We start from the raw sequence: 88,584 nt of genomic DNA, 5'->3' as shown, positions 1-88,584 counted from the left end.
AAAGAGATTTATGAAAGCAGCCCGGAGAACCTCTCCTACAAAAACGGGCTGGCAATTTCCTATTCTAAATTGGGCGGCATTTACGAAGCCACGGGCGATTGGAAGAACGCGCTCGTCAATTATCAAGAACAATTACGCATTTTTAAAGAGATTTATGAAAGCAGCCCGGAGAACCTCTCCTACAAAAACGGGCTGGCAATTTCCTATTCTAAATTGGGCGGCATTTACGAAGCCACGGGCGATTGGAAGAACGCGCTCGTCAATTATCAAGAACAATTACGCATTTTTAAAGAGATTTATGAAAGCAGCCCGGAGAACCTCTCCTACAAAAACGGGCTGGCAATTTCGCTTGCTCGTTCGGGTACTTTTTATTTGAAACAAAACCAAATCGGGGAAGCCCTTACTCACTTTTTGGAGAGCCGTACGCTCTTTGCCGAGCTTTGGCAAGCTACTCAGGGGCAAATCGTAGCTTTTACTTTTTATTTTGCTATGAATACCCACGATGTAACAAGGATTGTCAAATACCTGCTCCAAGAAAATCAATACCCTGCCGAGCAAGCCCCCGCCATCAAAGAGAGCATCAAAGCCATGCGCCAAGAGGGCTACGCCGCCCTGCGGCCTCTCGCCGAGGCAGGTGTACTACAAGAGAATCAAAAATGGTTGGTAGTGGAGTTAAGAGATGAGAACTGGTATCACTTTTAATACTTATCGAAATGAAGTTTCGCACCTTTATTGAGGCATTGGAGTATTACGATACCCAAGCCATTCGCTTCAAAAATCATTTTATTCTTCGCAATTGGCTGGCAGGAATTGGCTGTGGCTTAATAGCAGTCATTCTCTTTTCCACGTTGGTAGCCTTTCATGCGTACCTTCCTCCTCTGTGGGCGGGGGTAGTGCTTCCCACGGCAGAGGTACTGCTCGTCGCGGGTTCTTTTGTTTTATTGGGCTATTCGGCATCACGGGCCAAACTACGTTTTCTCCAGCACCGTCACTGGGCGGAGTACCTTCGAGTGCGTACGTTGTTTACCGAAAATGGCCTGCCGCTCATTACCACACCGCTCAATTATAAAGAAGGAATGAGGGCCACCGATAAAATCCACTTTAAAATCCCGAGCGAACTACGTGAATTAGAAAAAAGCTACGTACCTGTTCCTACCCATGTCTATAACCTTTTCGAAATCAAACAGTCACTCATTACTTTTATCAACAGCCAGCAAAAGTACCATACCGAGATTCGGATTGAAGGGTACGAAGAAAAAGAACACCGTTTGGAGTTTTGGCTAAAGGTGATTTTGTACGTTTTTGGAGGAGTGGTAGTGGCCAAATATGCCTTTGAATGGATGGAATACACCCATTCGCCTTTTATTCACGAGCACCTGTACTTGCTCAAAGCTACCAAGTTTTTGGTGATTTTTTTGCCACCCCTGTATGCTGCCTTAGAAGGAATATACTACTTCAGCGAATGGAAACGGAATATCCGTATTTCGCAGAAAGTCCATGAACGGTACGAAAACGTTCGGGTCAAAATTGAAGAAAGTCAAGACCCCGCCCAACTTCAAGAAGCGGCCAAAAGTCTGTATCGTCTTTTTATGGGAGAGCACATTGATTGGTTAAATTGGTATCAAAACAAAAAAGTAGAGGCCAAGGTGTAGAGAAATAAGGCCTGTTATAATCAAATTAACCCTGATGGGCCGTGTATTGGGTTAATCAGGGTTAATTTGAATTAATTCAAGTTTTGGTGAGTGATTTATCAATCCTCAAAGGGTTCACCGAGGTGTTCAATAATCACACTAACTTGTTTGGGAGTTAATACTCGTGCATTCACCTGAATATCAAGTTCGGGTATTTTGGATAGCCATTTTTTGAGGGTTTCTAGGCTGACACCGTATCGTTTGGCTAGTTCAATTCGGGTGGCAGGTTTGTGCTTTTTTGTTTCCATTTGACTGTGCTTTGAAACGTTAGAAACGAGAATATCTATCAGTAAGTCTTTCTCGCTTCTAGTGTTGTTAAAAGGTGAATTTCATTGAAAAATAATTTCATTAACGTGCATCTGTCGTTTCCAAACAATAGAGGAGTTGAGTTTATAATCAACATGTTTGGAGTCCTCAATGCATTGGTTTAACATGAGTACGTTAGGGGATGTGAAGTCTGAACGGTTCATTTGTGTCGCTGTTTAGAGGAGTGGCAAATGTCATCACGTTCGATTTCGGAGCGAGTTTTTTGTCGTTTGGAAGCAATCCAATCATCCAGTTCTTCTTTTAAGAAAACCAGTCGTTTTCCCAGTTTTTGGTGGGGAATTTCACGAGCGGAGGTCATTTGGTAGAGGGTGGCTTTTGGGAGCCTCAGATAAGCGGCTGCCTCATCAATAGTGAGAGGTTTGGAGGGCGACGTTGTAGGAAGTTGTTGTTCCACAAGCGCTTCTCTGACTGACTTTACAATCAGTTCTGTGAGTTCTTGAGCTGTTAATAAAACAAAGTGAGCTATCATTATAACGTTCAATTAGGGGGTTAAGTTAAATGGCATTTTCCCAATCGAGCGTCACAAAGTTTTTAGGGTTTTTTGGGGTTATTTGTCGATTTGTAGGGCTACTTTTTAAATTTGTAGCCTTTTTTTGTGTGTAAATTCTTGAAAATCAAAAAGTTAATTTATTGATTAAATTTTGGACTACCTCTTTGTCTGATTCAGAAAATTTGTCATCGAGCATTGCAGTTTTTATATTTTGCCTATTGTAACCAGTGAGTACTTGTATTGCTTTATAGATATTTTCTTTCGACTGATAACTTTCGTCTTTAAAAATTACCTTATGCTCTCTAAGTAAGCTGAATAGTAAAGCTGTTTGGTTTATGGTTAGACTTGTGATACCATCGTTTTTATCTCTAGGCTTTAATTTGGGCAATCCTATTTCTAATTTTTTACTGAAGGAGTCATTTTCAGCAGATACTTTTGTTATCGTCTTATCTGGAAGGGGCTTTCTGTCCTGAGTTAGCCAACTTTCGACAGATTCAATGATAAGTGGTTTCAAAAATACAGGTTTGTATTTTCTTATTAATTGTTCCAGATACGCTTTGAATTGTGTAAAATCTCCCCCAAAATTTCTATCAAGTTGAAAATCTAAAAATGAAAACACTTGCATCAAATCCGTAAGATTAAGCCGAAGAGCGAAATAGAGATCGAAACTGTCAAACCCGAAGATTTCCTCGTCTTTGTTTACTACACAAGATTCACTAAAATGAGTTATGTACGGTTTCCGATCTAATTTTCCTCCCTCATACCAATATCTAAAAAATGCCATAGCTGCTAAATCAGCAGTATTTTCTTTATCTAATTGTTCAATTATCGAAGCATTTTCCTCTGAAAAAGCAATTGTTACAATTTCCTTTTGAATTAAGAGCGTCATTAGGGAGCCTTTAAAAAGAGTTAAAACGTCTTGTGGGTATTCATTTTTAAAATATGATAGTTGACTGTTAATGAATCCTGAATCTATTTCGTTTGGCTGGTAATATGTGTTAGGTTTGTTGGGTTTCATTTTTGAGCAAATTAGATTTAGTTTTTTGATTAATAGTTATTTGATACGCTTCTAGGAGCAATGTATTCGTTGAATTATAAAAGAATGTCGTAGTAAGTTAATCGACTGAATTATTGATTTTGTTCGTTCCATACTTCGTCTGCCCATTCGTAGAGGGTTTGAAACGTTCCCAATAGTTTCCAATAGCTTCCTCCTGCGGTTGCAGTTGGACTTTGATTTTCAGGATGTAGGGCTGTGAGTATAATTTGAGTTAGATTTGATATAGAGTACTCATTCCCGTCGTGTAGCCACTTGACTGCATTTGCCTTTCCCTGCTTGCCTGTAATTTCTGCTTGAAAATAGGAGTCAAGTTCATTGTACTTTGCTTTTACATAATCAGGTAAGTAGCCTGCCATTATCAAACGGTCGTTGGCTTTCAGCTTACCGCTGTCAAGCAAAATTTTTATGGTAGTAGGCCGTTTGGTACGGGCCGAACTATCTTGTTTGGCTTCCTCTTTGCGTTGCACCTCGATTTAGTACTGTTTGGCTTCGGGGACGGGAATAATAACGCTAGGTACGACTACAATTTTATCACCAACTCGGTGGGGCCTAATTCTAACGCAGGTAATGTCTAAGCTACATTTGTTAAGCCATAAAACTGTCGTTGTAAGTTCTGAAGAAAAGTTTTCAGAGCACAGAATAATACGTGGTCGGTTAGAAAGTTCACTAAAGTCGTCCTTTTCCACAAATTCTTTTAATTCTTCAAGAGCTCGATCAGAATTATAGTCATATTCTTGATAATACTTTCGCCGATAGTCCACTACATAATGGATTAGGTTTTCAAGAGTCATTGAAGATACCATTGCAGCATATCGGAGGGCTTGGAGGTCGGCATAGCCCGCAAATTCGTCTCTCTTTAGTTCGACAACTACCAAATTTCCTTTTTTATCCAGTGCCAAGACATCTAGTCGGTCTGATGACTCTTTAAACCTATCAAATTCAATAGTTACTATAAATAATTCTTCTCCTAGTATGCGTGGTTCTTTTCGTATCCACTCTTGAATATGTTTACGTTCCCAAATGTTAAAGTCTGCAAATGATTCAGAGTAGGTACTGACAAAGTGCTCTGGATTAGCTTGATCAATGATAAGAAGGGGCGATAAATTACGTGACATACAAATTAGGCTATGAGAAAACCCTAAAAAATGGTTTAGTGGAGATGACGTTGTTGAGGAGGGTTATGTGATAAAAAACGAGGTTAATTTCAATTAACACCTAACAACTCGTATTAACCCTGCTTAATCCACAGTGGAGCGATTGGGGTTAATTAGTTTTGAAGCAAATCTAAATAAAAATAAAATGATATTTCATCAAAATCAAGGTAGAGCTTTACAGTTGGAAGGACTTGAAAACGCTCGAAACAAAGTGACAGTAGGTTTTAAGTGTGAACCTTTAACCAAAATTGAACTTGCTCAGGAGGCGCATCAATGTGGTCTAACACTTAGTGAGTATGTCGAAACCCTCATCTCATTGCGACATACTCAGGAGGTTGAAGACAGTAGCCAGTTAAAAAATGCCAATGAAAACATTCAATTGCTTGAGAAGGAGGTGTTTTCATTGGAAACGGACTTGGACATGCACAAAACCCAACTGAGTTTTTACGAAGAAGACCCAATTATGCTTCAACTTTTTGAAAGCTATGCAGGGCAAATTTTTAATTATCGTACTCCTGAGGGTGCTTTAAAAACACTGCGCATTGAGCAGGTAATGGACATTTTTACAATTTTAATTAACAGCTTTATTCCTCAAAGACAATGATTCCTCAAACTTCATTTCCGCAGATTCAGCAAGAATATAGTTTTTTGCTGAGCGCCAAGCCTTTTCAAGCACCGGCTCCTTCAAAGCCTTCAGACTCCAATTGGTCAACTTGGTTTTTTATTCTCTTAACACTGTTCGGATTAGTAGGAGTAGTGTATTGGTGGCAAAAAAAGAAGGCAGATTGGCTACTAGATTAACAAAAAAGCACGGACAGCGTAATGTCCGTGCTTTTTTGCATAGGTATTTGCCTAATTTGTCCCAATTAACAATTTTACCTAGCCCAGTCCCAAATTTTCTCAGACAATAGTCAACTTTCCCTAGATGCGTTGGCCAATTAAAATGAAGCAGTTGGTTGATTTTGGTTATTTATTACCCAGGCATCAGTTTAAACCAGAAGAAAAATGTTTAAACTATATTTAAACCAATAAAAAAGCACTTACGTTTTTTAATCGTAAGTGCTTGATTTTCAGTTGTCGGGATAGCGGGATTTGAACCCACGACCCCTTGCCCCCCAGACAAGTACGCTACCGGACTGCGCCATATCCCGAAACTTTACCGTTAGCTTCCGCTAAAAGTGGCAGCAAAAGTATTTTATTTTTTGATAAGTGTCAACTCTTACTGAAATTATTCCCTTAAAAATTGACTTTCTTCCTCTAAAAAACGCTGAAACCGCTCCCGAATTTGACGATAAGCTGCGATTAACACCCACGCTTCCTCCGTCACTGTCGTCCCGCCACCCTTCTCCCCGCCTGTTTGGGTAACTACCAATGGTTTTTGGGCTTGCGCATTTAAAGAATTGACCATCTCCCACGCTTTTTTATACGACATCCCCATTTGCTTGGCAGCTTGGTTGATAGAACCCGTCTCGGCAATGCGCTCCAACAACTCTACCCTACCTGGCCCTAAAAATCGCTGCTCATCACTTTCTATCCAAAGACTTCCTGATACCCTAAATGGGATTTCCTTTAAAAGATGCTTCACGTTCTACTTTTTTTCTTGACCCAAATCTACTGATTGTCAGTGATTAAAAAATTATTTCCAAAAAAATAATAATCTAACTGTTGACAGTGTCAAAAATCGGCGTACCTTTGCACCACGTTTCACAAACGCAGCGAACAATGAGACCAGTCGGCCCGTTCGTCTAGCGGTTAGGACACGACCCTTTCACGGTTGAAACAGGGGTTCGATTCCCCTACGGGTCACAATCGCAGCGCGAAACGTAACGCCTCAAAACTACAAGTTTTGGGGCGTTTTTGTTTTCGAGTACTTTCAAAAAAATAAAAATATTTTTGGTGCAAATGTTTTTTGTGTAAAATATAATCGTACCTTTGCACCACGTTTCACAAACGCAGCGAACAATGAGACCAGTCGGCCCGTTCGTCTAGCGGTTAGGACACGACCCTTTCACGGTTGAAACAGGGGTTCGATTCCCCTACGGGTCACAATCGCAGCGCGAAACGTAACGCCTCAAAACCACAAGTTTTGGGGCGTTTTTGTTTTTTGGCCTTCCCAAACGCACCCGCTATTTGGCCGTGACCAATTCAAGCATCGTGTAGGATTTAAGACCCATGCGTTGGGCGTCTTGCAAAAACTCTTCTAACAATTGTACAGAAAAAGCGTAGGGTTCTTCCGAAGGCGTAAACAGTGGACGATGCCCCAACAACATGAGCACAGAATGGGTGTTTTTAGCCCGAATCAGGCCATCTTTCAATTGTGAACGAGTCAGGTGGGTGTATTGATCAATCAGCAACGCGTGAACCTTTTGTGAGCCATCAAACTGATAATAAATATCGTCGATGGCAAAAATTGGCTGACGAATCGTGATAAAAGGCAAATGTCGCTCGGTCATCGAAACATCGCGTAAGAGTTTAAAATAATCACGCAAGAGTCGTCGGTCGGTCCACCACGTTTGTTGCCCCCCCACGTGCGCAAACGTAACGGGCCGAAAACCTGCTTTGCGCATTCCATTTAATTCGCCTTCTATTTCAAATTTGTAAAAATCATCCAAAGCTCCTCCCCCTCTAATCCAATCCAATACTCGGATATGGGCTGCACCATGCGCTCCAATTTCGTGTCCGTCGCTCTCTAATTCGTGCAATAGACGAACGTCGTTGGGGCTCAAACTGTCAAACTGAGTCACGTAAAACGTCGCCTTAGCACCGTATTTTTTTAGCAATGGCCGAAGTCGCGTCCATTCTTCTACATAACGGTCGTCAAATGTCAACGCAAATCCTGCGGCATGTGACTGTTTTGGTGCCTGATTGCAGCCCAGCAACAAGACAAACACCCCTGCCAGAAGCAAAAAAATAAGTTTTTTCATCCCCAAAATTTTCAACTTTTACTATCCCCAAAACTCCATTGTTTTTTGTTACAACGGGTACTTGGTTTTCTATGAATGTCTTTGTATTATCGTCGCGGCAAATGTAGTGCCCTAAAACCAAACCACCTACTTACTCATGTTTGTTTTGACCCAACAACCCTCCGTAGCCAACCATTTTTTAGCCGAACTTCGTGACGTTGACGTTCAACAAGACCGCATGAAGTTTCGACGCAATCTTGAGCGAATGGGGGAACTTTTGGCGTATGAAATCTCTAAATCGTTGCCATACCGTCAAGCTCAAGTGACTACGCCCCTCGGTATCGCTCAAACTAGGCTGTTGCGACAAGCGCCCGTTTTGGCCACTATTTTACGGGCAAGTCTGCCGTTTCACCAAGGCTTTCTCAATATTTTTGATCAAGCCGACAATGCGTTCATTGGCGCGTACCGAGGCCACCACATTGGGGAAGAGGATTTTCAAGTAGAAATGGACTACATTACCGCCCCTGATTTACAAGACCGTACGCTCATTCTGATGGATCCCATGCTGGCCACAGGTCGGTCGATTGAAAAGGTATATCATGCGCTCCTTCGGTTTGGGATTCCTGCCCAAACGCACATTGCCGCCGTCATTGCCAGTCCCGAAGGGGTAAAATACCTGCAAAGCCGCATGCCAGAATGTCGTCTTTGGATTGGTGCTATCGACGAAAAACTTGACCCTCATTATTACATCGTGCCAGGTTTGGGTGATGCTGGCGACTTGTCCTTTGGCGCGAAAGTTTAAAAAAACAAATGAGCAAGGGGCAAATACGCAAAGGGCAAGTTTACACTGAGAGCTCATCCCAAAAATAAACATTCATTCCAACAATCAGCTACCTAATGTCCAGCATCAAAAACGATACTCCAACCTCAGTACGGGAAGGCGAGCAGCTTGACTTATCCCACCTCAATGCCTATTTTGGGGCGCAAGTACCCGCAATCGGGACGGTTACGGAAGTAAGTCAGTTTCCTGGAGGCTATTCCAACTTGACCTATTTCCTAAAAACCGATACAGGGAAAGAATTCGTGCTGCGACGCCCACCATTTGGGGCTAAAAATATCAAAGGAGGGCATGACATGGGGCGGGAGTTTCGGGTGTTATCAATGCTGCACGCGGCAGGGTACACCAAAATCCCTACGCCTATTGTTTTTTGTGACGATGAAAGTGTCCTCGATTGCCCATTTTACGTCATGGAGCGCGTTCAAGGTGTAATTTTAAGGGCGCATTCTGCCCCCAAATTGGGTTTGAGCGAAGCAACCATGCGGCAACTTTCGGAGGCATTGGTGGACAATTTGGTGGTTTTACACGGCTTAGACATTCAGCAAACGGGCTTGATTCAACTTGGAAAACCTGAAGGATACGTACAGCGCCAAGTAGAAGGCTGGTATCGTCGGTATCAAAACGCCCAAACCGACGAGGTGCCTGCTTTTGAGCAAGTGTATCAGTGGTTGGTAGAAAACCTTCCCGCTGAAAATCCCCCTACCCTTATTCACAACGATTATAAGTACGATAACGTCGTGCTAAATGCCCAGAATTTAAACGAAATTTTGGCGGTATTGGATTGGGAAATGACCACCGTCGGCGACCCACTCATGGACGTAGGCACCTCGCTTTCTTACTGGGCACAGGCGACCGATGGCCCTTTTGAGAAAAGTTTTAACCTAACGTGGCTTCCTGGTAACCTAACGCGCCAAGAATTTGCCGACCGCTACGCCGAAAAAAGCGGCCGCGATTTGTCGAATATTTTGTATTACTATGTGTTTGGCTTGTTCAAAAATACCGTTGTCATTCAGCAGATTTATGCCCGCTGGAAACAAGGATTTAGCAAAGACGAACGCTTTGGAGCCTTATTGATGGGCGTTCATGCGTTGACCAATTCCGCCTCAAAAGCCATTGAAAAAGATAAAATCTAAGTCGTTTTTTGCGTCTAGCAACTAGGCGCTGGGATCACAGCAAAAAAGTTGACTTTTTCAAATAGTTCTGATTGGGAGAAAAAACAAACAGGCAAGCCCCGTTTTTGAGCGTTTCGATGATGTCTTTATGAACGCCATACGGCACGGCTGGGCAGCCAAAACTACGCCCTAAACGACCAATTTTACGAATAAAATCCTCACTTACGTAATCGGCGCCGTGCATAACCACCGCACGGTCGAGGGCGTTGGTGTTAAAGCCATTTTCAAGCCCTTTGAGTTTCAGCGATAAGCCGTGTTTGCCTTGGTATGTCCCCAAGGTTTGGTAAAAACCTAAACTCGATTGGAGTGATGAGACTTCATTAGAAAATTTTTGAGCAAACAAATCTCCCGAATTGCGCCCATGTGCCACGTAAGTACGAAAAAGAAGCTTACGTTTGAGCAAATCAATGACGTACAAACGCTTATTCACCGAAGGTTGGCTCAAATCCACAATGGCCAGAATGGCTTTGGCGGGGTTGACTTTCTGAACTCCGCGAATGGCATAGTCAAAAACACTGTGGCTAAGTCCTGCTTCGTCCAAGCTGAGTTCTTGGTAAATGGTTACCAACGAACTGTAGGTGGTTAAGCGAGGTTTGGCGGCGACTGTAAGGGAAGAAAGTACGAATAAAAAACCAAATAGGCGGGCATGTAATGACTTCATAAACTCCATTTTCGAGATTCACATTTCTATTTCACAAAAAAGCTAACGCCTAAATTAAAAAAAATGTTGCACTTTTTACGATTCTTTTTCCGATAAACTGATTATAATCAGGATAGTAGAACAGGCTGCTCCCCAACAATTGCCTTTGTTTATTTGAATATTTTTCGAATAAAACTTCCTAAAAAGCTTCCAGTGAACGCAGGGAAAAATTGCAATAAAGCGGTAAATTGGGTCGCTTCGGCATCATGTGGAGTCATGATTTTGAACGTATTGAACGCAAAATAAAACACCGCAATTAAGACCGTTTGTTCAATGGCCAAAAGCCAGCCTTTCTTGGGCTGAAGCCAGCCTAGCCCCAAGGCCGAAAGCATTCCCACCAGAAAAGGCGTGTGAATCGTTGGGCCAATAAAACAAAATACCGTGACAAGCAAGCTCGTTCCAACGGCAATAAGTGCGTCACGAACCAGTGTTTTTGTCCAAAAAGGAGCCATGATTTTTTAATTAAAATTTCTGCAAAATTAACTCAAAACATCCCATTTATCAGGCTTTGGTTTTACCTATCTTCGCAACTTTAAACCTCAAACCTATCTTCAATGAAAAAAATCGCCATTGCTTGTGTCTTACTTAGTAGTCTAATTGCCTGTTCTCCCGACCCAAATCAATCAACAACTGCTGAGTTTCCCATTATTGGGACTTGGAAACTTTTGTCGGGTACGACCATCAAAGGCAATGACACGACTCGTACCGATTATACCAAAGGACAAGAAATGATTAAAATCATTAGTCCAACGCACTTTGCTTTTTTGCGCCACGACCTCCAACACGGCAAAGACTCTACCGCCGACTACAGCGCAGGGGGTGGCCGCGTGACCATTGGCGAAAAAAACTACACCGAATACTTGGATTACTTCAACGTACGGGAGTGGGAAGGTGGGAAATTTGACTTTGAATACGACATTTCGGGAGATACGTTGACGATTACGGGCATCGAAAAAGTAGAAAAACTGGGTGTCAATCACCTCAATATCGAAACCTACATTCGTCAAAAATAAACAACCCTTTACGCTTTGCCATGAGCTTTTTTAAAGACCTATTTCTTAAAACACGTCATTTTGCTTTGTACGGTTTCCTCATGGCTATTTTGGTATTTACCCTGAAATGGCTACAATGGAAGTTTTTAATCATGGACAATTCCATTGACATTTACGTAGGACTCATTGCGGTCTTTTTCTTATTACTTGGTGTGTGGGTGGCCAAACAACTTATCAAACCCAGCGTTGAAACCGTCGTTATCGAAAAAGAAGTGGTCGTTGCAAGTCAATCAGCCATCAATGAAAATGAACTGCAAAAACTTAATTTAAGTACGCGCGAATACGAAGTTTTGCAGCTTTTGACGCAAGGATACAGCAACGCCGAAATCGCCGAACGGTTGTTTTTGTCGCTGAGTACCATCAAAACGCACGTGTCCAATTTATTTGTAAAAATGGACGTCAAAAGCCGAACGCAGGCCATTGAAAAAGCCAAGCGACTGAATATCATCGCCTAACATCCGCTCCTACTTTAGTCTGAATTTGGCCTAAAAACGCATTTTGGTACTTTAGTATGAGTCCTGAGCCACGTACTCAACCTAGTTTTGCCGAAAATAAAACCCTCAAAAACAATGAAACGCTACATTCTCATTTTCGGACTTGTACTGGGCACGATTCTATGTGCCAACATGGTTTACATGGTCAACTTGTGTTACACTAACCCCGATTTCAGCGGCAACGAGCTCATGGGGTATGCGGCCATGGTGCTTATTTTTTCGCTTATCTTTTTTGGCGTTCGCAACTACCGCAACAAAGAGCTGGGCGGACATATCTCGTTTGGTCAAGCGTTTAAAACGGGGGCTTTTATCGCCCTCATTGGCTCAACGATGTATGTCTTTGTTTGGCTTTTTTACTACTATTTGTTTGTGCCTGATTACCTCGACATCTACATCAAGCACGTGCTCAAAGAAGTTGCCCAAACCGACACGGCGGCGTTGGCAGCCAAAACCAAAGAAATGGAGGAATTTAAAGAAATGTACAAAAGTCCATTGTACGTCACCCTAATCACTTATACCGAGGTATTACCCGTGGGGCTGATTGTGGCACTGGTAAGTGCGCTTATCTTGAAGCGAAAAAACAAGGCAGAAGTGTATTTGTAGTACTTATCCTCCAATCAACCTCCCGAAAGTTAAAAACTTTCGGGAGGTTAGTTCAAAACTTTCGGGAGGTTATGACATTTATTGAGCATTAAAAACCGCATCCATGCGTTCGCTGATAACCTGCAAACGCTTACGGTCACCGCCAGGAACTTCGGCCGAGCCCCAGCCCGAATAGCCTACTTTTGCCAAGGCTTTATTGACTACGGGCCAATTGCAATCGCCATCCATCAACTCCACGTCAAACCCTTTCCAAAGGCCCTCGTCTTGTTGTTTTTTGCGGCTAAATTCTTTGATATCGACTTTCATAATGCGCTTTCCGAGCGTCTCAATCCAATGCTCAGGCCAACCGTAGCGAAGAATATTGCCCACGTCGAAATACCAGCCTACCAGTGGGTGGTTGATTTCATCGACAAAACGAGCTGCTTCTACGGGACTAATGAGAAAATTGTTCCAAACGTTTTCGAGCGCAATTTTTATTCCCGTTTTTTCTGCTTCAGGAATTAACTTGATAATTTCCTTTTGAGCACGTTGGTACGCATCTTGGTAGCTTGTACCCGCATTGACCACGCCTGGCACCAACAATACCGTCGTTCCGCCGTAGAGCTTACAGTCGTTCAACGATTTAATCATTGATTTCGAGCAGGTTTCTCTCACCTTAGGGTCTGCGTCCGAAAGTGGCGATTTCCAGTGTACCGAGTTGACCACCCCAGGAAGCAACAACCCCGTTTTGTCACGGGCTTCTAAGACTTCTTTCGGATCTAACTCATTGGGAGAATCAAGCTCCACGCCGTCAAATCCTAGGTCTTTGAGCAACTTAAACTTGTCAAGTACCGAAAGTTTTTCGGTTACCATGCCGTATTTAAGGCTCTTTTTTACCAACGGGCGCGCTACGGGCTTTGCCGCAAGGGCAGCACGATCTACCCCCACCACCGCAGCCGTAGCTGCGATGGTGGAGTTTTTTAAAAAATCTCTTCTTTGCATGAGGTGATTAGAAGAATGGCGTAAAACCTGGGCGAGCTACTTCTACCTTTGGTGCAGGCATATCCCAGCTTGTAATGTCTGGTGCCAATACTTCGTTCGACTTAATCGCTTCGTCCCACGTAATTTTCTTCCCTGTGTAAGCCGCCATACGTCCCATAATGGCAAGCATGGTACTGTTGGCCATCCACTCACCGTTGTTGATGGGCTTGCTGTTACGAATCGACGCAAACAGTTCGTTGTGTTCTGTTTGGTACATATCGTTTTGAGCGCCAGAATATTCCCAAGGATTCGCGCCTTCAATTTTGTGCGTTGGGCGTGAGCAGTTGGCCATTGCACGTCCTTTCGTACCAAAGGTTTCTACCAAATAGCTACGCTCGCAGTTTTCTTGCTGACGCGAGAAGTGGAACCCTTTCGCCCCGTTTGGATAATCGTACGTAATGGCAAAGTGGTCATAAATGTGTCCGTACAACGGATCAACGCGCACTTGGCGGCCACCTGTACCTACCGCACTGACGGGCAGAACATCGCCCATTGCCCACGACATCATGTCGATGCTATGCACGGCTTGCTCTACGATGTGGTCACCTGCTAACCAAGTGTAATACATCCAGTTGCGCAATTGAAACTGCAAATCGTTCCAGCCTTCTTGACGCGGGAATGACCACGCACCTCCTGTGTTGTAGGTGTTATAAATAGACATTACTTCGCCAATTGCCCCTTCGTTGATTTTACCAAATACAGCGCGTTTTGGCTCGTGGAAACGCCAGCAGAAACCCGACACCAAAGAGACATTTTTCTCTTTGGCTAATTTTGCCAATTCCAATACTTTACGAATACCAGGGGCATCAACCGCTACTGGTTTTTCGCAAAAAATATGTTTTCCCGCCTTGATAGCAGCTTCCAAGTGAAGCGGACGGAAATGCGGTGGCGTCGCCAAAAGAACGACATCCACACCCGAGTCGATTACTTTTTGGTACGCATCAAAACCTACAAATTTACGACCTTCGTCCACCTGAACTTTGTCGCCGTGTACTTTACGAAGACCTTCGAGGCAGGTATTAAAACGCTCTGGGAAAATTTCGCCAAGGGCGTAAAGAACAACGTTTGGATCGGCTTTCAAAGCTTGCATGGCAGCTCCCGAGCCACGTCCACCACAACCAATAAGACCTACTTTAAGTGTTTCCGAATTCATACCAGCAAACGCTTTGTTCGGAATAATGATGGATGGAAATGCAGTTCCTGCTAAAGCAGCACCTGCCAATTTTAGCACTTCACGGCGAGTGGTGTTCATGAGAATTGAAAGGATTTAGAAATGAATGAGCTAACTAACTGAACGCTCGATTTTCAACAAAAATACGATTTTATCGAAAACCTCGCACCCAAATTTTAACTCAAATTTGATACTATTTTTTTAAAATATATAGCACAAATAATAATTTTTTTTAAAAACAAGCCTAGACTTCCTCCAAACGGTAAAAACGAGCGGCATTCTGACCCAAAACTTTGGCTTGGTCATTTTCTGAGAAACCTACCCGTTTCATGTACTCTTGGACGACGCCAAGCACCTGTTCGTACTCCGCAGCTACCAAGCAAACGGGCCAATCGGAGCCAAACATCAATCGTTCAACGCCAAAAGCTTCAAAAACCACGTCTAAGTAGGGAAAAAAGTCTTCAGTTTTCCAATTTTTCCAATCGCCTTCCGTCACCATTCCCGACACTTTGCACTGTACGTGGGGGAACGCCGCCAATTGCCGCATGTAGTTCGACCACGTATTGATTTTTTGATCTTTGATGTAAGGTTTGGCAATATGGTCCACCACAAACTGCACCTCAGGCACCTCGCGCACCAACTGCAACGCGGCTTTTAATTGGGTCGGATAAATGAGGATGTCATAGGTATAGTCAAATGCGCTCAACTGCCGTATTCCTTTGATGACTTCGGGACGCGCCAAAAAATCGTCCGGCTCGCCTTGCGCCACGTGCCGAAATCCTTTCAATAATTCATATTGGGAATAATAATCGAGTCGGTCGTAAAGGTCATTGGCCTGCAAATCGACCCACCCCACTACTCCTTTTACGAATGAGGAATATTTTTCAGCCAAAGCCAACAAAAACAAGGTTTCGGCGTCCGATTGGTCGGCCTGAACGGCCACACAGCCCGAGACACCATTCGCCTCAAACACTGGTTTCAAGTCTTCGGGAAGGAAATTCTGACGGATGCGCGTCATTTCGTCGTTAATCCACGCGTCGCGTTCGGCATCGTATATCCAAAAATGTTGGTGCGAATCAATAATCATTATGAGTCAAGTTTGCTAAGGTTACTTAAATTCAAGATGCATCTCCGATGCGAAAATGCAATTTTTCTTTTTATTTCAAAATTTCCATTGATGTCAGTTCAGGCCCGCCCCCTCGATTGCCCGAACCTGCCGCTACATATACCTTTTTCTTATAAATCGTCGCGCCTGTTCCGTGACGCCCTTTATTGAGGTTGGGTAATTTCTCCCACTTCATCGTTTTGGTATTCAGTGCCTCAACTTCCGCGTGGGCCTCCACTTGAGCGGGGCTTTCTCCCCCCATAATCAACAATTTATACCCAAAAGGCACCGCCATATTTCCCGCCCGCTGCGTTGGCAAATTTAGGTCAGCGGGTAAGGTCGTCCACGTATTTGTTTTAAAATCAAAGACATCGACGGCGGGTTCGGTAAGGTTGAGCACCTGATTAATGCGCGCCGTCGAGCGGCGGCCACCCGCCACGTAGAGTTTATCGTTAATGACGGCCACCGAAACGTGGTCACGCACGTGTGGCGCGTCGGGAAGTTTACGCCACGTATTGGTTTTAGGGTCAAATTCATCGAGCCAGCCCACGTGCCCGTCGTAATGCCCATCCTGAATGCCACTCACCAAATAGAGCTTGTTGTTGTAATTTACGGCCCCCGTCGCACCACGAAGCCTATCCGTAGGAATGGCAGGCCCTTCGCGCCACTCGTTTTTGGCAGGATTAAAAATATAGATGGAAGTCAACGGTTTTTCGTGCGGGTACTGTCCCATAAATGCCCCCATGACGTAGGCTTCGTTATTGTATTCAATCGCCTGAAAATGGTTCATTTCCACGGGTGGTGCTGCGAGTTGTTTCCATGTATTGGTCTTGGGGTCAAATTCATCGACGGGGCGTGTGCCACGTCCACCAATCAGGTACAATTTATCCCCGACTTTGGTAAACGCATTTTCGTGACGAGCCGTACAGCTATTGGCGGTCTGAGCAATTTCCCAGCTAGTCGTGGCTTGGGCCGATGCAAGGTGTGCAAAGCCCATCATTAAGCCCAAAAGGCTCATTTTAAGGTGAGTTGAGTTCATGTTTGGTAATACACGTTTAGGGTATAAATCTGGCATAAGGCATTTTTTACTCGCTGCAACAGCAATTGATTTTGGGAAAAATGTAAATTGCCAAACCAACTAACATCCCCCATTTCTCCGTTCAAACCATGAAAACGTTTTCTCAACTATTATTACTAGGGTTACTTCTACAAGCCTGCTTTGCCGATCACCGAGTGGATGTGGGCCTACCCAAAGAATACGAAGCCTGCTGCGGCCTTCAACCCGTTGATTTTAAACACAGCAACGGGTCTATATACATGCCCAATGTGTTTACTCCAAATGGCGATGGCATCAATGATTTGTTTTATCCTTTCATTAGCGACGAAATCCTAGAAGTACAAGGGTTTACCATTTTGAGTGCCAGTGGTGATACGGTCATTTTTTCACGCCCCACAGTACTTTACGACCGCTTGAATGAGTTTGCTTGGAACGGTCTGCGAAGAGATGGAACGCTTTACCGAGGCCGTTTCAAATACGGGATGCGGGCGATAAGTAAGGATTTTAAGTTGCGATTATTAGAAGGAGAAGCCTGTAGTGTACTTTGCGAGCCTGGCACAAAGGAATTGAAAGTCAAAAAGGGGTGCTTTTATCCGATCCAAGCGGGAGGGAATGGCAAAGCTGGAAAAGTGGACAGTACACTTACAAATAAAGAAACCGATTGTCTGAAATAGTGCAGCCTCAACCCTTCCAAGTTTCTACTTCGGCGATAACAAAAACTTGGAAGGGCTCGTTCGGGTTGTGAGCAACCCGCTACACGGCAGCCCTTCCAAGTTTCTACTTCGGCGATAACAAAAACTTAGAAGGGTTTGTGCGGGTTATGAGCAATCCGCTACACGGCAGTCCTTCCAAGTTTCGACTTCGGCGATAACAAAAACTTGGAAGAGCTTGTTCGGGTTGTGAGCAACCCGCTACACGGCAGACTGTAGATTATTTACTCCACTTTTATAATAGTTGCTTGTCGTCCAATCATAAACCATTGATTATTCGCATATTTCCAAATATTGGTAAAGCGGCGGGTTACAGTTTTGCCTGCATGTTGCTGTATTCCCTGCGGTTTGGTAATTTCCTCTCCCATGACCATCGCAATGTTATCGTTAAAAGTGACTTTTTCGATGGTTCGCACAAAAGAAGCATACGCCAAATTTCCCGTACGAAGCTGCATTTTCGAACCTTCTACTGTTCCGACACGATTTGCAGGCGTATTGACAACCATTTCGTTCGACCAAATTTTGCCAAACAACGTCGCCGAATCTCCACGCATCGTAGCCTCTCGTTCGAGGTTTTCAAGACGGCGAAGTTCTGCTTCGCGTGGGTCGGTTTGGGCAAATGAAGTGATGAATGATGTGAGAGAAGTGAGGAGAATAAGAAATGTTTTTGTCATGACAATTTTAGTTTAATACAAAGTTTCTACCCACCACTTGGCAAACCCCTGCCATATAGCCGAATGACTACCTATACCCGCCGCATTCATGCAAAAGGCAACGAACACATAGAAACCCATCGGAAAGGCTGATTTTTTGTTTTTGATGTCCATTATTAGCCAAACAATAGGCACAATAATAGTACATATCAGCATTATAATGCCACCCACTGGGCCTGGTAAGTTCAGAAAAGCGAACAAAAACCGACCTAATCCTGGCCCCAATATAGCTAAACCTGTACTTGCCATAAAACGCATGTGAAAACCCACATTTTTCTTATAAACCATGGCAAATGCAAAGGCCAATCCCAGAAAAAATATATCAATAGTTCCCCCTAAGGGCATCTGAGCCAGAGCATCGGCTTGTGGCATTTTTTTAATATTTCGGAAGTACGCTTCCTTTGCCACGAAAAATAAAGAGGCTAAAAACAAAGGAAAAACGATATACGAAAGCTTGCCAATGAGCTTATGCAGTTCATATTTATTGGCACGTATGAGATAGGCTTGTGCGATAAGCATCAATATCCAAGCCATCGCCAACATCCCATGTATATGATACACCGCAGCAAAACCCTCAAATGTTGGAAAGTGAACGAGATAGGTCTTGTAAAAACCCAGATTGGTAATAATAAATAGGGCTACAAAAAAGTAAAGTAGGCGATTTTGGAGTGCTTTTTCCATTGCATTTATTTCGTTAAACGATTTTACAACTTATCAGGACTAATCGGCTGTGGAACAACGTTTTCAATCGGCTTACAGCTTTTTAAATAGGCAAAAATCGCTATCAAATCCTCTTTTTTACCATGAACATAGTTTTGCCAAGGCATCGGCGGCAACAATGGACGAGCCGAGCGAATACCTTTGCTTTTGCCCTCAGTCATGGCAATGATAAATTGCTCTTCCGTCCAAGAGCCGATACCCGTAGCATGAGGGGTAAGATTGGCCGAGAAGGTGGCTCCCCAAGGCCCAACAGCAATGGTGTTCATGGGATGAAAAAGTACCCAATCTTGGGTTTTTACGACTTTACCGATTGGGATTTGGGCGGGGTGTCCGCTTAATCCCAGATCAGGGTCAGGGATTGGCCCTTGAGCAGTCATTTTTTTGGGTGCGTGGCAGTCAGCACATCCCATCATTTCGACCAAGTACTTGCCCTTTTCGATTTGAGCTTGGGTATTTAGCTTCCCTGTCACACCGTCGGGACGAGCCGTAGATACGGCTAGCGGACTGACAGACATTAAAACTGCCGTACCGAAAACTGCAAGAGCTAGGACTGAAATTTGTTTTTTCATGATACAGTATTGGTTTAAAAAAGATTGAACGATTAAGCAGGTAAACGCCTAAAATTTTATGCGCTAATTACTCGACCCGATTTGTTTATCCACCGCCGCGCGGGCACTTCTACCAACCGATAAGTGAGATACGATACCACCAGCGTAATGCCAATAAATACCAAACATATCAGCCAGCCCGTGAGCATATCTGGTTTGGACGGCGGGCCTGTTGTTGGATTAGGCGCGGCGGTCAGTGTCATGATGGCCTGAATGGTGTACAAGAGAGGTTGATGCACCAAATAAATCGAAAACGACCAATCACCTAAACGTTGTAAGGCATTTGTTCCCAAAAAAGCATTCAAATTTGGGCTTCCATACGCAGCCGACAAAATCATCAGCGGAAAAAACGAAACCGTAAAAACATCTGGAACCGCAAAGTGCATACAGAGTCCCAAACCTAACGTGAGCAATAGAAATGAGTAGCCGTTGGCAAGCCAACTTTTCCCCCAATTGTCCTGATAACCAGCATACATCATCATACCCAACACAAAGCCAAACAAACAGCGCAAAAAGCCGAATTGGTAGGATACATTGATACTCAACAGCGCGGGATCAACCCGTACAAAGGGAATAGAAGCAGGCTCTGTAACCAACGGAACAATCCAGAACGTTATGGCTAAATAGCCAGCAAAACAGGCCAGCACGACTATTATTCTACCCAATGCCCCTAATTTTAAAAATGGTTTTACCAAAAAAGGAAACAGCATGTACATCCACCATTCGGTACTGATTGACCACGAGGCGTTGTTCCACGTAAACCAATCGTTCACATTCATGCTGTGGAGCAGCAACAGATGACTCGGAATGGTCGAAAAATCGTTGCTGACAGTATCCATCGGATTGGCGGGGGCGTTGTTGACCAACATAATGATTTTAAGGCCAATACAATAGAGCAACGTAACAAAATGTAACGGATACACCCGCGCAAAACGCGCAATGGTAAAGCGTTTGAAATCACTACCCAACACCGAATCGGTAAACCATTTACCATATACGTGCATCATGATAAATCCACTTAATACAAAGAAAAAATCTACCATCAGGTACAGGCGGGTGAAAAGCAAAGAGTCTTTGAATTTAAGCAGCATATCACCTCCCATACCGACCATCAAATCAACGTGAAAAATAACCGTAAGCAAAGCTGCAATACCACGCAGCGGTGTCAGATTAGAAAGATAAGTAGTAGTTGTTTTCATAATTTTTATAGACCTCGTTTTTCGTTTTCAACTATCGACTAAAACCTTACTGGCCAATAGATAAGGCAAACGTAGGCGAAAATGTCTTTTTGTGACAAAAAATGGGGTAATTGGGAAGGCTTTGGGGTGAATAACAAAGCCATGTGAGTAGAAATACGTGTCTGTTTAGGACGCTAGTACCACTTGTTTAGCGTATCCTCTGGAAACGGGCAAGGGTTCGGCGACTTGCCAAAGGTGCAGTTTATACCCCTGCGCATTACCCGAAACTTTATAGACTCTTTGGAGATTGACCATGTAAGATCGGTGACATCGCCGAATGTAGGTAAATTGAATTTGAGATTCTACTTTGCTAAGACTACTTCTCAAAAGCTCCTTTTTCAGTTTGCCGTCGCTTTCTTGATACACCACTGTTACATAGTTATCGTCGGCTTCGATGTAACACAAATTTTGGGGAGTTAAAACAATTTTATCCTTCCCATTTTCGGCCAATAAGGTTAGAACAGAATGCGTAATTACTGTTTGATTGTTTACTGTTTGCTTCTCTTCAACAAGCGCAGTTTCCATCACTTTTGCTGGGCGACTGTATTGACGGTTGAGTCTATAATATCGAAACCACACAAAAGTAACTGCTGGAAAAAAACTGATAATGGCCGTAAATAAAAGCATCATTCCAAATCCCTTCGCAGTGGCAGGAATTTTATCGGAGTGCTGAAGAACCACGTTGGCAAAATTGCAGATGGCAATTAATAAAATAAGCCCCATCACAAATAGGATTTCGCTCCCTACAGTCCATCCTTTTTCATGGTACACTTTTGAAAAAATACGTCCCAAGATTTCGATCATAAAGATGACGCAGAAAGGAGGCCCCGCAGCAAATCCCGAAATAAGGCTTAGTTTGTAAAAAGGATCGGTGATGGTGTATAACGTAAAAGGCTCAAAGATGTATAAGAACAAAAACGGGAATACGCTCGAACCCACTACCAACGGCCAATTATGCCAGCCAATAGTGTAAGCCATGTAAGGTTGACCGAGCCAATTTTTGATTTTTTGAAGCACTTTTAAGGGTAAGTGAGTTAGGTTCTCTTACGCTCAAAAGTATTATTTGATATGTGAAACTACAAACTCTCTGTACCTGAATTGATTAAACGGTAAAATCAACCGCATTTTCAATGTTTTTAACGAAAAATAGTAGCGCCCTACAAAAGTTCGCTACTATTGTATTTCATGCTTACCTATCAGTTTTAGTGGGTTAAAATACCTTCCAAGTTTTGACTAACTTGGAAGGTATTTTTGCGGGTTGTGAGCAACCCGCTGCACGGCAGACCTTCCAAGTTTCCACTTCGGCGATGACAAAAACTTGGAAGGTATTTTTGCGGGTTGTGAGCAACCCTCTGCATGGTAGTCCTTCTAAGTTTCAACTTCGGCGATAACCAACTTGGAAGAGCTTTTTACAAAATTTGGTTAAACTCCAGGCGCTCTCCCTCGGGGCCTGTGATGTTAAAATATTTACAGCCTCTCTGCCAAAAAGCAAGAAAAACGGGCGATTCTTCGATGATGTTAAAGCCTTCTTTTTTCAAAAGCTCAAATGTTGCCTCAATGTCTTCCACGTCAAACGCTACGTGGTCGATGTGACCGTCTTTGCGGGAGCGAATCTCATTTAAGGCGGGGTCGGGCATTTGATAAATCTCAATGATGATGTCACCTTGCTTCATCATGGCCACTTTCCCTTGACCTCCTTCGTGCTGAAACGTAGAAGACATCACATTAGTAAAACCTAAGCGATTATAAAATGCCTCTGAGCGCACCAAGTCTGCTACGGGTATTCCTACATGCTGAATTCGGGTTAAATTAAGATTCATGAGTGCTAGTCAGTTAGAAGTAAAAACGAAAGGGCTGTTTGCTCACACCTTCAAACAGCCCATCGTTTATCGTTCATCATAGGTTTATTGTGTAACAAAGGTAATGGCTCTTTACACCACAATTTTATTCTTCTCAGTTTAATTTTATTAAATTTATAACAAAAAATTGAAATATATTTGGAACAATTTAGCACAAAATTTCCAAAATGAACATCAATAAAAACCTCTGCGAAAAACTGTATTTGGAAGTAAAAGCCAAGCTTCAAAACGAGTTTATACAGCGAGGTATGACCTACCGTGGTTCTGAAACTTCCATTTGGAAATTGGTCAACCCAAGCACCGACAAGACTTATTTTCAAACGATTTTGGAAGAACATACGCAGTTATTGTTTTCTACCACTTTCAATACCATGTATCTGTGGCGAAAAAGAAACGAGGTACAAAGTCGCGAAGTGGTTAATTTTCAGGAGGATTACTTAGAGTTGTTTACCAAATTTCTGGGGTATCCCAACCCACAATCGTACATAAGCGAGTTTTCACTGACGTTGCACAACTATTTTGGTATTAAAAACGAAGGAAAAATTGTGGTTGTTCAACCCATTTTTGACGCCAATAAAGACGTACCACCGCCCGATATGCAAGGAAAATTTCCGCGTGCCAACGAGCAAACCGTCGATTCGCGGGACACGGAATGTTTGTTGGAGCTAATTCAATTGTTTCACAGCTATCATCAAATCCTTCCACAACGCGTCTATGACCAAGAATTAATTACCCACAAAGGAGACAAATACGAGTTTAACGAAACGATTTTAAACCTAAATAAAACAAATTGTATCTTTTCGATTGGCTTCTATTCCAATTACTTTTTCCGCTGGGTATTGGCAAATTACGCCTATCCTTACCTCGAATTTGATGATAAAAACATTCGCTTTCGGATAAAGTATTTTCATCCTATTTTAGAACAGACCGTTTGGAGTGATTTTTACCAAGGAAGCGACAATTTTGATGTAGGTTTTATTTGCAAACTCCCCATTCAGTTTGGAACGAGCACCGTACCTTGTTATTTCTTCTGTGGGCTCGAAAATAAAGCAACCCTCGCCATGACCATGTACCTGTGCCAAAGTTGGAAAAACCTCTCACAAAAACACGATACTGAGCGCGACTTACCAATTGGAGATGCACCGTTTGTGATGGTGATGCGCGTCAATCGGAGTAATTTGAAGGAAATTTATTGCGAAAAAGTAGTGGTATTGGACTTTGAATAAAAGTTATTCGTAATAATATACCCGAAGATAGGCCATGTCTCGCAAAAAATCGAGTTTTTCTACCTCTACCCGAATGATTCGCAAGCCCGTTCGCTCTTGCAAATCTTCAATCAGCGCTTGTCGGTGACACTTGGCCGTCAACGAGATTTTATCGTACATAATCTCTTTCATCGATTGGCGACGGTACAAGAAATTGCTTTCAAGAATAAACGTCAACAACAACAACAGCGTCGTTATGATGGCCGTAATACCTGCTGAATTGGTCGAAATGCCGTGAATTAGCCCTAAGGCAATGACCAAAAACAGGTACGTCATATTCCGAGTCGAAATACCCTCCGTTCGATACCTTAGCATCGAAAACACCGCAAACAACCCAAAAGCCGCCCCCATCGACACCTCTACCTTGTTCAGTAAGTACGTAACCGAAAAGATAATAAGGTTAAAAATGAGAAAAGTAAAGACAAACTCAGTGTTGCGATAGATTGGAAAATAAATCAAACGTAGCAAAATGGCCATGCTCATCAAATCAAGGCCAAGTTGAAAAAACAGTTCGTATGGTAAATCGTTCGACATAATGAGTTAGGTATCCGTGGTGTTTCAATATTCGTTTAATCGATGGATTTTTGAGTACATAGGTTTGAAAAGATTTGCTTTTATGCCAGGTTCAACGCTCATCAAACCCAAGCAATACTTGCTCAATCCCCCCTCCCGAATGCCCATATCTCTCATCAACAGGGTAAATGGACTTTGAAAATACGTACGCTGCTTCGCTTCTGCCACCACAATATGTGGGTAAATTCCTGATTGGTCTTGCCAACGAAACCACATATTGAGGTCAAACGTGACGCGCTCAGGGCAGGTTTTATTCACCAGCGTAAATCGGTGATAATACACCCAAACCGTTGGTTCTAGGGTCATTGCTGAAAATTCGCCCGCTACATTATCCAAAAAATCTGTACTGGTTGGGCACAAATCCAGCGACAACTCTTCGATGGCAATCCGTTTTTTTATGGTTCGTCGCTTATTGTCCTTTAATTTTACTTCCAAAAACTGTGCGTCGGTGTCCACATATCGCCTAGCTCGCACTTTGTATCGATTGAGCTTGCCGTGCAAATGCTGGTGGTAGAACAAGCGTTCGGGTGTGTCAAAATAAAGGGTATCGTAACGAAAAACCGTTTTGGAACTCATCCGCAAAACGTGGTAATAGGGTTGCAATTGTGCTAGTACATCGCCCAAATCATCTTTACGAAACATGTATTTAAAGTCGATACGGTTCATCAAACGCGTTGATTCCATATCGTTGAGCGAAATCTTAGAAAATGAATCAAGAAAACGTTCAATCATACATTTAGTAGTAAATCAATCGGGTTGTGAGCAAACCTCTACACAATAGCCTAGTACATTATAAAACCAAAAAGGGTACAATCAAAGACCGTACCCTTTTTGGTTTTTTCACTATATATTTTTCAAGAAAATTGCGTTTCCGCTAAGATTCAAGCGATTAGTTAATCACTTCTTCCTCTTTTTTCTTCACCGTAATCACGAGATTATCGCTTCCATCTTCATGGTCAGCCAATAACGTGTCTCCTTCGCGAAGATCGCCCTTGAGAATTTCTTCCGCAACGGGGTCTTCAAGGTATTTTTGGATGGCACGATTGAGCGGACGCGCACCGTACTGTTGGTCATATCCTTTTTCTGACAAAAAGTCTTTCGCTTTCTCAGTCAACTCAACTTTATATCCCAAAGTAGTGATACGATTGAAAAGTTTACCCAACGAGATGTCGATGATGCGGTGAATGTCTTCGCGTTGAAGCGTATTAAACACAATCACATCGTCCAAACGGTTCAAAAACTCGGGAGAAAATGCTTTTCTCAAAGCATTCTGAATCGTGGTTTTCATCATATCGTCTTGGTTTTCGGTTTTTGCTTTGGTAGCAAACCCAATACCCGAGCCGAAGTCTTTCAAATCACGTACCCCAATGTTTGACGTCATAATAATAATCGTGTTGCGGAAATCCACACGACGACCCAAACCATCCGTCAAAATACCATCGTCGAGCACTTGGAGTAAGAGGTTAAACACATCAGGGTGTGCTTTCTCAATTTCGTCCAACAATACGACGCTGTAAGGCTTACGGCGAATTTTCTCCGTCAACTGTCCACCTTCTTCGTACCCAACGTAGCCTGGAGGCGCTCCGATAAGGCGAGACACGCTGAATTTCTCCATGTATTCGCTCATATCAATGCGCACCAACGAATCGTCTTTATCGAAAAGGTAAGTCGAAAGTACTTTGGCCAATTCCGTTTTTCCTACCCCTGTTGGGCCTAAGAAAATAAACGAACCAATTGGCTTTTTAGGGTCTTTCAAACCAACACGGGTACGCTGAATGGCTTTGGTCAATTTTTCGATGGGACTATTTTGACCAATCACTTTCGCTTTGAGTTCGTCGGCCATTCCCAACAACTTCTGACCTTCGTTTTGAGCCACGCGGTTTACTGGAATTCCCGTCATCATCGCTACTACTTCCGCCACGTTATCGTCCGTTACGGTATAGCGACGCTTTTTGGTTTCCTCTTCCCACGCAATCTTCGCACGATCGAGTTGGTCAAGAAGCTTCTTCTCGCGGTCGCGGAGTTGCGCAGCTTCTTCGTACTTCTGGCTTTTCACGACGAGGTTTTTCTGTTTCTTCACCTCCTCGATTTGTTGTTCCAACACCACAATGTCTTCTGGTACGGTGATGTTGCTGATGTGTACGCGCGCACCTACCTCGTCCAATACGTCGATGGCTTTATCGGGCAAGAAACGGTCGGTAATGTAACGTTCCGACAATTTCACCGCTTGCGCTATGGCCTCGTCGGTATAGTTTACGTGGTGGTGATCTTCGTACTTATCTTTGATATTATTGAGGATTTCAATCGTTTCCTCTACGCTTGGCGCGTCCACCATTACAATTTGAAAACGACGGGCCAAGGCTCCATCTTTCTCAATGTACTGACGGTATTCGTCGAGCGTGGTGGCACCAATACATTGGATGTCGCCCCGAGCTAACGCTGGCTTGAACATATTGGAAGCATCTAATGAACCCGATGCACCCCCTGCGCCTACAATGGTATGCAACTCGTCGATGAACAAAATTACTTCGGGCGATTTTTCTAATTCGTTCATCACGGCTTTCATACGCTCTTCAAATTGGCCACGGTATTTGGTACCTGCCACGAGCGAAGCAAGGTCAAGCGTCACAACGCGTTTGCCAAACAGCACACGCGATACTTTCTTTTGTACAATTCTAAGTGCCAAACCTTCGGCAATCGCCGTTTTACCAACGCCAGGTTCTCCAATGAGAACTGGGTTGTTTTTCTTACGGCGGCTAAGTACTTGGGCTACACGTTCGATTTCTTTTTCACGACCTACAATCGGGTCTAACTTACCCAATTCGGCCATCTTCGTAAGGTCACGGCCGAAATTGTCTAATACTGGTGTACGCGACTTTTCGGCACTTTTGGGGTCTTTTCCTTGCTGCGAACCGCCGCTGAACATGCTCCGTTCATCGTCGTCCTCAGTATCGGGACCCGCGTGGGGTTTGGTGCCTGATGATTGATACTCTAACATTTCCTTAACGATTTCGTAGTTAACATTAAACTTGGCTAAAATCTGCGAGGCCAAATTATCTGGGTCACGCAGAATGGACAGGAGTAGGTGCTCCGTGCCAATGAGTGGGCTTTTAAAAATTTTTGCTTCTAAGTAGGTTATTTTCAACACCTTCTCCGACTGGCGGGTCAAAGGAATGTTGGCCAAGTTTTTGATATTGTTGGTCGCGGTTCCTTTGGTAACTTGCTCAATTGTCACGCGCAATTCGTCCAACGAAACGCCCAGTTTTTTTAACAGGGCCAATGCCACGCCCTCACCCTCTCTGATCATCCCCAAAACGAGATGCTCTGTACCGATATAATCATGTCCCAAACGGAGGGCTTCCTCACGGCTGAATCCGATGACTTCTTTTACGCGATTTGAAAATTTTGCTTCCATTCGTTGGAGTTAAGCTGTTGTGAAACGTAAGGTAGGTTAGTTTTTTTAGAAAAAAAAACGTAATCGACGACGTAATTCATTAAATTTCCCTTTTTTTCTTTTGTTTCCTCCTTTTTTTAACAGAAAATAGGTGTCCAAATTATATACAAAAATAGTGTGTTTTTCATTCCACCATTACCGACTGTTTCAGCAAACGCGTTGCATCTGCTCCTTGGCACATCAGCAAGTCAAGAATACTCAAATTAGGAACAAACTCAGTTCCGAAATTTTGTTGATAAACAACGGGTTTACTGAAAATGTTGTGCCCCGATGGATTTTTGGGGGAAATCTGTGACAGTGCGTCAAAATGCCCCTCGGGAAGACTCGTTTCAAACACCTCTGTCAGCCGTATTGTCGGTTTTTGCCGTAGTAATTTCAGACAGATTGTCAGCAACTCCCAATTAAGGTCAAACAAAAAATTAGGCTTTTTGAGATACACTCGTTCAAAATCACTTCCAAAATATTCAAAATAGGGTGCTTTCCCATAGGCCGCCACAATGGCCCCCCAATGCCGCCGTACCCAACCTTGCGAATAATCAATTTTCACTTCACGAATCGGCATTTTGGGCGCTGAATGAATCACGGGAACAATGAGCGTATCAACACCGTTAGCGGCCAAAATGTGACACCGATTTCGGTAAGTTTGTTTCACAAAATGCTCCTGAGCTTCCAACGACACTTCACCGTATTTCAATAAACAGGCAAAATAATCGAGACTCGGTAAATATTGTAACTCTATTCGTACTGACAATGCTTTTACTTAAATAAATGTGATTATGTAAGTAAAGCAATTTGAATAATATTATCAAAAAAATCACAAAAAAATTTACAAAAAGCCCTTAAACGGGCACAGTAAGTAAGGAAAGTACAAATTTTCTGTATTTGATTACGTAGTAAAGCTTTTTACATTTGTGCTAATCAAACAAGTTTCCACCTTATATTATTGGCCATGAGATTTTTGAGTTGGATGGGGTATTTACCTCTGTCGGTGCTGTATCTATTGTCAGATTTTGTGTATTTTCTGCTTTATTATGTTGTCGGTTACCGCAAAAAACTCGTTTTCAAGCATCTTCAACACGCATTTCCTGAAAAATCGTCGCAGGAAATCAAGCAAATTGCCCGAAAATTTTACCAACATTTAGCCGATATTTTCGTAGAAACGCTCAAACTTCCTCACCTTTCCGCAACTGAAATCCAACAGCGAGTAGAAGTTCAAAACATTGAGCTATTACAGGGTTTTATTGCTAACAATCAGCCTTTTTTATCGTTTGGAGCGCACACGGCCAACTGGGAATGGGTTCCCGCAAGTTTGACAACGCGCGGAATTCCTGTAGATGCCGTTTATAAAACGTTGACCAATGAAAAATCTGATAAATTTATGCAGTCTTTACGCGCCTCGTTTGGAGTTCATCTGATTCCGATGCCACGGTTGATGCGCGAAATTGTTACCAGAAAACACCTACCAAGGCTCATTGGGCTTGTAGCGGACCAATCGCCCCATTCTCCTGAACACGCGCATTGGTTTTCGTTTTTGCATCAAGATACCGCTTTTTTCCCTGGAACAGAAAAAATCGCACGGGCAACCGAAATGCCCATCGTTTTTGCGGATATTTATCGAAAACGACGCGGTTATTACACTGTTTCTTTTCAGCTCATCGGCCTGCCGCCCTATCAGTCGCTTTCGGAAGGAAGTATTACGGAAATGTATAAAAATAGATTAGAAGAAAGTATCAAAAAACATCCTGCGGATTGGCTCTGGTCACACAATCGCTGGAAGCACAAACGAAAATAAAAACCCTTCCAAGTTTACAAATTCGTTACAAGTTAACCGTTAATTGTTATCCGTTCAAAATTAGCGAATTACATTAAAAATACCCTAACACTTTTGGACTGTAACTTAAAATCGAAACTTGGAAGGGATTCCGTGAAGAGGGTTGCTCACAACCCGTACAAAAAAACCTTTCAAGTTTGCTTATTCGTTGAAATCGAAACTTGGAAGGGCTTCCGTGAAAAGGGTTGCTTACAACCCATAAAAAACCCTTCCAAGTTTTTTATTCGCAAAAATCGAAACTTGGAAGGGCTACCGTGAAGTGGGTTGCTTACAACCCGTAAAAAAACCTTCCAAGTTTACGTATTCGCAAAAATCGAAACTTGGAAGGGGTATGAATTAAAGCATACCAAAGTTGTTCAAATAATCCGTTACCGAGTTACGAATCACTTGATGCGCTTCTTCCCGACCATATACATTGGCGATTTCGCAAGTCATTGGTTCGCCTGGCAAGTTTTTGTAAGTCAAGAAGTAGTGTTGAAGACGGTTAACTACGCTACGAGGAAGCTCGCTAATGTCGCGGTATTTGCTGTAGAGCAAATCATCTTTCAACACCGCAATGATTTTATCATCAGCTTCACCTTTGTCAATCAAACGCAAGCCACCAATAGGAATCGCTTGGCAAATGATGTCACCGTGAGGGATGTTGCTTTCGCTCAACACACAAATATCCAACGGGTCGCCATCGCCTTCTTTGATGTCATTACGTCCCGACTGCTGACGGGCATATTCAGCAATGGTATCGCCGCAGTAGGTTTTTGGAACAAAACCATAGAGGGCAGGAACAATGTTAGAATATTTTTGCGGGCGGTCAATTTTCAGATAACCCGTTGTTTTGTCGATTTCGTACTTAACCGTATCCGTAGGTACAATTTCAATAAAGGCCGTTAAAGTTTCTGGGGCATTTTCACCGATGGGAATACCATGCCAAGGGTGAGACTTATAAACGCTTTTCAAGTTTATTATTATTTTTGGTTAGTGACGATTCTCTCATTATCAATAGCAAATGTAATCAACCCTTGGCAATGGTTTTGAGTTTTTAATAAAAATGTAGATTTTGCAACATAGAATCACCGAAAAACCACTTTTCATCAAACCTACGAACCAATCCAATGTCTGAAATCAAAGTACCAACCATGGCCGAAATGGCTGCAAGTGGAGAAACCCCCGAAGTACTTTTCTGGGTAGGCTGTGCGGGGTCATTTGATGACCGCTATAAAAAAGTGACGGTCGCATTTGTCAAAATTTTAAATGCCGTTGGGGTAAAATTTGCCGTTTTGGGCACTGAAGAAGGCTGCACAGGCGACCCTGCACGACGGGCTGGCAACGAGTTCACCTTTCAGATGCAAGCCATGGCCAATATTCAAGTACTCGATATGTACGGCGTAAAAAAAATAGTGACGGCTTGTCCACACTGTTTCAATACCCTCAAAAACGAATACCCTGCCCTCGGCGGAACGTACGAAGTTATTCACCATTCGGAGTTTTTGCAACAGCTTATCAACGCGGGCAAAATAAAAATTGAAGGTGGAGGAACATTTAAAGGAAAAAAAATCACATTCCACGACTCCTGTTATTTGGGCCGTGCCAACGACATTTACGAAGCTCCACGGGCGGTTATTGAAGCATTGGATGCCGATTTGGTGGAAATGAAACGTGCAAAAGTAAAGGGACTTTGTTGCGGAGCAGGCGGTGCTCAAATGTTTAAAGAACCCGAAAAAGGTAAAAAAGACATCAACATCGAGCGCATCGAAGAAGCCCTTGCCACGGGTGCCGAAACCATCGCCGTGGGTTGCCCCTTCTGCATGGTAATGATGACCGACGGCGTCAAAAACAAAGAAAAAGAAGAGTCAGTGAAGGTTTTTGATTTGGCAGAATTGGTAGCGCAATCGATGTAATCCCCATAAAAACGGAACTCAAAAAACCACAAAAAACGTTATTTTGAGTGTCGAAGAAAACTCACACATAAACGCTAATTGTCATGTACATACCATTTCACGATATTGCTTTTGAAGCCCGCGTCTGGATTTACCAGGCCAATCGAAACCTGACTGACGATGAAGTAGGAACCCTTACCGAAACCCTCAAAGCCGCGTTGGAAGGTTGGGAAGCCCACGGCGAAGCCCTTACGGCTTCAGGAAAAATATTCCACCATCGGTTTGTGGTGATTGCGGTGGATGAAAGTGAAACTTTACCGAGTGGTTGCTCTATCGACAAGTCAACGCGCTGGCTGCAAGAAATTGGGCCTCGTTTGAATGTCGATTTTTTTGACCGCTCTTTGGCTTACCTTGATGCGCAAGGGAATATCCAAACCGTTCCTGTCTCCGCCATCAAAAATGCCGTTTTAAACGAAGAAATCGAACCCAATACAACTGTGTTTGACAATACCGTAGCGACCAAAGCCCAATGGATGAGCCGCTGGAAAACCCGCGCCGACCATACGTGGCTCAAACGCTATTTTAAGGAACAAACGGCGTAAAAATAGTGCTTACTCACACTCTTAAATCCCCTTCTGCCAAAGGGGATTTTTTTGTTATCTACATTTTGCAATTTTTATCTAAAAGCATCAAAATATTTGCCAAACAGAACGATTTAACGGCGTGAAATAACCAATCATTAACAACTTTTTAAGGTTTTTTTGCTTATTTTGAAGGTTCATAAAATTTCAAAATTCGTATGATTACTCTCATTATTGCCGTATTTATCATTGGCTACATTTTCATCACCATTGAGCATAGTATTCACATCAATAAAACCGCAACCGCCCTGCTTATTGGTGTTATTTGTTGGTCTTTGTATGCATTTGGCTCGGTTGATTCACACCAGGTTGGAGAAGAGTTATCACACCATTTAGCAAGCATCGCCGAGATTGCTTTTTTCCTACTTGGTGCCATGACTATTGTTGAACTCATTGATGCCCATCAAGGCTTTGGAGTCATCACAGAACGCATTCATACCAAAGACACCCGAACCCTCCTTTGGATTATCAGCATTCTTACTTTTTTTCTATCGGCCGTACTCGACAACCTCACTACGGCTATTGTAATGGTATCATTGTTGCGAAAAATCATTCGTGATACCGATATGCGCCGCTTTTTTGCGGGAATTGTCATCATCGCTGCCAACGCAGGCGGTGCATGGTCCCCCTTGGGCGACGTGACAACAACCATGCTTTGGATTGGCGGACAAGTATCTGCCGTCAATATCATGAAAATGTTGATTCTTCCGAGCTTGGTTTCTTTGATTGTACCGCTGGTTTATCTTTCGTTTCGCCTTAAAGGTTCACTTGAGCCACCTAAACCCCGTAAAAAAGACATCGACGATACGATTACTACTTTTGAGCGAAACACTATGTTTTTTACGGGTATAGGTATGTTGCTTTTTGTACCCATTTTTAAAACGGTGACCCATTTGCCCCCTTACATGGGCGTTTTACTGGCGCTCGGAACGGTATGGGTTGTTTCCGAAGTACTTCACTCAAAAAAAGACGAAGAAGACCGCAAACCTTTTACGGCGGCCCATGCGTTGAGCAAAATTGATACCAGTAGTATTTTGTTTTTCATGGGAATTTTGTTGGCTATAGGCGTCCTTGAAGCAACGCACACGCTTTCTGGTTTAGCTGCTTGGATGAACGATACCATCGGGAATTTGGACGCCATCGTATTTATTATCGGGATTGCCTCCGCTGTCATCGACAATGTACCATTAGTAGCAGCTTCTATGGGCATGTACGATTTGGCTACTTACCCTCAAGACCATCGAATTTGGGAGTTTTTGGCCTACTGTGCTGGTACAGGTGGGAGTATGTTAATTATTGGTTCAGCAGCTGGGGTAGCAGTAATGGGCATGGAAAATATCAGTTTCTTCTGGTATCTCAAACGCATCAGTCTTTTAGCACTTCTTGGCTACGTTGCGGGAGCACTGGTCTTTATTATGATGTAATTCATTGATTTTAAAATCAAAAACGGCCACAAGGAACAAGTCCAAGTGGCCGTTTTTGTATAAACTACCTTCCAATTATTTTGTGGTGTAATTTGGAGCTTCTTTCGCAATGTGAATATCGTGAGGGTGGCTTTCCTTCATCCCCGCCGCACTGATACGAACAAATTTCGCTTTTTGCAGGGTTTGAATATCGGCTGCACCGCAATAGCCCATTCCAGCTTTCAAACCACCTACCAATTGGTAAATGATTTCGGCTACTTTTCCTTTGTACGGAACGCGGCCGACGATTCCTTCGGGCACAAGTTTCTTGATGTCGTCTTCCGCATCCTGGAAATAACGGTCTTTCGAGCCATCTTCCATTGCTTCCACCGAACCCATTCCACGGTATGATTTAAAGCGACGTCCTTCGTAAAGAATTTCTTCCCCTGGTGCTTCTTCCGTTCCCGCTAGCAACGAGCCAATCATGACGGTGTTTGCACCCGCAGCAATTGCTTTTACAATATCACCCGAATAGCGAATACCACCGTCGGCTATCACTGGAACTCCTGTGCCTTCAATGGCTTTGGCTGCTTCGTAAACCGCCGTCAACTGTGGCATCCCGATTCCCGCAATGATACGCGTCGTACAGATACTTCCAGGACCAACGCCTACTTTTACCCCATCAGCACCCGCTGCAGCCAATGCCTGAGCAGCTTCGCCAGTCGCAATATTTCCAACCAATACATCCAAATTAGGAAATTGGCTTTTCACGCCTTTCAACGCTTCAATGACACCCAATGAATGACCGTGAGCAGTGTCGATACTTACCACGTCCACTCCTGCTTTAAGAAGTGCTTCAACGCGACGAATCAAATCGGGCGTCACACCTACTGCCGCTCCAACGCGCAGGCGTCCAAGGCTATCTTTGCAGGCATTTGGGCGGTCTTTACGTTTAATGATGTCACGATACGTAACCAAACCTACCAATTTGTGATGTTTGTCAACGATAGGCAATTTTTCAATCTTAAACTCCTGCAAAATACTTTCAGCTTCTTCGAGCGTGATACCTTCTCTTGCCGTGATAAGATTGTCTTTGGTCATCACTCCTACTACACCTCTTGTCAAGTCCTTTTGGAAACGCAAATCGCGGTTGGTGATGATACCAATCAATTTACTGTCTTTATCAACCACAGGAATCCCTCCGATTTTGAACTCAGACATAATGCGATGTGCGTCACGCAAGGTAGCATCTTCGTTCAATGTAATAGGGTCAACAATCATCCCACTTTCGGAGCGTTTTACTTTACGTACTTGCGCAGCTTGGGCTTCAACAGTCATGTTTTTATGGATAATCCCGATTCCTCCCTCTTGCGCCATGGCGATGGCCAATTGGTACTCAGTAACGGTATCCATAGCAGCAGATAACAGTGGAACGTTCAATCGAATATTTCGAGTGAGTTGTGTTTGCGTGGTTGTGTCACGCGGGAGCACTTCGGAGTAAGCAGGGACGAGCAAAACGTCGTCGTACGTGAGGGCCTCGTAGAGGAACTTGGATGTGTCTGAGAGCATAGCAAATAAACGATTCCTTATTTGCCGCGTAAAATTAGTAGAAATTTCGGTGAATTGAAAATCTATCCCAAAATTAACAGAAAAATAATGCGACTGGAAAATGTGTTTTACTCCTCGGCGGGCACTGTTTAGCTCAATTACACGTACGTAATTCTGCCACAAAAGTCGTGGTAGCAGCCGTCGTGGTAGCAGCCGTTGAAAAACCTGGATTTAAGGTAATCGATTGTGTTGTGTGGTACCTCGTAGTCCCTTCAAGAAGCAGGGCAGCGCTTTCAATTTTCTTGGTTGCGACGTACGTATCTGCTGCCAAATTTCCAGTGGCATGGGTCAAATTTTCTTGGCATACGGGCGGAGTAGGGACTTGCACTCCCTCACGGTTTTTCACTACAATAGCGCCTAAATCATTAGGAAGGCACTTTATTTTATCTGTATCAATGGTAAGGCTAAACAAATTTTCGACGTGGATAGTTGGCAAACAAGTCAATTGATTAGAAGAAAGATTCAGCAATATTCCTCCCCTAGGGAAATTGCTTAAAAAAGAGATTTGGTTATTACTACAGTCCAATTCTCTTATGGTATCGGGCAACCGAGGCAATGATTTCAATTGGTTATTAATACAATGTAATGTAAATAATTGAGATAGTTTAGGCAACTGTTTCAATTGGTTGTCATTGCAATATAAAAACCTTAAAGAAATCAAATTATCCATTTGGGGCAAGTGCGTAATTTGATTTCTACTACACTCAAGGATATGTAAATTAAAAGGAAGCGCTTCGGGCAATGCCTTCAACTTGTTACTACCACATATTAAACGCATTAATGAAGTAGGCAAAGGTGGTATAGTTTCTAATTCATTTCCTGCACAAAAAAGTAGTTGTAGCGATTCAGGAAGCTTTGGGAGTTGCGTAATTTTATTGCTGTTACAAAATAGCCATTCTAATGTAGTTGGCAATTCAGGCAGGCTAGTTAATTGATTTGCGTTGCAAATCAATTGTTCCAATCCAGCAAACCCCTCTAACCCAGCCAAACTGCGAATATTTTTCTCTGAAACATTTAAAATTTTCAAATTTGCCGCAGCTGGCAAAAGTTTATTTGTGCTGTCAATACAATCAGGGCAAACAATACGTATTGCTTGGGCGAAATTGGAGTCTGGGACTATTTGTGCTTCGCTTTTTGAAACAGGTACAAATAGTCCCAGAAAAAGGAGGAATACAAAATGTAATCTCATAACGTTCAATTTGTTACATCATTCCCCAAAGTTTAGATTTCTCTACTTACACGTGCGCACCTCTACCAAAAATGTAGTCGCATTCGAAGCCACAAAACCTGGTTTTAACGTGATGGATTGGGTAGCAAAATAATTTGTTTTACCCGACGAGAGTGTAGCTGTACTTTCTATTTTTTCTTTTGCTACATACGAGTTTGCCGCTACTGATCCAGTTGGATGATTAATGTTAGTTGGGCAAACAGGCGGAGTTGGAATTGGAATACTTGAAGCATTAAATACAATAATACTGGCAGGTATGTTTGGTAAACAAGTAATCTTATCCGCATCTATGTATAAATACATTGAGCCATTTTTCAACTCTGGAAGGCAGGTAAGTAAGTTGTTCTGAATATTCAAAAAGTACAAGCTTTCGGGCAAAGCTGGCAAACTTAACAAACGATTATTTTTAATATAAACGACTGACAATAAGGCAGGAAAAGGCGGCAAGCTGAAAATTTGATTATTTTCTGCGACCAAAGTATTTAGGCTTGTCGGCAATGTTGGAAGCGTCGTAAGTGCGTTAAATCCGCAATCAATCTCTTTTAAGCCCGCAGGCAACGCAGGCAGTGCAGTGAGTTGATTTTTTGCACAGTTCAGCACCTGCGTTAAACTAGCAGGCAATTGGGGTAAAGATGTTAATAGGTTTTCGGCACAATAAAATGTAGTCAAGACCGATGGCAAGGTCGGAATAGCGGTCAGTTTGTTGGTTGAACAACTCAAGTATTCGAGTGTCGATGGCAAGCTTGGCAGTGATGTAAGCTCATTGCCTGTGCAACTCAAGTAACGCAAACTTGTAGGAAGCGTTGGAAGCGATGTTAATTTGTTGCGATTCCCGTCCAAATAAATCATGGAAGAAGGCAACGCAGGTAAAACGGCGACCTCGTTGTTATTAAATGCCAATTGAGTCAGCGACCCAGGAAACGATGGAAGTGCTGTTAATTTATTAAACTTACAACTCAGCATGACTAACCCCGAAGGTAAAGTCGGCAAGCTCGTCAAGTTATTCAAATCACAATAGAGTGAAATTAATGTAGAAGGAAGCGGCGGCAAGGTAGTTAAGCTATTCGTAATACAAATCAAGGTTTCTAACGAAGTAAAGCCCTGAATTCCTTCTAAGTTTTTGATGCCTTTGCTGGATACATCCAGCCCTTTCATGTCTGCTGCGGGTGGCAACAATTTATTATCGCTGCCAATACACGTTGGACAAGCACTACGTATGGCATTTGCGAAATTGGTATCTGGAACTGCAATTTGTGCGTATGCACAAGCACCCACCATCCAAAACAGAAGAAAAAGTTTACCAAAAGTTGGCCGAATTAATTTTTCTGAAAATGTACAAAGCTGTTTCATAATTGTAAATAGAGTATCTAAGCCCCTCAAAATGCGATTGCATTGGCTAAGTTAACAGAAACCACGAAGAAAGCCTTCGTTTTTTTTCATTTTTAATTACACTTTCGGATTTCAGCTTAGCAAAACGCCTTATTCTTCATCTGAAAATCAGGACATAACGCCATAAAAAAGTCTCTTTGTTTTCTTACAGGAGTTTCGGGTTTTAACATTTTTGCCAACCAAAGCAAAAATCCCCGTACTTTTGCGGCTCTAAAATACAGATAAGCCGTCAAGATTGCAAGAAAATGACTAAGAATTTCATCGAAGAATTGCGTTGGCGTGGTATGCTCCACGACATGATGCCTGGCACAGAAGAACAACTCCAAAAAGAAATTACCTCTGCCTATATTGGTTTTGACCCCACAGCGTCCTCTTTGCACATCGGAAATTTGGCAACCATTATGCTCCTAAAACACTTCCAGTTGTGCGGACATAAGCCATTTGCTCTGGTGGGAGGTGCTACCGGAATGGTGGGCGACCCTTCAGGAAAAGCCGCCGAACGCGCTTTCTTGTCAGAAGAAACGCTTCGCTACAACGAGTCTTGTATCAAAAAACAACTTGAAAAGTTTTTGGATTTTGACTGCGGCGATAATTCAGCCCAAATTGTAAACAACTACGACTGGTTCAAAAACATTGGTTTCCTTGAGTTTTTACGGGAAGCAGGGAAATATATTACAGTCAATTATATGTCGGCGAAAGACTCCGTAAAAAAACGCCTCGAAACAGGCATTTCTTTCACCGAATTTAGCTACCAGCTACTCCAAGGGTTTGACTTTTATTGGCTCTTTAAACACCACGATGTTCGTTTGCAAATGGGTGGTTCGGACCAATGGGGAAATATTACGACGGGTACAGAATTGATTCGTCGAAAAGAAAATAACAACGACGAAACCGCCGAATACCGTGCTTTTGCTCTGACAACTCCTTTGGTGACAAAATCGGACGGAACAAAATTTGGAAAAAGTGAAAGTGGAAACGTTTGGCTGGATTCTTCCAAAACTTCTCCTTTCCAGTTTTATCAGTTTTGGCTTAACTGCGCCGATGCCGACTGCTCGCGCTTGCTCCGCGTATTTACGCTTTACACAAAGGATGAAATAGAGGCTTTTGAAGCCGAACACGCCCAAGCTCCTCACCTACGCGTTATGCAGAAAGCTTTGGCAAAGGATGTGACCATTCGAGTTCACTCATTATCAGAATATGAGATGGCAGTAGCTGCCTCTGAAGTTCTTTTTGGAAAAGGAACCCTTGAAACACTTCAAAACATGGATATGCTGACATTTGAAGCGGTATTTGATGGAGTGCCGCAAAGTGTCATCAGCGCAACCGCATTGGCTGAGTGTACCAACGTCACTGATTTATTATCGGTAGTAACCAACAACGAAATTTACGCATCGAAGGGTGAGGCACGACGGGCTATCCAAGGAAACGCCGTAAGCATCAACAAAACCAAAGTCGCTGACCCCAATGCGCAACCTGCATTTGAGTTGTTACAAAATAAATTTTTGTTGGTTTCTAAAGGCAAAAAAAATCACTTAATCGTGGTCGAATAAGCGCCTTTTTATCACCATTTTTTACCTCCCTACAAAGCCAAACATCCAAAAAGATGTTTGGCTTTGTCACTTTTTGGCATTTTTTACGTCCAATAAATTACCAAATATTCAGTAAAATATATACCAAAACATAATATGTTCATTATCAACAACTTACGCCATTCGTATCTTCTCCCAAAAGACATAATTTTCTTCCCAAAAAAAAGCTAAATCAAAAAATACTTTTAAAAAATTAACCAAAAAAAAGAAGTTAAATGTAGTTTTGGCACGACTGTTGATAGAGGCTATTTCTGTAAACAGACGATAATCCAAAAAACATCGCATGGAACAAGCTTTATAACCCCACTCTATCATGCAGAAGTTAAGCCTAAACCAAACATTACAACAAAAGCTCTCGCCGCAGCAGATACAATTTATCAAGCTGCTCCAAATTCCGACGGCAGAATTAGAGAGCCGAATTGAGGAGGAGTTGGAGATTAATCCAGCATTGGAAGAGGGGTTAGAACAGGAAATGAACGAGAAAGATGACATCTATGATGATTCATCTGATAGTGAATACGATGACGAATATTCGACCCGTGATGACATTAGTCTTGACGACTACCTCAACCATGACGAATATGGCGGTTATAAAATGTATAGCGATGGAAACTTCCCAGAGGATGATCGGGAGGTACCAATTGCTACCATCAATACGTTACAAGATGCACTACAGCAACAGTTTGGGTATTTGAAACTCAACGAACGCCAGTCGGTCATCGGCTTACAATTGTTGGGAAGCATCGAAAACGACGGCTATATCCGCCGTTCTATGCAAGCTGTTGTCAATGATTTGGCCCTTTCGCAAGGGTTTTATACCTCGGTGGAGGAAGTGGAGGTTGTGTTGAAAAAAATCCAAACATTTGACCCTCCAGGCATTGGTTCCCGCAATTTGCAAGAATGTTTGTTGCTCCAGCTTGATCGTAAAAATGCTTCGGACATCTATGTCAACTATGCCATCAAAATCATTGAGGATTATTTTGATGAATTTTCAAAAAAGCATTTTGAGAAAATTCAAAAACGCCTCGGCATCAATGACGACCAAATGAAGTGCGTCATTTCGCTCATCACAAAACTAAACCCAAAACCTGGCTCAGTAGAAGGCGAAGACGGATTAGCACAATATCTTTTGCCCGATTTTTGGATTCACAACAACAACGGCAAGCTTGAAGTACACCTCAACTCAAAAAATGCACCAGAACTGCGCATAAGTCGGTCTTTTGCCGAAATGCTGGATACCTACGACAAAAGCGACAAATCCAATCGACATATCAAAGAGACGGTCACTTTTGTGAAGCAAAAACTCGATGCCGCAAAGTGGTTTATTGATGCCATCAAACAGCGCCAAAATACGCTTCAACGTACAATGAATGCCATTTTACAGTACCAATATGAGTTCTTTTTGGATGGCGACGAAACCCGCTTAAAACCGATGATTTTGAAGGACATCGCGCTACGTATCGAAATGGACGTTTCGACGGTTTCACGCGTGGCCAACAGTAAGGCTGTCCAAACAGAATTTGGGGTATATCCGTTGAAATATTTCTTCTCAGAAGGAATTTCGACTGAGTACGGCGAAGACGCAAGTAGCCGTGAAGTGAAGTCTATTCTGAAAGATTTGATTGACCACGAACCAAAAGGCAATCCGCTTTCGGACGATAAGTTAGAGAAACTCCTTAACGATAAAGGCTATAACATTGCCCGTCGAACGGTGGCCAAATACCGCGAACAGCTCAACATACCTGTTGCACGATTACGCAAACAATTATAGTGACATCGTCTGTTATTCGTTACCTTTGTGATAATCAAAATAAAGGTCGGCAATAAACAGATACATTCGCTTTGAATACGCCACTTGCTAAGTCTCTTTCGGTTCTGCTTCATCCACTTCTGATGCCCACGTTATTGTTGGGCATGTTGTTTTTTACCACACCAGCCGTTGTTGGCGTCGATATGTTCTCCCCGCCCATCCGCCTTACCCTTTTGGGGTTTGTGGGCATGACTACTTTTGTGATTCCTGCCTTAGGAATTTACTATTTATACCGAGCAGGTTATATTCAAAGTCTCCACTTAGATAATCTTGCCGACCGACGCCTTCCGTATTTTATTACAGTGTTGCTTTACGGCTTTGCTACGTATTTTTTTCGGTATCAACTCGCCCAATTGTCAGAGTTAGCCCCCCAAATTAGCATCGTTCTTGCCAGTGTAACGGTTTCTATCGCTTTGGTCGCCATTATAAGTTTAAACTGGAAAATTAGCGCGCACGGCACTGGCTTTGGAGGGTTGTTGGGTGCTACTTTTGGTATAGTTATCAAATTCGGAGAACACATCCTCCTCTATCCTCTTTTAGGGTTAATCGTACTAGGAGGACTTTTAATGAGTGCACGCCTTCACCTCAATGCCCACACACCTGCTCAAATTAGCGCGGGCGTTTTGCTGGGTTTGGTGGTAAGTTTAGCAACTGTTTGGTGGTTTGTCTGAGATTATTACATTTACGTATTTTCTGCTTCATCCTAAACCCAAAAACCATGTTTGAGTATTTAACCTACGAAGTAAACGATGGCGTTGCCCGCATTACGCTCAATCGCCCTCAAGTTTACAATGCTTTAAGTGCAGGCTTGTTAAAAGAAATGACACGCGCCATTGAAACTACAGCCGCCGACGAAACAGTACGTGTGGTGGTCATAACAGGCGCTGGCGATAAAGCATTTTGTTCGGGTGCCGACCTCAAAGAAGGAATGGGGGGCGCCAATAGCCTTGGGGATTCGTTACGACAAAACTACAACCCGCTTATTTTAGCCATACGGTCATTGCCCAAACCCATCATTTGTCGGCTCAATGGCGTAGCGGCGGGGGCTGGCTGTTCGCTTGCTCTGGCCTGTGACCTTGTCATAGCCACCGAAGAAGCATATTTAAGTCAAATTTTTGTCAATATCGGCCTCATGCCCGACGCTGGCTCTACCTTCTTTTTACCTCGATTGGTCGGAATGCAAAAGGCCTTTGAAATAGCCAGTACTGGTCGAAAAGTATCTGCCATAGAAGCCGCTCAGATTGGACTGATTCACAAAGCTGTACCTGCCAGCGAGCTAGATGTAGAACTTGCCGACATTGTTTCTTATTACCAAAATGCTCCTACAAGATCCATTGGGGCGATGAAACAAGTGATGAACCAGGCCATGTATTCTACCCTCGACCAAATGCTTGAGCTTGAAGCGACCCACCAAGACCAACTTGGCCGCACGCATGACGCAGCGGAAGGAATTATGGCTTTTTTGCAAAAACGCAAGGCCGCGTATCGTGGAAAATAACTTCCTCAATATAGAATCAATATGCTTATCCGAATCGTACGAATGACGTTTCAGCCTGAAAAAGTGGCTGATTTTTTAGACGTTTTTGAGCAATCAAAAGAAAAAATCAGAGCCCGTCAAGGCTGCCATCGACTAGAGCTTTTACGCGACTTAAACCACTCCAATGTTTATCTAACATACAGTTATTGGGACGACGAAGCTGCCCTAAATGCGTACCGAGATTCTGAATTATTCAAAACAACATGGGCTAAAACCAAGGTCCTTTTTGCGGACAAGCCCACGGCCTATTCCGTCGAACGATTGCAGGAATTAGCATAAAAAAAGGAGCTGCTAGGCAGCTCCTTTTTTTATTATTCTCCATTTTTAATCAATCTTCAAGACTTTCAATGTCTGACTTTTTGTAGCTCCTACTACCTTTAAGAAATACATACCAGCCCCCTGTGCTGTTACATCCAACGTTTCTTTGTGTTGGTTTGTTTCAGCAACAATCTTTTTTGATTGCATCAAACGGCCTGAAATATCCATAAACTGAAGGTCAAACGTTTGACCTTTGCTGTCATTAATTTGCACCTGTAGAACATTCTTCACTGGGTTAGGCATCACTTCGGCCAATGTACCATTATCGGATGTTATTACCCCTTGTCGCGCGGCTCCTTTGCCAGGCCCTTCTTCCGAAACCACTCTGAACCAATATTCTTGGTAAGCTAATACGTTTCCTACAGGTAGGCGTTTTGAAGGATAAATACTACCCTCCCCTTTTGCATCCCAATAACGCACACTTAGCTTGTACAAGCCCTTCGGAAGCCCTTCATCATATTTGTTGCCTCCGCTTCCATTTTCTTCATAAAAACCATACGCTGGGTGATTTTGAGCATATAATTCTGTCCAGCCCCCGCGATTAGCATACATAAAATAAGGCGCGTTGTTTTCGTGGGTATTAAAAGAGCGCGGTACTCCAGTTTCTGGTGTCAACAACATATCAAATGTCAACGACCCGCTTGTCCCCAATGCACATACTTCGGCATTGATTGTCCAAAAACGGGGGGCCATTTTATTAACCCGCTCAGTGAAGTAAACCGTGGGGTTCGTTTGCAAACTTTTGTCTAGCGATGGCCCCGCATCAGGTGTAAGAAATTGACCCGCCCATGCTAATTTATTATCTTCCTTGGTTGCTGATTGACTTTGTCCAACGTTAATAATGGTAATATCAAACGCTTTCCAAAGCACTTCTTTAGGCGTACTTGAAGCCGTTTCACAACCATTAGGGAAAATACATTTTACCCAATATGACTGACTAATCACGTTATTAAAGGCCACTTTAAAGCTACTTTCCTTAACACCCGTGTTCCAAAATGCCACCGAAGGAGCAGGACAATTAGAGGAAACCGTTACTTCTGTTCCAGCACATACGATATCTGAACTGACAGTTACTGCTGGAGCGGTGGTTGTAGAGAAATAAGTAAAAGTGACCGTATTACTTGCCATACTTAGGCAACCTGTTGCCGATAGACAGCGCGCAAAATAGGAAGTAGTAGCAGTTGGGGTTTGTGCGGGTAATGAGCTAATGGCCTGTTGGGTAGTAGCATCATACCATATTGTTTGAAGCGCTCCGCAAGAAGTAACTCCTGTCATTGCCGTTGGTGTTCCACAGCCGTTCATTGGGCTAATACTCACCGTAGGAGCCGCCAAAGCAGGCGTCAGACGCAAACTCATCGCCGCCGATTCAGACTCAATACAAGAAATTGTCCCGTCCGATTTACGGCAACGAACACGGTAATTGTGTACTGCGCCATCTGCCATTTGTGTAGGCACAACCGACGAATAATCACCTCCATCAACAGAATATAAAACAATTTCTCCCGCCCCACAAGTTGCGTTAAAAGTGAGGGTATTTCCTTCAATATCACACACATTTTTTGATTCACCCGCCGCAATGGTTGTTCCGTCCGCCACCATCGAAACATTTTGAGGTACGGCAGCACGATACTGCACTGCCACATTGATTATACCTGAAAAAGTTGATGAACAAGCTACGTCGCACGAAGCTTGATAACGATACGCAACGGCATCCGATGGTTGAGTTGCAGGTGGGGTTAAACTCCAGCTGCCCCAAGCACCATTTCCTACCTGAGTACGCCACATCAATGTGCCCGTTACGCAAGAATTAGCCACCGAGAATAACAAATTATTAACTGGATTTGCATCAGCATCGCAAAGAACAGTTGTTGACCCTTCGATAAATGTTTGGGTATTCAACAACAGGTTAATGGTAGGCTTGCCATTAATGGTCACTACCGCGTCTCCCGTCTGGTTTTGTCCGCAGTTTGCGTCACTCACACTGACCAAAGTATAAGTATAAACGCCCGCAGTGGTGGTGGGCACAGTCACCGTAGCCGTATTTCCTCCACTCGTAGTTACTTCTTGGGTTAAACCACCATTAATTGTGTATTTAAACGTATAATTCCCTGACCCATTGGCGCCTGTAAAAGTAATAACGGGTGCAGTTGCATCTTTACAGAGGGTTGTTGCTCCCGAAATTGTCGCCGTTGGGATGGAGTACGCCACTAAAACGGCCGAGCCCGTCATCGTCGAAGAACAGTTCGTCGTTGCGTTTACAGCCTCTACAGTGTAAGTACCAGCTTGAAGGATATTTCCAAATGAAAGCGGATTCCCTGTTCCTGCTACCGTAGAAATTAAATTTACGCCTTCCATGAGTTTGTAATTCACCCCTGTTGCCGAACCACTTAAAGTAATTTCTAAACCTAGTCCGTTGGGGCAAAAACTACCACTACCTGCTACCGTAAATAAACTTGGATTAGCTGGGGCCGTCAATGTAGCCGAAAACGATATATTTTCTGGAACGCAACTACCACTCAACGTAAGGGCGTAGGTGCCTGCTCCCAAACCTGTCAAGGACAACTTGCCCGTAGCATCGCTGGAGGCTGTTACATTGACCGTTGGGCCGCTGGTCGAAGTTACCGTATAACTTGTAGAGGCGTGCAAGCCTGTAATATCAACGATTCCATTGGTGGGCACACAGGTTGTGAGGTTGGTCGCAGCCGTAGCAAAGACAGGAGTTCCTGAACCGATTGTAAAAGTGCCACCGTTGAAATTTTGAACAATTCCAGCATTGGAACTAATGGCACTGTTCCCGCTCGCATTTTCAATTATTTGCCCTGAATTGGAAAACGTTCCTGCGTTGGCAATCACACTATTAGACACTAATTTTAACAAAGCACCGCAACCATTGTTGTCGAAAGTAGCTCCAGAAGCATTGTTAACGCCCGTTCCTGCCACACTAGCCAACGCTTCTATGACAACTTTCGCTTTATTCGTAAAGGTTCCTGCGAGGTTGTTTAAGGCGTTCCCTGTTGCACGATCGATACTGATTACTCCACCAGTGTTATTATTAAAAGTAGCCGTATTGGCCAAACCTGTTGCGCCGACGTCATCAGCACTACCAATCGTAATTTTAGCGGCGTTTGTAAACGTCCCCAATAAGTTTGAAAGGCCAACAAGGGTCGTTTTATCCACTTTTATTTCACCCGCTGTGTTGTTAAAAGTAGATGAGTTTACAATACCCGTTGGCGAACCGCTGTTTGTTCCACCGATTGTAATGCTTCCTTCATTGGTAAAAGTACCACCAGGAAGGTTAGAAATACTTGTAAGGGACGCGCGGTCAATCAAAATGGAAGCGGTGGGTTTATTATTAAACGTAGCGGTGTTTGACAAAGCAGTTATACCACTTCCATTATTTGCCCCTAGTTTTATGGTGCCTTCATTTGTGAAGGTATTTGTTGTATTGCTAATACTATTAGTCGTAGCACGGTCTATTTCTAAGACTCCCTTATTAGTAAATGTAGCAGTGTTAAGGACAGATACCAATCCGCCAATGTTAATTGACCCTATCTTGATAGTACCCTCATTAGTCAGCGTCGAGCCGTTGCTGATACTATTTGTTACCGCTCGGTCGATGGTAATCGTTCCCGTTGATTTGTTATTAAAAGTATTACTTCCACCAATCAAAATCCCAGTTAATCCAATATTTCCAGTACTTCCTATTGCTATTTTCCCTTCATTATTGACTGTACTCCCACTTTCAGTTGTAAATCCACTCACCGTCGAGTTATCAATTTTTAATTCTCCCGTTGTTGGCTTATTGTTAAAAGTTCCAACATTCCTAAAACCTCGTCCAACTCCCAAACTAGGTGATATTGTTATTATGCCAGCGTTGTCAATTGTCCCCAAATTGTGAATCGAAGCTGAAATAATCCCAATCAACTTAAAATTACTGGTCGTAAGCGTTCCAGTAGATGCAATCGTTAAGGTAGCTCCGCTTTGTACCTCGACTGTTCCCGCAATAGCAGTACCGTTTACTTTAGGTTGGTTTGAAGGAGCAGCAGGAATAACAACATTACTGGATAACGATGGTATTGTGCCACCACTCCAGTTAGCGGGCGTCCCCCAATCAGTGCTTACAGAACCATTCCAAGTTTTTTGCCCAAAAGCAATTCCACTTAATAGACAAAACAACAAGCATATAAGCATCTCCTTTTGGGGAGTCATCGTTAAAAGAGCGACCCGACAGACGTCTCGGAAAGTAGAAAAATTGTCCATACTTTTTCTTGTTAAAGTTAATGGGAAGAGGTTGAAAAAATTGATTTATAGAATGTGTAAATGGCACTGCGAAAGCACAAAAAGAGAGGCATTGTGTACTTTAGATACCAAAGATACACAATGCCCCTCTTTTACTTATGCCAAAAAAATGTAAATTTATTTAGCGGTAATGGTATATGTTTATAAACGTATAACAAACTCATCGGCATCCAAATGCGCGGGAAAACGCGTTCGGAAAGCAGTCAATGATTCTTTTTGTAATGTATAAATAATAATGCGTTCCTCCCCTGATGTCCGCTCCAATACCTCCCCTTTAAAATCAACTACGGCGGAGTCGCCTGTGTGTGGAATGCCATTCCCGTCATTGCCAATGCGGTTGACCCCAACAACATAACTCAGGTTCTCAATGGCTCTGGCTTGAAGTAGCGTATTCCAAACATGGCTACGAACGGCAGGCCAGTTGGCGACGTACAGCAGCAAGTCGTATTGAAGGGCTACATTGCGCGACCACACGGGAAAACGTAAATCGTAACAAATCAGCGGGCAAATTCTCCAACCCTTCCATTCTTTGATAATACGCTTACTACCAGCCTCGTACGACTCATGCTCCCGCGCCATTCGGAACAAATGTCGTTTGTCATAATAGTCGTATGCACCGTTTGGCTCTACCCAAAGCAGTCGATTAAAATAGTTTGTTCCTTCTTTGGCGACAAAACTTCCCGTCACTACTGCGCCCGTTTGCGCGGCCATTTGCTGCATCCACTTGGTGGTAGTCAGGTTCATGGGCTCTGCCACCGAAGCAGGATTCATCGTAAAACCCGTTGTAAACATTTCGGGTAATACGATGATATCTACTGGTTCAGCGATGGTGGCTATTTTTTCTTCCATTGAAGCCAAGTTGGCCGTTGCATTTTCCCAATATAAATCGGTTTGAATCAGCGCTACTCTTAAATCCATCTCATTGTATTTTTAGACCTTCCAAGTTTTAAAACCTTGGAAGGTCTCTTTTCTCTTATTTCAATTCACTCGCTTTGATTTCGCGTTGCCACTGTTGGCTTCCTTTGGCATCGTAAATTGTTACTTTTAGTACACGATCCTTTTCTGGCCCTGTGATTTCAAACATACCAAAATTACGCTTATTCTCTACATTGGTACCTGCCACGTACGTTTCGGTTGTTTTTTCAGCATCGGCTGGTTTTCCCGCCCCCGATGTCAGCGGAGATACTGTAAAATCGTACAATGGATAGGTACCAAAACGATTTAAACGGTGAAGCACTGTGTGGTGGCGGTCGCCAGTTAAAAACAATACGCCTGGAATATTAGCCTCAGCTATTTTTTGAAGCAACAACGCCCGCTCTTCGCCATACGTTGCATAATTTTCAAACAAAGCGGCCGTATTGAGGATTTGTCCACCTGCAACGATAAACTTGAACGTCGCTTTACTTCCTACCAAGGCATCAATCAACCAACGGAGTTGCGCTTCCCCAAAATACGTTCGGTCGTCTTTTCGGTTATTGGGTGAACGAAACCAGCGGTCGTCCAACATAAAAAACTGGGCATCTCCCCACTCAAAAGTACTGGTACAAGCTCCTTCAAAAACGTAATTGGGATTTCCCCAAAACAAACGAAACGCCTCTGAAGTCATGTTTTTAAGAGCAAAACTACGGTCTGAGTCGTTTGGCCCAAAATCGTGGTCATCCCAAATGGCGTAGTTGTGGGTAGAGGCTAACAAAGGCTGCAACTGCGACAACGAACGCGTGTGGGTATTGCGGTACAACACACCCGTGCGGGTGTTCCAATCGGGTTCGCGTAGGTACGTATTGTCGCCACCCCATACCATAAAGTCGGGTTTTTGTTGGTATATAGCAGTGTAAATGTCATAATCACCACCATAAGCCGAAGGACGGTCGTAGGGGGCGTCATTGACATAAGCGCAACTTCCAAAGGCAAATTTAAAAGCTGGTGGGTCGGTGCGCCATTGCCACAACGTTTGGCTTTGAAACGAAAGTGGATAGCTAAAACTCATTTTTTTACCATCAACCCACAGTTCATAATCGTACTTTTTACTAGGCTGAACTTGGTCGGCGATTAGTTTCGCGACAAACGCTTTGTCTTTTTGGGTTAACAATTCGTCCGTACTCATTTTTTGGGTAGGATTGCCCTGTTCCCAATACATAAATTTTACTTTGGCTGCTTGTTTGGTCTGAACCCAAAGCAAAACTTCACGCATTTCGGAATAACCCACCATGGGACCCGATTGAACTTGCGCAAGGGAACGAAGCGCAATAAAAAGACAGATTAGGAGTGATGAAGATTTTTTTATCATGATTAGGCGTATTTTTGGTGCAAGTTAATACAAACACCTGTTGGTCGCCGCTTACTGAGTTTAACATTTTATGAAAGATTTGTTTTTTGACAAAGCAACTGGCATCCACTATCTTTGCGGCTCGAAATTTCAGCCCATGCAGATTATCAACCACCAATACCAGATTCAAAACGTAGCTGTTCTTGACATTGCACAGCAATTTGGCACACCACTATACGTGTATGACGCCAACAAAATCGTTGAAAAAATCGACGAGCTTAAAAGTGCTTTCCCAAACGTCAAGCTTAAAATTAAGTTTGCGTGTAAAGCACTCACCAACGTTTCGATTCTGAAACTTATGCGCCAAAACGGGGTTGAAATCGACGTCGTTTCTCCCCAAGAGCTTCAACTAGCCCTTCATGCGGGTTTTGAAGGCACCCAAGTCACGTTTACGCCCAGCGGTGTTTCGTTTGACGAAATCGAGGCGGCCGTCGAAACAGGCGCTATCATTAACCTCGACAACTTGAATGTGCTCGAAAAATTTGGCCAACGCTACGGCAATCGTGTGCCTTGCATGATTCGTATCAAACCGAACGTCGCCGCAGGAGGAAACGCCAAAATAATGACCGCCCACGAAGGCTCTAAATTTGGAATTGATATTCGTCAACGCGATGAAATTTTAGCAATCGTCGAAAAATACAATATCAACGTTGTTGGACTTCATCAACACACAGGCTCGGACATTAAAGAAGCCGAAGCCTTTGTGAAAGCTGCCGATGTGATTTTTGACTTTGCTCATTCTTTCCCAAATCTTCAAATCATAGATTTAGGCGGTGGTTTTAAAGTAGCCTACAAAGAAGGCGATTACACGACTAATATGCCCGAATTAGGCGCAAAACTGAGCGAAGCCTTCTTAAAACTGAGCGAAACGCTGGGTAGAGAGCTACAACTTTGGTTTGAACCTGGGAAGTTTTTGGTAAGTGAAGCTGGCGTGCTTTTGGTACATGCCAACATGGTAAAACAAGCACCTGGACGTACTTTCGTAGGGGTAAATTCGGGGTTAAATCACCTTATTCGTCCAATGATGTACGATGCTTATCACCACATTGTCAACGTATCAAACCCTGAAACGGAAAGCAAAGGCACGTATGATGTCGTAGGATACATTTGTGAAACAGATACCTTTGCCAAAGACCGAGAACTAAACGAAGTCCGCGAAGGGGATATTCTGGCACTGCTCAATGCAGGCGCATACGGGTTTACCATGAGTAGCCAGTACAATAGCCGCTATCGCCCTGCGGAAGTACTCGTCTATAACGGGCAAGCCCATGTAATTCGTGAACGCGAAACGATGGACGACATTCTGAGAAACCAAGTATTACTTGAGTTGTAAGAGATTGCCCAATAATGCTAATCTAAATTCTAATCAATAAAATAAAGTTACCCAATGGGACGCGCGTTTGAATACCGTAAAGCTAGTAAGCTAAAGCGTTGGGGGATGATGTCTAAGACGTTTACCCGCATCGGAAAAGATATTGTAATGGCCGTAAAAGCAGGTGGATCTGACCCTCAAAACAACTCACGTTTGCGGGCAATCATCCAAAACGCTAAGGCGGCAAATATGCCTAAAGATAACGTAGAAAGAGCCATCAAACGGGCTACTTCTAAAGACCAAGAAGACTATAAAGAGGTAGTTTTGGAAGGAAAAGGCCCACACGGAATTGCGATTTTGATTGAAGCCACCACCGACAACAACAACCGAACTGTTGCCAACGTACGTAGCTATTTCAACAAACTTGGCGGTTCTTTGGGGATTTCGGGAATGCTTGATTTCTTATTTGACCGCAAATGCGTGTTCAAAATCGCCAATACGGGTGCTGACTTGGAAGAATTGGAGTTTGAATTGATTGATTTTGGCGCCGAAGAACTTTTCATCGACGAAGAAACCAACGAAATCAACATCTATGGCGAATTTACGGCCTTTGGTGCCCTTCAAAAATACTTGGAAGAAAAAGGCTACGAACTGAAAGGGGCAGAATTTACGCGTATTCCGACGGAGATGAAAGAGCTTACCGAAGAACAAGCAGCTGAGGTTGAAAAGCTTATTATGAAGATTGAGGAAGACGACGACGTTCAGAACGTCTATACCAATATGAAGTAAAATGCTGTCGAGTTCGGAATGAGTGAATGACAACCTGACCATTCGCTCATTCCGAACTCTAAACAATTATTTACAATTCAACTCATACAAATACACCGTTTCTCGAAGTGTATTGTCGCTTGATTTAAACTTCATTACTACCTGCGTCGGAACCCGTTTGGTATTGTACTGATACGAAACTTCCACACTCTGCCCCCCCGTCACGTACGTCAACGGGTTTCTTCGGCTGTGAGGACGCCCATTGAGCAGATTAACTACCTGCATTCCTTCCGCAAACGAATAAATATTTACCTTGTCGTCGTACGAACCGTACTCGGCCACCAAGCTATCTGTTTGGCTCAATGGCTTACGAATAAACCACTTTTTGACGTTAGCCGCCGTATCGTATTCCCACTTTGATGTAAGACCTGTTCTTGACTTTATTTCCGAAATTCGGTTGTTTGTTCCGTAGGTAATTTTCAACGAATCTTCCAGCTTAGGCCCTGAGTTATAGACCCTAAACGGTCGAATCGTTTTCAATTTTGAATCGCGGTCGTAGTCCAATTCATAAATAAAGCTATTGTCTTTGACAGCCAAATTTGTCTCCCGAATACGAACTAGTCGGGTTTTAGAAGTGTATTCAAAAGTATATCTTTTGATAATTCTATTGTTTGGTTCAATCCCCGCATACTCAACCATTCGCTCTAAGCGGCGGGTTGAGTCGAATTCGTACGTACGCAGTAAAATTCCATTCACTTTTTCGTTGAGTAAAATACACGAAGATAAGGCAGTAGAGTCAATGGGTTCTACGTCGTCTCCTCCTCTTGGACGGCACGCGTCAATCAGAGCGACACCTCCTAGTAAAATCACTAGAACCGCCCAGTAATATCTTGATTTATCTAACATATCTATAGGTTGGTTATGACCAAGTCAAAACTATCTTAAATCTCCATCAAAAAAAATGCCAAGTCTTACCTTTATTTCCTATTGGGGCTTTTTAGGTAAAATACCCTCAAAAACCCATCAAGCAAGATGTTTCTAATGAAGTTCACCTCGCTCCACAAAAAAAATGCCTAAAATAGTAATTCCTAGATTTATTTTAACAAATGGGTCTGTTACGCTGCACAAACGAAAAAAGGGATGACCGACGGCCATCCCTCCCACATTGCACAAGTAATATTTTATTCTCCCTGGCGACGAATGCGGCTTGCTCCCGACGCCGACGACTGAAGGTTTGGAATCGACCCTAAGTTTGCCTTACTAACACCCGACGCTTCCACGTTGGCATTTTGAATCTGCATTTGTTCGGTATCAAGCATACAAGCACCCGACAAATCAGCCTCAAGGGTATTGGCTCTACCGTGGAGTTCTACCTTAGATGCTCCCGAAACATCTAGCTTCAGTTCTTTTACATTGACATTAATCAAGGTTTTTGACGCACCCGAAATCTCAACTTTCAAATCGTTACTGTTGGTAAATCCTGTTATTTTGGTCAAGGTTGCCCCAGACAAATCCACCGATTCAAGTTTAGGCATCGTGATGGTAATACCCACCCGCTTATTATTTGCAAACAGTTTAGCTTTTTTACGATTTTCGATTTTCAAAACCCCGTCATTTACTTTGGCTTCAACCTCATCCAAATCTTCCTCACGGCCATCGGCAGTTACTTTAAACTCAGTTCCTTGTTCTATCTTAACTACAAATGCCCCACCAACTCTCACTTTGTCAAAACCACTGAGGTCAAATTGTTTTACTATTTCTCCCCTAGCCTCAAACGATTTATCAAACGCATCGTTCAATCCAGATTCGATTCCCCCGCTGATTTCATCAATGTGGCTATCATTATCACCGTAGCTTCCATCGTGTTCTTCCTTTAAAATGGGGCGGTCGAGACAAACCAAGCCAGAGTCAGATTTAATAGTCCACTTCAACGTTTTGAATATTTCATTATTTACCTCCAAATCGTATTCATATTGGCTACGCTGACGAACTCCCCAAAAGTGGTTATAGAAATCGCGTGTCATCTTAAACGCCTTATTGTAAGGCAAATAGAATTGCATTCTCACATTTTGTCCTCTAAAGCGCGGCGCTTTGTCTGACAACATAAAGTCTTCATCAAACACAATCGAAGAGTCGCTTTGTTTTACGTTGTAAAGGATATTGGAGGCATTAAACTCCGCATCTTGACGCGAACGTCCTTGCGAACGAAATTCAAGCTCTAGCTTTGCCTCTGTTCCATCGTAGCCATCCAAATCTAGGTGGGTATTGTTGTAATTATCGCTGTCGCCGTTGTCATTCAACTCCAATAAAATAGGGTTAGCAGGAAGTTTGTAGGTTTGCACCTTTTCTACGCTACCATTCCGACGAAAGTTTGAGCCATATCGTACGCCATAAACGGTACTTCCGATGATTCCCACCAAAAACAGGCCGAGCAATGTTTGCCAAATAGAAGCCGTAAATTTGTTTTCTTTGGTCAACAACGACACTCCCAACCACGCAATAATTGCAAAAGGAGCGCCAATCGCCATGAACAAGAACACGTAAGCAACGGGGGTTACTTCACCAAAAAAGAAGTTGAGCGGCATAAAATCGCTATCAATCGACCCAAAATCCCACGTTCCTAAGCCCAGCACAGCAAACAACGCAGTGATAAGACCAATCAGCGCACTTGCGCCCACCATTACTAAAATTAACCCTGCAAAAATGCGCATTACCACTACCAAAAATCGCATCATGGGCGTCAATCCACTAAAAATGGCCGCAATGGCGCGAAAAGGCAAAAGCAACAGTTTTGTTAAAATACTTTCTTCTTTTTGTTGTTCAGGCTGAAGGGCTTTTTTGACGTTTGTTTCAATGTTTTCGAGCGTAATAGGCTGGCCCGTCATTTCCATTTTTTCGGTCAACGTATTGGCTCTCGGGGTAATGAGCCATAAAACGATGTACAACAACAACCCCGAGCCAAACAATAAGATACTCAACACCCACGCAAACCGAACCACACCCAAGTCCACCCCAAAATAAGCGGCTACCCCAGAGGCTACCCCTCCTACTACTTTTTTATCGGGGTCGCGGTAAAATTTCTTCAAATTTACGTCTTCCTCCAGCGTTGTTGACCCTGGAAAAGCCACCCAACACGCGATATAAACAATAAAAATAAATCCGCTGATCGGGCCAAATATCTCTGCTACTTCGTCTCCAATCATGCCACCTCCAGCGGGAAGCCCCAAAAAGAAGAACAAAAAGATTAAACGAATCAAAAGGGGATCGGTATTGAAATAGTGGGCAATGCCTGCACAAACGCCACCGAGCAATTTACGTTTGGTGTCTCTTACGAGTTTTTTGGGTGCATATGGCGCCGACGGAGCTTCGGTGGTAGTTTTTTCGCGTTTTGGTTCACCCGCAGTTTCCACCGTTTCTTTTATATCCGCCAAGTCTTCCTCCTCTTCGATAGCCTCAAAATCGGCAACGGTACCCATGCTTTTGATAAGCTGCTCCACGTCGTCGAGGGCAATTACTTGCTGTTCGGCTGATTTTTGTTTGGTTAAAAACTTTTCGGCAATGCGGCCTTCGATGTCAGAAATGATTTCTTTGCTGTCTTCGTACGACGAAAAATACTTCTGAATGGAGTTTAGGTAATTTTTTAATTTATCGTATCCGTCCTCTTCAATATAAAAAATCAGACCGGCGATATTGATGCTGATAGTCTTTTTCATGGCAAATCTAGTTAGTAGATGACTCTTTGTTTTCGTTCTCTAAATGCTGCGTTTTCTGCACAATCGTATTGACCGAGTCCGAAAGCTCGTTCCACGTTTGCTGCATTTCGTCCAAAAACTTTTTCCCCGTTTCGGTCAGTACGTAGTATTTACGTGGCGGCCCCGACTGCGACTCTACCCATTTGTAGTCGAGCAAACCCGAATTTTTGAGGCGAGTCAATAACGGGTAAAGCGTTCCCTCAACGACCATAATTTTGGCGGAGGTGAGTTCATCAAGCATATCCGAGGCATACACCTCGCCGCGAGAAATGATGTGCATAATGCAAAACTCTAGAATCCCTTTTCGCATTTGCACTTGAGCGTTCTCAATATTCATGCTACTGTCATGTTTTGGAATTTTTTGATTAAACGTCATGGCTGAATTTGTTAGAATGATGAGTTAAGAGTGATAAGTGATGAGTAGTTTGCCTCAGCTTATCACTCATCGTTTATCACTTATCACTCAGCACTTCCTTTTTTGTTTTCAATTGGCTGTTAATTGGTAATCCATGGTACAAAGCTAATATAAGGTACTTTGCGATGCAAGGTACTTGGCTAAAATATTTTCAAAACTCACTGAAACGGTAAAATTCAAGGATAAACGGCAAAATAATGTACTATCTTTGTTTCTCATCATCACAAAAACCATTTCCATGTATTCCTTCAACATCAAAGAGGTCGTTTCAGTCACGCTGATTCTATTCTCTGTCATTGACATTTTGGGGGCAATTCCCATTATCATCGACCTCCGAAAGAAGGCAGGCAGCATCAATGCCCGCCGAGCTACCCTGGTTTCGGGCGGTTTGATGATTGCTTTTCTGTACGTTGGGAAAGAAATTTTGAAGCTTTTTGGCGTTGATGTCGCCTCCTTTGCCGTTGCAGGTGCCCTGATTTTATTCTTGATTGGTCTTGAAATGATTCTTGGACGAAACATCTTCAAACACGATGCCGTTCATACCAATGCCACCTCTATCGTTCCTATTGCTTTTCCTATGATTGCGGGGGCAGGTACCATGACAACCATTCTCTCGCTCAAAGCCGCTTACCAAGAGATAAATATCATTGTTGGTATCCTCATTAACCTTGTTTTTATTTACCTGGTACTGCGTTCATCGGCATGGATTGAGCGACAATTGGGTGTAGCGGGCACTGACGTATTGCGCAAGATATTTGGGTTAATTCTCATCGCCATTTCCATCAAATTATTTAGAAGTACACTATAGTGCTGTAGTGCTTGAGATTTCTCAACAGTGCCTGAGGTTTCTCAAAACCTCAAAAAGGGTTGCTCACAACCCAATGAATCGCGCAACAACCTCTGGTTTTGAGAAACCAGTGGCACAAACAAGTGCTTGAGGTTTCTCAAAACCTCAAAAAGGGTTGCTCACAACCCAGTGAAGCGCGCAATGTCCTCTGGTTTTGAGAAACCAGAGGCACACAGGGAGGCACTCAAAAGTGCTTGAGGTTTCTCAAAACCTCAAAAAGGGTTGCTCACAACCCAATGAATCGCGCAATGTCCTCTGGTTTTGAGAAACCAGTGGCACTCACAAGTGCTTGAGGTTTCTCAAAACCTCAAAAAAGGGTTGCTCACAACCCCGTGAAGCGCGCAACAACCTCTGGTTTTGAGAAACCAGTGGCACTCAAATGCTCACAACCCCGTTAATGATACAGTTTCTTAACAAAATAAATGATATGTGGATAGAACAAAACAACAAGCTAGTTCGTGAATACGAATTTGAAGACTTCAAGGAAGCCTTTGCATTTATGACCAAGGTAGCCGAAGTAGCCGAAGCCATGAACCATCACCCATGGTGGTCCAATGTCTGGAACAAAGTAACGATTGAACTTACTACCCACGACGCGGGCAATACAGTCACTGAAAAAGACGAAGCATTCGCAGAAGCCATCGAAGCTATTTTTGACGAAATGTAGTACAAAAAAAGCCCTCTCCGCAAAGCAGAGAGGGCTTCTGTCACTCTAAGCAGATAAAAAAATACCTTAATTGAGTAACTTTAATTTCAAGTCATTCAGTTGTTTACGAATCGAGGCATCTACCTGGCGATCGCCTACACGAAGGATATACCCTCCGATTAACTTATCATCCACTTTCTCCTCCAGCTCTACTGTTTTACCAGTAGCTTCTGCCACAATCGTAATGAACTGCTTACGCAACGCATCCGTCAATGCAGTAGAAGAAGTGATGTAGGCTTTCACAATGCCTTTACGCTCATCGTACAATTTGATGAATGCGTCGGCAATGCTGTGCATGATACCTTCACGGTTTTTGTGAGTGATGATATTGAAGATACCAAAAGAAACTGGATCTACTTTATCTTGAAACACTCCTTTAAGTATAGCGAGTTTTTTATCATGGCGAACGACGGGGCTTTTCAACGCCAACATCAACCCACGATTATCGTCGGAAACGGTTTTAAAAAGAACCATGTCTTTATAAACAGTTTCCACTACATTTTTTTCTTCTGCTAAATCAATCAATGACTTAGCGTATCGTAAAGCTACGGTAGATTCAGACATTTGTTTCGGCGCTTAGTTAAGTCTAGCTTCTTTTGCCAAATCAGCCACAAGTTGTTCTTGTGCCGACTTATCGCTCAATTCTTTGCGAAGTACCTTTTCTGCTATTTCAAGCGAAATGGTAACAACTTCTTTTTTCATTTGGGCAACAAGGGCAGCACGTTCGTTGCTGATGGTTTCGCGGGCATCTTCGATGATACGCTTACCTTCTACTGTTGCTTTGTCTTTAGATTCTGCAATGATACGATCCGCAGATTCTTTTGCTGCTTTCAAGATGCTATCGCGTTCTGCGCGGGCTTCTGCCAACAATTGTTGGTTGTCAGCTTGCAATTTTGCCATATCGGCGCGCGTCTTTTCAGCCAAGTCCAAAGCACTTTGGATCTGGTGTTCGCGCTCGCTCAAGCTTGACAAAATTGGCTTCCAAGCAAGTTTAGCCAACAAGAACAACAAAATTCCGAAGAATACTAATTGCCAAAATATGAGGCCGAGTTGGGGGGTTACTAATTCCATGATATTGAAATAGCTTATGAGTTTCTATTTACTAATCATTCTCCAGAAGCTTGCCTACTGCTTGCAACTGGAGAATGGTCTATCTTTAAGCAGTTACTAACGGATGCTGGTACCTAATGTACACAACGGTCAAGAAACCACTTTTTGGTAGGACGATGAATTACTTCAACAAAACTACCAACAAGGCGATAACGGCACCGAAGAGGGCAACGGCTTCAACGAAGGCCGCAACGATCAACATAGCACCTTGAATCTTTCCAGAAGCTTCTGGCTGACGAGCGATACCTTCCATAGCTGAGCTACCGATACGACCGATACCCAAACCTGCACCGATAGCAGCAAGACCAGCACCGATAGCGGCACCCATGTAACCAAGTGATGCGCTGCTCTGAGCGGCTTCTTGAAGCAAAATGTTAAGCAACATGATTGTAATTGATTATATATGAAAAAATAAAGTTTACAAAAATTAGTGGTGATGCTCTTCTACGGCTGCACCGATGTACGAAGCTGTAAGTACCGTAAAAATGTACGCTTGCAAAGCCGCTACCAACAACTCAATAAGGTTGATAAAGGTAGAGAAGATGGCAACCGCTGGGCTTACTGCAAGACTTTCAAAAATGAAAATCATGCTCAAAAAGCTCAATAAGATAATGTGACCCGCCGTGATGTTGGCAAAAAGACGAACCATCAATGAGAATGGTTTCATGAACAAACCAACAATTTCTACGGGAGTAAGGATAATCAACATCCATTTTGGAACGCCTGGCATCGCAAAAATGTGCGTCCAATACGTGCTTTTACCATTGAAGTTAACAACGATGAACGTAATCACCGCAAGGGTCATCGTCACGGCAATGTTACCTGTCAAGTTGGCGCCACCTGGAAGTAAACCCAACAAGTTGTTGATCCAAATAAAGAAGAACAAGGTCAACAAATAAGGGGTAAAACGACGGTAGTGTTTTTCACCGATGTTGCTTTTCGCCACTTCGTCACGAATAAAAATGATGATGGGCTCAAGAACCGACTGCAAACCTTTTGGCGATTTTCCTGTACGCTCCTTGTACGACTTGGCAACTGTCAGGAAAATAGTCAACAACAAAACAAAGCTGAGAATCAACGATGCTACGTTTTTCGTGATTGAGAAATCTTTCACGTGTGAGCCGTCCAATGCCGTGATGTGTTCGTGCTCTAGTTTATATCCTTCGTACGTACCGTCTTCGCTGTGGTAGAAGTGGCTTGAAGAGAAAACTTTGAATCCTTTGCTTTCGTCATAAATAATGACTGGAAGCGGAATCGAAATGTGCGTGTGACCGATGGTTGCAAAATGCCACTCGTGGCCATCTGCCACGTGGTGCATAATCATTTCACCTGCGTTAAATTTCTCTTTCTCACCGTGTTTGTGAGGTTCTTCGGCCATTACTTGCGGCGAGACAATGGCCGCTAAAAATAAGAAAAGTACAAATAGACGGATTGAAATATGTTTCATTATTGCTCTACGGTTTCAAATCGCGGCGCAAGTTACGATACATTCCGACAACTTCAAAGCAAGTATAAAATAAATATAATGCAAAAAAGGTAATGATGAACGAAACTACCTCATTTACTTGCAAATAGACGAATACGGCAACAAATACCATACACAAAATCAGCTTTATCACTGCCGATGCCAAATAAAACTGCACAAATTTGTCGTTATCGTCCTGAAAACCAAAGGATAATATCCTGTGCTGAAGGATAGATAACGTAAAAAAGAAGGCTAAAATAAACCATTTTTCTTTTGGCAAAATGGCACCAAAGCCAAAGTATTCGGCTGTAAAAAATACAATTCCAATAATTGCAGAAAATAATATTGTCCGAAGCATAATTTCTTATTCGCTTTTTACTTGCACAATCATAAGGTATAAAGAAGCCCCTACTGACCCCAACGAAAGCACCAGCGTGAAAAGTGGAAACTTGTAGGCCAACCATTCGTCGAGCTTCAATCCAGCATACACCCCCAAGCCTATTGTGCCCAACATTTGGAACGCAATGCCCGAATATTTGGCATAGTTAGAGGTAAATCGTTTCTCCTGCTTAGGGTCGGTAGGGGTGCTCATTCGTTTGTTTGTTAAAAGCGTTAGTTGAGAGAAACCTTGTCAAATTCATGAATTTTTTGAACATCCACCCTAACAATCCCGTCCACTTTGGTGCCGTCAAACATGGGTCTAAATTTAGCCCCCCACGTAATCTCTTCGTATCGGTACGAGTAGCGGGCATGAACCGGCTGCAAAAATGTTTCTTCCGTAGCGCGAATATACACCAGTATCTCCGTATCTGAATCTCTCAACCCTTCTTCGGTGACGCCGTACAAAGGACTTTCTTCCGTCAAAGGATGAACGAGCGTCCAGTGCATGGGGAAAAAATTCACTTGGTTTCGCTCCAGTTTCAACGGATAATACTTACGCGTTCGCTGCCCCGACGGTAGGGTTTCTAAACGCGATAACGACACCGACACGTTCACGTCCACCAACTCGTTGGGACTCTCGTTGATCATCCGAAACATCCACGCGTTGATGTCGAGATAAGGTGCAAAAATAGCATTTTGGCTAAACAGTATCTTAGGAACAGGGCGAGAAAAACGGCTATAAACCAAACCCGTCGCAATGGCAAAACCCAACACCCCCACCAACGACTCGACCGACGACAAAGCGCTTGCCATCAATCCCGCAGGCGATACGTGCCCATATCCTACTGTCGTGAGCGTTTGGGCGCTAAAAAAGAAGGCTCCCCAAAATTTATCCACCACGCCCGTCCCGTGAATACCTTGCAAATTTTCGACCCCAATGACCAAGTAAAGAAGCGAGAATAGGCAGTTAACCACAAAGTAGATGAGAAAAACAACCACAAAAAAACGTGGCCAAGACAACAGCGTCAGGCGGTGAAAAATATCAGCCCACGCCCAGAAAGACACGTTGACCCGTTTGGCATTAAAACTACCATCAGGATTGACCAGTCTTCCCTGTAAACCAGTGAGCTGCGTTCCAAAACCAAGTTCTACTCGCTGTTCTTCGCGTTCCAAAAGCGCACTTTTTTTAATTGAATTGATAAGTCTATTTGTTTTCATTGTTTGTTCGTACATTAAGGATGGTTTAGAGAGGATTGAATACATAAATCCGAAATCCTTCACTTTTGTTCCACGACAGTCGTTTACCTTTGCCGAAAAAACGAACTTGTGAAGAAAGTCTCCATTCTCATTGCAGCACGCAACGAAGCAACCAATATCCTCGAATGCTTGCAGTCGGTTGAAGCACTGACCTACCCCAAATCGCACCTGCAAGTGCTCGTGGGCGACGATGCCTCGACCGACGAAACGGCAGACATTGTTCGCAACTTTATTCACAACAAGCCTCATTTTAAATTAGTTAGCATCACCCATACCCTTCCAAATTTAAAAGGAAAAACCAACGTATTGGCCCAGCTCGCGCACCATGCCACGGGCGAGCACCTATTTTTTACCGATGCCGACATCGAAGTACCTACCGATTGGATCCAAGAAATGCTGCGGCATTTTAAACCCAACGTGGGGGTAGTAACGGGCATCACCACCATGCAAATACCTCCATTCCCTCATTGGGGATTAGGAGTCTTTCAGGGCATGGAATGGCTTTTTTACCTCTCGCTCATGCGGCTTTTTGGCCTATTTGGCATCCCCGTCACGGCCATGGGCAACAACATGGCCACCACCCGCCAAGCCTACGACGCCGTGGGTGGCTACGAAGGCATCCCGTTTTCAATCACCGAAGATTACGCACTTTTCAGGGCTATTTTGGAAAAAGGCTTTCGGTTTGAGCAACTTTTCGACCGCCGCGTGTTGACGATTTCAAAGCCTGTTCCGACCTTTCAAGAATTACTAATCCAACGCAAACGCTGGATGTACGGAGCCATGTCGCTGCCGTGGGGACAGCGGATTGGGGTCTATCTCAACGGCCTGCTGATTCCAATTTTGCTCGTTTTAGCCCTCTTTTTCCCAAAAACGGCCCTCTTTTTAACCTTTGCCAGCTACGTTTTTACCACCGCTTGGCTTGTGGGTAGCCTCAGTTGGTTGCAGCTCAACACGCTGATGCTGGGAGCGCCGTTTTTCTGGTTTTATCACCTCGGAATGAACTTTACCATGCTGATTAACTTTTATACAACCAAAAACACCCAGTGGAAAGGAAGAAACTATTTTTGAATGACGAGTGACGAATGTAGAATGTCGAGTTTTAGTGAGGAGGGTTGCTCACAACCCGACATTCCGTGGGGAGGGTTGCTTACAACCCGACATGGATTAGAAACACTCGACATTCTGCATTCTACCCTCGACATTCCATTCGACACTCTACCCTCGACACTAAAAAAATTACTACTTATAAAATGATAGAAACCCACGCACATATTTACGACGAAGTATTCAACGACGACCGCGAAGCCATGCTCGAACGAGCGTTTCAAGCAGGTATTCAGCAAATATGGATGCCTAACTGCGACCACACGACCATCGACGGCATGATGGCCTTGGCCGAACAATACCCCAACGTGTGTTTGCCCATGATGGGCCTACACCCCACCTACGTCAAAGAAGATTTTCAGCAAGAATTATACATCGTTGAAGAGTGGCTTAACAAAGCGCAGGCAAGCCCCTCCGCTCAAAAATTCGTCGCCATTGGCGAAATAGGCATGGATTTGTACTGGGACAAAACCTTTGTCGAACAGCAAAAAGAAGCCTTTTTGGTACAGTGCGGCCTCGCCCTCAAACACAACCTCTGGATTGACATCCACAGCCGAAACGCCTTTTGGGAAGTGGTGGAGTTGATAGAACAAGTGGCCAATCCGCAGCTCAAAGGCATTTTCCACTGCTTTACGGGTACGTTGGAAGAAGCCCAAAAAGCCATCGAACTCGGCTTTAAACTGGGCGTGGGAGGCGTAGCGACTTTCAAAAACGGCGGCCTCGACAAAGTCCTCCCTTACATCGACTTAAAGCACATCGTCTTGGAAACCGACTGCCCGTACCTAGCGCCCGTCCCCTACCGAGGCAAGCGCAACGAAGTCGCCTACATCCCGCTCATTGCGCAGCGTGTTGCGGATTTGATGCAGGTAAGCGTGGAAACCATTGCCCAACAAACCACCGAAAATGCGCTAAATTTGCGCTAAATGCACCCCACCCTAAATCCCTCCCCAGTGAGGGAGGGACTTTTTTTCCTTGCAGTGCAAGGGGATTTCATTCGTCATTCATCAACTCGTCATTCGCTATCATGTTTTCTTACAAAACCGTCACCATCAATCCAGTATTGCCCAATCGCCCTCGGGCTTCGGTCTTGGTTATTTATACGGGGGGAACCCTCGGAATGGTCTATGAAAAAGGACAGCTTGTCCCGTTCGATTTTGAGCAGATTTTGGACCGACTCCCCGAAATCAAACGCCTCGATTTTGAGATCACCTTTACCAGCTTGGAGCAAATCATGGACTCCTCCAACATGCGCCCCGACGTGTGGGTAGAGCTGGGGCAGTTGATTCGGCGCAACTACGATTTTTACGACAGTTTTGTGATTTTGCACGGTACCGACACCATGGCCTACACCGCCTCGGCGCTGAGTTTTATGCTCCAACACCTCCAAAAACCCGTGATTTTGACGGGGGCCCAACTGCCCATCGGGGTAGCCCGCACCGACGCCCGCGAAAACATCATTACGGCCTTGGAGATTGCGGCGGCGCAGCACAACGGCCAACCGATGGTCCCCGAAGTGTGCATTTATTTTCAGAATGTGCTGCTCCGTGGCAACCGCGCCAAAAAGAAAGAAACTTCGCAATTCAACGCCTTTCGTTCCGACAACTACCCGCCGTTGGCCGAAGTGGGCGTGACGATTGAGTACCACCTCCCCTACATTGCCACACCCGCCTTGGGGGGTATTTTTGAACTCTGCCCCACGCTCGACGAAAACGTGGCGATTCTCAAGCTATTCCCTGGCATTACGCCCAACGTAGTACGCTCGATTTTGGAGATTAACCACCTAAAAGGCGTTGTTTTGGAGACTTTTGGCGCAGGAAACGCCCCTACGCTGCCGTGGTTTTTGCAAGAACTCAAAGACGCCACCGACCGAGGCGTGGTGATTATGAACGTATCGCAGTGCGACGGCGGGCGCGTGATGCAAGGACGCTACCAAACCAGTACGTGGTTTGACAAGATTGGGGTAATCAGCGGCGCTGACATCACCACCGAAGCCGCCATCACCAAAATGATGTGGGTTTTTGGCCAAGAAACTGACCCCGACCGCATCAAAACCCTCCTCGCCCAGCCGCTTGTGGGGGAAATGACGGTTTGGTAGGGGGGAGTTAATATAACCTCTACCCCACGCCTCGCATGACCATTTAATAAGTTTTTGGTGAAACAAAACGAAAGACATTGTTTTGTTTACTTGGGATGGGTACTTTTAGGCGGAATAGAGTCGTGAACAGCACTAAAAGCAGTGCAATGAACGCTTGTGAGTAAACAGATTCAATTTGATAAGTATCTTGTTTTTAAGTAATTTTATATTGTGGAAGCATTGTACACAGACGACCAAATCTTTATTCCGATAATCTCGGACTATGGACGGTTCGCCGTTGCGATTTAAGGCTACTTTTGGCAATGAAGCAAATACCCTGTTTTTGCGTAAGGCTTTGCAAGCACTTATCAAATCAGAAACCCCTATCAAAGAGGTGAAATTTGATAAAAACACTTTTGAGGGCATTACTAGGGATGGCAGAAGTGGTATCTTTGATTTAGCTTGTACGGATGACAATGACAACCATTTCATCGTTGAAATGCAGTACGGGGATGCTCCCTACTTTGTACAACGCATGAACGGGGTCGCCCGAGCGATTTTACGCCTTGCATAAATTCAATGCAATGGTAAAACGTGGCAAATTTGACTATGGAACACTGACCAAAATTTATTGTGTAGCTATTTTAGTGAATAACATTTTACCTTACGACGATTTTCATACGCTAGCGAACCTACGAAATGAAAAAGCCGAAATATTTGACGACCAAATGACATTTGTTACAGTAGAATTAGACAAATTTATGCTACAAGAAGCTGACTGTCAGACCAATTTAGAAAAACTGATCTATACAATGAGAACGATACACACAGTAACTCAACCAACACAGTTTCCCAAATTTTGGGATGAAGAGTGGCTTAAAGTTGCCATTGACGAATTAGACAGCCGCAAAATGACACCCGATGAAAAAGCATCCTTTGAAATGCTTGTTGCAAGAAATGCCGAAGCTGTAAAAGCTGAGACGCAAAAACTAAACTTAGAAAAAGCCAAGTTTGTGAAATATCTGTTAAACGAAGGGAACAAAACTTTAGAACAAGTAGCAGATATTGTAGGCAGTTCAGTTGATTTTGTTAAGTCCGTACAACGACAACTGTTTGATAAATAGGTAGATTTGCTTTCTCTTACTCCAGCCACCTACCCTCTACTACTCCACTCACTCTGCTTGAAAAATTTTTTAGGAATTAGACGATTAGTTTTTAGAGCGGTTACCCTTTAGTAATTATTTACAAACCAACATAAACATCCGCCAAAGAGGGGTGCAAGAGTGGTTGAAGTAATTGCCAACGTTTTATGAAATTTTTCACCTACCAGTACCTCGCCCTATTTTACCCTCGCATTACCGTTTAATAAGTTTTTGGTGAAACAAAACGATAGGCATTGTTTTGTTTTTTCGGTACGGGTATTTTTGAGCGGAAGAAGGTAGTGGATGATACAAAAAATAGGGCACCTTAAATACAATATTTTCTTTTTATAGGACAAATAAACACAGGAAATACTACAAAATTTTCGCATATTCGGGAGTTAGCAGCAATACAAGGCACGACACAAAGTAAGATGAAAGGACCAGAATTTTTAAAGTACATAAACCCTGTTTTGACAACCTTGCAATCGAATGGCGGTGCTGGTGAAGTTACAGATGTTATTGAGCAAGTGATTGACAAACTTGGAATAACTGAATCTGAATTAGAAGAGACAATTTCTAATGGACAATCTAGAGTGAGAAACCAAATACAGTGGGCAAGATTTTATCTTTTCAAGGCTGGACTTATTGACAATGCTCAACGCGGCATTTGGCGATTGACAAATGAGGGTCTTGATAAAAAGTTATCTGATGATGATGTTTACAAACTCTTCAAAGGAGTTCAAGACAGTGTAAAAAAGGAGACACCCTCACAACCTAAAAAAATCGAACCCAGGTTTGAAAATACTCCGACAGAAGACGAAGAACATTCAGTTGGCTTAATCAATATTATTCAAAATCTTCCTGCTGCGGGATTTGAAAAGCTATGTAAACGCCTTTTGACAGAAATTGGTATTAATGAAATTACTATTACAGGTGGTTCAGGTGACCAAGGCATTGACGGAAAAGGAATTGTAAAATTGAATGACGTTGTGAGTTTGAATATAGTTTTTCAATGTAAACGTTATAAAGAAACTGTTTCACCACATCACGTTCGAGACTTTAGAGGTGCGATGCAAGGACGTGGTGAAAAGGGTTTAATCATTACTACTGGACGATTTACAAAAGAAGCGAAAAACGAAGCAAATAGAGATGGTGTGACACCTATTGAATTAATTGACGGCGACAGACTCGTAGAATTATTCGAAAAATATCGGCTCGGATTAAAACCTGTTACAGTTTTTGAAATTGAACAAGAATTTTTCAGAACCTTTAACTGACAAGTAATGCCGCTAACATTGCATTAGCAATATGGCGATGCGACGAATATATTTTCAGCTTTTCATTCGCTATTTAGCTTCGGTATAGGCAGATAAATAACGCCGAGCAGAAGAATAGACAATGAGCTTTTGTATCTTTAATCAGCAGCAGCACCGAGCAGTCGAAACATAGAATCCCGCCACATAGCCAATACTTCAACGTTGTAGGTAAGCCTAATGAGTACTGTACTCAGAATCGAAATACAAAAACTTCATAAAAAATGAATGGAATAATATTAGACAAAATGCAAGAAAACGGAGGGACTTGCTATTTGACAAAAATCACTCTATCCGACTTTGTCACCTCACTTCCTTTAGGTTACCAGGACTATGAAGTTCAAAGGGAAATTGTTACTAACACATATCTAGACAATTTAATTGACACAGTACTTCAACAAAAACACATCCCCCCCATTGTATTAGTAATCGATGCTGGAAAATTCACAATACAGAATGAAAAGATAACTATAACTGAATTTAAAATTCTTGACGGCCTTCAAAGAACATATCGCTTAAAGCTTATTTGGGATTCCATTCAATTTTTCAATGCTCAAGTTTTATTATCGGACGAAATACTTGGATTAAAAAGAATACAACTATCAAGACGGTATTCTGAAGCACTTGAAAAAATAAATTCAAACTCAAAACTTTTAGAAGCGATTATAAAGTTTTACAATGAAAAGTCAAAACCAGAACAAAATGCAGTTGTTGAGAACTGTTTTAATAACTATCAGTGGTTTGAAATATGGTCTGGCCTAACACCGCAGCAGGAAGTAAATAAGATGCTAGTTTTAAATGCTGGCCATAAACCAGTAAAGACACAGCACCAACTTGAACTTTTGTTTTTAAACCTAATTCCAATTATCAAAAAATCAGGTCTTGACTCATTTGTCTTGATAAGAGAAAAAGATTCAAATTCAACAGTATTTAGCAAGAATAGAGAAAAAGGACAGTTTCATTTCTCTCATCTTATAACCTCAATCCTTTCTTTAAATGAGGGCAAACCAATAACTGCGAATGTCAACTTAGTTCATAAAACCCAATCGTCAGATTTTGATATTGAGCAATTTGACAACTACTTCAACTATGATTTCTTACACAAGTTCATAGATACACTTTTAAAATTAGACACCGCTATTAAGAACCAATTTGGTGAACTAGGTACAAAATGGATGGGGCGTGAGGTTTCATTGGTCGGCATGTTTGCTGCCCTAGGCAAATTCGGAAGTCAAGAATCTCAATCTGCATTGACTATGTTAGAAAAGTTGAACGACACAATTGTGAAAAACCCCGCCTCACTTAACTTAACGGAATATGAAGTAGTTCGCAATAGCCTTGACCTTAGTAAAATAAATATTGGAACCGTAAACAAGAATGCTATTTATAATGGCATATATGCACTGCTTCAAAATACTGAGCAAATAATCATATGGTCTAACCACTTTAAAGGGCAAACCGTATGAGAAAGATTGATATAATTTACCCTAACCTAATTGCTCTCTTAAATAATCTCACAATTGATGGTGCTTCTTTTGCCGCGTTTCATGATGGTTTGGACGAAGAAGGGCAAAATAAATTGATAGATATTTCCGAAAAAATAGCTACGGAGAAAAGAGAAATTACTAAAACTCAATTGAGAAGAGAGTTCTATCCCGATTTTACCAATTTACTAAATTTCATAACTGAATATAATGACAACTTCAACGCTTTCCCAAATTTCAGGAAAAATGAATTGGTTGCCATTATTAGCATTATTCAAAAGTTAACCTCTGAATTCGGGGGAGCGGATACTTTAAATTTAGAAGAAGAAGTGGCAATCGAGGACTTTGATATTGTTGAAATGAATGAAGCTATTGTTCAAGATAACTTTTTGCATTTTGATACAACTGACATAACGCATTCATTATTTCTTTTTAATATTAATAAATCCACAGAGTTTAAAAATTATATCGATTCAATAAACAGTGGCGTCCATATTTTGTATTATCTATTATCAAAAATAGGTGTTCACGCTAACCTCTTGACTGCCGACAAATATGTTTTGGTTAAGTCAACATTTTCAGCAAAACCTAAAATCGTATGGGCAACATTGTGTCTACATATCGTAAAGACTGGTGGAATTATTCATAGTTCTTATGAATATCTCTTACCCCCTGCAATACCAACTTCTTTTTTGGTCTCGCTAGGGAAGAACTATCAACAATTTTCAGATTCAATAGGCATTATAAGCGAGTACAATTATCAAAAAGATATTTTGGATAAATACCTTAGGGTTTACCATGTATTCGAAAATTTCATGTATAAGTCGCCCTTAGTTAAGCTTGAAAGAGATTCTTCTGGAGAAGTGTTTTCTATTCGAGATTTTAAGAGAATGTACGATAGGATTAATGATTCCGAAATTAATATGCTAAAAAAGCTTTTTGAAAGTATTTTAGCTTTAGAGCATACCCCTGGACAAACTTTCAATACAAAAATATTGAATAGTTGGTCTGGATTAATTCCCGGTTCATTTGTAGATGCAGTAAAAATTAACTTTCTGATTGATGTCTTAAATATCAAGACAGGAAAAGGCAACACAATAGTACATGGGGATATAACTGCGGATACACTTCCTCATTTTTTTGCCAAGCTCGTTTATGCCTTCAGAAATTCAATGGTACATAATAGAGAAACTGAATTTCATTTGACCCATCAAACGTTGCTGAATCATCCTGTTATTGAAAATACAGCATTGATAGTTTTAGAGAGCTTTCTTTTACCTATTTTAGAAGAAGTAGTGTTTTACTTAATTATCAATGAGAATACAATTGTTTGGTATGACAACTCAATTTTGAAACTTTGGGAAAAAGACTAAAGGCCTACCTATAATAACTAAGCATTCGTAGTGACTGAAAGCCACACCATAAAACTCTCGAAAGCGTCCAGTCTTGAACGAAATTCGGGCGGCTAGCCTAGCGGTTGTATGGAATTTCCTTTGAACGTGCTTGAGCTGCGGCCAAGTATCGAAACACTACGCACAAAACACTATCCCTTTAAAATCAAGCACTTATCCAATGATTCGATGGATGAGCGTATTTTCTTGTAGCTCATCAGAGTACTTTTTTGTCATGCTCAATTTTACTATGAAAGTGAAGTGCTAATTCAACATTTTAGAAGCAAAAAATTGTTTTGCGGTGTAAAATCCTTATTTTCACCGCATATTTTGCGGCGGTAATTATGTACATACACGAAAGAGAAAATTGGACAAACTTTGTTTGGGATAACGACAAGTTATCGCCTGTCTTGGCCTCTGTAAGGCATTTACAAGGACGTTTATTGGGTCGTATGGAAAGTTTAGGATTCGATTTTATAGAACGTGCCACTTTAGAATCGCTTATTTTAGAGGTTGTAGATACATCAAGAATTGAAGGTGAATTTATAAATCCTGAACTTGTTCGCTCGTCTATTGCCCGAAAATTAGGCATTGAAAATGCTGATTTTGTACAGACACCCCGAAACATTGAAGGGATTGTTGATGTTATTTTGGATGCTACCCAAAATTTCGACAAACCACTCACAGAAATACGCCTTTTAGGTTGGCATCACTCACTTTTTCAAACAGGTTTTAGCGGTTACCAGCAAATTGATGTTGCCAAATATCGTTCAGGGGGTATGAAGGTTGTTTCGGGCATTTTTGGCAGAGAAAAAATACATTTTGAAGCACCATCAGCCGACAGAGTTCCACACGAAATGGAACAATTTTTAAATTGGTTGAATAGTGAAAAGAGGTTGGATTTGGTTCTGAAATCTATCATTGCTCACTTTTGGTTTGTCACCATTCACCCTTTTGATGACGGCAACGGACGGATAGCGAGGGCCATTTTAGATATGTGGTTAGCAAAAAGCGATAATAGTAAAATTCGTTTTTACAGCTTATCAAACCAAATTTTCAAAGAACATAAACACTATAACAACATTATTGAAAAAGCACAAAAAGGAACATCAGACATCACACTATATTTAGAATGGTTTCTCGGCTGTTTTGAAAGGGCGTTAATGGCAAGTGAGCAAAATTTGGAAATCATTTTGGACAAAGCACACTTTTGGGACAAACACAAGTCAACAAATATTAACGACAGACAACGACTTGTAATCAATTATCTGTATGACAATTACGGCAAAGAAGTGGGATTTTTACGAACATCCACTTACGCCAAACTTACCAAATGCTCCTCAGACACAGCTTTACGTGATTTGCAAGATTTGGTCGCAAAAGAAATGTTGAAAGCAGAAGACAGTGGAAAGAAAACAAATTACATTATTATAAGTCCAAAAAACATAAGAATACCGAAAATAGCGGACGAGAAAACATCTGTATCTTCGTAGAAAGAAATAGCCATCCCCGTTCCCACCTCGACGGCAAATTCTTTGTAGTTATATGTTTTTTTATTCAAAAAGCTTTTCTATATTAGCACTGTAAAAAAACTCAACACAACAACGTTAGAAAAAACTCGTACTACTCGCTTAGGCTTACATACGCCTGTGCACATTCCCCGCCCTTACGGGCATTTCCCCTAATTTATTTCAACAACGTTTTATGAAAAAGAACCCAAACAAACTTTTTAGCCAGTCCTTAATAGTCCATAGTCGATAGTCTATGGTCGATAGTCCGTGGTTTATGGTCTATCGACTAAAATCCATAGTGCATAGTCCACAGTTGACAGTCAATAAACCGTGGACTATGGTCTATCAACCGTGGACTAAAACTTATGGTCTATCGACTATGGACTCCCCCCGTCATTCGTAATTCCCATAACCAATAACCAAAAAAACATGTCTTATTTACATTTCCCTAGAATTGTATTCTCTGGAGACTTTTCCTCGGATGTTTCCACCGTCAACAACGACACGCAGCACTACAACAACGCTACGTTTGAGTCGAGCTTTCAGATTCCTGGGCAAGGAGCGACCAACGGCTGGTGGAACCCCGAAGGCGGTGCTACCTTTGGCTTTCAAAATTGCACGATTCAGCAAGCCACCAACGAAAACGGAACGACCATTACCGACCCTGCCTTGGATGGCATCATTGGACAGCTAGTGACGGGTGCCGAAGGGCGAAACTCGGGCAAAATGGTGGACTTAGACCCCGACCAACAAATGGTGTCGGAGCTTTGGGGCGTGACTTTCCGAATCCTTTCGGCCCACAATGAGTTGTTGCTCGAAGGAAGAATCAAACCCACGGGTTTTCGAGATTTGCAACGCCGCCAAACCAACGGCGGACAGCCCAACGGTCAACCCATGGGTGCTTCGTGGACGTCGGTGCTGGAAGATGTCAAGTACGGGAAATTGGCCGAAAAATCACCCATTTTGATGGCGTTGAAGGCCAAAACCCAACAAAACAAAATCAGCATCAACCTCAACGGCTTTGGCTACTACTACGCCCACGCCGACGGACGCTTTTCTCTCGGAAAAATTCTGGGCTGCATCGGCCCGTGGTTTGAAAATGAGCCTGATTTGTTTGCCCCCGCGCGGAGATTGTACGGGGTTTATCAACGAGGCCAAGTCTTTGGCGGTTCTAATTTTATATTCGATGCTGCCAACGCCCGCTTGTCGATTGACTTGGGCGGTTCGTTTCCCATTGCCGATTCCATCGGAACCATCAATACGACCAATGATTTCTACTTGGCGGTCAGCAAGCAACCACTTACCAACCCGCCCGCCATCAGAAACGTACTCATCGACAGCAGTCAGCTTGAAATCATTGGCAAAGTCCCGTACCAACAAGGTTCCACTTGGCTCAATAGCACCTGCGGCATTGTCGATTTCAATCTGCTGTCGGCAGACGTAGTGAATGACCTGAAAAACAACCAGTTGGTTCTCGTAGCAGCGGGCAGCAGTTCTACCCAATACCTGCTGATTGCCCGCGAGGCCATTGACGGCATCGTGTGCCGCGCCGACAATTTTGTGCAGCGCATCGACACCAACCAAAAAGTGACGGTCAACCTCTACGCGTATCAGTACGGGCAGCCGCTACCGCAAACCGAATTAACGATTACGATGGAGCCGCCCACGCCCGATACGCCCAAAGACAAAAATTCGCCCCCGATTTCTATTACTTACGGCAACAACAAACCTCAGGACGGGTTGAGTTTTGCGCCTTCATGCCAAACCAACGCCCAAGGCATGGCCCAAATCGAAATCACGGGCAACAGCATCCATTCGCCACGGGTGTATATCGACGGGCAAATCTACCTATTGGACTACACCTTGGCCAATCAGCAACCCGACAGCGCCATTCCTGGAGCCGCGCCCATGTCTATTTCAATCCATTTACGGGACGATTTCCCCATCCCCGAAACCCCTACGTGGAGCGACATTTCGGACATGATGACGCAGTTTGCCAACCTATACCCCATCATGAGCAAGTACTTCATCAATTTTGCTGATCCACAAGCCATGATTGCCAAAAAGGACATCTTGAAATTTGCCTTTACCCGCGACATCCACGACCCCATCTACATGCCTGCCACGCGGGACTTATCCGAAACCAAGCGACTCACGATTTTGAAGTGGTTGGACAACCCCATCGTTGATGACCCCGCCACCGCTGCCGCCAAAGGAATAAAACTGAAAAGCGTTGACGCCAACGCCGAGCTCGACACAGCAGCGCCTTCTGAGCAGCAACAAAAGTTGGTCGAGGCCACCAAAGCCAAAAATGGCTCTTTGATTAATTTCCCAGCGTTAACCAATTTGTTTGAATTCTAAACCTGAATAATCATCATGCTCAAGATAAGTCCAAAATTTGTAAGTGCGGTTCAAAATGCCAAAAGCTTAGCGGAGCTTTTTCCGATGCTGCAAAATGCCATTGAGTTGGAACATTCCACCATTCCTCCGTACCTAACCGCGTTGTTTTCGTTCAAGGCCAATACCGAGTCTGACATCCGAAAGGTCATCCACTCGATTGTGATTGAAGAGATGTTGCACATGACCATTGCGGCCAACATCCTCAATGCCGTGGGCGGATGCCCCGCCATCTCACGCCCCGATTTTGTCCCCAATTACCCCACGCATTTACCCATGGGCATTGGCGGTTCGCTCATTGTGGGCATCGAAAAATACTCCCTCGACGTGGTTCACAACGTTTTTATGGAAATTGAAGAGCCCGAAAACCCCATCGAGTTTAAAACCATGGCGCTGGCAGCAACCGAGGCTACGTACAAAACCATCGGCGATTTTTATCGGGCATTGCAGGCCAAAATAGCCGAACTCGCCCCCGACGAATTGCCTGGCAATCCCGCCAAACAGGTAACTTCCAGCTTTTTCTCTTCCGACCTCCTCTACCCCATCCTGACCAAAACGGACGCCATCAATGCCATCAACGTCATCGTAGAACAAGGCGAAGGAAGCGAAGTGTCGCCGTTGGGCACCGACGACGAACTCGCCCACTATTATAAGTTTGAGGAATTGTACAAGGGCAGAGAACTCGTCAGAGACCCCAATGCTCCCAACGGCTATTCGTTTACGGGTCCCGTTATCCCGTTCGACCCCTCTAACGTGCTTCCGTTGTACCCCAACACCAAAGCGGAGATGTTGCCCGAAGGCTCCGAAGAACGTCGGTTGTTGGACTCGTTTAATCAAACGTACAGTAACCTACTTTTTGGGCTGCACCAAACTTTCAACGGCCATCCCGACAACCTCAATAACACCATCGGACTGATGTTTGATTTGAGGCTTGCTTGCCAAAAACTCGCCGAAATGCCTTTCCCAGGGCAGGATGGCTACACCATTGGGCCATCGTATGAATTTGTGCAACCCACTACCCAATTATGACCTTTCATTTACAACAATTAGTCACCAAACTATCGGTCAGCGACGTGCTGCGCTCACAGGCATTTTACGAAAATGTGCTGGGCTTTACCGTGGATGAACGCTATACCATCAGCGACGGAGGCACCTATGGCACGAACTCCTACCTCGAAATGAATGCGCCCTGCGCACAGGGCGGGACTTTCACCATTGGGCTGTACAAAGACATTGACGCGCCTTATCCATCCATGCCCGCCAACGGCACCGTGCCCAGTTTTATCGTGGACGATATAAAGGCGGCCTTGCAAGATTTGCTCCAACAAGGGGTGGTAGTGATGCCAATGGGCGGTGGCGAAGGCGATGACAAATACATCATTTCCAACACCTCCGACGAGGGCTACGTTGACCTTTTCTTTTTCTTCTGCGACCCTGATAACAACTCCTTTGTCATTAGGCAGAACATGGGGAAAGGGTAGCTGAGTGTTCGGAGATAAAGGAACATCCCGCCCCAACTTGCTGGTTGGGACGGGATGAAAAAGGACTGCGCATTTTGGGTTTATTCGTCGCTACTTCGCAATCGACAAACACCTCACTATAAGAGCATTACAAATGCTTTTTTGGTATTTATAGTGCGTTTTCTATTTTAATAGGTTAAACGCATTAAAAAAAACAGCCTCGGAGAGGCAAAACCTTTGTAGAAAAATAATAAACCCCTCCCGAAATAGCCGACGCTTAGTGAAAGAGGTCACCGAACGTCGGCCGCACCGACGGGGCTTTAGGGGAGGATAATTATTTATTTCTACGAAGATTTGGTTCCTCTGGAGCAAGAAGCGGCCAGCTTGGCAGTGAGTGACCCCAACCTCCGATACCGCGTGCATCCTACACGTGGCCTTTATAAGCCTTTCGACTGTCAGCCTGGGCTCGAAGCCTTGGGATAGTAAGCACGAGTGGAACACTCGCGCTATCAGAAAGTTGGTTATCTTTGCTTACTAATTATAGATAAAGCGATGAAAGCAAAATATGTAAACCCTTTTACTGACTTTGGATTTAAGAAAATCTTCGGAGAAGAGGCAAGTAAACCATTATTGATTGACTTTTTGAACGCTCTTTTGCCTCAAACCAGCAAAATCGTTGACCTGAACTTTAAAAATACAGAACATTTAGGACAAACCGACGCTGACCGTAAAGCTATTTATGACATCTATTGTGAAAACGAAAAGGGCGAAAAATTCATTGTAGAACTACAAAAAGCAAAACAAAATTATTTTAAGGAAAGGACTATCTATTATTCGACTTTCCCTATTCGGGAACAAGCCGAAAAAGGTGACTGGAATTACAACTTGAAAGCTGTTTATTGTATTGGTATTCTTGATTTTACGTTTGACGACTACGAAAATGAGCCCGAAAGAAGTGGAGTAGTTCATACCATCAAATTGAAAAACCAAAACGGTAAAATTTTTTATAATAAGCTAACCTATATCTACCTTGAAATGCCCAACTTCAAACAAACGGAAGATGAGTTAAACACCCGTTTGGACAAATGGTTGTATTTCATCAAGCATTTAGAGGATTTTCAAACCATTCCAACAATTTTTAAAGACGAAGTATTTATCCAAGCCTTTGAGAAAGCAGAACTTGCCAAGTTTGGCCAAGCTGAATTGGACAATTATGAAAACAGTTTGAAAACGTATCGAGACTTAAAAGGTGTTATTGACACCGCTTTTGGCGAAGGAAAAGTTGAAGGAAAAATTGAAGGAAAAATTGAAATGGCTAGATTAATGAAATCAGACAAAGAGCCTATTGACAAAATAATGAAATATACAGGCTTGTCAAAAGACGAAATCGACAAGTTGTAGGACAAAATGCACTATGCCCAATAATTAAGGTTTCGTAGTAGCTGAAAACCACGCCATGAAACTCCTGAAAGTGTTTGGGATTGAACGGAACTCGGGCGAGCGGCTAGCTTGGCAGTGAGTGCTCCCAACCTCCGATACCGCGTGCATCCCACATGTGGCCTTTATCAACAAACTTCTAGCCTTTCGGTTCCTAACCTAGGCTTGAAGCCTTGGGATAGTCAGCACGAGTGGGACACTCGCGCTATCGCAAAGCAATTTTAAACTAAAAAAAACACATTATAATTGTTTAGTTTTATGAATTTAAATTTAGCAGGCATTACACTATTACTGATTTTTACGAGTTTTTTTTCATGTAATAAAACCCCTAAAAACGATCCAGCTATTGAGAACACCTCACCTGAGTGTTTACTAAAAAAAAGCTCAAGTTTGTCACAAGGCAACAAAGGCGGTGGAGGTGTAACAGCAATTTACAATTATAACAATGACAATAAATTGATTAGTTATTTTGAGATTGAACAAAACGATACTACAAAATATACATACCAAGAAAATAGAAACAATTTAGACTCAGATATAAATCCATATATGGTCAAGTATGTTAATGGTCTGTTGCTTACGAAATACTTTTGCGATAAAAATGGGAAAGTCATGCGAAGGGAAATATTCAGTAATCCAAAAGGTAAATTTCCTACAACAACTATTTTCTCAGAATATGATAGTAAAAACTACCTGATAAAATCAACCCAAAAAGACCAAAATAGCACTACAGGAGAATTTACAGGAGATTATTATATCAATGAATTTGAATATTCTGAAGGTTCTGTTTCAAAATGGTACACTTCTTCTTTTGTTAACAAAAGAAATTCTGAAAAACATCTATTTTATCAATATATAATTAGTAAAATTCCTATTAAAACGAAGATTCCTTATTTTTGCAGCTTCGGGGAAAGTGATAAGTTTTATCCTGAACAAGCAATTAAATTCAATGGAAATTCTACCTCAAAAGGCATGTATGTATATCAATTTAATGCAAATGGCTTCCTATTGTCAAGTGAAATAATATTTAGTGATGGAACATTAAGTAAAGAATTTGGATATATATATCAATGTAAATAGTTTACTTCATTTGATTTTCTCGATGTTACGCCCCCCACACGTGGCCTTAGTCAAAAACTTCTAGCCTTTCGGTTCCTAACCTAGGCTTGAAGCCTTGGGATAGTCAGCACGAGTGGAACACTCGCGCTATCGGAAAATAATCAAATTAAACTACCTTAGCGTATTCTGTCAGAGATAAGGCATTAACAAAATGAAAAATACTGAGGTAACAAAATTCTTGGATGAGCAAAATCATCTGTTTAGAGAAGAAATAGAACAAGTAAGAAGTTACATTCTATCTGCAAATCCAGATTTAACAGAAAATATAAAATGGAATGGCCCCAACTACTGCGTTGGCAATGCGGATAGAATTACAATGAGAATTCAACCTCCCACGAAACAAGTGCAATTGATTTTTCATAGAGGTGTAAGCAAACAAGCACAGCCTGAAGACAAACTAATTGCGAATAAAAGTAAGAGGTTGGTCTGGAAAGAAAATGACCGCGCAATTATAACTTTCAAAAGTCTGGAGGACATCGAAAATGGAAAATCGGAATTGATAGAGATTGTCAACGAATGGATAAATGCAACGCCTTTGCACCAAGTATAACCAACAATAGCAACAGCCAAATCATGAAAAACACCCTGTTTGACTTTATTTCAAAATACATCACTCTGACCGACGATGAAAAAAACGTCCTGCTTTCGTTAGACCTCTTTCACTCTGTCAAGAAAGGGACGATTTTACTCAAGGAAGGTCAAAAATCAAAAGAGAGTTACTTCGTACTAAAAGGCTGTATTAGAAGCTATTACATTTTAGACGGGGAAGAAAAAACCACTGCTTTCTACACCGAAATGGAAGCCTTAACGCCTCCTTGCGTGATAAATAAAATGCCATCCGACTATTACGTCAGTTGCGTAGAAGACAGCATTCTTACCGTTTCAAATTCGGACATGGAGGTAGAAGTCAACAGCAAGTTTCCCAAGTTTGAAATCATGTGTCGGATGTTATCGGAAGAATTGTTGGCCAAACAACGTATAGACTTTGACGAGTTCAAGACTTCTTCCCCCGAGCAGCGCTACCTAAACTTACTCCATAAAAGACCCGACCTGATTCAGCGAGTCCCACAACACCAATTAGCCAGCTATTTGGGTATTAAACCCCAATCGTTGAGCCGACTACGCGCCAGAATTACGGAAAAAGATAAAAGCTAAGGTACGTTTCTTAACTTAAGTGAACGAGGTTAGGCAATCCCTACTTCTACTTTTGCAGCATCGTTTAACACAAATGAAAACAGACATGCAAAAGAAAAATTTATGGATTGCACTCGCCTTAGTGCTCGTAATTAGTTCACAGGTAAAGGCACAATATGCCAACCAAGAAAACACCTATAAAAAGTGGTTTGTTGGCAGTACGGTATTTTTATTGGGCAATTTGGCCACGACCAATCCCCCCAACTTTGCCCAACTCAACATTGGTTATCGTATTACGGGAAAAGATGTAATTACCTTAGAACCCAAAACATGGAAATATGCTTGGCCGAATGGGATTCACCCCTTTTTAAACAAAGCCTATGGAAAACCAGAAGAAAAATTCCCTGGGTATGTCCGTGAATATGGCGTTTCGGTGGCGTACCAACGTTTTTTGTGGCAAGGTTTATACGCCGAACTGAATGTCATGCCAACGTTGCAAAAATTCGTGAATACTGACGGCAAAAACATTGACAATGGCTTTCAGATTTTCAACACCTACCGCGTTGGTTATCACATCAAACTCTTTAAAGACAGGTTTTTTATTCAACCCTCCATTGCCATTACCCACCGTGCTTATCACACAACATTACCTGATGGATTCAAACAGTTGGATGATAAATGGTCGAAATTTGTCTGGGGAGAACCAGGCTTTCATTTTGGGTTTAATTTTTAATCATTCGTCCGTAACTTGCAATGTGGAACAGAAAATAGCCGACAGAACCAAAATGAAAATTGCAATCGCTGCCTTCTTTTTGCTAAGTGCCACTTGTGGCTTAGCCCAAAAAACGGTTTCTTTTGCCGATTCAATCCGCAAAGCTTACCACATTCCCGAAATTAACTATGCCGTCGTCGATGCTAATTCTACCTTAGAAATCGCCGCTTTGGGAAGGCATTCTATCGCACTACCCGACACGGCCACCCTCAACGACCGCTTCCATATTGGCTCTAACACCAAAGCCATGACGGCTTTTATCATTGCCAAGTATGTGGAAAAAGGCAAGCTAAAATGGACAACGAAGTTTTTTGAGGTATTTCCCGAATGGAAAAAGAAAAGTAAACCTGCCTATGCCGCCATTACTTTGCAGGACTTACTCTCACATAAAGCAGGAATTTTGCCTTTTCAGGGAGAAAATGACCCCGTAATTCCCGCTTTTAAGGGGACAAATCCGCAAAAAAGGAAGCAGTTTGGGGCCTTTGTTCTTACCCTCGACCCCGTAAAAATGGACGAAAATACTCCCTTTATTTATTCCAACGCAAGTTATACCCTAGCGACCCTGATGCTGGAAAAAGTAACTGCCAAAAGTTGGGAGCAGTTGGTGGACGAAGAATTGAACAAACAACTCAAGCTAAACGTCCAATTGTCTTGGCCCGAAAATCAGAAACATAAAGATACGTGGGGGCATAGCTTTGAAAACGGCAAATTGCAACCTGTCCCCTCCACTTTCGATTACCATTTGGACTATACGGAACCTGCGGGGGACATCAACATGCGTCTCACCGATTACGTCAAGTTTATCCAACTCAATTTACAAGGACTAAGTGGGCAAAAAAATTACCTCGCTCCTACCACCTATCAGTTTATTCACAAGGGTATTAAAAATTACTCCCTCGGCTGGTACAACATTTACGAAAACGGCAACGAACTTTCGACTCATTCGGGTACAGTTGGCACCTACTATACCATTGCCCACATCGACCGACTCAAAAACAAAGCTTACCTTATTTTTACCAACTCGTTCAGCCCCGACACCCAACAGGGAGTGCGGCTTTTGATGCGAAAACTAAAAGAAAATTACGGTCACTAATTCACCACTTCCCCCATTAAATTTAAGTTATGCGAAAAGTACAATCCTATTTCGAGTCGCTTGGTTTTTCAGGAAAAGACCTTGAAAAAATTCTTAACGCCTTTGAATTACGGCATTTCAGCAAGAACGATTTTTTGGTGGAAGAAGGCAAAATAAGCCGACACATCGGTTTGGTAGAAAGTGGAATGTTTCAATACTACGTCATCAAAGACGGTGAAGAAGTAACTTCGTATGTGTCTATCGAAAATACTTTTTTTGCGTCGGTGTATAGTTTCATCGGCGAAAAGCCTGCCCTCGAAAACGTAAAAGCATTGACAGACAGCAGCATTAGCTTGATTTCTAAGACCAACCTAAAAATGTTGGTGGCCGAAATTCCAGCTTTCAAGGATTTCTACATTGGTTTGTTAGAAGCCAGTATTTGTGGCATTGATGCAAGCCGTCACGATTTGATTGTGCTTACTGCCGAACAACGCTACGAAAAACTTCTCAAAACCGAACCGCACCTTTTGCAACACATTCCGCTGCAACATTTGGCGTCGATGCTGGGCGTTACGCCGCGACATTTGAGCCGAATTAGAAATAAAATCCGCTGATTTTCGCTTTTGGACATTTGTCTAGTAGAAAGAAATCTTGAATCAGGAAATTTGCATCATCAATTAACAATCAAAATGCAAATCAAAATGAAACAAGTATTTTTTACACTATTCGCACTCCTTTTATCGTCTGTCGCTTTCTCGCAAAGCCGTTTTTCAAACAATGAAATCAGCATTAATGGTTTCCGAAATCCTTCTATTGGCGTTGAATATCGTCACAAACAAATTTCGGTTCACGCGGGTTATTACATCACTGCTTTTGAATCGGGCGTTACCACAAAATTCATCAAAACAGGCGTTACTGCTTGGTTTTTACCCGTTGGTAAAAAAGAAAATCCTTCTTCTTTTTATGCAGGCGTTTCGTATTTACGAGGCATCAATTTAGACTACAAAGACCAAAATGCGTTGGGAATGGAAGCTGGTTTCCGATGGATGGTTTGGAAAGGTCTTAACTTACGCATCGGCGGAATAGCAGTCGCTTCTAAAGGCCACGATTTAAAAATTAATCCAACACCAGGCATTAGTTATTCATTTTTCTTTTAAGAATTTATATGAGTTATTTGGGCAGCTTTTCCGCATCACTTCGTGAGCAATTTTCGATAAAAGCCTTCGCTTTTTCTCAATTGTGTTCCCGCTTTTTTGTTCGTCGTTCCTCCTCACAAAAAGAGCTCCACTCAGGTCGGGCTGCAAACATTCAACTTCAAAATATTTTCAACAATAATTTATCATGAAAAACAATTCAAAAACAATCGGTATTTTACTGATTATAGCTGCCGTTGCATTGCTCATTCCTTACACAATGCTCACCATGAGTTTTGATTATCCCGATATTTTGAGAAAAGATACCGCAAGCGTTTTACAACGATTTTACGAAGGTGGCCATTCTTTAATCTGGACTTGGTTTGCATTTGCCGTTACGGGTTTGCCGCTGATTCCTGCGTATAGTATGATGGGTCAAAAATTGGAGAATAAAATTCCGTCAGTTCGCACAGCTACCACGATTGGCATAATTGGATTGGTGGTGCAAATGATTGGTTTATTGAGATGGACTTTTGTAGTACCCGTTCTTTCCGATACGTTTGTGAATGCTACGGACGAAGCTACCAAAGCGGCGGCTATTGTGTCTTTCAAAACCATTCATCAGTTTGGCGGGGTGATTTTGGGCGAACATCTTGGGCAACTTTTTACCATTACCTGGACATTGATGATGACCTACGCATTTTCAAAACTAAAACTAATGCCAAAATGGGTCAATGTGTTGGGAATAGTAAGCTCAGTGATTTATTTTTTGGCACAAGCCGAATTATTTGCAACCGTTATCAACGGTTTTCCTGTGTGGGATTTGGCGGGATTTCTTGGCAGCACACTTTGGCTCATTTGGCTCATTATTATCGGCAGTATGTTCATTAAAAAGAATGATTTAATCTAAAAACTCAACAAAAAATGGCAACAAAAATCGTTCTCTTCATCACCATTTTGGCGTACAGCATTATTGCAAGCCAAACTTTTATGTACATTCTTTCCCTAAAACAATTACAGTTAGGACTGAATGCGGAATCGTACCTCGAAATCAGAAAACTGACCGATACATTGATGAGAGCCAATTTCAAATATGTGATTTACACCGCGTTATTGGCTAATCTGTTGCTGGTAATTTTCACCGTTCAAACCCCCAAAACTTGGTTATTTATCTGTGCAAGCATCGCTTTTGTCGCTTTAGTTGCCGATATTTTACTCACGCTAAAAGGCAGTTTACCAATTAATGATGTCATCAATAGCTGGTCTGCTCATACGATTCCTGCGAACTGGCAAAGCGTCCGAGAACAATGGTTTATCATTTTTCAGTACCGTCAAATTGCCAATATTATCGGTTTATTGAGTTTGCTATTAGCGGCAGTTTTTGGAACAAAATAAAATTAAACGGTATATTTGACCATCTACTCTGCATACCACAACCTTTAATCTTCACTCATGGAATACGTTCTAATCATTCACGAAGTAGCCGACTACGATGCTTGGAAGGCCATTTTTGACCAGGCCGCAGGCATCCGAAAAGAAGCGGGCGAGCAATCGTACCAAGTCTTAAAGTACGAAAACGACGCCAACAAAATCGTCCACTTCTCCGTTTGGAATAGCCTAGAAAACGCCAAAGCCTTTTTTGAGTCTCCTAAATTGGTACAAATCCGAAAAGAAGCAGGCGTAAAATCCCCCGATTTCATTTATTTGAAGGAGTTAGAGAAAGGAATACTTTAGTGCGTTAGAATCGGGTTGTGAGCAACCCTCAACACAATTCAAATCGGGTTGTGAGCAACCCTCAACACAATTCAAATCGGGTTGTGAGCAACCCTCAACACAACTCAGCAACCCTCAGCACAATTCAACAACCCTCAGCACAAAATTCGACATTCTGCACTCGACACTCGACACTAAAAAAATGCTTCCCCCCAACACGCTTCTCCTCACCTCCATCGACCTTATTGGCACCTTTGTTTTTGCCCTCAGTGGCATCGAACTTGCTTCCAACAAAAAAGTGGATTGGTTTGGAGCGTATCTCATTGGACTGGTTACGGCCATTGGGGGTGGTACAGTCAGGGATGTGTTGCTGGGTATTCGACCATTTTGGATGCAAGAGAGCCACTATTTTGTTATGACGGGCGTCGCGTTGGTGGCGGCACTTTTGTTCAAAGACAGCATTTTCAAGTGGCAGCGGGCGTTGTTTTTGTTCGACGCCATTGGCTTGGGGCTGTTTACTACAGTGGGGATTAGTAAAAGTTTTGCCATGGACTTGCCATTTTGGGTGTGCATCGTCATGGGCACCGTCACGGGGTCGATTGGCGGCGTCATTCGCGATGTATTGCTCAACGAAGTGCCCCTCTTGCTGCGCAAAGATATTTACGCTTTGGCTTGTGTTGCGGGCGGATTGGTGTATTATGCGGGGCTTCAAGTGGGTTTTTCTACCAGTTTTACCCAACTCATCGCCGCAGTTGTAGTAATTTTTGTCCGAATCATTGCCCAAAAATACCGTATTCATCTGCCCGTCGTTTCTATTAAAAAAGACACGAATCACCCGTAAGCACACCACGTTTCAACGGCCTAAAAATACACTTCCCCGACAGCATCTGCTGGTTGAACCCCTATTGACGTGCCTAACGTTGGCAAATGCTGTATTTTTGGCATTGAAAACGTCATTTTCACTCCCATGAACTTCCTTACTGAACTCAAATCGCGCAACGAAACGCTCTTTTACTTTGGCTTAATCTGCAACCTACTGACGTTGGCCTTTTTGGTCCTTAGCCAAGTGACTGCAGTTCAAGTTTTTAAGGTAAACGCGTGGAACAAACCTTTGAAATTCGCTTTATCCATTGGAGCTTACGCATGGACGATGGCTTGGTATTGCTACTATTTACCCAAATTTAACTTATCGCTTTTCAACTGGACTACCGTTTTATTGCTTGGTTTTGAACTCTTCTACATTGCCTTTCAGGCAAGCAAAGGTCAGTTGTCGCACTACAACGTCAGCAGCCCAATCTATTCATTATTGTACGGATTGATGGCCATCGCCGCCAGCGCCACCACCGTTTACACGGCTTACATCGGCTGGTTATTCTTGCAGCAGGAGTTCCCTACCCTCCCACTCCACTATCTATGGGCCATTCGGTTGGGTATTCTTTTGTTTGTGATTTTTGCATTTGAGGGCTTTGCGATGGGTTCGCGCCTCAACCACAGCGTAGGTGCTTACAACGACAATTCCAATTTGTTTGTGTTGGGGTGGAGTAAAACCGTCGGCGACCTTCGGGTTGCTCATTTTATCGGGATGCACGCCTTGCAAGTGTTGCCCATTCTTTCCTTTTATTTACTCAAAAACACCAAAGCCACTGTCGTTGTCGCGGCGTTGTATGGGCTACTTGCGGTGGCTTCATTGGTACAGGCGTTACAAGCCAAACCGTTGCTGAGGTAAATTCTAGTGAGCCACTTTTTTCCCTTTCTGAAAGGCAATCAATATTCCCGAAACGATAATTAACACAATCCCAAACCAGCTCAACGTGGCAGGTAGCGCATCGCCAAGAAAAATGCCGAAGATGACCGAGAAAACGATATTGGAATAACCAATAGCCGCCACTTCCGCCGATTTACCATACGTAAAAGCTTTGGTCAAAAAGATTTGTCCCAACAAAGCAGAAATTGCTAACAACGCAATCCACAGCCAATCGGTACCCGCAGGTTGCACGTATTTTGCGATGAGAAACGACCATTCGGGGGCATCTACCATTTCACCCAATCCGAGTGAAAGCATTGGCATCAAAATCCCTGAAAGCATAAACGACAGCACAATGCTGCGGGAGTCGTAATACCCCGCCAACTGCGCAATACTCATGTATGCCAAGGCCGTCATGATGGCATTAGTAAGACCGAGGGCGTGGTGTTTTAGGCTCAAAAAATCGGTGTGAAACTGCGGCAAAAAAATGAAACAAATGCCCGAAAATCCAATAAAAATAGCCCACCAAACGGGTGTTGATAGTTTTTCTTTTAAGAACAACACGCCAATTAGTGCCAAAAAAACGGGGTACGATTGCTGGTAGGTAATGGCTTCGGCCAGACCTATTTTGGTCACGGCAAAGAAGAACAAATACAGCGCCAAGGTTCCGATAATTCCTCGAAAAACAAGCAATCCCAGCCTTCCTCCCGTCTGCACCAAAGGCCGTTGCAAAACGCTAAACAACACAAAAAGAACGCCAATGATGTTCCGAAAAAAAACCAGTTCGACGGAGCTAATGTGTTTGCCTAACACCCGCGTACAAGCCCCCGAAACCGAGAAGCAAAATGCCGCAAACAACATACTAAGTAAGCCTGAAGAAGAAGGAGAGAAATTATTTTTCACGTTTGACAAGGACGTTTCTTGATGGTTCTTTGCATCACTGCTTTGACACGTTGAACCGTATGTTAAATTAAGTTGGATAAAAGCAGTAAAGTTCCCATTTGAGTTTCAACTTCTTTTGCCCACAGATTGACCCCAATATTTTTCACAGATAAGAATATTGTTTTGGCATACGATTTTAGTCTATTTTTGGGACAAAACTTGGAAATTTAGCTTTACATGGACTTTCCAAGTTTGAATATCGTCCTGTTTTAAACTTGGAAAGCCTGCCACATTATGCAAGTACATGGACTTTCCAAGTTTGAGTATCGACTGTTTTAAACTTGGAAAGTCTGCCACATTATGCAAGTACATAGACTTTCCAAGCTTGAGTATCGACTGTTTTAAACTTGGAAAGTCTGCCACATTATGCAAGAAAGCTACATACAAGACCAATTATTTGATAAACAAAACTTCACCGAAACACCTCTTCCCAAGGGCGAATACGAAAGCTGTGTGTTTCAAAATTGCCTTTTTGCGGACGGCGATTTATCAAGCATAAAATTCATCGACTGCGAATTTAAAGGCTGCAACTTGAGTATGGCAAATCTAAAAAATACGACCTTGAATGGGGTGATTTTTAAAGATTGTAAACTTTTGGGACTACGATTCGACAACTGCAATGGCTTTGGCCTTTCTTTCTCTTTTGAAGGCTGCCAACTCAACCACTCCTCGTTTTTTCGGACAAAAATCAAAAAAACGCACTTTAAAGATACCCAACTCCAAGGGGTTGATTTTGTAGAATGTGATTTGAGTCAGGCGGTTTTCAACAATTGCAACCTTGAACTTGCCAGTTTTGACCGTACTTTGCTTGAAAAGGCCGATTTTAGGTCGTCGTACAACTACGTGATTAACCCCGAAACCAACAAAATCAAAAAAGCGAAATTCTCGCTTTTAGGTGTGGCGGGGTTGCTAGAGAAGTATGATATTGTAATTGAGAAGTAAATCAACCAACCTCCCGAAAGTTCTAAAACTTTCGGGAGGTTTTTTCGGGAGGTTAATTTTATTTCTTCCGCTTCCGTTGCATCTGTAACGGTACACAAGGTATTTCAGGACATTCACAGTTTACTGGCTGCAAAACTACTTTCTTTTCGGCAAAGCAACCGTTGACCGTCATTACTCGAATCGCGTAAGTAACCGCCGCCGTTGGATTGGCAATCGCTTCCAACAACCTTCCATTGGCAGGAATCGGCTGCTGAACAACGGTTTCGTCGTAGGTTGCGCCTACTGTAAGTCCGAAAGTAGCCGTTGGGTCAAAGCCTGTAATTTGCAAATAGCCGTCCTTTTTCGCGCTATCGCCCGCACAGGTCGGAGGAGACAACAAGACGCCAAATGTCGGTGCAGCCAACCGCGTAATGCTTACCGTATCCACGCAATTTTCAAGCGTTGACGTTAAGATAAATCGGTACGTACCCGTTTTATTCAACCCTTTCACCAAACCCGTGCTGTCAATCGTTGTAAACGACGGGTTTCCACCCACGACACTCCACACGCGGCCGTTGCTGGCTTTGGGTAAACTATACGTAAAAGTAGGTTCGCACATCGTCACGTTGGGGCCTGCTGGATTATCAACGCATTGCTGCGGTGGATTAGCGTCGCACAAAGTACGGTCCACTTGCTTGACAAACGTACAACCGCTTGCCGATTTCACCGTCAAACTCGCCGTTTGCGCAATCGGTATGTTGGAAATCAAAAACGTGTTGTTGCCTTCCGAAGTAACCGTTCCCAAACTTGACTGCAACGTGCTTTGCGCCGTTACTTTTACCCGCACCGAATAACTCGTCAACGAACATTGCGCCGATTTC

Annotated in this window: 92 protein-coding genes and 3 tRNA genes; 52 read left to right on the top strand and 43 right to left on the bottom strand. The window is 42.9% G+C overall.

Annotated elements, in window-relative coordinates; all coding sequences use genetic code 11:
* Together FHS57_RS04835 and FHS57_RS04830 are read left to right on the top strand one after the other, a co-directional pair.
* A partial coding sequence (locus FHS57_RS04835; RefSeq protein WP_183971734.1) for a tetratricopeptide repeat protein occupies nucleotides 1-702 on the top strand: 702 nt, incomplete at its 5' end.
* An 11-nt stretch (nucleotides 703-713) separates the two neighbouring features.
* On the top strand, nucleotides 714-1,652 hold the full coding sequence (locus tag FHS57_RS04830) for a hypothetical protein (RefSeq protein ID WP_183971733.1): 939 nt from the start codon (nucleotides 714-716) through the stop codon (nucleotides 1,650-1,652).
* 98 nt (nucleotides 1,653-1,750) lie between these two features.
* Here FHS57_RS04830 and FHS57_RS04825 read toward each other — a convergent pair whose 3' ends face one another.
* From FHS57_RS04825 to FHS57_RS04805, 5 genes are all read right to left on the bottom strand, one after another.
* The gene (locus FHS57_RS04825) at nucleotides 1,751-1,939 is read right to left on the bottom strand and encodes a hypothetical protein (protein ID WP_183971732.1); all 189 of its coding nucleotides are present in this window, start codon (nucleotides 1,937-1,939) and stop codon (nucleotides 1,751-1,753) included.
* Nucleotides 1,940-2,157: 218 nt separating this feature from the next.
* Entirely contained in the window at nucleotides 2,158-2,487 is a 330-nt protein-coding gene (locus FHS57_RS04820) for a helix-turn-helix domain-containing protein (protein ID WP_183971731.1), read from the bottom strand.
* Between the two features lie 145 nt (nucleotides 2,488-2,632).
* Complete coding sequence (locus tag FHS57_RS04815; RefSeq protein WP_183971730.1) at nucleotides 2,633-3,526, bottom strand: hypothetical protein; 894 nt, start codon at nucleotides 3,524-3,526, stop codon at nucleotides 2,633-2,635.
* Nucleotides 3,527-3,636: 110 nt separating this feature from the next.
* A complete protein-coding gene (locus FHS57_RS04810) occupies nucleotides 3,637-4,032 on the bottom strand; it encodes a hypothetical protein (protein WP_183971729.1) in 396 nt (131 codons plus the stop codon).
* Nucleotides 4,033-4,038: 6 nt separating this feature from the next.
* Entirely contained in the window at nucleotides 4,039-4,680 is a 642-nt protein-coding gene (locus FHS57_RS04805; RefSeq protein WP_183971728.1) for a PDDEXK family nuclease, read from the bottom strand.
* A gap of 133 nt (nucleotides 4,681-4,813) precedes the next feature.
* On the opposite strand from FHS57_RS04805, the gene FHS57_RS04800 reads away from it, so the two are divergent.
* The gene (locus FHS57_RS04800; RefSeq protein WP_183971727.1) at nucleotides 4,814-5,323 is read left to right on the top strand and encodes a hypothetical protein; all 510 of its coding nucleotides are present in this window, start codon (nucleotides 4,814-4,816) and stop codon (nucleotides 5,321-5,323) included.
* A 473-nt stretch (nucleotides 5,324-5,796) separates the two neighbouring features.
* Here FHS57_RS04800 and FHS57_RS04790 read toward each other — a convergent pair.
* Together FHS57_RS04790 and FHS57_RS04785 are read right to left on the bottom strand one after the other, a co-directional pair.
* Nucleotides 5,797-5,870 (bottom strand) — tRNA-Pro (locus FHS57_RS04790).
* 77 nt (nucleotides 5,871-5,947) lie between these two features.
* Nucleotides 5,948-6,304, bottom strand: a complete 357-nt coding sequence (locus FHS57_RS04785) for a winged helix-turn-helix domain-containing protein (RefSeq protein ID WP_310586967.1) — start codon at nucleotides 6,302-6,304, stop codon at nucleotides 5,948-5,950.
* Nucleotides 6,305-6,453: 149 nt separating this feature from the next.
* Between FHS57_RS04785 and FHS57_RS04780 the strand changes: the two genes are divergently transcribed.
* Together FHS57_RS04780 and FHS57_RS04775 are read left to right on the top strand one after the other, a co-directional pair.
* Nucleotides 6,454-6,525: transfer RNA gene (locus tag FHS57_RS04780), tRNA-Glu, on the top strand.
* Nucleotides 6,526-6,693: 168 nt separating this feature from the next.
* Nucleotides 6,694-6,765 (top strand) — tRNA-Glu (locus FHS57_RS04775).
* Between the two features lie 80 nt (nucleotides 6,766-6,845).
* Here the strand turns inward: FHS57_RS04775 and FHS57_RS04770 are convergent.
* On the bottom strand, nucleotides 6,846-7,643 hold the full coding sequence (locus FHS57_RS04770; RefSeq protein WP_183971725.1) for a polysaccharide deacetylase family protein: 798 nt from the start codon (nucleotides 7,641-7,643) through the stop codon (nucleotides 6,846-6,848).
* A 136-nt stretch (nucleotides 7,644-7,779) separates the two neighbouring features.
* Between FHS57_RS04770 and upp the strand changes: the two genes are divergently transcribed.
* Nucleotides 7,780-8,424, top strand: coding sequence for a uracil phosphoribosyltransferase (gene upp / locus FHS57_RS04765; protein ID WP_183971724.1), 645 nt, complete (start codon nucleotides 7,780-7,782; stop codon nucleotides 8,422-8,424).
* A gap of 95 nt (nucleotides 8,425-8,519) precedes the next feature.
* Nucleotides 8,520-9,593, top strand: coding sequence for a phosphotransferase family protein (locus FHS57_RS04760; protein ID WP_183971723.1), 1,074 nt, complete (start codon nucleotides 8,520-8,522; stop codon nucleotides 9,591-9,593).
* Between the two features lie 34 nt (nucleotides 9,594-9,627).
* On the opposite strand, the gene FHS57_RS04755 is transcribed toward FHS57_RS04760, so the two are convergent.
* A complete protein-coding gene (locus tag FHS57_RS04755; protein ID WP_229601252.1) occupies nucleotides 9,628-10,293 on the bottom strand; it encodes a murein L,D-transpeptidase catalytic domain family protein in 666 nt (221 codons plus the stop codon).
* 149 nt (nucleotides 10,294-10,442) lie between these two features.
* On the bottom strand, nucleotides 10,443-10,784 hold the full coding sequence (locus tag FHS57_RS04750; RefSeq protein WP_183971721.1) for a hypothetical protein: 342 nt from the start codon (nucleotides 10,782-10,784) through the stop codon (nucleotides 10,443-10,445).
* 102 nt (nucleotides 10,785-10,886) lie between these two features.
* Between FHS57_RS04750 and FHS57_RS04745 the strand changes: the two genes are divergently transcribed.
* The 3 genes from FHS57_RS04745 to FHS57_RS04735 all read left to right on the top strand — a co-directional run bounded on the left by FHS57_RS04745 (nucleotide 10,887) and on the right by FHS57_RS04735 (nucleotide 12,481).
* A complete protein-coding gene (locus FHS57_RS04745) occupies nucleotides 10,887-11,345 on the top strand; it encodes a hypothetical protein (protein ID WP_183971720.1) in 459 nt (152 codons plus the stop codon).
* Between the two features lie 20 nt (nucleotides 11,346-11,365).
* A complete protein-coding gene (locus FHS57_RS04740) occupies nucleotides 11,366-11,839 on the top strand; it encodes a response regulator transcription factor (protein WP_183971719.1) in 474 nt (157 codons plus the stop codon).
* 114 nt (nucleotides 11,840-11,953) lie between these two features.
* Nucleotides 11,954-12,481, top strand: a complete 528-nt coding sequence (locus tag FHS57_RS04735; protein ID WP_183971718.1) for a DUF4199 domain-containing protein — start codon at nucleotides 11,954-11,956, stop codon at nucleotides 12,479-12,481.
* Between the two features lie 78 nt (nucleotides 12,482-12,559).
* Here the strand turns inward: FHS57_RS04735 and FHS57_RS04730 are convergent, their stop codons facing one another.
* From FHS57_RS04730 to FHS57_RS04715, 4 genes are all read right to left on the bottom strand, one after another.
* Complete coding sequence (locus tag FHS57_RS04730) at nucleotides 12,560-13,462, bottom strand: sugar phosphate isomerase/epimerase family protein (RefSeq protein WP_183971717.1); 903 nt, start codon at nucleotides 13,460-13,462, stop codon at nucleotides 12,560-12,562.
* Nucleotides 13,463-13,469: 7 nt separating this feature from the next.
* Nucleotides 13,470-14,753 (bottom strand): Gfo/Idh/MocA family protein, encoded by a 1,284-nt coding sequence (locus FHS57_RS04725; protein ID WP_183971716.1) that lies wholly within the window; start codon nucleotides 14,751-14,753, stop codon nucleotides 13,470-13,472.
* 163 nt (nucleotides 14,754-14,916) lie between these two features.
* Nucleotides 14,917-15,759 (bottom strand): amidohydrolase family protein, encoded by an 843-nt coding sequence (locus tag FHS57_RS04720; RefSeq protein WP_183971715.1) that lies wholly within the window; start codon nucleotides 15,757-15,759, stop codon nucleotides 14,917-14,919.
* A 70-nt stretch (nucleotides 15,760-15,829) separates the two neighbouring features.
* Entirely contained in the window at nucleotides 15,830-16,816 is a 987-nt protein-coding gene (locus FHS57_RS04715) for a Kelch repeat-containing protein (RefSeq protein WP_183971714.1), read from the bottom strand.
* 128 nt (nucleotides 16,817-16,944) lie between these two features.
* Here FHS57_RS04715 and FHS57_RS04710 point away from each other — a divergent pair, with 128 nt between their 5' ends.
* Nucleotides 16,945-17,508, top strand: coding sequence for a T9SS type B sorting domain-containing protein (locus tag FHS57_RS04710; RefSeq protein WP_183971713.1), 564 nt, complete (start codon nucleotides 16,945-16,947; stop codon nucleotides 17,506-17,508).
* Between the two features lie 260 nt (nucleotides 17,509-17,768).
* On the opposite strand, the gene FHS57_RS04705 is transcribed toward FHS57_RS04710, so the two are convergent.
* The 6 genes from FHS57_RS04705 to FHS57_RS04680 form a co-directional block, all read right to left on the bottom strand.
* Nucleotides 17,769-18,218: a nuclear transport factor 2 family protein gene (locus tag FHS57_RS04705; protein WP_183971712.1), complete on the bottom strand. Its 450-nt coding sequence runs from the start codon at nucleotides 18,216-18,218 to the stop codon at nucleotides 17,769-17,771.
* 12 nt (nucleotides 18,219-18,230) lie between these two features.
* Nucleotides 18,231-18,938, bottom strand: coding sequence for a hypothetical protein (locus FHS57_RS04700; protein WP_183971711.1), 708 nt, complete (start codon nucleotides 18,936-18,938; stop codon nucleotides 18,231-18,233).
* 23 nt (nucleotides 18,939-18,961) lie between these two features.
* Nucleotides 18,962-19,546 carry a c-type cytochrome gene (locus FHS57_RS04695; protein ID WP_183971710.1) on the bottom strand — a complete coding sequence of 195 codons (585 nt, stop codon included), beginning with the start codon at nucleotides 19,544-19,546 and terminating at the stop codon, nucleotides 18,962-18,964.
* Nucleotides 19,547-19,602: 56 nt separating this feature from the next.
* Nucleotides 19,603-20,784: an acyltransferase family protein gene (locus tag FHS57_RS04690; RefSeq protein ID WP_183971709.1), complete on the bottom strand. Its 1,182-nt coding sequence runs from the start codon at nucleotides 20,782-20,784 to the stop codon at nucleotides 19,603-19,605.
* Between the two features lie 165 nt (nucleotides 20,785-20,949).
* On the bottom strand, nucleotides 20,950-21,801 hold the full coding sequence (locus FHS57_RS04685; protein ID WP_183971708.1) for a LytR/AlgR family response regulator transcription factor: 852 nt from the start codon (nucleotides 21,799-21,801) through the stop codon (nucleotides 20,950-20,952).
* 431 nt (nucleotides 21,802-22,232) lie between these two features.
* Nucleotides 22,233-22,643, bottom strand: a complete 411-nt coding sequence (locus tag FHS57_RS04680) for a VOC family protein (RefSeq protein WP_183971707.1) — start codon at nucleotides 22,641-22,643, stop codon at nucleotides 22,233-22,235.
* A gap of 206 nt (nucleotides 22,644-22,849) precedes the next feature.
* Here FHS57_RS04680 and FHS57_RS04675 point away from each other — a divergent pair, with 206 nt between their 5' ends.
* The gene (locus FHS57_RS04675; protein ID WP_183971706.1) at nucleotides 22,850-23,908 is read left to right on the top strand and encodes a hypothetical protein; all 1,059 of its coding nucleotides are present in this window, start codon (nucleotides 22,850-22,852) and stop codon (nucleotides 23,906-23,908) included.
* A gap of 3 nt (nucleotides 23,909-23,911) precedes the next feature.
* Here FHS57_RS04675 and FHS57_RS04670 read toward each other — a convergent pair whose 3' ends face one another.
* The 4 genes from FHS57_RS04670 to FHS57_RS04655 all read right to left on the bottom strand — a co-directional run bounded on the left by FHS57_RS04670 (nucleotide 23,912) and on the right by FHS57_RS04655 (nucleotide 28,725).
* Nucleotides 23,912-24,481 (bottom strand): DUF4956 domain-containing protein, encoded by a 570-nt coding sequence (locus tag FHS57_RS04670; RefSeq protein WP_183971705.1) that lies wholly within the window; start codon nucleotides 24,479-24,481, stop codon nucleotides 23,912-23,914.
* 24 nt (nucleotides 24,482-24,505) lie between these two features.
* Entirely contained in the window at nucleotides 24,506-25,252 is a 747-nt protein-coding gene (locus FHS57_RS04665) for a polyphosphate polymerase domain-containing protein (protein ID WP_183971704.1), read from the bottom strand.
* Nucleotides 25,253-25,409: 157 nt separating this feature from the next.
* The gene (locus FHS57_RS04660; protein ID WP_183971703.1) at nucleotides 25,410-27,935 is read right to left on the bottom strand and encodes an ATP-dependent Clp protease ATP-binding subunit; all 2,526 of its coding nucleotides are present in this window, start codon (nucleotides 27,933-27,935) and stop codon (nucleotides 25,410-25,412) included.
* 163 nt (nucleotides 27,936-28,098) lie between these two features.
* Nucleotides 28,099-28,725 (bottom strand): WbqC family protein, encoded by a 627-nt coding sequence (locus tag FHS57_RS04655; RefSeq protein ID WP_183971702.1) that lies wholly within the window; start codon nucleotides 28,723-28,725, stop codon nucleotides 28,099-28,101.
* A gap of 156 nt (nucleotides 28,726-28,881) precedes the next feature.
* Here FHS57_RS04655 and FHS57_RS04650 point away from each other — a divergent pair, with 156 nt between their 5' ends.
* The gene (locus FHS57_RS04650) at nucleotides 28,882-29,766 is read left to right on the top strand and encodes a lysophospholipid acyltransferase family protein (RefSeq protein WP_310586971.1); all 885 of its coding nucleotides are present in this window, start codon (nucleotides 28,882-28,884) and stop codon (nucleotides 29,764-29,766) included.
* Between the two features lie 375 nt (nucleotides 29,767-30,141).
* Here FHS57_RS04650 and FHS57_RS04645 read toward each other — a convergent pair whose 3' ends face one another.
* Nucleotides 30,142-30,759, bottom strand: a complete 618-nt coding sequence (locus FHS57_RS04645; RefSeq protein ID WP_028527154.1) for an inorganic pyrophosphatase — start codon at nucleotides 30,757-30,759, stop codon at nucleotides 30,142-30,144.
* 155 nt (nucleotides 30,760-30,914) lie between these two features.
* Here FHS57_RS04645 and FHS57_RS04640 point away from each other — a divergent pair, with 155 nt between their 5' ends.
* From FHS57_RS04640 to nhaD, 3 genes are all read left to right on the top strand, one after another.
* Nucleotides 30,915-31,700 carry a (Fe-S)-binding protein gene (locus tag FHS57_RS04640; protein WP_183971700.1) on the top strand — a complete coding sequence of 262 codons (786 nt, stop codon included), beginning with the start codon at nucleotides 30,915-30,917 and terminating at the stop codon, nucleotides 31,698-31,700.
* Between the two features lie 83 nt (nucleotides 31,701-31,783).
* Nucleotides 31,784-32,281, top strand: a complete 498-nt coding sequence (locus FHS57_RS04635; RefSeq protein ID WP_183971699.1) for a hypothetical protein — start codon at nucleotides 31,784-31,786, stop codon at nucleotides 32,279-32,281.
* A gap of 197 nt (nucleotides 32,282-32,478) precedes the next feature.
* Nucleotides 32,479-33,744, top strand: coding sequence for a sodium:proton antiporter NhaD (gene nhaD / locus FHS57_RS04630; RefSeq protein WP_183971698.1), 1,266 nt, complete (start codon nucleotides 32,479-32,481; stop codon nucleotides 33,742-33,744).
* Nucleotides 33,745-33,819: 75 nt separating this feature from the next.
* On the opposite strand, the gene guaB is transcribed toward nhaD, so the two are convergent.
* The 3 genes from guaB to FHS57_RS04615 all read right to left on the bottom strand — a co-directional run bounded on the left by guaB (nucleotide 33,820) and on the right by FHS57_RS04615 (nucleotide 37,909).
* The gene (gene guaB / locus FHS57_RS04625) at nucleotides 33,820-35,292 is read right to left on the bottom strand and encodes an IMP dehydrogenase (RefSeq protein ID WP_183971697.1); all 1,473 of its coding nucleotides are present in this window, start codon (nucleotides 35,290-35,292) and stop codon (nucleotides 33,820-33,822) included.
* A gap of 133 nt (nucleotides 35,293-35,425) precedes the next feature.
* Nucleotides 35,426-35,767 carry a hypothetical protein gene (locus FHS57_RS04620; RefSeq protein ID WP_183971696.1) on the bottom strand — a complete coding sequence of 114 codons (342 nt, stop codon included), beginning with the start codon at nucleotides 35,765-35,767 and terminating at the stop codon, nucleotides 35,426-35,428.
* A gap of 795 nt (nucleotides 35,768-36,562) precedes the next feature.
* Entirely contained in the window at nucleotides 36,563-37,909 is a 1,347-nt protein-coding gene (locus FHS57_RS04615) for a 3-coathanger stack domain-containing protein (protein ID WP_183971695.1), read from the bottom strand.
* Between the two features lie 284 nt (nucleotides 37,910-38,193).
* Here FHS57_RS04615 and tyrS point away from each other — a divergent pair, with 284 nt between their 5' ends.
* From tyrS to FHS57_RS04590, 5 genes are all read left to right on the top strand, one after another.
* Entirely contained in the window at nucleotides 38,194-39,498 is a 1,305-nt protein-coding gene (tyrS, locus tag FHS57_RS04610; protein WP_183971694.1) for a tyrosine--tRNA ligase, read from the top strand.
* A 352-nt stretch (nucleotides 39,499-39,850) separates the two neighbouring features.
* Nucleotides 39,851-41,308, top strand: coding sequence for an RNA polymerase factor sigma-54 (gene rpoN / locus FHS57_RS04605; protein WP_183971693.1), 1,458 nt, complete (start codon nucleotides 39,851-39,853; stop codon nucleotides 41,306-41,308).
* Nucleotides 41,309-41,379: 71 nt separating this feature from the next.
* Complete coding sequence (locus FHS57_RS04600) at nucleotides 41,380-42,018, top strand: hypothetical protein (RefSeq protein ID WP_229601251.1); 639 nt, start codon at nucleotides 41,380-41,382, stop codon at nucleotides 42,016-42,018.
* Nucleotides 42,019-42,065: 47 nt separating this feature from the next.
* Nucleotides 42,066-42,845 carry an enoyl-CoA hydratase/isomerase family protein gene (locus tag FHS57_RS04595; RefSeq protein WP_183971691.1) on the top strand — a complete coding sequence of 260 codons (780 nt, stop codon included), beginning with the start codon at nucleotides 42,066-42,068 and terminating at the stop codon, nucleotides 42,843-42,845.
* A 21-nt stretch (nucleotides 42,846-42,866) separates the two neighbouring features.
* Nucleotides 42,867-43,163, top strand: a complete 297-nt coding sequence (locus tag FHS57_RS04590; protein ID WP_183971690.1) for a putative quinol monooxygenase — start codon at nucleotides 42,867-42,869, stop codon at nucleotides 43,161-43,163.
* A gap of 45 nt (nucleotides 43,164-43,208) precedes the next feature.
* Here the strand turns inward: FHS57_RS04590 and FHS57_RS04585 are convergent, their stop codons facing one another.
* From FHS57_RS04585 to FHS57_RS04575, 3 genes are all read right to left on the bottom strand, one after another.
* Nucleotides 43,209-47,462, bottom strand: coding sequence for a T9SS type A sorting domain-containing protein (locus tag FHS57_RS04585; protein ID WP_183971689.1), 4,254 nt, complete (start codon nucleotides 47,460-47,462; stop codon nucleotides 43,209-43,211).
* Nucleotides 47,463-47,642: 180 nt separating this feature from the next.
* Nucleotides 47,643-48,419, bottom strand: coding sequence for an amidohydrolase (locus FHS57_RS04580; protein ID WP_183971688.1), 777 nt, complete (start codon nucleotides 48,417-48,419; stop codon nucleotides 47,643-47,645).
* A 55-nt stretch (nucleotides 48,420-48,474) separates the two neighbouring features.
* Nucleotides 48,475-49,788 carry an alkaline phosphatase D family protein gene (locus FHS57_RS04575; protein ID WP_183971687.1) on the bottom strand — a complete coding sequence of 438 codons (1,314 nt, stop codon included), beginning with the start codon at nucleotides 49,786-49,788 and terminating at the stop codon, nucleotides 48,475-48,477.
* Between the two features lie 136 nt (nucleotides 49,789-49,924).
* On the opposite strand from FHS57_RS04575, the gene lysA reads away from it, so the two are divergent.
* Nucleotides 49,925-51,160, top strand: coding sequence for a diaminopimelate decarboxylase (lysA, locus tag FHS57_RS04570; RefSeq protein WP_183971773.1), 1,236 nt, complete (start codon nucleotides 49,925-49,927; stop codon nucleotides 51,158-51,160).
* Nucleotides 51,161-51,214: 54 nt separating this feature from the next.
* Nucleotides 51,215-51,928, top strand: a complete 714-nt coding sequence (locus FHS57_RS04565) for a YebC/PmpR family DNA-binding transcriptional regulator (RefSeq protein ID WP_183971686.1) — start codon at nucleotides 51,215-51,217, stop codon at nucleotides 51,926-51,928.
* A 66-nt stretch (nucleotides 51,929-51,994) separates the two neighbouring features.
* Here FHS57_RS04565 and FHS57_RS04560 read toward each other — a convergent pair whose 3' ends face one another.
* From FHS57_RS04560 to FHS57_RS04550, 3 genes are all read right to left on the bottom strand, one after another.
* Nucleotides 51,995-52,813, bottom strand: coding sequence for a hypothetical protein (locus tag FHS57_RS04560; RefSeq protein WP_183971685.1), 819 nt, complete (start codon nucleotides 52,811-52,813; stop codon nucleotides 51,995-51,997).
* Between the two features lie 275 nt (nucleotides 52,814-53,088).
* Complete coding sequence (locus tag FHS57_RS04555; RefSeq protein ID WP_183971684.1) at nucleotides 53,089-55,620, bottom strand: GIN domain-containing protein; 2,532 nt, start codon at nucleotides 55,618-55,620, stop codon at nucleotides 53,089-53,091.
* 7 nt (nucleotides 55,621-55,627) lie between these two features.
* Complete coding sequence (locus FHS57_RS04550) at nucleotides 55,628-55,996, bottom strand: PadR family transcriptional regulator (RefSeq protein WP_183971772.1); 369 nt, start codon at nucleotides 55,994-55,996, stop codon at nucleotides 55,628-55,630.
* 316 nt (nucleotides 55,997-56,312) lie between these two features.
* Between FHS57_RS04550 and FHS57_RS04545 the strand changes: the two genes are divergently transcribed.
* Both FHS57_RS04545 and FHS57_RS04540 read left to right on the top strand, forming a co-directional pair.
* A complete protein-coding gene (locus FHS57_RS04545; protein ID WP_122929506.1) occupies nucleotides 56,313-56,882 on the top strand; it encodes a MarC family protein in 570 nt (189 codons plus the stop codon).
* Nucleotides 56,883-57,318: 436 nt separating this feature from the next.
* Complete coding sequence (locus tag FHS57_RS04540; protein ID WP_183971683.1) at nucleotides 57,319-57,588, top strand: 4a-hydroxytetrahydrobiopterin dehydratase; 270 nt, start codon at nucleotides 57,319-57,321, stop codon at nucleotides 57,586-57,588.
* A 66-nt stretch (nucleotides 57,589-57,654) separates the two neighbouring features.
* Here the strand turns inward: FHS57_RS04540 and atpH are convergent, their stop codons facing one another.
* From atpH to FHS57_RS04505, 7 genes are all read right to left on the bottom strand, one after another.
* The gene (gene atpH / locus FHS57_RS04535) at nucleotides 57,655-58,191 is read right to left on the bottom strand and encodes an ATP synthase F1 subunit delta (protein WP_122929504.1); all 537 of its coding nucleotides are present in this window, start codon (nucleotides 58,189-58,191) and stop codon (nucleotides 57,655-57,657) included.
* Between the two features lie 12 nt (nucleotides 58,192-58,203).
* A complete protein-coding gene (atpF, locus tag FHS57_RS04530; RefSeq protein ID WP_028527131.1) occupies nucleotides 58,204-58,698 on the bottom strand; it encodes a F0F1 ATP synthase subunit B in 495 nt (164 codons plus the stop codon).
* A 160-nt stretch (nucleotides 58,699-58,858) separates the two neighbouring features.
* Nucleotides 58,859-59,122 (bottom strand): ATP synthase F0 subunit C, encoded by a 264-nt coding sequence (atpE, locus tag FHS57_RS04525; protein ID WP_028527130.1) that lies wholly within the window; start codon nucleotides 59,120-59,122, stop codon nucleotides 58,859-58,861.
* Nucleotides 59,123-59,164: 42 nt separating this feature from the next.
* The gene (gene atpB, locus FHS57_RS04520) at nucleotides 59,165-60,184 is read right to left on the bottom strand and encodes a F0F1 ATP synthase subunit A (RefSeq protein WP_183971682.1); all 1,020 of its coding nucleotides are present in this window, start codon (nucleotides 60,182-60,184) and stop codon (nucleotides 59,165-59,167) included.
* A gap of 7 nt (nucleotides 60,185-60,191) precedes the next feature.
* On the bottom strand, nucleotides 60,192-60,560 hold the full coding sequence (locus tag FHS57_RS04515) for a hypothetical protein (RefSeq protein WP_028527128.1): 369 nt from the start codon (nucleotides 60,558-60,560) through the stop codon (nucleotides 60,192-60,194).
* Nucleotides 60,561-60,566: 6 nt separating this feature from the next.
* Nucleotides 60,567-60,794, bottom strand: coding sequence for an AtpZ/AtpI family protein (locus FHS57_RS04510; protein WP_028527127.1), 228 nt, complete (start codon nucleotides 60,792-60,794; stop codon nucleotides 60,567-60,569).
* 20 nt (nucleotides 60,795-60,814) lie between these two features.
* Complete coding sequence (locus tag FHS57_RS04505) at nucleotides 60,815-61,801, bottom strand: ion channel (RefSeq protein WP_183971681.1); 987 nt, start codon at nucleotides 61,799-61,801, stop codon at nucleotides 60,815-60,817.
* Nucleotides 61,802-61,909: 108 nt separating this feature from the next.
* Here FHS57_RS04505 and FHS57_RS04500 point away from each other — a divergent pair, with 108 nt between their 5' ends.
* The 26 genes from FHS57_RS04500 (at nucleotide 61,910) to FHS57_RS04385 (ending at nucleotide 85,822) form a co-directional block, all read left to right on the top strand.
* On the top strand, nucleotides 61,910-62,908 hold the full coding sequence (locus FHS57_RS04500; RefSeq protein WP_183971680.1) for a glycosyltransferase: 999 nt from the start codon (nucleotides 61,910-61,912) through the stop codon (nucleotides 62,906-62,908).
* Between the two features lie 182 nt (nucleotides 62,909-63,090).
* Nucleotides 63,091-63,867: a TatD family hydrolase gene (locus FHS57_RS04495; RefSeq protein ID WP_183971679.1), complete on the top strand. Its 777-nt coding sequence runs from the start codon at nucleotides 63,091-63,093 to the stop codon at nucleotides 63,865-63,867.
* Nucleotides 63,868-63,968: 101 nt separating this feature from the next.
* Nucleotides 63,969-65,039 carry an asparaginase gene (locus tag FHS57_RS04490; protein WP_183971678.1) on the top strand — a complete coding sequence of 357 codons (1,071 nt, stop codon included), beginning with the start codon at nucleotides 63,969-63,971 and terminating at the stop codon, nucleotides 65,037-65,039.
* Nucleotides 65,040-65,301: 262 nt separating this feature from the next.
* Nucleotides 65,302-65,592, top strand: coding sequence for a PD-(D/E)XK nuclease family transposase (locus tag FHS57_RS32055; RefSeq protein ID WP_310586966.1), 291 nt, complete (start codon nucleotides 65,302-65,304; stop codon nucleotides 65,590-65,592).
* Between the two features lie 10 nt (nucleotides 65,593-65,602).
* Complete coding sequence (locus FHS57_RS32050; protein ID WP_310586965.1) at nucleotides 65,603-66,142, top strand: hypothetical protein; 540 nt, start codon at nucleotides 65,603-65,605, stop codon at nucleotides 66,140-66,142.
* Nucleotides 66,143-66,591: 449 nt separating this feature from the next.
* Nucleotides 66,592-67,437, top strand: a complete 846-nt coding sequence (locus FHS57_RS04480; RefSeq protein WP_183971677.1) for a restriction endonuclease — start codon at nucleotides 66,592-66,594, stop codon at nucleotides 67,435-67,437.
* 260 nt (nucleotides 67,438-67,697) lie between these two features.
* On the top strand, nucleotides 67,698-68,939 hold the full coding sequence (locus tag FHS57_RS04475; RefSeq protein ID WP_183971676.1) for a hypothetical protein: 1,242 nt from the start codon (nucleotides 67,698-67,700) through the stop codon (nucleotides 68,937-68,939).
* Nucleotides 68,936-70,330 carry a hypothetical protein gene (locus tag FHS57_RS04470; RefSeq protein ID WP_183971675.1) on the top strand — a complete coding sequence of 465 codons (1,395 nt, stop codon included), beginning with the start codon at nucleotides 68,936-68,938 and terminating at the stop codon, nucleotides 70,328-70,330. Before FHS57_RS04475 ends, FHS57_RS04470 begins: the two co-directional genes overlap by 4 nt.
* A gap of 108 nt (nucleotides 70,331-70,438) precedes the next feature.
* Complete coding sequence (locus tag FHS57_RS31955; protein ID WP_262889929.1) at nucleotides 70,439-70,561, top strand: hypothetical protein; 123 nt, start codon at nucleotides 70,439-70,441, stop codon at nucleotides 70,559-70,561.
* Nucleotides 70,562-70,692: 131 nt separating this feature from the next.
* Nucleotides 70,693-71,841: a Fic family protein gene (locus FHS57_RS04465; RefSeq protein ID WP_183971674.1), complete on the top strand. Its 1,149-nt coding sequence runs from the start codon at nucleotides 70,693-70,695 to the stop codon at nucleotides 71,839-71,841.
* 447 nt (nucleotides 71,842-72,288) lie between these two features.
* Complete coding sequence (locus FHS57_RS04460; RefSeq protein WP_183971673.1) at nucleotides 72,289-74,220, top strand: hypothetical protein; 1,932 nt, start codon at nucleotides 72,289-72,291, stop codon at nucleotides 74,218-74,220.
* A gap of 15 nt (nucleotides 74,221-74,235) precedes the next feature.
* Nucleotides 74,236-75,285, top strand: coding sequence for a ferritin-like domain-containing protein (locus FHS57_RS04455; RefSeq protein ID WP_183971672.1), 1,050 nt, complete (start codon nucleotides 74,236-74,238; stop codon nucleotides 75,283-75,285).
* Nucleotides 75,282-75,737 carry a VOC family protein gene (locus FHS57_RS04450; protein ID WP_183971671.1) on the top strand — a complete coding sequence of 152 codons (456 nt, stop codon included), beginning with the start codon at nucleotides 75,282-75,284 and terminating at the stop codon, nucleotides 75,735-75,737. The genes FHS57_RS04455 and FHS57_RS04450 overlap by 4 nt, the downstream gene beginning before the upstream one ends.
* A 531-nt stretch (nucleotides 75,738-76,268) precedes the next feature.
* Nucleotides 76,269-77,117 (top strand): Rpn family recombination-promoting nuclease/putative transposase, encoded by an 849-nt coding sequence (locus tag FHS57_RS04445; RefSeq protein ID WP_183971670.1) that lies wholly within the window; start codon nucleotides 76,269-76,271, stop codon nucleotides 77,115-77,117.
* A gap of 294 nt (nucleotides 77,118-77,411) precedes the next feature.
* Nucleotides 77,412-78,233, top strand: a complete 822-nt coding sequence (locus FHS57_RS04440) for a hypothetical protein (protein ID WP_183971669.1) — start codon at nucleotides 77,412-77,414, stop codon at nucleotides 78,231-78,233.
* A gap of 190 nt (nucleotides 78,234-78,423) precedes the next feature.
* Nucleotides 78,424-78,822, top strand: coding sequence for a DUF1801 domain-containing protein (locus tag FHS57_RS04435; RefSeq protein WP_183971668.1), 399 nt, complete (start codon nucleotides 78,424-78,426; stop codon nucleotides 78,820-78,822).
* Between the two features lie 23 nt (nucleotides 78,823-78,845).
* Entirely contained in the window at nucleotides 78,846-79,427 is a 582-nt protein-coding gene (locus FHS57_RS04430; protein WP_183971667.1) for a Crp/Fnr family transcriptional regulator, read from the top strand.
* Between the two features lie 85 nt (nucleotides 79,428-79,512).
* A complete protein-coding gene (locus tag FHS57_RS04425; protein WP_183971771.1) occupies nucleotides 79,513-80,139 on the top strand; it encodes a hypothetical protein in 627 nt (208 codons plus the stop codon).
* Between the two features lie 52 nt (nucleotides 80,140-80,191).
* Nucleotides 80,192-81,271, top strand: a complete 1,080-nt coding sequence (locus tag FHS57_RS04420; RefSeq protein ID WP_183971666.1) for a serine hydrolase domain-containing protein — start codon at nucleotides 80,192-80,194, stop codon at nucleotides 81,269-81,271.
* Nucleotides 81,272-81,300: 29 nt separating this feature from the next.
* Nucleotides 81,301-81,864 carry a Crp/Fnr family transcriptional regulator gene (locus tag FHS57_RS04415; RefSeq protein WP_183971665.1) on the top strand — a complete coding sequence of 188 codons (564 nt, stop codon included), beginning with the start codon at nucleotides 81,301-81,303 and terminating at the stop codon, nucleotides 81,862-81,864.
* Nucleotides 81,865-81,951: 87 nt separating this feature from the next.
* Nucleotides 81,952-82,407, top strand: coding sequence for a hypothetical protein (locus FHS57_RS04410; protein WP_183971664.1), 456 nt, complete (start codon nucleotides 81,952-81,954; stop codon nucleotides 82,405-82,407).
* Nucleotides 82,408-82,591: 184 nt separating this feature from the next.
* The gene (locus FHS57_RS04405; RefSeq protein ID WP_183971663.1) at nucleotides 82,592-83,293 is read left to right on the top strand and encodes a DUF4386 domain-containing protein; all 702 of its coding nucleotides are present in this window, start codon (nucleotides 82,592-82,594) and stop codon (nucleotides 83,291-83,293) included.
* Between the two features lie 14 nt (nucleotides 83,294-83,307).
* A complete protein-coding gene (locus FHS57_RS04400) occupies nucleotides 83,308-83,778 on the top strand; it encodes a hypothetical protein (RefSeq protein ID WP_183971662.1) in 471 nt (156 codons plus the stop codon).
* A gap of 57 nt (nucleotides 83,779-83,835) precedes the next feature.
* Nucleotides 83,836-84,117 (top strand): antibiotic biosynthesis monooxygenase, encoded by a 282-nt coding sequence (locus FHS57_RS04395; protein ID WP_183971661.1) that lies wholly within the window; start codon nucleotides 83,836-83,838, stop codon nucleotides 84,115-84,117.
* Nucleotides 84,118-84,298: 181 nt separating this feature from the next.
* Nucleotides 84,299-84,937, top strand: a complete 639-nt coding sequence (locus tag FHS57_RS04390) for a trimeric intracellular cation channel family protein (RefSeq protein ID WP_183971660.1) — start codon at nucleotides 84,299-84,301, stop codon at nucleotides 84,935-84,937.
* A gap of 126 nt (nucleotides 84,938-85,063) precedes the next feature.
* Complete coding sequence (locus FHS57_RS04385; protein WP_183971659.1) at nucleotides 85,064-85,822, top strand: hypothetical protein; 759 nt, start codon at nucleotides 85,064-85,066, stop codon at nucleotides 85,820-85,822.
* A gap of 3 nt (nucleotides 85,823-85,825) precedes the next feature.
* On the opposite strand, the gene FHS57_RS04380 is transcribed toward FHS57_RS04385, so the two are convergent.
* Entirely contained in the window at nucleotides 85,826-86,743 is a 918-nt protein-coding gene (locus FHS57_RS04380) for a DMT family transporter (RefSeq protein ID WP_310586963.1), read from the bottom strand.
* 405 nt (nucleotides 86,744-87,148) lie between these two features.
* Between FHS57_RS04380 and FHS57_RS04375 the strand changes: the two genes are divergently transcribed.
* The gene (locus FHS57_RS04375; RefSeq protein ID WP_183971658.1) at nucleotides 87,149-87,724 is read left to right on the top strand and encodes a pentapeptide repeat-containing protein; all 576 of its coding nucleotides are present in this window, start codon (nucleotides 87,149-87,151) and stop codon (nucleotides 87,722-87,724) included.
* A gap of 58 nt (nucleotides 87,725-87,782) precedes the next feature.
* Here FHS57_RS04375 and FHS57_RS04370 read toward each other — a convergent pair.
* Nucleotides 87,783-88,584: hypothetical protein (locus FHS57_RS04370; protein WP_183971657.1), on the bottom strand; the 802-nt coding region annotated here is incomplete at its 5' end.

It is taken from the genome of Runella defluvii (assembly GCF_014195535.1).
Lineage (GTDB): Bacteria > Bacteroidota > Bacteroidia > Cytophagales > Spirosomataceae > Runella > Runella defluvii.
The sequence above is the reverse complement of the archived record's forward strand: the minus strand, read 5'-3'. Positions and strand labels throughout refer to the sequence as shown.

Excerpts from the sequence above, each read along its gene's own strand:
- FHS57_RS04430 (WP_183971667.1), top strand. The coding sequence starts at position 78,846 with ATGAAAAACACCCTGTTTGACTTTATTTCAAAATACATCACTCTGACC.
- FHS57_RS04595 (WP_183971691.1), top strand. The coding sequence starts at position 42,066 with ATGTTTGAGTATTTAACCTACGAAGTAAACGATGGCGTTGCCCGCATT.
- FHS57_RS04820 (WP_183971731.1), bottom strand. The coding sequence starts at position 2,487 with ATGATAGCTCACTTTGTTTTATTAACAGCTCAAGAACTCACAGAACTG.
- FHS57_RS04375 (WP_183971658.1), top strand. The coding sequence starts at position 87,149 with ATGCAAGAAAGCTACATACAAGACCAATTATTTGATAAACAAAACTTC.
- rpoN (WP_183971693.1), top strand. The coding sequence starts at position 39,851 with ATGCAGAAGTTAAGCCTAAACCAAACATTACAACAAAAGCTCTCGCCG.
- FHS57_RS04470 (WP_183971675.1), top strand. The coding sequence starts at position 68,936 with ATGAGAAAGATTGATATAATTTACCCTAACCTAATTGCTCTCTTAAAT.
- FHS57_RS04660 (WP_183971703.1), bottom strand. The coding sequence starts at position 27,935 with ATGGAAGCAAAATTTTCAAATCGCGTAAAAGAAGTCATCGGATTCAGC.
- FHS57_RS04385 (WP_183971659.1), top strand. The coding sequence starts at position 85,064 with ATGAACTTCCTTACTGAACTCAAATCGCGCAACGAAACGCTCTTTTAC.
- FHS57_RS04460 (WP_183971673.1), top strand. The coding sequence starts at position 72,289 with ATGTCTTATTTACATTTCCCTAGAATTGTATTCTCTGGAGACTTTTCC.
- FHS57_RS04735 (WP_183971718.1), top strand. The coding sequence starts at position 11,954 with ATGAAACGCTACATTCTCATTTTCGGACTTGTACTGGGCACGATTCTA.
- FHS57_RS04825 (WP_183971732.1), bottom strand. The coding sequence starts at position 1,939 with ATGGAAACAAAAAAGCACAAACCTGCCACCCGAATTGAACTAGCCAAA.
- FHS57_RS04455 (WP_183971672.1), top strand. The coding sequence starts at position 74,236 with ATGCTCAAGATAAGTCCAAAATTTGTAAGTGCGGTTCAAAATGCCAAA.
- FHS57_RS04830 (WP_183971733.1), top strand. The coding sequence starts at position 714 with ATGAAGTTTCGCACCTTTATTGAGGCATTGGAGTATTACGATACCCAA.
- FHS57_RS04675 (WP_183971706.1), top strand. The coding sequence starts at position 22,850 with ATGAACATCAATAAAAACCTCTGCGAAAAACTGTATTTGGAAGTAAAA.
- FHS57_RS04420 (WP_183971666.1), top strand. The coding sequence starts at position 80,192 with ATGAAAATTGCAATCGCTGCCTTCTTTTTGCTAAGTGCCACTTGTGGC.
- FHS57_RS04490 (WP_183971678.1), top strand. The coding sequence starts at position 63,969 with ATGTTTTCTTACAAAACCGTCACCATCAATCCAGTATTGCCCAATCGC.
- FHS57_RS04695 (WP_183971710.1), bottom strand. The coding sequence starts at position 19,546 with ATGAAAAAACAAATTTCAGTCCTAGCTCTTGCAGTTTTCGGTACGGCA.
- FHS57_RS04680 (WP_183971707.1), bottom strand. The coding sequence starts at position 22,643 with ATGAATCTTAATTTAACCCGAATTCAGCATGTAGGAATACCCGTAGCA.
- FHS57_RS04560 (WP_183971685.1), bottom strand. The coding sequence starts at position 52,813 with ATGTTAGATAAATCAAGATATTACTGGGCGGTTCTAGTGATTTTACTA.
- FHS57_RS04760 (WP_183971723.1), top strand. The coding sequence starts at position 8,520 with ATGTCCAGCATCAAAAACGATACTCCAACCTCAGTACGGGAAGGCGAG.
- FHS57_RS04700 (WP_183971711.1), bottom strand. The coding sequence starts at position 18,938 with ATGGAAAAAGCACTCCAAAATCGCCTACTTTACTTTTTTGTAGCCCTA.
- FHS57_RS04405 (WP_183971663.1), top strand. The coding sequence starts at position 82,592 with ATGAAAAACAATTCAAAAACAATCGGTATTTTACTGATTATAGCTGCC.
- FHS57_RS04495 (WP_183971679.1), top strand. The coding sequence starts at position 63,091 with ATGATAGAAACCCACGCACATATTTACGACGAAGTATTCAACGACGAC.
- FHS57_RS04715 (WP_183971714.1), bottom strand. The coding sequence starts at position 16,816 with ATGAACTCAACTCACCTTAAAATGAGCCTTTTGGGCTTAATGATGGGC.
- FHS57_RS04450 (WP_183971671.1), top strand. The coding sequence starts at position 75,282 with ATGACCTTTCATTTACAACAATTAGTCACCAAACTATCGGTCAGCGAC.
- FHS57_RS04435 (WP_183971668.1), top strand. The coding sequence starts at position 78,424 with ATGAAAAATACTGAGGTAACAAAATTCTTGGATGAGCAAAATCATCTG.
- FHS57_RS04640 (WP_183971700.1), top strand. The coding sequence starts at position 30,915 with ATGTCTGAAATCAAAGTACCAACCATGGCCGAAATGGCTGCAAGTGGA.
- FHS57_RS04480 (WP_183971677.1), top strand. The coding sequence starts at position 66,592 with ATGAAAGGACCAGAATTTTTAAAGTACATAAACCCTGTTTTGACAACC.
- FHS57_RS04815 (WP_183971730.1), bottom strand. The coding sequence starts at position 3,526 with ATGAAACCCAACAAACCTAACACATATTACCAGCCAAACGAAATAGAT.
- FHS57_RS04505 (WP_183971681.1), bottom strand. The coding sequence starts at position 61,801 with ATGAAAACAAATAGACTTATCAATTCAATTAAAAAAAGTGCGCTTTTG.
- FHS57_RS04635 (WP_183971699.1), top strand. The coding sequence starts at position 31,784 with ATGTACATACCATTTCACGATATTGCTTTTGAAGCCCGCGTCTGGATT.
- FHS57_RS04550 (WP_183971772.1), bottom strand. The coding sequence starts at position 55,996 with ATGAATATTGAGAACGCTCAAGTGCAAATGCGAAAAGGGATTCTAGAG.
- FHS57_RS04400 (WP_183971662.1), top strand. The coding sequence starts at position 83,308 with ATGGCAACAAAAATCGTTCTCTTCATCACCATTTTGGCGTACAGCATT.
- FHS57_RS04805 (WP_183971728.1), bottom strand. The coding sequence starts at position 4,680 with ATGTCACGTAATTTATCGCCCCTTCTTATCATTGATCAAGCTAATCCA.
- FHS57_RS04720 (WP_183971715.1), bottom strand. The coding sequence starts at position 15,759 with ATGATTATTGATTCGCACCAACATTTTTGGATATACGATGCCGAACGC.
- FHS57_RS04510 (WP_028527127.1), bottom strand. The coding sequence starts at position 60,794 with ATGAGCACCCCTACCGACCCTAAGCAGGAGAAACGATTTACCTCTAAC.
- FHS57_RS04615 (WP_183971695.1), bottom strand. The coding sequence starts at position 37,909 with ATGAAACAGCTTTGTACATTTTCAGAAAAATTAATTCGGCCAACTTTT.
- FHS57_RS04540 (WP_183971683.1), top strand. The coding sequence starts at position 57,319 with ATGATACAGTTTCTTAACAAAATAAATGATATGTGGATAGAACAAAAC.
- FHS57_RS04685 (WP_183971708.1), bottom strand. The coding sequence starts at position 21,801 with ATGGCTTACACTATTGGCTGGCATAATTGGCCGTTGGTAGTGGGTTCG.
- FHS57_RS32055 (WP_310586966.1), top strand. The coding sequence starts at position 65,302 with ATGGACGGTTCGCCGTTGCGATTTAAGGCTACTTTTGGCAATGAAGCA.
- FHS57_RS04395 (WP_183971661.1), top strand. The coding sequence starts at position 83,836 with ATGGAATACGTTCTAATCATTCACGAAGTAGCCGACTACGATGCTTGG.
- FHS57_RS04730 (WP_183971717.1), bottom strand. The coding sequence starts at position 13,462 with ATGCAAAGAAGAGATTTTTTAAAAAACTCCACCATCGCAGCTACGGCT.
- FHS57_RS04710 (WP_183971713.1), top strand. The coding sequence starts at position 16,945 with ATGAAAACGTTTTCTCAACTATTATTACTAGGGTTACTTCTACAAGCC.
- lysA (WP_183971773.1), top strand. The coding sequence starts at position 49,925 with ATGCAGATTATCAACCACCAATACCAGATTCAAAACGTAGCTGTTCTT.
- FHS57_RS04770 (WP_183971725.1), bottom strand. The coding sequence starts at position 7,643 with ATGAAAAAACTTATTTTTTTGCTTCTGGCAGGGGTGTTTGTCTTGTTG.
- FHS57_RS04750 (WP_183971721.1), bottom strand. The coding sequence starts at position 10,784 with ATGGCTCCTTTTTGGACAAAAACACTGGTTCGTGACGCACTTATTGCC.
- FHS57_RS04415 (WP_183971665.1), top strand. The coding sequence starts at position 81,301 with ATGCGAAAAGTACAATCCTATTTCGAGTCGCTTGGTTTTTCAGGAAAA.
- FHS57_RS04545 (WP_122929506.1), top strand. The coding sequence starts at position 56,313 with ATGTATTCCTTCAACATCAAAGAGGTCGTTTCAGTCACGCTGATTCTA.
- FHS57_RS04555 (WP_183971684.1), bottom strand. The coding sequence starts at position 55,620 with ATGAAAAAGACTATCAGCATCAATATCGCCGGTCTGATTTTTTATATT.
- FHS57_RS04745 (WP_183971720.1), top strand. The coding sequence starts at position 10,887 with ATGAAAAAAATCGCCATTGCTTGTGTCTTACTTAGTAGTCTAATTGCC.
- atpB (WP_183971682.1), bottom strand. The coding sequence starts at position 60,184 with ATGAAACATATTTCAATCCGTCTATTTGTACTTTTCTTATTTTTAGCG.
- atpH (WP_122929504.1), bottom strand. The coding sequence starts at position 58,191 with ATGTCTGAATCTACCGTAGCTTTACGATACGCTAAGTCATTGATTGAT.
- upp (WP_183971724.1), top strand. The coding sequence starts at position 7,780 with ATGTTTGTTTTGACCCAACAACCCTCCGTAGCCAACCATTTTTTAGCC.
- FHS57_RS04515 (WP_028527128.1), bottom strand. The coding sequence starts at position 60,560 with ATGCTTCGGACAATATTATTTTCTGCAATTATTGGAATTGTATTTTTT.
- FHS57_RS04755 (WP_229601252.1), bottom strand. The coding sequence starts at position 10,293 with ATGAAGTCATTACATGCCCGCCTATTTGGTTTTTTATTCGTACTTTCT.
- nhaD (WP_183971698.1), top strand. The coding sequence starts at position 32,479 with ATGATTACTCTCATTATTGCCGTATTTATCATTGGCTACATTTTCATC.
- FHS57_RS04565 (WP_183971686.1), top strand. The coding sequence starts at position 51,215 with ATGGGACGCGCGTTTGAATACCGTAAAGCTAGTAAGCTAAAGCGTTGG.
- atpE (WP_028527130.1), bottom strand. The coding sequence starts at position 59,122 with ATGTTGCTTAACATTTTGCTTCAAGAAGCCGCTCAGAGCAGCGCATCA.
- FHS57_RS04670 (WP_183971705.1), bottom strand. The coding sequence starts at position 24,481 with ATGTCGAACGATTTACCATACGAACTGTTTTTTCAACTTGGCCTTGAT.
- FHS57_RS04590 (WP_183971690.1), top strand. The coding sequence starts at position 42,867 with ATGCTTATCCGAATCGTACGAATGACGTTTCAGCCTGAAAAAGTGGCT.
- FHS57_RS04575 (WP_183971687.1), bottom strand. The coding sequence starts at position 49,788 with ATGATAAAAAAATCTTCATCACTCCTAATCTGTCTTTTTATTGCGCTT.
- FHS57_RS04410 (WP_183971664.1), top strand. The coding sequence starts at position 81,952 with ATGAAACAAGTATTTTTTACACTATTCGCACTCCTTTTATCGTCTGTC.
- FHS57_RS04665 (WP_183971704.1), bottom strand. The coding sequence starts at position 25,252 with ATGATTGAACGTTTTCTTGATTCATTTTCTAAGATTTCGCTCAACGAT.
- FHS57_RS04725 (WP_183971716.1), bottom strand. The coding sequence starts at position 14,753 with ATGAACACCACTCGCCGTGAAGTGCTAAAATTGGCAGGTGCTGCTTTA.
- FHS57_RS04475 (WP_183971676.1), top strand. The coding sequence starts at position 67,698 with ATGAATGGAATAATATTAGACAAAATGCAAGAAAACGGAGGGACTTGC.
- FHS57_RS04390 (WP_183971660.1), top strand. The coding sequence starts at position 84,299 with ATGCTTCCCCCCAACACGCTTCTCCTCACCTCCATCGACCTTATTGGC.
- FHS57_RS04585 (WP_183971689.1), bottom strand. The coding sequence starts at position 47,462 with ATGGACAATTTTTCTACTTTCCGAGACGTCTGTCGGGTCGCTCTTTTA.
- FHS57_RS04740 (WP_183971719.1), top strand. The coding sequence starts at position 11,366 with ATGAGCTTTTTTAAAGACCTATTTCTTAAAACACGTCATTTTGCTTTG.
- FHS57_RS04425 (WP_183971771.1), top strand. The coding sequence starts at position 79,513 with ATGCAAAAGAAAAATTTATGGATTGCACTCGCCTTAGTGCTCGTAATT.
- atpF (WP_028527131.1), bottom strand. The coding sequence starts at position 58,698 with ATGGAATTAGTAACCCCCCAACTCGGCCTCATATTTTGGCAATTAGTA.
- FHS57_RS32050 (WP_310586965.1), top strand. The coding sequence starts at position 65,603 with ATGGTAAAACGTGGCAAATTTGACTATGGAACACTGACCAAAATTTAT.
- tyrS (WP_183971694.1), top strand. The coding sequence starts at position 38,194 with ATGACTAAGAATTTCATCGAAGAATTGCGTTGGCGTGGTATGCTCCAC.
- FHS57_RS04445 (WP_183971670.1), top strand. The coding sequence starts at position 76,269 with ATGAAAGCAAAATATGTAAACCCTTTTACTGACTTTGGATTTAAGAAA.
- FHS57_RS04465 (WP_183971674.1), top strand. The coding sequence starts at position 70,693 with ATGTACATACACGAAAGAGAAAATTGGACAAACTTTGTTTGGGATAAC.
- FHS57_RS04580 (WP_183971688.1), bottom strand. The coding sequence starts at position 48,419 with ATGGATTTAAGAGTAGCGCTGATTCAAACCGATTTATATTGGGAAAAT.
- FHS57_RS04440 (WP_183971669.1), top strand. The coding sequence starts at position 77,412 with ATGAATTTAAATTTAGCAGGCATTACACTATTACTGATTTTTACGAGT.
- FHS57_RS31955 (WP_262889929.1), top strand. The coding sequence starts at position 70,439 with ATGGAATTTCCTTTGAACGTGCTTGAGCTGCGGCCAAGTATCGAAACA.
- guaB (WP_183971697.1), bottom strand. The coding sequence starts at position 35,292 with ATGCTCTCAGACACATCCAAGTTCCTCTACGAGGCCCTCACGTACGAC.
- FHS57_RS04705 (WP_183971712.1), bottom strand. The coding sequence starts at position 18,218 with ATGACAAAAACATTTCTTATTCTCCTCACTTCTCTCACATCATTCATC.
- FHS57_RS04690 (WP_183971709.1), bottom strand. The coding sequence starts at position 20,784 with ATGAAAACAACTACTACTTATCTTTCTAATCTGACACCGCTGCGTGGT.